The sequence below is a fragment of the Rossellomorea sp. KS-H15a genome (assembly GCF_024195245.1).
GTDB lineage: Bacteria > Bacillota > Bacilli > Bacillales > Bacillaceae_B > Rossellomorea > Rossellomorea vietnamensis.
In genome coordinates, this window is sequence record NZ_CP096886.1 from 3,528,537 (window position 1) to 3,643,879 (window position 115,343).

The 115,343-nt window shown below is 45.1% G+C and carries 111 protein-coding genes, 2 tRNA genes, 1 riboswitch and 2 other annotated features (2 of these 116 cut by a window edge); of the genes, 11 read left to right on the plus strand and 102 right to left on the minus strand.

What is annotated here, in order from left to right:
- On the minus strand, positions 1 to 261 hold the start of the coding sequence (gene recJ, locus M1J35_RS18090; RefSeq protein ID WP_254651865.1) for a single-stranded-DNA-specific exonuclease RecJ. The gene continues 2,103 nt to the left of window position 1, outside the view; the window shows 261 of its 2,364 coding nt (coding positions 1-261); the start codon lies at positions 259 to 261; its stop codon lies off the left edge, out of view.
- A gap of 83 nt (positions 262 to 344) precedes the next feature.
- Between recJ and M1J35_RS18095 the strand changes: the two genes are divergently transcribed.
- The gene (locus M1J35_RS18095; RefSeq protein WP_254651866.1) at positions 345 to 500 is read left to right on the plus strand and encodes a hypothetical protein; all 156 of its coding nucleotides are present in this window, start codon (positions 345 to 347) and stop codon (positions 498 to 500) included.
- 74 nt (positions 501 to 574) lie between these two features.
- On the opposite strand, the gene M1J35_RS18100 is transcribed toward M1J35_RS18095, so the two are convergent.
- The 4 genes from M1J35_RS18100 to M1J35_RS18115 form a co-directional block, all read right to left on the minus strand.
- Positions 575 to 910 carry a LapA family protein gene (locus tag M1J35_RS18100; RefSeq protein WP_034757294.1) on the minus strand — a complete coding sequence of 112 codons (336 nt, stop codon included), beginning with the start codon at positions 908 to 910 and terminating at the stop codon, positions 575 to 577.
- Between the two features lie 15 nt (positions 911 to 925).
- Entirely contained in the window at positions 926 to 1,852 is a 927-nt protein-coding gene (locus M1J35_RS18105) for a cation diffusion facilitator family transporter (RefSeq protein ID WP_159362291.1), read from the minus strand.
- Positions 1,853 to 1,954: 102 nt separating this feature from the next.
- Positions 1,955 to 4,219, minus strand: coding sequence for a protein translocase subunit SecDF (gene secDF, locus M1J35_RS18110; protein ID WP_254651867.1), 2,265 nt, complete (start codon positions 4,217 to 4,219; stop codon positions 1,955 to 1,957).
- 129 nt (positions 4,220 to 4,348) lie between these two features.
- The gene (locus tag M1J35_RS18115; protein ID WP_034757287.1) at positions 4,349 to 4,669 is read right to left on the minus strand and encodes a post-transcriptional regulator; all 321 of its coding nucleotides are present in this window, start codon (positions 4,667 to 4,669) and stop codon (positions 4,349 to 4,351) included.
- A 125-nt stretch (positions 4,670 to 4,794) separates the two neighbouring features.
- Between M1J35_RS18115 and spoVB the strand changes: the two genes are divergently transcribed.
- The gene (spoVB, locus tag M1J35_RS18120; RefSeq protein WP_061811263.1) at positions 4,795 to 6,345 is read left to right on the plus strand and encodes a stage V sporulation protein B; all 1,551 of its coding nucleotides are present in this window, start codon (positions 4,795 to 4,797) and stop codon (positions 6,343 to 6,345) included.
- Positions 6,346 to 7,031: 686 nt separating this feature from the next.
- Here the strand turns inward: spoVB and M1J35_RS18125 are convergent.
- Positions 7,032 to 7,676, minus strand: a complete 645-nt coding sequence (locus M1J35_RS18125) for a DUF421 domain-containing protein (RefSeq protein ID WP_224519446.1) — start codon at positions 7,674 to 7,676, stop codon at positions 7,032 to 7,034.
- Positions 7,677 to 7,745: 69 nt separating this feature from the next.
- The gene (locus M1J35_RS18130) at positions 7,746 to 9,041 is read right to left on the minus strand and encodes an ArsB/NhaD family transporter (protein WP_254651868.1); all 1,296 of its coding nucleotides are present in this window, start codon (positions 9,039 to 9,041) and stop codon (positions 7,746 to 7,748) included.
- A 160-nt stretch (positions 9,042 to 9,201) separates the two neighbouring features.
- Between M1J35_RS18130 and M1J35_RS18135 the strand changes: the two genes are divergently transcribed.
- Positions 9,202 to 9,573 carry a TIGR04086 family membrane protein gene (locus M1J35_RS18135; RefSeq protein ID WP_224519444.1) on the plus strand — a complete coding sequence of 124 codons (372 nt, stop codon included), beginning with the start codon at positions 9,202 to 9,204 and terminating at the stop codon, positions 9,571 to 9,573.
- Between the two features lie 69 nt (positions 9,574 to 9,642).
- Here M1J35_RS18135 and yajC read toward each other — a convergent pair whose 3' ends face one another.
- From yajC to nadB, 13 genes are all read right to left on the minus strand, one after another.
- Positions 9,643 to 9,915: a preprotein translocase subunit YajC gene (yajC, locus tag M1J35_RS18140; RefSeq protein WP_034757262.1), complete on the minus strand. Its 273-nt coding sequence runs from the start codon at positions 9,913 to 9,915 to the stop codon at positions 9,643 to 9,645.
- Positions 9,916 to 9,958: 43 nt separating this feature from the next.
- Positions 9,959 to 11,098: a tRNA guanosine(34) transglycosylase Tgt gene (gene tgt, locus M1J35_RS18145; protein ID WP_254651869.1), complete on the minus strand. Its 1,140-nt coding sequence runs from the start codon at positions 11,096 to 11,098 to the stop codon at positions 9,959 to 9,961.
- 46 nt (positions 11,099 to 11,144) lie between these two features.
- Positions 11,145 to 12,170: a tRNA preQ1(34) S-adenosylmethionine ribosyltransferase-isomerase QueA gene (gene queA / locus M1J35_RS18150; RefSeq protein ID WP_254651870.1), complete on the minus strand. Its 1,026-nt coding sequence runs from the start codon at positions 12,168 to 12,170 to the stop codon at positions 11,145 to 11,147.
- Between the two features lie 39 nt (positions 12,171 to 12,209).
- A complete protein-coding gene (locus M1J35_RS18155; protein WP_079531786.1) occupies positions 12,210 to 12,416 on the minus strand; it encodes a DUF2905 domain-containing protein in 207 nt (68 codons plus the stop codon).
- Positions 12,413 to 13,414 (minus strand): Holliday junction branch migration DNA helicase RuvB, encoded by a 1,002-nt coding sequence (ruvB, locus tag M1J35_RS18160; protein WP_061811392.1) that lies wholly within the window; start codon positions 13,412 to 13,414, stop codon positions 12,413 to 12,415. Before ruvB ends, M1J35_RS18155 begins: the two co-directional genes overlap by 4 nt.
- A 27-nt stretch (positions 13,415 to 13,441) precedes the next feature.
- Positions 13,442 to 14,053, minus strand: coding sequence for a Holliday junction branch migration protein RuvA (gene ruvA, locus M1J35_RS18165; protein WP_034757251.1), 612 nt, complete (start codon positions 14,051 to 14,053; stop codon positions 13,442 to 13,444).
- A gap of 668 nt (positions 14,054 to 14,721) precedes the next feature.
- Complete coding sequence (locus M1J35_RS18170; protein WP_224519442.1) at positions 14,722 to 15,270, minus strand: intercompartmental signaling factor BofC; 549 nt, start codon at positions 15,268 to 15,270, stop codon at positions 14,722 to 14,724.
- 159 nt (positions 15,271 to 15,429) lie between these two features.
- On the minus strand, positions 15,430 to 16,167 hold the full coding sequence (locus M1J35_RS18175; protein WP_224519441.1) for a YhcN/YlaJ family sporulation lipoprotein: 738 nt from the start codon (positions 16,165 to 16,167) through the stop codon (positions 15,430 to 15,432).
- A gap of 104 nt (positions 16,168 to 16,271) precedes the next feature.
- A complete protein-coding gene (locus tag M1J35_RS18180; RefSeq protein ID WP_224519440.1) occupies positions 16,272 to 17,270 on the minus strand; it encodes a phosphotransferase in 999 nt (332 codons plus the stop codon).
- The gene (safA, locus tag M1J35_RS22765) at positions 17,248 to 18,819 is read right to left on the minus strand and encodes a SafA/ExsA family spore coat assembly protein (RefSeq protein WP_305882321.1); all 1,572 of its coding nucleotides are present in this window, start codon (positions 18,817 to 18,819) and stop codon (positions 17,248 to 17,250) included. The genes M1J35_RS18180 and safA overlap by 23 nt, the downstream gene beginning before the upstream one ends.
- Positions 18,820 to 18,977: 158 nt before the next feature.
- On the minus strand, positions 18,978 to 20,084 hold the full coding sequence (gene nadA, locus M1J35_RS18190; protein ID WP_254651871.1) for a quinolinate synthase NadA: 1,107 nt from the start codon (positions 20,082 to 20,084) through the stop codon (positions 18,978 to 18,980).
- 2 nt (positions 20,085 to 20,086) lie between these two features.
- Positions 20,087 to 20,932, minus strand: a complete 846-nt coding sequence (gene nadC, locus M1J35_RS18195) for a carboxylating nicotinate-nucleotide diphosphorylase (protein WP_254651872.1) — start codon at positions 20,930 to 20,932, stop codon at positions 20,087 to 20,089.
- Complete coding sequence (nadB, locus tag M1J35_RS18200) at positions 20,901 to 22,490, minus strand: L-aspartate oxidase (RefSeq protein ID WP_254651873.1); 1,590 nt, start codon at positions 22,488 to 22,490, stop codon at positions 20,901 to 20,903. Before nadB ends, nadC begins: the two co-directional genes overlap by 32 nt.
- 121 nt (positions 22,491 to 22,611) lie before the next feature.
- Here nadB and M1J35_RS18205 point away from each other — a divergent pair, with 121 nt between their 5' ends.
- Both M1J35_RS18205 and M1J35_RS18210 read left to right on the plus strand, forming a co-directional pair.
- Complete coding sequence (locus M1J35_RS18205) at positions 22,612 to 23,757, plus strand: IscS subfamily cysteine desulfurase (RefSeq protein ID WP_254651874.1); 1,146 nt, start codon at positions 22,612 to 22,614, stop codon at positions 23,755 to 23,757.
- Positions 23,758 to 23,807: 50 nt separating this feature from the next.
- The gene (locus M1J35_RS18210; RefSeq protein WP_254651875.1) at positions 23,808 to 24,353 is read left to right on the plus strand and encodes a transcription repressor NadR; all 546 of its coding nucleotides are present in this window, start codon (positions 23,808 to 23,810) and stop codon (positions 24,351 to 24,353) included.
- A 75-nt stretch (positions 24,354 to 24,428) separates the two neighbouring features.
- Here the strand turns inward: M1J35_RS18210 and pheA are convergent, their stop codons facing one another.
- The 30 genes from pheA to M1J35_RS18360 all read right to left on the minus strand — a co-directional run bounded on the left by pheA (position 24,429) and on the right by M1J35_RS18360 (position 50,918).
- Complete coding sequence (pheA, locus tag M1J35_RS18215) at positions 24,429 to 25,280, minus strand: prephenate dehydratase (RefSeq protein WP_224519434.1); 852 nt, start codon at positions 25,278 to 25,280, stop codon at positions 24,429 to 24,431.
- Between the two features lie 90 nt (positions 25,281 to 25,370).
- Positions 25,371 to 25,763, minus strand: a complete 393-nt coding sequence (locus tag M1J35_RS18220) for an ACT domain-containing protein (RefSeq protein ID WP_229594185.1) — start codon at positions 25,761 to 25,763, stop codon at positions 25,371 to 25,373.
- A 191-nt stretch (positions 25,764 to 25,954) separates the two neighbouring features.
- A complete protein-coding gene (obgE, locus tag M1J35_RS18225) occupies positions 25,955 to 27,241 on the minus strand; it encodes a GTPase ObgE (RefSeq protein WP_254651876.1) in 1,287 nt (428 codons plus the stop codon).
- Between the two features lie 36 nt (positions 27,242 to 27,277).
- Positions 27,278 to 27,808 carry a Spo0B C-terminal domain-containing protein gene (locus M1J35_RS18230; protein ID WP_034757231.1) on the minus strand — a complete coding sequence of 177 codons (531 nt, stop codon included), beginning with the start codon at positions 27,806 to 27,808 and terminating at the stop codon, positions 27,278 to 27,280.
- 177 nt (positions 27,809 to 27,985) lie between these two features.
- The gene (rpmA, locus tag M1J35_RS18235) at positions 27,986 to 28,276 is read right to left on the minus strand and encodes a 50S ribosomal protein L27 (RefSeq protein WP_034757227.1); all 291 of its coding nucleotides are present in this window, start codon (positions 28,274 to 28,276) and stop codon (positions 27,986 to 27,988) included.
- A gap of 12 nt (positions 28,277 to 28,288) precedes the next feature.
- Positions 28,289 to 28,624, minus strand: a complete 336-nt coding sequence (locus tag M1J35_RS18240) for a ribosomal-processing cysteine protease Prp (RefSeq protein ID WP_079532444.1) — start codon at positions 28,622 to 28,624, stop codon at positions 28,289 to 28,291.
- A gap of 11 nt (positions 28,625 to 28,635) precedes the next feature.
- On the minus strand, positions 28,636 to 28,944 hold the full coding sequence (gene rplU / locus M1J35_RS18245) for a 50S ribosomal protein L21 (protein WP_034757222.1): 309 nt from the start codon (positions 28,942 to 28,944) through the stop codon (positions 28,636 to 28,638).
- Positions 28,945 to 28,956: 12 nt separating this feature from the next.
- Positions 28,957 to 29,035: a sequence feature (ribosomal protein L21 leader region), on the minus strand.
- 67 nt (positions 29,036 to 29,102) lie between these two features.
- Positions 29,103 to 30,548, minus strand: a complete 1,446-nt coding sequence (locus M1J35_RS18250) for an Rne/Rng family ribonuclease (protein WP_254651877.1) — start codon at positions 30,546 to 30,548, stop codon at positions 29,103 to 29,105.
- A gap of 99 nt (positions 30,549 to 30,647) precedes the next feature.
- Positions 30,648 to 31,514, minus strand: coding sequence for a site-2 protease family protein (locus M1J35_RS18255; RefSeq protein WP_254651878.1), 867 nt, complete (start codon positions 31,512 to 31,514; stop codon positions 30,648 to 30,650).
- Positions 31,507 to 32,283 (minus strand): M23 family metallopeptidase, encoded by a 777-nt coding sequence (locus M1J35_RS18260; RefSeq protein ID WP_254651879.1) that lies wholly within the window; start codon positions 32,281 to 32,283, stop codon positions 31,507 to 31,509. Before M1J35_RS18260 ends, M1J35_RS18255 begins: the two co-directional genes overlap by 8 nt.
- A gap of 210 nt (positions 32,284 to 32,493) precedes the next feature.
- Positions 32,494 to 33,297: a septum site-determining protein MinD gene (gene minD / locus M1J35_RS18265; protein ID WP_079532449.1), complete on the minus strand. Its 804-nt coding sequence runs from the start codon at positions 33,295 to 33,297 to the stop codon at positions 32,494 to 32,496.
- 1 nt (position 33,298) lies between these two features.
- Positions 33,299 to 33,979: a septum site-determining protein MinC gene (gene minC / locus M1J35_RS18270; RefSeq protein WP_254651880.1), complete on the minus strand. Its 681-nt coding sequence runs from the start codon at positions 33,977 to 33,979 to the stop codon at positions 33,299 to 33,301.
- An 84-nt stretch (positions 33,980 to 34,063) separates the two neighbouring features.
- Positions 34,064 to 34,585 (minus strand): rod shape-determining protein MreD, encoded by a 522-nt coding sequence (mreD, locus tag M1J35_RS18275; protein ID WP_224519428.1) that lies wholly within the window; start codon positions 34,583 to 34,585, stop codon positions 34,064 to 34,066.
- The gene (gene mreC / locus M1J35_RS18280) at positions 34,582 to 35,460 is read right to left on the minus strand and encodes a rod shape-determining protein MreC (RefSeq protein ID WP_254651881.1); all 879 of its coding nucleotides are present in this window, start codon (positions 35,458 to 35,460) and stop codon (positions 34,582 to 34,584) included. Before mreC ends, mreD begins: the two co-directional genes overlap by 4 nt.
- A gap of 163 nt (positions 35,461 to 35,623) precedes the next feature.
- A complete protein-coding gene (locus M1J35_RS18285; protein ID WP_079532454.1) occupies positions 35,624 to 36,631 on the minus strand; it encodes a rod shape-determining protein in 1,008 nt (335 codons plus the stop codon).
- 254 nt (positions 36,632 to 36,885) lie between these two features.
- Entirely contained in the window at positions 36,886 to 37,596 is a 711-nt protein-coding gene (radC, locus tag M1J35_RS18290; protein ID WP_269146685.1) for a RadC family protein, read from the minus strand.
- Between the two features lie 28 nt (positions 37,597 to 37,624).
- The gene (locus tag M1J35_RS18295) at positions 37,625 to 38,197 is read right to left on the minus strand and encodes a Maf family protein (RefSeq protein ID WP_224519426.1); all 573 of its coding nucleotides are present in this window, start codon (positions 38,195 to 38,197) and stop codon (positions 37,625 to 37,627) included.
- Positions 38,198 to 38,372: 175 nt separating this feature from the next.
- The gene (locus tag M1J35_RS18300; RefSeq protein ID WP_254651882.1) at positions 38,373 to 39,350 is read right to left on the minus strand and encodes a hypothetical protein; all 978 of its coding nucleotides are present in this window, start codon (positions 39,348 to 39,350) and stop codon (positions 38,373 to 38,375) included.
- 100 nt (positions 39,351 to 39,450) lie between these two features.
- On the minus strand, positions 39,451 to 39,891 hold the full coding sequence (locus M1J35_RS18305; protein WP_254651883.1) for a type II secretion system protein: 441 nt from the start codon (positions 39,889 to 39,891) through the stop codon (positions 39,451 to 39,453).
- A complete protein-coding gene (locus M1J35_RS18310) occupies positions 39,888 to 40,673 on the minus strand; it encodes a hypothetical protein (RefSeq protein ID WP_254651884.1) in 786 nt (261 codons plus the stop codon). The genes M1J35_RS18305 and M1J35_RS18310 overlap by 4 nt, the downstream gene beginning before the upstream one ends.
- Positions 40,670 to 41,287, minus strand: coding sequence for a hypothetical protein (locus M1J35_RS18315; RefSeq protein ID WP_254651885.1), 618 nt, complete (start codon positions 41,285 to 41,287; stop codon positions 40,670 to 40,672). The genes M1J35_RS18310 and M1J35_RS18315 overlap by 4 nt, the downstream gene beginning before the upstream one ends.
- A complete protein-coding gene (gene pilM, locus M1J35_RS18320) occupies positions 41,287 to 42,249 on the minus strand; it encodes a type IV pilus biogenesis protein PilM (protein ID WP_254651886.1) in 963 nt (320 codons plus the stop codon). Before pilM ends, M1J35_RS18315 begins: the two co-directional genes overlap by 1 nt.
- 15 nt (positions 42,250 to 42,264) lie before the next feature.
- Entirely contained in the window at positions 42,265 to 43,020 is a 756-nt protein-coding gene (locus M1J35_RS18325) for a prepilin peptidase (RefSeq protein WP_254651887.1), read from the minus strand.
- A gap of 16 nt (positions 43,021 to 43,036) precedes the next feature.
- Positions 43,037 to 43,495 carry a prepilin-type N-terminal cleavage/methylation domain-containing protein gene (locus M1J35_RS18330; RefSeq protein WP_254651888.1) on the minus strand — a complete coding sequence of 153 codons (459 nt, stop codon included), beginning with the start codon at positions 43,493 to 43,495 and terminating at the stop codon, positions 43,037 to 43,039.
- A gap of 110 nt (positions 43,496 to 43,605) precedes the next feature.
- Positions 43,606 to 44,817, minus strand: coding sequence for a type II secretion system F family protein (locus M1J35_RS18335; RefSeq protein WP_254651889.1), 1,212 nt, complete (start codon positions 44,815 to 44,817; stop codon positions 43,606 to 43,608).
- A complete protein-coding gene (locus M1J35_RS18340) occupies positions 44,818 to 45,861 on the minus strand; it encodes a type IV pilus twitching motility protein PilT (RefSeq protein ID WP_254653796.1) in 1,044 nt (347 codons plus the stop codon). It abuts the gene before it with no gap.
- 9 nt (positions 45,862 to 45,870) lie between these two features.
- Positions 45,871 to 47,532, minus strand: a complete 1,662-nt coding sequence (locus tag M1J35_RS18345) for a GspE/PulE family protein (RefSeq protein ID WP_254651890.1) — start codon at positions 47,530 to 47,532, stop codon at positions 45,871 to 45,873.
- A gap of 21 nt (positions 47,533 to 47,553) precedes the next feature.
- Positions 47,554 to 48,939: a G5 domain-containing protein gene (locus tag M1J35_RS18350; protein ID WP_254651891.1), complete on the minus strand. Its 1,386-nt coding sequence runs from the start codon at positions 48,937 to 48,939 to the stop codon at positions 47,554 to 47,556.
- Positions 48,940 to 48,966: 27 nt separating this feature from the next.
- Positions 48,967 to 49,701 carry a PRC-barrel domain-containing protein gene (locus tag M1J35_RS18355; RefSeq protein ID WP_254651892.1) on the minus strand — a complete coding sequence of 245 codons (735 nt, stop codon included), beginning with the start codon at positions 49,699 to 49,701 and terminating at the stop codon, positions 48,967 to 48,969.
- A 23-nt stretch (positions 49,702 to 49,724) separates the two neighbouring features.
- Positions 49,725 to 50,918: a hypothetical protein gene (locus M1J35_RS18360; protein WP_254651893.1), complete on the minus strand. Its 1,194-nt coding sequence runs from the start codon at positions 50,916 to 50,918 to the stop codon at positions 49,725 to 49,727.
- Positions 50,919 to 51,032: 114 nt separating this feature from the next.
- Here M1J35_RS18360 and M1J35_RS18365 point away from each other — a divergent pair, with 114 nt between their 5' ends.
- Genes M1J35_RS18365 through M1J35_RS18375 form a run of 3 tightly spaced genes read left to right on the plus strand, consistent with a single transcriptional unit; the run spans position 51,033 to position 53,976 of the window.
- On the plus strand, positions 51,033 to 51,551 hold the full coding sequence (locus tag M1J35_RS18365; protein WP_254651894.1) for a type IV pilus modification PilV family protein: 519 nt from the start codon (positions 51,033 to 51,035) through the stop codon (positions 51,549 to 51,551).
- On the plus strand, positions 51,493 to 52,080 hold the full coding sequence (locus M1J35_RS18370; protein ID WP_254651895.1) for a PilW family protein: 588 nt from the start codon (positions 51,493 to 51,495) through the stop codon (positions 52,078 to 52,080). Before M1J35_RS18365 ends, M1J35_RS18370 begins: the two co-directional genes overlap by 59 nt.
- A 15-nt stretch (positions 52,081 to 52,095) precedes the next feature.
- Positions 52,096 to 53,976 carry a polymer-forming cytoskeletal protein gene (locus tag M1J35_RS18375; protein ID WP_254651896.1) on the plus strand — a complete coding sequence of 627 codons (1,881 nt, stop codon included), beginning with the start codon at positions 52,096 to 52,098 and terminating at the stop codon, positions 53,974 to 53,976.
- A 41-nt stretch (positions 53,977 to 54,017) separates the two neighbouring features.
- On the opposite strand, the gene M1J35_RS18380 is transcribed toward M1J35_RS18375, so the two are convergent.
- The 4 genes from M1J35_RS18380 to M1J35_RS18395 form a co-directional block, all read right to left on the minus strand.
- Positions 54,018 to 56,900 carry a vWA domain-containing protein gene (locus M1J35_RS18380; RefSeq protein WP_254651897.1) on the minus strand — a complete coding sequence of 961 codons (2,883 nt, stop codon included), beginning with the start codon at positions 56,898 to 56,900 and terminating at the stop codon, positions 54,018 to 54,020.
- Between the two features lie 136 nt (positions 56,901 to 57,036).
- Positions 57,037 to 58,749, minus strand: a complete 1,713-nt coding sequence (locus M1J35_RS18385) for a sensor domain-containing diguanylate cyclase (protein ID WP_254651898.1) — start codon at positions 58,747 to 58,749, stop codon at positions 57,037 to 57,039.
- A 109-nt stretch (positions 58,750 to 58,858) separates the two neighbouring features.
- Positions 58,859 to 60,169, minus strand: a complete 1,311-nt coding sequence (locus M1J35_RS18390) for a bifunctional folylpolyglutamate synthase/dihydrofolate synthase (protein WP_254651899.1) — start codon at positions 60,167 to 60,169, stop codon at positions 58,859 to 58,861.
- Between the two features lie 131 nt (positions 60,170 to 60,300).
- Positions 60,301 to 62,952, minus strand: a complete 2,652-nt coding sequence (locus M1J35_RS18395) for a valine--tRNA ligase (RefSeq protein WP_254651900.1) — start codon at positions 62,950 to 62,952, stop codon at positions 60,301 to 60,303.
- Between the two features lie 51 nt (positions 62,953 to 63,003).
- Positions 63,004 to 63,231, minus strand: a binding site (T-box leader).
- Positions 63,232 to 63,395: 164 nt separating this feature from the next.
- Between M1J35_RS18395 and M1J35_RS18400 the strand changes: the two genes are divergently transcribed.
- The gene (locus M1J35_RS18400) at positions 63,396 to 63,584 is read left to right on the plus strand and encodes a hypothetical protein (RefSeq protein ID WP_034760497.1); all 189 of its coding nucleotides are present in this window, start codon (positions 63,396 to 63,398) and stop codon (positions 63,582 to 63,584) included.
- A 35-nt stretch (positions 63,585 to 63,619) separates the two neighbouring features.
- Here the strand turns inward: M1J35_RS18400 and ysxE are convergent, their stop codons facing one another.
- From ysxE to hemA, 8 genes are all read right to left on the minus strand, one after another.
- The gene (ysxE, locus tag M1J35_RS18405) at positions 63,620 to 64,648 is read right to left on the minus strand and encodes a spore coat protein YsxE (protein ID WP_254651901.1); all 1,029 of its coding nucleotides are present in this window, start codon (positions 64,646 to 64,648) and stop codon (positions 63,620 to 63,622) included.
- A gap of 138 nt (positions 64,649 to 64,786) precedes the next feature.
- On the minus strand, positions 64,787 to 66,001 hold the full coding sequence (gene spoVID / locus M1J35_RS18410; protein WP_224519410.1) for a stage VI sporulation protein D: 1,215 nt from the start codon (positions 65,999 to 66,001) through the stop codon (positions 64,787 to 64,789).
- A 140-nt stretch (positions 66,002 to 66,141) separates the two neighbouring features.
- Entirely contained in the window at positions 66,142 to 67,434 is a 1,293-nt protein-coding gene (gene hemL, locus M1J35_RS18415; RefSeq protein WP_254651902.1) for a glutamate-1-semialdehyde 2,1-aminomutase, read from the minus strand.
- A gap of 55 nt (positions 67,435 to 67,489) precedes the next feature.
- Positions 67,490 to 68,464: a porphobilinogen synthase gene (gene hemB / locus M1J35_RS18420; protein WP_254651903.1), complete on the minus strand. Its 975-nt coding sequence runs from the start codon at positions 68,462 to 68,464 to the stop codon at positions 67,490 to 67,492.
- A 26-nt stretch (positions 68,465 to 68,490) separates the two neighbouring features.
- On the minus strand, positions 68,491 to 69,273 hold the full coding sequence (locus tag M1J35_RS18425) for a uroporphyrinogen-III synthase (RefSeq protein WP_254651904.1): 783 nt from the start codon (positions 69,271 to 69,273) through the stop codon (positions 68,491 to 68,493).
- Positions 69,273 to 70,205 carry a hydroxymethylbilane synthase gene (gene hemC / locus M1J35_RS18430; protein ID WP_254651905.1) on the minus strand — a complete coding sequence of 311 codons (933 nt, stop codon included), beginning with the start codon at positions 70,203 to 70,205 and terminating at the stop codon, positions 69,273 to 69,275. The genes M1J35_RS18425 and hemC overlap by 1 nt, the downstream gene beginning before the upstream one ends.
- 17 nt (positions 70,206 to 70,222) lie before the next feature.
- Complete coding sequence (gene ccsA / locus M1J35_RS18435; protein WP_034757155.1) at positions 70,223 to 71,056, minus strand: cytochrome c biogenesis protein; 834 nt, start codon at positions 71,054 to 71,056, stop codon at positions 70,223 to 70,225.
- Between the two features lie 15 nt (positions 71,057 to 71,071).
- Positions 71,072 to 72,424 (minus strand): glutamyl-tRNA reductase, encoded by a 1,353-nt coding sequence (gene hemA, locus M1J35_RS18440; RefSeq protein ID WP_224519405.1) that lies wholly within the window; start codon positions 72,422 to 72,424, stop codon positions 71,072 to 71,074.
- Positions 72,425 to 72,823: 399 nt separating this feature from the next.
- Between hemA and M1J35_RS18445 the strand changes: the two genes are divergently transcribed.
- The gene (locus M1J35_RS18445) at positions 72,824 to 73,309 is read left to right on the plus strand and encodes a LiaI-LiaF-like domain-containing protein (protein WP_034757150.1); all 486 of its coding nucleotides are present in this window, start codon (positions 72,824 to 72,826) and stop codon (positions 73,307 to 73,309) included.
- 48 nt (positions 73,310 to 73,357) lie between these two features.
- On the opposite strand, the gene M1J35_RS18450 is transcribed toward M1J35_RS18445, so the two are convergent.
- The 24 genes from M1J35_RS18450 to M1J35_RS18565 form a co-directional block, all read right to left on the minus strand.
- On the minus strand, positions 73,358 to 74,092 hold the full coding sequence (locus M1J35_RS18450) for an amino acid ABC transporter ATP-binding protein (protein WP_034757147.1): 735 nt from the start codon (positions 74,090 to 74,092) through the stop codon (positions 73,358 to 73,360).
- A 22-nt stretch (positions 74,093 to 74,114) separates the two neighbouring features.
- Positions 74,115 to 74,762: an amino acid ABC transporter permease gene (locus M1J35_RS18455; RefSeq protein WP_034757145.1), complete on the minus strand. Its 648-nt coding sequence runs from the start codon at positions 74,760 to 74,762 to the stop codon at positions 74,115 to 74,117.
- A gap of 84 nt (positions 74,763 to 74,846) precedes the next feature.
- Positions 74,847 to 75,629 (minus strand): transporter substrate-binding domain-containing protein, encoded by a 783-nt coding sequence (locus tag M1J35_RS18460; RefSeq protein ID WP_224519404.1) that lies wholly within the window; start codon positions 75,627 to 75,629, stop codon positions 74,847 to 74,849.
- A 300-nt stretch (positions 75,630 to 75,929) separates the two neighbouring features.
- On the minus strand, positions 75,930 to 76,514 hold the full coding sequence (gene yihA, locus M1J35_RS18465) for a ribosome biogenesis GTP-binding protein YihA/YsxC (RefSeq protein ID WP_224519403.1): 585 nt from the start codon (positions 76,512 to 76,514) through the stop codon (positions 75,930 to 75,932).
- Entirely contained in the window at positions 76,511 to 78,835 is a 2,325-nt protein-coding gene (gene lon / locus M1J35_RS18470) for an endopeptidase La (RefSeq protein ID WP_224519402.1), read from the minus strand. The genes yihA and lon overlap by 4 nt, the downstream gene beginning before the upstream one ends.
- A gap of 171 nt (positions 78,836 to 79,006) precedes the next feature.
- Positions 79,007 to 80,665 carry an ATP-dependent protease LonB gene (gene lonB / locus M1J35_RS18475; RefSeq protein ID WP_034757137.1) on the minus strand — a complete coding sequence of 553 codons (1,659 nt, stop codon included), beginning with the start codon at positions 80,663 to 80,665 and terminating at the stop codon, positions 79,007 to 79,009.
- Between the two features lie 109 nt (positions 80,666 to 80,774).
- On the minus strand, positions 80,775 to 81,485 hold the full coding sequence (locus M1J35_RS18480; RefSeq protein WP_254651906.1) for a Dph6-related ATP pyrophosphatase: 711 nt from the start codon (positions 81,483 to 81,485) through the stop codon (positions 80,775 to 80,777).
- A gap of 79 nt (positions 81,486 to 81,564) precedes the next feature.
- A complete protein-coding gene (gene clpX / locus M1J35_RS18485; protein WP_034757134.1) occupies positions 81,565 to 82,836 on the minus strand; it encodes an ATP-dependent protease ATP-binding subunit ClpX in 1,272 nt (423 codons plus the stop codon).
- 648 nt (positions 82,837 to 83,484) lie between these two features.
- On the minus strand, positions 83,485 to 84,771 hold the full coding sequence (gene tig / locus M1J35_RS18490) for a trigger factor (RefSeq protein WP_254651907.1): 1,287 nt from the start codon (positions 84,769 to 84,771) through the stop codon (positions 83,485 to 83,487).
- Positions 84,772 to 84,932: 161 nt separating this feature from the next.
- A complete protein-coding gene (locus M1J35_RS18495) occupies positions 84,933 to 85,937 on the minus strand; it encodes a tetratricopeptide repeat protein (RefSeq protein WP_254651908.1) in 1,005 nt (334 codons plus the stop codon).
- A gap of 108 nt (positions 85,938 to 86,045) precedes the next feature.
- Positions 86,046 to 86,122, minus strand: a tRNA-Arg gene (locus M1J35_RS18500).
- Positions 86,123 to 86,255: 133 nt separating this feature from the next.
- Positions 86,256 to 86,332, minus strand: a tRNA-Arg gene (locus M1J35_RS18505).
- Between the two features lie 167 nt (positions 86,333 to 86,499).
- Complete coding sequence (locus tag M1J35_RS18510; RefSeq protein ID WP_224519398.1) at positions 86,500 to 87,009, minus strand: metallophosphoesterase; 510 nt, start codon at positions 87,007 to 87,009, stop codon at positions 86,500 to 86,502.
- Between the two features lie 13 nt (positions 87,010 to 87,022).
- Positions 87,023 to 87,619 (minus strand): XTP/dITP diphosphatase, encoded by a 597-nt coding sequence (locus M1J35_RS18515; protein WP_229593972.1) that lies wholly within the window; start codon positions 87,617 to 87,619, stop codon positions 87,023 to 87,025.
- A 16-nt stretch (positions 87,620 to 87,635) separates the two neighbouring features.
- Entirely contained in the window at positions 87,636 to 88,373 is a 738-nt protein-coding gene (gene rph / locus M1J35_RS18520) for a ribonuclease PH (RefSeq protein WP_254651909.1), read from the minus strand.
- 122 nt (positions 88,374 to 88,495) lie between these two features.
- Positions 88,496 to 89,572 carry a GerMN domain-containing protein gene (locus tag M1J35_RS18525; protein ID WP_254651910.1) on the minus strand — a complete coding sequence of 359 codons (1,077 nt, stop codon included), beginning with the start codon at positions 89,570 to 89,572 and terminating at the stop codon, positions 88,496 to 88,498.
- Between the two features lie 118 nt (positions 89,573 to 89,690).
- The gene (gene racE / locus M1J35_RS18530) at positions 89,691 to 90,491 is read right to left on the minus strand and encodes a glutamate racemase (RefSeq protein ID WP_034757113.1); all 801 of its coding nucleotides are present in this window, start codon (positions 90,489 to 90,491) and stop codon (positions 89,691 to 89,693) included.
- A gap of 9 nt (positions 90,492 to 90,500) precedes the next feature.
- On the minus strand, positions 90,501 to 90,959 hold the full coding sequence (locus M1J35_RS18535) for a MarR family winged helix-turn-helix transcriptional regulator (RefSeq protein WP_061810231.1): 459 nt from the start codon (positions 90,957 to 90,959) through the stop codon (positions 90,501 to 90,503).
- Positions 90,960 to 91,224: 265 nt separating this feature from the next.
- Entirely contained in the window at positions 91,225 to 91,449 is a 225-nt protein-coding gene (locus M1J35_RS18540) for a helix-turn-helix domain-containing protein (protein ID WP_032087424.1), read from the minus strand.
- A gap of 145 nt (positions 91,450 to 91,594) precedes the next feature.
- Positions 91,595 to 92,065, minus strand: a complete 471-nt coding sequence (locus tag M1J35_RS18545; protein ID WP_254651911.1) for an acyl-CoA thioesterase — start codon at positions 92,063 to 92,065, stop codon at positions 91,595 to 91,597.
- Between the two features lie 124 nt (positions 92,066 to 92,189).
- Positions 92,190 to 93,806: a bifunctional metallophosphatase/5'-nucleotidase gene (locus M1J35_RS18550; protein WP_254651912.1), complete on the minus strand. Its 1,617-nt coding sequence runs from the start codon at positions 93,804 to 93,806 to the stop codon at positions 92,190 to 92,192.
- A 346-nt stretch (positions 93,807 to 94,152) separates the two neighbouring features.
- Entirely contained in the window at positions 94,153 to 94,920 is a 768-nt protein-coding gene (gene sdhB, locus M1J35_RS18555) for a succinate dehydrogenase iron-sulfur subunit (RefSeq protein WP_034760486.1), read from the minus strand.
- On the minus strand, positions 94,920 to 96,683 hold the full coding sequence (gene sdhA / locus M1J35_RS18560; RefSeq protein WP_034757101.1) for a succinate dehydrogenase flavoprotein subunit: 1,764 nt from the start codon (positions 96,681 to 96,683) through the stop codon (positions 94,920 to 94,922). The genes sdhB and sdhA overlap by 1 nt, the downstream gene beginning before the upstream one ends.
- 71 nt (positions 96,684 to 96,754) lie before the next feature.
- Positions 96,755 to 97,363, minus strand: coding sequence for a succinate dehydrogenase cytochrome b558 subunit (locus tag M1J35_RS18565; RefSeq protein ID WP_034757098.1), 609 nt, complete (start codon positions 97,361 to 97,363; stop codon positions 96,755 to 96,757).
- 351 nt (positions 97,364 to 97,714) lie between these two features.
- Here M1J35_RS18565 and M1J35_RS18570 point away from each other — a divergent pair, with 351 nt between their 5' ends.
- Complete coding sequence (locus tag M1J35_RS18570; RefSeq protein WP_224519393.1) at positions 97,715 to 98,152, plus strand: YslB family protein; 438 nt, start codon at positions 97,715 to 97,717, stop codon at positions 98,150 to 98,152.
- A 59-nt stretch (positions 98,153 to 98,211) separates the two neighbouring features.
- On the opposite strand, the gene M1J35_RS18575 is transcribed toward M1J35_RS18570, so the two are convergent.
- The 16 genes from M1J35_RS18575 to M1J35_RS18650 all read right to left on the minus strand — a co-directional run.
- Complete coding sequence (locus M1J35_RS18575; protein ID WP_254653797.1) at positions 98,212 to 99,450, minus strand: aspartate kinase; 1,239 nt, start codon at positions 99,448 to 99,450, stop codon at positions 98,212 to 98,214.
- A gap of 187 nt (positions 99,451 to 99,637) precedes the next feature.
- Positions 99,638 to 99,816, minus strand: a riboswitch (Lysine riboswitch).
- 97 nt (positions 99,817 to 99,913) lie between these two features.
- Positions 99,914 to 101,683, minus strand: coding sequence for an excinuclease ABC subunit UvrC (gene uvrC, locus M1J35_RS18580; RefSeq protein WP_254651913.1), 1,770 nt, complete (start codon positions 101,681 to 101,683; stop codon positions 99,914 to 99,916).
- Entirely contained in the window at positions 101,680 to 103,134 is a 1,455-nt protein-coding gene (locus M1J35_RS18585; RefSeq protein ID WP_254651914.1) for a hypothetical protein, read from the minus strand. The genes uvrC and M1J35_RS18585 overlap by 4 nt, the downstream gene beginning before the upstream one ends.
- Before the next feature lie 158 nt (positions 103,135 to 103,292).
- A complete protein-coding gene (locus M1J35_RS18590) occupies positions 103,293 to 104,213 on the minus strand; it encodes an FTR1 family iron permease (protein WP_079532507.1) in 921 nt (306 codons plus the stop codon).
- Between the two features lie 44 nt (positions 104,214 to 104,257).
- Positions 104,258 to 105,007, minus strand: a complete 750-nt coding sequence (locus tag M1J35_RS18595; protein WP_224519390.1) for a hypothetical protein — start codon at positions 105,005 to 105,007, stop codon at positions 104,258 to 104,260.
- Between the two features lie 119 nt (positions 105,008 to 105,126).
- A complete protein-coding gene (locus M1J35_RS18600; protein WP_254651915.1) occupies positions 105,127 to 105,894 on the minus strand; it encodes a glycosyltransferase family 2 protein in 768 nt (255 codons plus the stop codon).
- Positions 105,887 to 107,347, minus strand: coding sequence for an alkaline phosphatase family protein (locus M1J35_RS18605; RefSeq protein WP_224519388.1), 1,461 nt, complete (start codon positions 107,345 to 107,347; stop codon positions 105,887 to 105,889). Before M1J35_RS18605 ends, M1J35_RS18600 begins: the two co-directional genes overlap by 8 nt.
- 6 nt (positions 107,348 to 107,353) lie before the next feature.
- Complete coding sequence (locus tag M1J35_RS18610) at positions 107,354 to 108,286, minus strand: lysylphosphatidylglycerol synthase transmembrane domain-containing protein (RefSeq protein WP_254651916.1); 933 nt, start codon at positions 108,284 to 108,286, stop codon at positions 107,354 to 107,356.
- Positions 108,267 to 109,220, minus strand: coding sequence for an NAD-dependent epimerase/dehydratase family protein (locus tag M1J35_RS18615; protein WP_254651917.1), 954 nt, complete (start codon positions 109,218 to 109,220; stop codon positions 108,267 to 108,269). Before M1J35_RS18615 ends, M1J35_RS18610 begins: the two co-directional genes overlap by 20 nt.
- Before the next feature lie 160 nt (positions 109,221 to 109,380).
- Complete coding sequence (locus tag M1J35_RS18620) at positions 109,381 to 110,568, minus strand: hypothetical protein (protein ID WP_254651918.1); 1,188 nt, start codon at positions 110,566 to 110,568, stop codon at positions 109,381 to 109,383.
- 168 nt (positions 110,569 to 110,736) lie between these two features.
- A complete protein-coding gene (gene trxA, locus M1J35_RS18625) occupies positions 110,737 to 111,051 on the minus strand; it encodes a thioredoxin (RefSeq protein WP_034757073.1) in 315 nt (104 codons plus the stop codon).
- A gap of 213 nt (positions 111,052 to 111,264) precedes the next feature.
- A complete protein-coding gene (locus M1J35_RS18630; protein ID WP_224519384.1) occupies positions 111,265 to 112,245 on the minus strand; it encodes an electron transfer flavoprotein subunit alpha/FixB family protein in 981 nt (326 codons plus the stop codon).
- A 43-nt stretch (positions 112,246 to 112,288) separates the two neighbouring features.
- Positions 112,289 to 113,062: an electron transfer flavoprotein subunit beta/FixA family protein gene (locus M1J35_RS18635; RefSeq protein ID WP_034757067.1), complete on the minus strand. Its 774-nt coding sequence runs from the start codon at positions 113,060 to 113,062 to the stop codon at positions 112,289 to 112,291.
- A 133-nt stretch (positions 113,063 to 113,195) separates the two neighbouring features.
- Positions 113,196 to 113,966, minus strand: a complete 771-nt coding sequence (locus M1J35_RS18640) for an enoyl-CoA hydratase (protein ID WP_254651919.1) — start codon at positions 113,964 to 113,966, stop codon at positions 113,196 to 113,198.
- Between the two features lie 21 nt (positions 113,967 to 113,987).
- Positions 113,988 to 114,575: a fatty acid metabolism transcriptional regulator FadR gene (locus M1J35_RS18645; RefSeq protein WP_034757061.1), complete on the minus strand. Its 588-nt coding sequence runs from the start codon at positions 114,573 to 114,575 to the stop codon at positions 113,988 to 113,990.
- Between the two features lie 136 nt (positions 114,576 to 114,711).
- A protein-coding gene (locus M1J35_RS18650; protein ID WP_371928685.1) for an AMP-binding protein crosses the window boundary here: on the minus strand, positions 114,712 to 115,343 show its final stretch. It continues 1,066 nt past the right edge of the window; only the last 632 of its 1,698 coding nucleotides appear in the window; its start codon lies off the right edge, out of view; it ends in the stop codon at positions 114,712 to 114,714.

Below are 115,343 nucleotides of genomic sequence, written 5' to 3' on the forward strand. Positions count from 1 at the left end.
ACCGTAGACTAGGATTCTCTCTCCGTCTTGGATGGCCTTATGGATCCGTTCCGTTGCTTTTTTCATATCTTCAAATAAAAATGGATCGTGAAATGAATCGCCAGAATCAAATAAAAAATTCCGGGCTTCTTCTACATCATCCAAATCACGATTTATCAATAATTTCGCTACAAGCGAAGGTACTTTTAGTTCATTTGCCAATTCTGCTATTTTATGTTCATCTGTTTCTGTCAATATCCAACGTGTTTTTGAGTTTAACATACGTTCACCCCTCAGCCTTACTCATTATACAAAAGTGAGGGGGTTGTTTCAATCTTAATGAAAGTGTGTGAAGAGGATGTAGGATGAGTGAACGTGGTTTCAAGATGTCCCTGGGTGGGAATCCAGCCGCTTTTGGTGAAAAACCAGCCGGAATCGGGAATAATTCAGCGGATTTACCCCATTATCCAGCCATTATGGTTGAAAATCCGGCCGAAATCAAACAGAATCCAGCCAAATGACACATTTATCCAAATACAATTAAACTCCCCAGTCAAAATAAAAAAAGTCCGGCGGCAATAGCCACCAGACTCATTTATTCTCCCACTTCCCCTACCGAATCCGGAGCGCGTTTTTTTAGCGGGATATCTTCAGTCTTTTCTTTATGCATCCCCTCTGTCTGTTCCCTCAATAACATATTTTCCTTTTCAAGGGATTTGACCCTGCGCTGGACGACGAATAATCGGAACAGCCCAACGGAACCGATGATGATACCGCCCATCAGGACAGATCCGAGAATAACTAATATAAGAGGCCAGTCGGATTCACCGAACAGATAATTGACGGTGACCGGGTCGACGTTGATGACTGCAAATATTGAAACCACCAACGCAAAGAAAATACCCAATAATAATGTCCATTGAAACTTCATGAGACTTCCCTCCCTTTAAGTTAAGTCTATTTGATCATCACTTTCTTCAGAAGCAGGATTGAATGGATTGATATGAATGAATACATCATTCACATTGGATTCCTTTAGAAGCTTCTCTTTGACTCTCTTCCCGACACGATGACCTTCCTCTACTGTCATGTAAGGATCGACACTGATCTTCAAATCGATGATCACATAGTGTCCGTGTTCCCTTGCATGAAGCTCGTTGATTTCCTTCACTTCCGGGACGGTCTCCACAATTTTCCGAAAAGGCAGTACATCCTCGTCATGCATGACGTGATCAAGGGTCGTATGTATGGATTCCGCCCCCAGATGCCAAGCCATCCTGAGGACAAGCAGGGAAACGAATATTCCTGCAACAGGATCCGCATAAACAAGCCAGCCGATATCGAACTTCCCTCCAAGGATGGAAGCTGAGATCCCTACCAGTGCCGCGATGGAAGAGAATACATCCGAACGATGCTCGTATGCATTCACGATTAATGCATCACTCTTTAACCTTTTACCCAAACGATATTTGTATTGAAACATCGCTTCTTTCACAATGATGGAGAAGATGACGGCATAAATCGCAATCGCTGTCGGTGGGGTGAGAGGGTGAAAGAAGGATTCAATCGATGATTTCCCAATTTCGATCCCCACAAGGAACAACAGGACGGCCACGATGATTGCCGCAATGGACTCCGCCTTTCCGTGACCATAAGGATGATCCTGATCGGGTGGCTGCTTGGCAGCACGTAAACCGATAAAGACGGCAAGTGATCCTGCTACATCCGATGCAGAGTGAACCGCATCGGCAATCAGCGCCCGGCTATTCCCCATGATGCCTGCCGCCCACTTTATCACCGCCAGTACGATATTGCCTACCACACCGATCATGGCAGCGAATTCCGCTTTTTTAAAACGATCCTCATGATTCATTCAAGTCGCCTCCCTTTTAACTCCTATTAGTGTAACCCAATGCTGTAAAAAAACAAAAAGACAGGTCCGGGAATAAATACTTCCCGGACCTTTTGATCGTCATTATACTTGTGGTTCATCCGACCACGTTTTCTTTTCTTTTACAGTCTTGATGGTTCCTTTTTTCTTCAGTTCTTTCTTCTTCATCACGAGCCATACCTGGGAAGCGATGAATACGGAAGAATAGGTACCTGAGATTAACCCGACCAATAAAGCGATGGAGAAGTTACGGATCGACTCACTTCCGAAGATCATGAGTGCGATGACCGTGAACACGACAGTCAATACGGTATTGACTGAACGGCCCATCGTTTGTCTGATACTCTGGTTCACTACTTCTTCAATGTCCTTATCCGTCTTCAAACGGCGTTTCTTATGAAGATTCTCCCTTAGCCTGTCAAAGGTGACGATCGTATCATTGATTGAATAACCGACTATCGTCAGGACGGCTGCAATGAATGTGATATCCACCTCGAGCCTGGTCAAGCTGAAGAATGCAATGATAAAGAATGCATCATGCAGGAGCGCAAGGATTGCACCCAGTGCCATTCTCCATTCGAAACGGAACGTGACATAAATGATGATTCCGACAGAAGCGATGGCCACTGCGATCATGGCGTTCTGCGCAAGCTCTTTCCCGATTACAGGTGAAACGGTACTGATACTTGGCTCGGCACCATAGAGCTTGTTGAAGTGATCTTTCAACTTCGCGATATCGTCCTTATTCAGGTCATCCGTATAGCGGACGACGGCAATATTATTTTGATCGCCTGAAATGACGACATCGTCAGAAGGCAATTTAATCTCCTTAAGTTCGTCCTGAACCTGTTCCGTCTTCAAGCTTTGATCAGCGAGGATCTCCATCCGTGATCCGCTGACAAAGTCGATTCCGAGATTTAATCTGAAAATGGCCAGGATGATGATACCTGCCGTGATGAGTACCGCTGACAGGGTAAAGAATTTCTTTCGCTGCGCAGCGAAATCAAAGCGGTCAAAACGGGTAGGGAGATCCAATGTATCGTAGTTCTCCGCCAGGTCCTTGATTTCGGATTTTTTGACACCGAACCAGCCCGGCTTTTTATTGAAGATACGGCTGTTCACCCAAAGGCCGAGTAACAGTCGTGAACCCCATACCGCCGTAATGAAGCTTGTCAGGATACTGACAATCAGCATCGTTGCGAATCCTTTGACCGAACTTGTCCCATAGAAGAAGAGGACGGCCGCTGCAAGGATGGTCGTTACGTTGGCATCCAGGATCGTCAGGAAAGAAGATTTATTCCCTGCCTGGAATGCAGAACGTATCGGCTTCCCGACCCGCATTTCTTCTTTGATCCGTTCATAGGTGATGATGTTCGCATCAACGGCCATACCCACCCCAAGGATGAGGGCTGCGATCCCCGGCAGGGTCAGGACCCCGTTCATGAGGTCGAAAATCAACAGAATCAAGTAAATATAAACAGAAAGGGTGATCGTGGCGATCAGTCCCGGGAAACGGTAGTACGCAATCATGAATAAGAAAATGATGGCAATCCCGATGATCCCCGCAGTCACTGTCTTGTCAAGTGCCTGCTGACCGAATTGCGCTCCCACGGATGTTGAATATTTCTCGTCCAGTTTGACCGGAAGTGCCCCGGCATTTAAGAGGGACGCAAGATTCTGGGCACGCTCAACCGTAAAGTTCCCTTCGATGATGACTTCATCGGAGTTGATTGGCTTATTCACCGCCGGATCAGAGATGAATTTCGGATCCTCTTTTCCTACTTCATCTTTGTATGAATCTTTTCCTTCCTCGTAATCCAGCCAGATGACGAGCTGATTCTGAGGAGCCATGGCGGAGATTTCCTTTGTTAATTCATAAAATTTCGAGCGATCTTTCAATTTTAATGAAACGATCGGATTATTCTTGTCATCAAACGTTTGTTTCGCAGATCCCGACTCAAGATCCGATCCGTCCAGACGGACTTTATCGTTCACGTCACGGAACGTCAGATTGGCTTGAGTGGAGAGGATCTCCCTTGCTTCGTTCTGGTCTTCGACACCGGCCAGTTGAACACGGATGCGGTTCCCGTCTTCGATTTGGATATTCGGTTCACTGACACCCAATACGTTGATACGCCTGTCGAGTGCATCGGCTGTATTGGCAACGGTCTCTTTCGTGATTTCCTGGCCTTTTTTGATCGGCTGAACTTCATAAAGAACTTCAAATCCGCCCTGCAGGTCCAATCCCAGTTTAATGTTATCTACAATACTCTTCGTTGTGCCTCCCATAGTACCTGCAAGCAATACCACAAGTATAAAGAAGGCAATGATTCGGCCACGCTTTACCATTATGTATAGATCCTCCTTGCCGTTTTAAAAAAACCATACGCTATGTGCTTCAATAAGTAATATAATTCCTGAAAACTTCACCTTTCTCATTATCTATGAGAAAGAAATGAGTGTCAATTTCTTTTCGGGCTATTTTCCATTCTTATTCGGGCGAAGAAGCTCGTTCAGCTCATCTTCATTCACTTCTGCAAACCAATTGGGAGACCTGTATGCTTCGATCGTTTCAAAGCTCATATACTCACCGGGTTTGACCGTCAACACATCACTCACTAACTGAAAGAACTTTACATCCACTTCAGGCTTCTTCCATTTCTTCTTCGTTAAGTAGGACCATAGGCGGTCAGCGTCTGCCTTTCCGTATCCAAGAATTTCAAATTCTTCTACTTTGCTTACAAGCGCTGGTACTAATGATTCATAAAAACGATCGTAAGGATGCTGATTTTTCTTCATTCCCCATCCACCCCATTTGGGCTATATTCAGCCCGAATTGTTCACTACTTGTCATGCTTTGTCCACCCTTATGCATATACATCATTGTAAACGATAATACCAATTTTGAGAAGGCAGGGAATTTTATGTCAAAATTTCTGAAAGGCACCATGATCTTAATGATGGCCGCCTTTATAACTAGAATATTAGGGTTTGTGAACCGCATCGTCGTCGCCAGATTCATCGGGGAAGAAGGCGTCGGCCTATTTATGATGGCTTTCCCTACCCTCATACTCGTCATCACCGTCACTCAACTGGGGCTCCCTGTAGCCATCTCAAAAAATGTTGCCGAAGCAGAATCAAAGGGAGATATCCGGAAAGTAAAAAAAATATTGGTCGTCTCTCTTTCCATCACCATGGGGCTATCCCTCATCTTCACCCCTGCCCTCATCCTGCTCGCCCCTTATTTAACAGACGTCTTGTTTACGGATGACCGGATCTACTATCCATTGGTGGCCATTGCCCCGATCATTCCGATCGTAGCGATCTCGTCGGTCATCCGCGGCTATTTCCAGGGAAGACAGAACATGAAACCTTCCGCCTATTCACAAGTCATCGAGCAGGTGGTCCGGATTACCCTGATTGCCGTATTGACCAAAACCTTCCTTCCTTATGGGATTGAATACGCAGCTGCCGCTGCCATGGTGGCGTCTGTCCTTGGGGAACTCGCTTCCCTTCTGTATTTATTTGCAAGCTTTAAAGTTAAGAAGAAGTTCAAGATCCGTCGCAATTTCTTTAAATCGATCCGAAATGGCCGGGAAACGTTCAACGAACTCATGAGTGTGGCCCTGCCGGCGACAGGCAGCAGGATGATCGGGTCGATCGCCTGGTTTTTTGAACCGATCGTGGTAGCGAACAGTCTTGCCCTCGCCGGAGTGGCAGCAGGGATGGCGACGAAACAGTATGGTTCCTTGACGGGATATGCCCTTCCCCTTCTGTTTCTTCCATCATTCGTTACCCTTTCACTATCGCAATCTCTTGTCCCCGCCATCAGTGAAGCCAACTCTCAAAAGAATTTCACCTTAATCGAACACCGGCTTCAGCAGGCCCTCAGGTTCTGTTTGATCACAGGCGGGATATCCGTCGTCATCCTCTACGTGTATGCAAAGCCCCTCATGCAGGTCATGTATGGGAATGAAAACGGGGCAGGCTTCTTGATGATCATGGCCCCTTTCTTTTTATTTTATTACTATCAAGGGCCATTGCAGGCTGTGCTCCAGGCATTGAACCTGGCAAGGGCCGCCATGATCAACAGCCTGATCGGGGCCGTGGTGAAGACCGGCGTCATCTTTGTCCTCGCTTCACAGCCGGCTTTTGGCATCAACGGGGCGGCTCTCGGGATCGTCACCGGGTTCCTGCTCGTGACCCTGCTTCATTTCATGACCATCCTGAAATATATTCCGATGACGATTTATGCCCGGGATTATGTAAAGACGGTGTTAGTTCTGTTGGTAACCGGAGTATGGGGTCACTTTTCTTATCTTTACTTATTTGATGGTCAGTCCACCGTATTCAGATTGCTATTCGGGGTCATTACCTGTACGGCCCTTTATACCGTGCTCTCCATCACCCTTAAACTCATCGTGAAAAACGACCTTGCCAGGATCCCATTCATCCGGCGATTCATCACTCCATAGTCTCCCCAAATAAAAAAACTCCTTAACATTTTGTTGAGGAGTTTTTTTATTGGAGTCACTTTCGTAATCGGTATTGCTTCATTTTTCAAAAGTAAGCAGAAAGTTGATTTCCACTCCAGGATGCTCGCTTTCCGCGGGGCTGGCGGTGAGCCTCCTCGGCTACGCCTCCGGGGTCTCACCTGTCCAGCAATTCCCGCAGGAGTCGAGCATCCTTCCGCTCCAATCAACTTACGGAGCATGTATCCTTACACAGAAATTAAATAAGAACTAGAAGGTTAGCAAACAACCTGATTAATATTCAAAAAGATTTTTCAAATCACCAAAAAATAAAATATCGCTAAAAACTTCACTTTTTGTAGAGTGAAAACTCAAGTACAAACCTTTTAGGAATGACGCTTGTAATAGCAAAGAATGGAATGAAGCGGAAGGCATTTGACTCCTGTGGGAAATAGCGAAAAGCGGAGGCGGCTTGCTCTGCCCCGACAAGCATAAGCTAAATGGCCGGGAAGGCGTTTTTTGCCTTCTTGGACCATTTAGCTTATGACCTCAAGGGGCTAGCCGCCGGAGCTGGACAAGGGTAGGACACCACTTGAAGCCCGAGGAGGCTCAACTTCCTCCCCGCGCGAGTCTTGTGCCTGCAGCGGAAAGGAACGGTCCACCATTATAATCAGATCATTTCTCAAAGATTATTTGTTTTTTTCATCAATGTAAAATTGTCCGTTTTGGAAGCTGCAGAAGGAGATTTCCTGTACGTTTTTGAATCCGCGTTCTCTCAGTTCTTTCCGTAGCCAGAAGGACGTTTTTCCGATCATATCGAGATGGGTGGTTTGGACTTGTCCATCGAGGATCAGGGGCAGTGTCAGGGAATGCGGAGTCTTTTTGTCTTTCTGCAGGACAGATAGTTTTCCCGATGGCTCCAATATCGCAAATTCGACATCTGCCAGATTGAAAATATCCTTTTCCCTTAATTGAAGGAGCAGATCATCATAATTGTAACGCTGTTTCTTCATGGCTTGGTCGTCGATTTTTCCGTTATGGATAATGACTGTGGGTTTTCCGTCCAATAATTCCCGGAAAGACTTAGATCTGAGGGAAAACCATGCAAACAGGATTTGGACGAGGACGATGATCCCCATGGGCAGCACTGTATGAATGATGGGATCCTCCGGTTCTTCGATAGCCATGACCGCCATCTCGGCAATCATCATGAATACGACCAGATCCAGGATGCTCAGTTCCCCGATTTCCCTTTTCCCCATGATTCTAAAAATGAAAATGATCATTACGTAAAGAAAAAGAGTGCGTAAAATGATGATAAAATATTCCTCCACTACTTTTCCCTCCCATACACATGTCATTATGTAGTATCGACAGAAGGAGAAAATAAATCGGAGGAATTTTTATCCACCCATGAATGGCCGGATGTATTTAAAGTAAACGTATATGGTGGATACAGCAAGGGAAATGACGGTAACGGGAACACCAATCAGTAAGTACTGGTGAAATTTGATATGTACATTTTCCTTTGAAGCGAGTCCGGCAATGACCAGATTGGAAGAAGAGCCGAGAAGTGTACCATTCCCACCAAGGCATGCACCCAGGGCCAATGACCACCATAAGGGATCCATATTGACCATCCCGAATTCACCGAATTCCTGAATGACCGGAATCATGGCTGCCACAAACGGAATATTATCTACTACAGCTGACAATAAACCTGTTCCCCACAGGATCACAAAGGCCGTCTTCTTCATATCCCCATCCGTCGCCCGCAGTATTTCACGTGCGATTTCATCTATGAATCCTGCCTCTTCAATCCCTCCGACCAGGAGGAATAAGCCCATAAAGAAAAAGAGTGTCCCCCATTCCACCTCTCTCAAAATCTTTTCCGGAGGATGAATTTTCTCGAGGAGCAGCATAAGGAGAACTGCACCGGCAAGGGATACCGTCGTCACATCCAGATGGAACACCGGATACACGGAAAAGCCCACCAATACGAGAGCAAGTACAAATAAAGACTGAAAGAGCCCGCTGTCCCTCTTTAAATATTCCTCGGGCTTGATCCCTTTCAAAAGCAGTTTCCTGTCTTCTTTCACGTGGAGCACTTCCTTGTATACCACACACATGATTAAAAGCGTCACGGCGTAAACCATGAGAACAACCGGTAACAGGTTTTCAAGGAAGCTATTGAATGTAAAGTGCTTTACTGCCTGGCCGATCATCATGTTTGGAGGGTCACCTATAAGGGTTGCCGTCCCACCGATATTACATGCCAGGATCGTCATGATCAAAAAGGGGATGGGCGGAAGTTCAAGGACCCTGGTTAATTTGAACAAGATCGGAACGAGCAGCATAGCGATCGTCACGTTTGCCAAAAACGCGGAACCCACCGCCGCCAGGGAGGAAAACAGGACCAGGAGCGCGAGCCCGTTCCCGTTCACCCATTGGGCGATCCGGATGGCAATAAATTCAAATATCCCGGTTTTGCTGGTGATGGTGACAATCAGCATCATGGAAAACAGAAGCGTGATGGTTTTCCAGTCGATATACGTAAATAGCGCCTTTTCGATGGGAAAAGCCCCTATCAGGAGCATGGCGACCCCACCGGCCATGGCGGCCAGGACGCGATTCCATTTCTCTGACATCAATAGGATGTAAACCGAAACGAACACAATCAATACCATCATCGGAGACATGGTCACAGCCCCTCCATTTCCAGGAAGTTTCATACTAGTCTATGAGGCTTGACCACATAAAATTTCTAGTCTTTTTTACCATTGCCATGAATATGCTTGTACTAACACGGAATAAAATTATCGATTGAGAAGGGAGAGGACCGTCATAGAAGCGAAAAAAATGGGTGGTGCCGTCCTTTACGGGACGACCACCATATTTGTCATAGCGATTGCCGCAAGTTTATTATTCTCATTGCTTCTCCGGTTTACCGAACTTACTGAAAGCTCCATCACGCTGTTTGTCACGATCGTTTCATTTCTTTCTTTATTTGTTGGTGGATTTATGTCAGGTGGAAAAGGAAAGACAAAAGGCTGGGTGCTTGGAGGTTCGACAGGGCTCATTTATACCCTCGTCATTTTCTTATTTCAATACCTGGGATACGACAGCCTGTTTTCAATGGAACAGCTCATCTATCACGGCTGTTACATCCTGACCGCCATGATGGGGGGAATCCTTGGTGTCAACATGAGTGGCGGTCCGAGGGAGAGTTAGGCCATCTCCATACTAAAAAAGGGTCCCTCTTCCACGTGCCTCGGCACATGGAGAGAAACCCTTTTTTTATTATACCTGCTCGGCTCTGATGACTTCCCTGATCGCATTACGATCATATGTAAGACGGCTTCCGTCACCACACAGGATGACTACTTTACCTTCTTCGATAGCATCGATTGATCCGTGTAAACCGCCAATCGTGATGATTCTATCACCCTTCGCAAGCTCATTTTGCATTTTTGAGATCGCTTTTTGACGCTTTTGCTGAGGTCGGATCAGTAAAAAGTAAAACAGTACGAACATTAATATCAAAGGTAGTATTGTTCCTAAACTTCCTCCCATTCTTTTTCCCCTCCTTTCAATGATTTATTTATAGCATGCTTTTTTAGAAGTTTTTCGCATCAGGTCGGTTGAAGCCGTACTGCTCGAAAAATTCTTCCCTAAAGTCTCCTAGACGATCTTCACGAATCGCTTGTCTGACTTGCTCCATCAATTTTAACAGAAAATGAAGATTATGATAAGTCGTAAGGCGAATTCCGAACGTTTCGTCACATTTGATCAAATGACGGATATAGGCACGGCTATAATTTTTACACGTATAGCAGTCGCAATTCTCATCGATAGGTCTGAAATCCCTTGCGTATTTAGCGTTTTTCACGACCAGACGGCCTTCACTTGTCATTAGCGTTCCGTTACGGGCGATACGGGTCGGAAGGACACAATCGAACATATCGATTCCGCGAATCGAACCATCGATCAGTGAATCCGGAGATCCGACGCCCATCAGGTAACGGGGCTTATCCGTAGGAAGATGTGGCGTTGTGAATTCAAGCACGCGATTCATGACGTCCTTAGGCTCCCCGACAGAAAGTCCACCGACGGCGTATCCAGGGAAATCCATGGATACAAGGTCACGGGCACTTTGCTTACGAAGCTCTTCGTATTCCCCACCTTGGACGATGCCGAATAATCCTTGATCATGCGGCCGCTGATGAGCTTCCAGGCATCGCTCTGCCCAACGCGTGGTCCGTTCCACTGAACTCTTCATATACTCATATTCCGCAGGATACGGTGGACATTCATCGAATGCCATCATGATATCAGAGCCGAGGGCATTCTGAATCTCCATCGCTTTCTCCGGGCTTAGGAAAAGTTTATCCCCGTTCAAGTGATGACGGAAATGGACTCCTTCTTCTTCAATTTGGCGTAGCTTACTCAAGCTGAACACTTGGAAGCCGCCTGAATCGGTCAGGATGGCGCGATCCCAGTTCATGAATTTATGAAGGCCGCCAGCTTCCCTTATGATCTCATGACCTGGACGTAACCATAGATGATACGTATTACTTAGGATGATTCCGGATTCCATGGATTTCAGATCCTCCGGGGACATCGTTTTTACAGTTGCCATGGTGCCCACCGGCATGAAGGCAGGCGTTTCGAATGAACCGTGTGGCGTATGGACGCGGCCCAGTCTGGCACCGGTTTGTTTACATGTTTTAATGTGTTCATATGTTATTGCTGTCAACTTGGGAATTCTCCTTCCAATTTCCATTGGGTTTTACAATCGGTCATCATTTAATCAACATCGCATCTCCAAAGCTGAAGAAGCGGTACTTCTCTTTAACGGCGGTTTCATAGGCATGCATCACGTTGTCCTGCCCCGCAAAGGCGCTGACCAGCATGATCAGCGTCGACTTCGGTAAGTGGAAGTTCGTGATCAGCCCATCAATCCCTTTAAACTTATAGCCTGGATAAATGAAAATATTCGTCCATCCATTTTCTTCAACAAACGTCCCATGCTTGGATGCAATGGTTTCAAGCGTGCGGGTGGAGGTAGTTCCCACCGTTATGATCTTGCCCCCATTTGCCCTTACCTCATTCAAGAGGCGGGCGGTCCCTTCCGATACCTGATAGAATTCGGCATGCATATCATGGTCTTCAATGGTCTCGACGGAAACCGGCCTGAATGTTCCGAGTCCCACATGGAGGGTGATGAAAGCAATGTGTACACCTTTTTCTTTCAGCTCTTCCAACAGTTCTTCCGTAAAGTGGAGACCTGCAGTCGGCGCGGCCGCTGAGCCCCGTTCCCTTGCAAACACCGTCTGGTAGCGGTCCTGTTCTTCCAATCGTTCACGAATGTACGGCGGCAGCGGCATTTCACCCAACTCATCCAATACTTCGTAAAAGATCCCCTCATATCGGAATTCAAGGATCCTTCCACCGTGATCCTTCAAGTCCACACAGGTTGCCCTTAATTTGCCATCACCGAAAACGATCTCCGTTCCGACACGGATCCGTTTTGCCGGCTTCACAAGGGTCTCCCACTTGTCACCATCCTCCTGTTTCAGAAGGAGCACTTCAATATTGGCACCTGTATCTTCTTTCTGCCCAAAAAGACGTGCCGGCAGAACCCTTGTATCATTCAGGACGAGACAATCCCCTTCCTGGAGGTACTCGGTGATCTGTTTAAAACGGATATGCTCCATGGAACCATCTTCTTTATCCAATACCATCAGCCTGCTCTCGGAACGATTCTCAAGAGGAGTCTGGGCAATCAATTCTTCTGGTAAATGAAAATCAAAATCTTCTACTTTCACAGTTCGTCACCTGGCTTATGTAAATCTCACTCATGAATCCTATTTGAATCTCCCGATGAAATAAAAGACAACGGAAAGTATAACACTTATCAGAATAGAAGTCATAAGTGGAAAATAAAATGTCGCATTTTCTTTTTTGATGATGATGTCACCCGGCAGCTTCCCTATTTTGATGAATTGCATAAGGAAGCCGATCACGAGGATGATCGCGCCGATGATCATGACTAATTTAGGCAGCCCTGTCAATTATCCGGCACCTCCAATTGGAAATGGTCATACACAAGATGAGTAACGATCCTCCCTCTCGGCGTACGCTGGATGAATCCAATCTGCAAAAGGTACGGTTCGTACACATCTTCAATCGTATGGGACTCCTCCCCGATGCTTGCGGCGATCGTATCAAGTCCAACGGGTCCTCCCCTGAAGCGCTCGATGATTCCTTTAAGAAGCTTATGGTCAATATGATCGAGACCGAGTTTATCGACCTGGAGAAGTTCAAGGGCTTCCCGTGACAGGGTGGTGGTGATATCCCCATTCCCCTTCACCTGGGCGAAATCCCTTACCCTCCTGAGCAGCCGATTGGCGATACGCGGAGTCCCTCTCGATCTCCGCGCCAATTCTTCAGAAGCCGTAGCTTCAATCTTTGTGTTTAAAATCGCCGCTGTCCGCTGAACAATTTCATTCAACTGTTCTTCATTATAATATTCCAACCGGCATAAAACACCAAATCGATCTCGAAGGGGAGCCGATAAGGCACCGGCGCGGGTCGTCGCCCCCACCAGTGTAAAAGGCGGAAGATCCAAACGGACAGACCGTGCACTTGGACCATTCCCGATCACGATATCCAAACAGAAATCTTCCATTGCAGGATAAAGGACCTCTTCGATGGCCCGGGGCAGCCGGTGGATTTCATCGATGAACAACACATCACCCGGCTCGAGTGCCGTAAGGACGGCGGCCAGGTCTCCCGGTCTTTCGATTGCCGGTCCCGAGGTCGTGCGCAGGTTCACACCCATCTCATTGGCAATGACGGCCGCCAGGGTCGTTTTCCCTAATCCCGGCGGCCCGTATAGAAGGACATGGTCCAGGGTCTCCTGTCGCATCTTTGCCGCTTCGATGAAAACCTCAAGATTATGCTTGACCTTATCTTGCCCAATATATTGTTTTATTGTCTGAGGACGCAAGGAATATTCAAAGGAATCTTCATTTAATTCCGATTCTCCTGATACGATTCTGTCTTCCATTTAGACTTCCTCCTTTCATAGCAGTCCTTATTTCAAGAGAAGTTGAAGGGCTTTCCGGATGATTTCATCTGACGAATGCCCTTCCCCTTTCAATTTAGGGGTGATTTTCTTGATTTCGCGTTCAGAGTAGCCCAGGGCTTTAAGGGCAAGGATGGCTTCATCGAATGCCTCGTCCTTTCCATGGGATACTTCCGCCTCCTCATGATCTGAGAACAGGCTTGGGAAATAATCAGGCACAACATCCTGCAGCTTCCCTTTTAAATCGAGGATCATCTGACGTGCCGTCTTCTTCCCTACACCAGGGAACTTCGTCAGGAAACTTTCATTCTCTTCCTCGATCGCCGTGATCACCTGCTGCGGGGCACCTGAAGCCAAAATCGCCAGGGCTCCCTTTGGCCCGATCCCCGATACATTTAATAGTTTCATAAAGAGGAGCTTCTCTTCGATGGCAAGAAACCCGTAAAGGGCGATAAGATCCTCCCTTACATGCTGATATGTAAAAATCTGAATCTCTTGATTTTGATATTTTGAATACACAAATGGATTCGCCGTATACAACTGATACCCGATCCCATTATTCTCCACCACAACATACTCGGGACCCACTTGACTGACCGTCCCTTTTATATACTCATACATTTCATTCTCTCCCCATATATACCACTACTTGGTCTTTCATCTACATTTTCAAAAGACTACTTTGGCAAAGATTGATGTTTTTGATTATAGAATCTGCCTGTGCTCTGTCAATTAAAGTGCGCTGGATGGTGAGGGGAACCGCTTCGCTTTCCGGCGGACGTACGGCCGAGCCTCCTCAGCTTCGCTTCCGGGGTCTCGGCACGCCCGTTTTTCCGCAGGAGTCTTCGCAGTTCCCCTCACCATCTTTCAAGAGTTTTTTCGTGACAGAGCTAGAAGGTCTTTTTCAAATGAAAATAACCTCTTCCCACCCTATAAGAACATTTGCTTAGACAGTTGATTGAAGCGGAAGGTGCTCGACTCCTGCGGGAAATGCTGGACAGGTGAGACCCCACAGGGCTTTAGCCCGAGGAGGCTCACCGCCAGCCCCGCGGAAAGCGAGCACCTGGAGCGGAAATCAACTACATCATGCTCCTCTAGATATCAATAAACCTTACGAAAAGGATCTTCAAAAAGACATATAAAATCTATTGTATCATATCACTATTTGATGGGATGGGAAAGGGAGACCAAAGAGAAACACCTGTTCTTATTTTATCAAAGAATGCGGGGATTGGGCAGAGGAAACGGTAAAATAAAAAACCAGTGGCATATGCACTGGTTCTTTGCTGTTATTTAGGGACGGAATAGGGTTTGTATTGTTCGAGTACCTCTTCATACTCCTGTTTCGACTTAATGGGGATGCCTTTGACGAGGTCATCGTGACGCTTACTTTCAAGCTTCCCTACATCGATCTGGAAAAAGGATTGAATGATTTCCGCCTGTCCGGGTCTCCCGTTAAAGATGGACAGTACTCCCTTATCCGATATACCGAAGTAGCCATTGGTCTTGAGAAGAGGCGAAATATCATCCATCTTCTTCTGGAATACGATCTGTTCTTCCGTCATATCCATCAGCTGCCAGTCATCATACGCAGCCCAGAAGTCTTCCATGCTCCAAATCGTTTCCTGCACGATTTCCTCGCTCACTTCCCCGTCCAGATACACGCGTTCCAATATAACCGTGACCGTATGGGCGGACGCAACCTCAGCAGGGGTTTCGTTCAGCATCTCCAGGGAACTGCCGTCTGCAGCCTGTTTTTCCTCTGTATAAAAAAACGTGAAATAAAACGCACCGACTAACAACAATACCATAAACACGATTCGAACCTTCATCGTCATCGTGATCACCTCGAACTTGATTTATGTAACGCTCTATCCACTAGTCTTACCAAAGCCTGTTAAGAATATCCAACCTGCCCCAAACTTTTTAGGGACGGACCTCACCCGCAAAAAAAAGACTACCCAAGAGTTCTCACTCTTTAAGTAGTCCATCCTTGTTTATCGGTTGATGCGGTCCTTTACCGACCGGAACATATCATGCATGTCGAAGTTGAGAGCGTCCCTCGGGCCGCCGTCACGTAAATCATTGTCGATGTTTCTTACCCGGCTGAAGGTTCCTTCATCCGTCACCACTGAAACCGTTCTCCCGTTCAGATAAGGCTGCACGGCTTCTTTTACACGTGCTTTCGTTTCCTCGATCTTACTATGGTCATCAAGCTCAATGGCTATGAGGACGTCTGAACCATAGGCGACGGCACGAACGTCACTGACGTTCTCCACCTTCCCCGTCACATCGCCTATCTTCTCGGCCAGATCCCCTTCGTAAGCTGTATAATAGGATCTTCTTGCAGATCGGGTATTATCATCAAGGTGACCGTGATAATTCGCATCCCCATGGCTTGCACGGGCGTCCCTTGCCAAGAAGTTCTTGTCATAATCGGCAAGCGGCCGGGATGGGTTCTTAGGGTTTCCATTCTCATCCCTCACCTGAAGGAACTGGCGTTTCTTTTGACGGATATCCTGCCCTTCTTTTCCGGCAGAGTGATCATACATTTCAGTCAGAGGTCCGTCCCTCTCGTCCCGGTTGTCCCCGCCATGTCCCTCGTTGGAGTAGAAGCCGAGTGGCTCGTAGGAGTCTGAATAACGGTCTTGGGCTTTTTCTTCTCCACTGTTACAAGCAGCAAGACCCAGGGTCATGACGGCTGTTAATGGTACCATGAATAATCGTTTATTCAAGTTACGTTTCCCCCTTCAACCCAATACTTGAGCATTCTTTCTGCTCACCATTAGGTTGTGAAAGGAGATTCTCTTTCATTCGGGTCAATGTTTGGAGACATCCCCTACAATTGGGTATTGATCCTTTTCACTTCTCCATGCAGTTCTTGATTAAATTGCATCCGCTGGGAGAATTGCTGGATCGTCAAGTTCGTTAAATAACCCCATACACGCTGTTTGTACGATTGATCTTCCCTGATGAATCGGTTCCACTCCCTGAATACATCGGATGGATACATCAATCCGATGTGAAAGATAAGATGATCGCGATAAGTATGGAAGTGTTCCATTTCTTTGATATCACTGAGGGACCAATTTAAATAAGGCAAGATCCGATTGCAGTATTGCAGGTCGTCCGTTATTTCCGTGGAGAGTGACATAAGATCAAAGTCGATCAAATAGACAACCCCGTTCTTTCCCCTTAAGAAATTATGATGCGCCACATCTCCATGGGTGATGCAGTCCCCATGTTCATGGATGCCGACCGATTTCAATTCTTTAAGTGCCCATTTCCCCCACTCTAAATACGTATATAAGTAATATGGCTGAATGAATGCCTGCAAATAGGGGAGATTATATTGAAACTGCATCAGCCGTTTTTTCCATTTCTTCAGCCAGTGATAGTGAGGAATCTCTTCTGTCCATGAACCATGGATGGTCTTTGAAACGGCATGAAACTTTTTCAATACGTGCAGTGCATCATCCCTGTCAACCGCCTGGTCGTAATGAATGGCCTTTGACGTGTCCAGCCACATCGTAATACCGATGGGGAATCCTTCAAATAATAAAAGCTCCCGTTCATGAATAGGATGAAACGGCAGGACATGATAGAACTTTTCCCTTAAAAGGGTTGAAATCAGCCGTTCCTGTAGGAGGAACTTCAATTGATTGGGAAATCGCTTGACGAACCATTTACTCCCATGGCTTTTTAGCATCCATTTTCCTTCTTTAATCGTTTTCAGTGATGCCCCGGGATCCTTTAATTTATATTGCAAAAAAGAAAGGAGACGATGTGAATAATCGTCCCCTCGTGCATGCATCTTATCCCTCAAAATCATCGTCATTGAAATTCGGCATGCTGAATGCTCTTGGACCAAACATTCCCGGTGATCCCATTTGCATACCCTGGCCTTGAGGTCCCATTGGCATCCCCTGAGGGCCCATTCCCATTCCCTGACCTTGAGGTCCCATCGGCATTCCTTGACCAGGCATTCCCTGCCCCATCATTCCCGGACCGTAGCCGTATGGCTGTTGCATTCCTTGAGGCATCTGCTGCGACATCATCGGTTGATGCATCATTTGACCATATTGAGGTCCACCGCATCCGCAATCCCCCTGGTCACTTGCTCCCATCACATTGGATGGCTGACCCATAGGCGTTTGATACTGTGCTCCCATCACATTGGACGGTTGGCCCATCGGCATTTGATATCCGCCCATGGAAGGCGACTCCTCAGACATCATTCCCTGTACCTGGCCTCCAGGTCCCATCGGATACCCGCCCGGCATGCCGCCTTGGAATCCCGGTCCCGGCATGACTGGGGAGACAGGATAGCAGTTCTGTGGATACGGCATGTATGGAGCCTGTTGCTGTGGCATTTGAACAGAAGGGTAGTTCTCTTCTGATGCACCCATTACTCCAGAAGGCTGACCCATCGGCTGCTGCATCGGCATTTGCATCGGTTGCTGCATATGCATCGGCATCTGCATTGGCTGCTGCATCGGCATTTGTCCTTGTGGCATATACGGCATAACAGAGGACGACTCTTCGTCATATCCCATTTGCGGCATCATCGGCATGTTCTGCATTCCTGGCATCGATTGAGCACCTTGAACCTGACTGCCAGGTCCCATAGGCATCCCTTGACCCATTGGCATCCCTTGACCCATTGGCATTCCTTGGCCCATTGGCATCCCTTGGCCCATTGGCATTCCATATCCTGCTCCTGGATGCATTCCATGTGGCGGACAGAAACCTGATCCTGGCATGACCGGGGAGACAGGTACGCAATTATTCGGGTTATAATACATAGGCTGGGTGTTCCCTCCTTGTGGTTGTGATGGCATTTGTAAGCTTTCCTCTTCTTGAACACCTTTTACGGCTTCCTGCTTTGGTTTTGGCATCGGCTTAGGCTGTTCTTTTGCTTTAGGGAGTACGTTGGTAGGTTTAGGCGGTGATTTAGGTTTTGGCATTGGTTTAGCCTGTTGCTTCGGCTGCTGTACTTGCATGTTTGCCATATTCATCATGTAATAGTTGTTAATATCGATTTCCGGTACGACTGGTTTCGGCATTTTTGGTGCAAAAGGCTTTTGTACTTCTTTCGGCATTTCTTTCTTTGGTTCTTCGACCGGCATGGCCATAGGCTTCTGCTCTTTGAATGGATGCTCTGCTTTAGGCATCTCCTTCATCGGCATCTCTTTGGATCCGTATTTGATTTGTGTCTCTTTCTTTACGGTTCCGCCTGTAGTCGGCACTTTTATCTTCATGCCGGGCATGATCATATCGGGATTTGAAAGCTGGGCATTCATCTGTTTTAATTCTTCGAAATTCACGCCATACTTCTTGGCGATCTTCCAAAGAGTATCCCCTTTTTGAACGATATGGATTTTCACTCTTTTTCCCTCCTCAGGCATAAGTCTATATATCCTATGACAAGATAGGCAAATTGCTAATCATCTACATAAAAACTTATGAGATATGAAAAAAAAATATACCGTATCCTGGATAGGGACGGTATATTTCAGCTTGTTCATTTTTATAATCGCTTGCATCAAGCACGTGTCAACATGCGGTCTAAAGCAAAGAGTGCATTCTTCGAAACATCTCGATCCACCTTGATGATATTTTCGGGATTTTGTTCCATTATTTTTTCCAACGACCAAAGGAGATGTGGTAAATCGATCCGGTTCATCGTTAAGCAGGGGCACATATATGGATTCAGGGAAACGATCCGTTTATCCGGATGCTCTTTGATCAGCCGTTTCACAAGATTCATCTCAGTCCCGATGGCAAAGGCAGATCCGGAAGGTGATCCTTCAATCGTTTCTATAATATATTTTGTACTGCCATTCAAATCGGAATTCTCCACTACTTCCCGGCGGCATTCAGGATGAACGATGATTTTCATATCAGGATGATTTTCACGGATATCCTCGATATTTTTCACAGTGAAATTTTCATGCACCGAGCAATGACCCTTCCATAGGATCACTTTCACTTCTTCCATGTCGCCATCATAGATAAGCTCGTTTTGAATGGGATCCCAGACGGCCATCTCACTTAAGGAAACACCAAGATCAGCCGCCGTATTGCGTCCTAAATGCTGATCAGGCAAGAACAGGATACGCTGTTTCTCTCCCAATGCCCATTCAACCATTTTGTGGGCATTGGAAGATGTAACCGTGGCTCCCCCATTCTTTCCGACAAAGCTTTTGATGGCTGCAGTCGAATTCACATACGTAAGGGGGATGATACTGTCACCGAACATCTCCATGAGCTTCCCCCACGCCTTTTCGGTCTGATAAATATCTGCCATATCCGCCATGGAACATCCGGCCCTCATATCCGGCAAGATGACCACTTGATGATCCTCCGTCAGGATATCTGCCGTTTCAGCCATGAAATGGACCCCGCAAAACACAATGAACTCCGCTTCTTTATTCTCAGCCGACAGTTGGGCAAGCTGCAGGGAGTCACCAACGGCGTCGGCAAATTGGATCACTTCGTCTTTTTGATAATGATGCCCGGGAATAAAAAGCTTCTTTCCCAACTGCCGCTTGATTTCCCTCACTCTATTTTCCATCTCTTCCGTCGAAAGGCTGGTGAGTGATTCAGGCAGGACGTTCGTTTCTTTCGTTAATTCTTCGAGTAATCCCATGTTCATACCCCTTTTCCTATTCGTACTCTTGCACTGATATCAAGTGATTTCACAGAATGGGTCAAGTACCCGAGGGAGATATAATGAACCCCTGACCCCGCATAGGCATGAAGGCTCTCCCTGGTGATGCCGCCAGATGCTTCCGTCACGATATGAGGCGGCACAAGATGTATCCACTCCTTAATCGTCGACGGAGTACAGTTATCGAACATGATGACATCTGCCCCTGCATCAATCGCTTCCAATAATTGTTCCTTCGTTTCAATTTCGACTTCCACTTTCACCATATGACCGATTCGCTTTTTCACCTGCTTGACAGCCTCGGTGATCGACCCGGCGAATGAAATGTGATTATCCTTTAACATGACCGCATCATAAAGACCATTTCTGTGGTTGAACCCGCCCCCGGTCCTTACAGCGTACTTCTCAAGCATCCGGAGACCTGGCGTTGTTTTCCGCGTATCACACAGCCGGACCCCGGTGCCTTTCACCTGTTCAACCGCACGGTACGTTGCCGTTGCAATACCGCTCATTCGCTGGATCAGATTGAGGACCACCCTTTCCCCTTGGAGGAGATCCCCCATCGGACCACGGACCTCAGCAATTGATTGTCCCGCTTCCACCCAATCACCATCGGCAGCAAATACCTGGACATCCACTTTGGGATCCATAAGAGAAAAGCCGATTTCAATCACATTTCTTCCACAAAAAACACCCTGTTCTTTCATAAATAGTGAAAAGGAGCCTTCATCGCTTTTACTGAACAAGAATTCAGACGATAGATCACCATCACCCAGATCTTCCTGGTAAAACGTTTCAAGCATAGATTTTAGTTTCATTTTGTTCATGATCGTCCACCCTCAAGCGCCCTTCATTTTTTTGTAGAACCATTTTCCGTTTCAACCATCCTGCATTATCTTCCTTAGGGAAATCTGCCCGGATGTGGCCTCCCCTGCTTTCAGTCCTTAATAGTGCAGACTCTGTAATAAGGAGGCTTACGATCCACATGAAATACAAGTGAATTTCTTCACGTGAATTAAAATCAATATGCTCACAGAAGGTAAGGGGCTGTTCTTTTAACCACTTCAAATGAGCGGATAAGCCTTCCCCCCTCCGAATGATTCCGACGTGATTCATCATTCCTTCTTTTAATTCGTGTGCATGAAAAGGAATCGATAATGGGTCCCCTTCCTCAATCCGGTCCAATGGGGAATGCTCATGTGCGGAGAATAAGGCTCCACTCCCCTTCAAATATTCACCGAGCCGCTCCCCGTACACCAATCCTTCCAGCAGGGAATTACTCGCCAAACGATTTGCTCCGTGGATGCCGCTGCATGCCACTTCCCCGATGGCATAAAGTCCTGGAATATTGGTCCTCCCTGCCCGATCCGTGACGATCCCGCCCATCATAAAATGACAACCAGGGGAAACAGGGATTCTCCCTTCCCCGATTGGAATGTGATGTTTTATACATAAGGCGGTAATAGAAGGGAACTTCCTTTGAAAGTCTTCTATTCTACTAATATCCAGATACACATTTCTTCCTTTCCGTCGTTCCTTGTATATACACTCCGCCACAATATGCCTAGGCGCGAGTTCCAGGAGGGGATCGATGCCCTCCATGATCCTTTTTCCCTCGTCATTCAGGAGTATGGCTCCCTCTCCTCTCACCGCCTCTGAAATCAGACCGCATGTTTTCCCCTCCGACCAAAGGAGCGTCGGATGAAACTGAATGAATTCCATATCGGAAAGTCTTGCTCCTGCAAGAAAGGCAAGGGCCATGCCATCTCCCGTCACGGACGGATGATTGGATGTAGACGGATATAACCCACCGATTCCCCCTGTTGCAAGGACAATATGAGGAGCATAGTAAAGGCGGATGGCGTCATCTTTATCCTTTGTCTTCACCCCGCAGCAGTGTCCCCTGTCATTTTTGACAAGTTCGTACACCATTTCCTGTTCCACAAATCGAACCTTTTCCTGTGAAAGGGATTTCAATAAATGGTTCATTAAATATTTCCCCGTCTGATCCCCCCCGCTATGAAGGATTCGATGTTCACTATGGGCCCCTTCCATTCCAAGAGAAAGGCTTCCATCCTCTTTCCGATCGAAAGGTACCCCTTCATACACCAGGGATTCCACGATCCTCTTTCCATCTGTTATAAGCTCTTTCACACTGTCTTCAGGCTGGTGATAGCATCCTGCTTCCAATGTATCCTTTATGTGGGCATGGACAGAATCCTTCAGTCCTACAGGTGCCGCAATCCCGCCTTGAGCGAGATACGAGTTACCGCTTTCGATTTCACCCTTTGTGATAATCATCACATAATAATGATCTTGAAGTCTCCGTGCCAATTGCAAAGCGGCAATGCCACTTCCTACGATGATTATATCGGCTTTTTCCATCAAAAACCCTCCTGATTATTTACAGGTGTCTTGACACATATATTTACACATATTTAAACTAATGACAAGAGTTTTTTACAAGACTCATATATTCAGACAATTCCCATTAAAGGCAGGTTACATGATGAACTATTTTGATTATGCCGCTACAACTCCTGTAGATGCAGAGAGTTTAGACGTATTTCGGACCGTTAGTGAAGAATTCTGGGGCAACCCCAGCTCTCTTCACGATATCGGAGGGAAAGCAGAGCAGCTCCTTTCAAGATGCAGAGAAAAACTGGCTGGGCTGCTCGGCGTCCCCTCCAAAGGGATCCACTTTACTTCCGGAGGGACGGAAGGGAACCATTTAGCCCTCGTCACCCTGGCACTAAGTAGGCAAAAAAAAGGGAAACACATCATCATCGGAGGAGGCGAGCATTCTTCCCTGCATTCCGCAGCCGCTTTCCTTCAGGGGCTGGGCTTTACTGTCACGAAAATCCCTTTCACTTCTGAAGGCCTGGTCGATCTACTTGTTCTAAAACAATCGCTTACAGAACAGACGACCGTCGTGAGCATCGGGCACGTCAATGGGGAGATTGGAACGATCCAGCCACTCCATGCCATCCATGATCTACTGAAACATCGTCATATCCTTTTTCACAGCGATATGGTTCAATCATTCGGAAAAATGGACGTCACGGAATTTACGTCCAAGGTCGACAGCTTCACCCTTTCATCCCATAAGATTTACGGTCCCAAAGGTGCCGGCGCATGTTATATCAATCCTAGCCTCGACATCACCCCCATGATACCGGGACAAACCCATGAAGACGGCTTCAGGGGGGGAACGGTGAATCTTCCGGGGATAGCGGGATTTGTGACAGCCGCTGATCTATGCTACCGTTCCTTGGCAACGTCTCATTACATGGGGTTGAGAACTCATTTCTTAAAAGGACTGAAAGAACAGCTGCCCGGCCGGTACACTCTTTATGAAGGGCCTGCACATGCCCAGCTGCCGCATGTCATCGGTCTTGGCATCCATGGCCTTGAAGGTCAGTGGCTTATGCTTGAATGCAACAGGCGCGGAATGGGGATCTCAACGGGCAGTGCATGCGGTGCCAGTTCACACGACTTACCCAAGACCCTTCAGAGTATGGGCGTCAGTCAGAGAGCAGGGAAAGAATTCATCCGGATATCATTTGGAAGGGAGACAACGGAGGAACACATAACAGAATTGGTCCACGCGTTGTCTGACATATATGCGTCCCTGACCTCTCCCTTAACTTGAAGACCCGGTTGTGATATGATTTCCTATATCGATTGGGGACGGAGGAGATAATGTTGGCAGGAAAAAAAATCCTGGGAGAAGAAAGAAGACAGTGGATCCTCGATAAGCTAATGACGAAGCAAGCCCCGATTACAGGGGGAGAGCTCGCGAAGCAGACTAATGTCAGCCGGCAGGTGATCGTCAGTGACATCACCTTACTTAAAGCCAAAGGCGAACCCATCATCGCGACGAGTCAAGGCTACTTGTTCATGCCTGCCTCGAATCAGGATACGATGGTTGAACGCACGGTCGCTTGCAGGCATCACCCTCACCGGTCGGAAGAAGAACTCTTTTTACTTGTCGATCACGGGGTCACAGTCAAGGATGTCAGGATCGAACACGGTGTGTATGGTGATCTGACCGCGTCCATCATGGTGTCAAACCGTAAGGAAGTCGAGCAATTCATGAAGAAGATCGAAGAAACCGGGGCATCCTTCCTATCAGAATTGACCGACGGTGTCCATTTACATACACTGATGGCCCAAACGGAACAAACATTGGATAAAGCAGAAGATGCGCTTCGCGAAGCAGGCTTCTTGATTCAGGGGGATTTATAGGACTGAGAGCGGCATATCCTATTATGAAAACCGCGAAAAAAAAGGCAGAATCCACAAGGAATCTGCCTTTTTTCTTTAGTTATCCAGTAAATAAGAAGAATATGTCCCAATCATTTTTACCGTGCATCCGAGGGCTTCCATTTCACTGATGGCTCCGGGAAGGAGGACATCATCCATTTCATGGGCCACATCAATCAAGAAGAAATAATCACCGAGCCCCGTTTTCAAGGGTCTTGATTCAATTTTACTTAAATTCAGCTGTCTCCAGGCAAACGTGGACAATACCTGATGAAGCGCACCCGATCTGTCTTTCGGAAGAGTCACCATCAAGGTTGTCTTCTCCATGCTCTTTTCCTGAGGCAGGGTCAGTGGATCCGGTGTCTTATGTAAGACGATGAACCTCGTATGATTATAGGCAAAATCATGAATGTTTTCATGCAGGATGTTCAATCCGTATTTTTCTGCTGCCAGCTCGTTGCCGATCGCCCCAAGGAATGAATCAGGATTCTCACTTACGAATTTAGCAGCGGCAGCCGTACTCGTCGTCTGCTCCAATGGCACCCCGCGAAACTGCTTATGTAAAAATTTATGACACTGTGCCAATGCGTGGGAATGGGAAAGGACTTTCCCGATCCGGTCTTCGCTGTCACTCCACGCGGGATGAATCATTAAGTGCTGCTGAATGGCGGACGTCAATTCAGCGACAATCGCTAAGTTCGCTTCATGAAACAAATAATCCACCGTAATATGTACCGAGCCTTCCAGGGCATTCTCCAAAGGCACCACGGCGTAATCCACTTCACTCTCGATCACTGCCTCGATGCAATCGGGTATCGTCACATACGAAACCGTTTCTTCTTCGGGAAAAGCCTTCTTGACGGCTAAATCTGTAAAGGAAGCCTGTGGTCCTAAATATGCAATTTTCACTCTGATCTTCCTCTCACACTATTGAAATTTATTGAACATTCTAACACGTATGGGATCAAAGGGAAAGGTTTTCCCATAAAAAAAGAAGCGTCAGGCTCCGGAACCCAACACTTCTACTTTCTCGACAAATTCCAAACGACGGAGCTTTGAGAGCAAGTCTTCCAATCCGATCGTGAGGTCCGTCACATTCAAGGAGAGGGTGACATTCGCCCTTCCCTGCAGCGGGATCGTCTGATGAATCGTTAATATATTGCAACCATGCTTGGCTGTTTCACTTAATAGATGAGACAGTGTCCCTGACCGGTCCTCCAAATGAAAGAACAGGGTGATGATCCTTTCCTTCACGATGGTGTGGAAAGGAAAGACCGTATCCCGGTATTTGTAAAAGGCACTCCGGCTCAAATCGACCCGGTGGACCGCTTCCCATACGGAATCCGCCTTGCCTCTTTCAATCAATTCTTTTGCATCCAGGGTTTTCTTCATCGCTTCCGGCAGCACGTCTTCACGCACCAAATAAAACTTGCCTTCTTGAAATTTTTTCCCCAATGACTATTCCTCCAATTGTCGAGCTGTAGAGGTTCGAATAAAACCGCTTTCGCTCTCTATTGTAAAACAGGTGACGGCAGATTTCAGCCACCACCTGTCAATTCGTCTGAATAGATAAAGGATGAAACTTAATCTACAAATTCGAACTCATATTTAATTAAGCGGATCGTATCGCCATTTTTGGCACCACGTTCACGAAGGGCATCATCCACACCATACGAACGAAGCTGTCTGGCGAAACGTCTTGCCGAATCTTCCCGTGAGAAATCCGTCATCTTGAACAATCTCTCGATCTTCGCACCGCTGACGACGAATGTGCCATCAGGGTCACGGGTGATTTCGAATTCTTTTTCTTCCTCTTCATGCTTATAAAGAACGCGGTGAATACCCGTTTCTTCTTCTTCATGGATCGGGAATTCTTCTGTTGTTTCCACCTTATCCGCAACGGCATACAACAGTTCGGCGAGACCCTGTCTTGTGACCGCGGAGATTGGGAACACAGGATAATCCTCCTGAAGTTTCTCTTTGAAGACCTTCAGATTCTCTTCTGAATCCGGCATGTCCATCTTATTCGCAACGATGACTTGAGGACGCTCTGTCAAACGAAGATTGTATTGCTTAAGCTCTTCATTGATCGTCAGGTAATCCTCGTATGGATCTCTTCCTTCCATTCCGCTCATATCGATGACGTGCACGATGACACGGGTACGTTCAATGTGGCGAAGGAATTGATGTCCTAGCCCCACACCTTCGTGGGCACCTTCGATCAATCCTGGAAGATCGGCCAAGACGAAGCTTCTTCCATCTCCCGTTTCCACCATCCCAAGATTCGGTACGATTGTCGTGAAATGGTAGGAGGCGATCTTAGGCTTCGCTGCTGAAACAACGGAAAGCAGTGTTGATTTCCCTACGCTAGGGAATCCGACCAATCCCACATCAGCAAGAAGCTTCAATTCCATCACGATATAACGTTCTTGACCCGGCTCACCCTTCTCAGACAGCTCCGGTGCAGGATTCGCAGGCGTTGCAAATCGGGAATTCCCTCTTCCGCCGCGTCCACCTTTCGTGATCACCGCACGTTGACCATGCTGTACAAGGTCGGCGATCGTTTCACCTGTGTCATCATCCTTCACAACAGTCCCAGGTGGCACCTTGACCACCATATCCTCTGCATTGCGGCCATGCTGATTCTTACTCATCCCGTGCTCTCCGCGAGGTGCCTTGAAATGACGTTGATAACGGAAATCCATCAACGTCCTTAAGCCTTCGTCCACTTCGAAAATGACGTCTGCTCCGTGACCGCCATCTCCCCCTGCGGGACCACCTTTTGGTACATATTTCTCGCGACGGAAGGCAACCATACCGTTACCGCCGTCACCGCCCTTTGTATAAACCTTGACCTGATCTATAAACATACTTTCACTCCTAACTTATCACTGCAATCGCTTCAATCATTCAGCGATAACATGAACGACAAGAACCTCTTCTTGAAGTTGTTCTAATTCTATATTTTCTCCATTTGATAGTTGATTTTTGATCCAGTCTTCCACTAAGCTTGTACTCTTTAGTATACCTGTGAAATCAAATATAAAACGGGATTGTTCTTTAGTAATGTCAAGTATAATGGATAATTGATTTTCTACATTGTTCATTACATTTGATTCAAGGAATTCCAGAAACTCCTTGCACCAATTGTAAAGTCTTTTGTCTTCAAGCCGGTGAGGCTCGAGTCGAAGGACTTCAAAATCCAGCTTAATCAAATGTCTTGACCAATTATAGGTTAATATCCATTCTGCCAATAATGGCAGCTTCACATTCGAAAGCTTTGATTCATTTTGCGCAACGAGAACCATTTCCTCGATGACCTGTTTCGCCCGCTCCACACGGCCAAGGTCCAGATTCCCTTTAATTAATTGCAAATCATTCATCCAGTCGTGGCGGGCATGCCTCAACGCCTCGACTACACCCCAATTTTCGCTCATAATCTAACTCCTATACTTAAGTGCTACCTGTAAGTATATCAAAGATGGGCGTCGTGCGTATATTGTTTCTGTGAAATTGGTGTATTGTGAACGGAAATCGGATAAGAATCGTCATACCCTTGATAAAAATAAAACTCTAACCGAAAGTCGGTTAGAGTTTTCGTTAAAGATATGCGATTAAGCTTCATTCGCAACTGGGTATACGCTCACTTTTTTCTTGTCACGACCCATGCGTTCGAAACGAACAACACCGTCGGTTTTAGCGAAAAGTGTATCGTCGCCGCCACGGCCGACGTTTAGGCCTGGATAAATTTTCGTACCGCGTTGACGGTAAAGAATTGATCCACCAGAAACCATTTGACCGTCTGCACGCTTAGCACCAAGGCGCTTTGAGATAGAGTCACGACCATTCTTAGTCGAACCTACTCCTTTTTTGGACGCAAAAAACTGAAGGTCTAATCTTAACATCTGTTCCACCTCCTACTTTTTGAAGGTTATTTTAATAAAATCACTATAGTCTCTTTCAATCGTCTGGAGGCTGATCAACATGCCGTCAAGCAGCAGCTGAACCTTGCTCTCCGTTTCTTCCGGAAGATCATCAGGGATGATGCAGCGAAGGAATCCACCATCAGAGGATTGCTCGATGGACGGTTCTACACCGGTTAACGCCATAATGGCATTAATGCTGCCGAATGAAACAGCAGAAGCACCTGCACAGACAATGTCTTGCCCATTTTCGGCAAAATCAGCATGTCCATCCATGGAGAAAGAACGGATTCTTTTCCCGGAGGAACGCTCTACGTAAACGTTAATCATGATCTCACGCCTTACGCGTTGATTTCGTCAATGACAACTTTAGTGTAAGGTTGACGGTGACCTTGCTTACGACGGTAGTTCTTTTTCGCTTTGTATTTGAATACTACAAGCTTTTTCGCGCGGCCTTGTTTTTCAACTTTCGCTGTTACAGTAGCTCCATCCACTAAAGGACTTCCTACTTTCACATCGTCACCACCAACGAATAGAACTTTGTCAAAAGTTACCGTATCGCCTTGTTCAGCGTTTAGCTTTTCGATGTAGATTGCTTGACCAGCTTCTACACGGATTTGCTTACCACCTGTTTCGATAATTGCGTACATAATCGCACCTCCTTATAAACTCAGACTCGCCAATGACAGGTGTTGGAATGCTCCAAGCTTTTGTACCTGTAATGAGCGGTTGTAGCACGGGTGCTACAATCAATAACATTAGAATCCTATCACAAAAATCGATGGACTGTCAATAACATTCAAGAAATTCATAAGATCTTTGTTATCCTGAAATAAGGATGGGTGTGAGTGATTTCCTGAATCACGATCTTTTTATTCAATACTTTCTGGAGTCTCTCGATATGGATGCCCTGTTTTCCAGCAAAACTATCCGCCACATCACGGGTCGCTTCCACTTCAATTCGTGAGCCGTCCATCCCTACACATTCCCACAGCTCCCGTTCGAGCTTGAATGCCATCGTCTCCGGACTCATTTCCCTCCCTGTACCATGACATACCGAGCACGGCCGGGTCAAGGACGCTGCAAGGGGCTGCCGGGTCCTCTTCCTCGTCAATTCCAGGATCCCGAGTTTGGTGAACCCTACGATCGTTGTGCGCTGCCGGTCTGAAAGGAGGGCTTCTGAAAGAGCGTCCATCACTTCCTGGCGGTGGCTGTCCTTTTTCATATCGATGAAATCGATCAGGATCATCCCGCTTAAGTTCCGGATGGTAAGCTGCTTCGCCATTTCTGCCGCCGCGAGTTTATTCGTCTCCAGTATTGTCTGCTCCAGGTTGTCTTTCCCGGTGAATTTTCCGGAATTGACATCCACCACCGTCATCGCTTCCGTTGCTTCAATGATAAGCGTGGCCCCGTTCGGCAGCCACACTATTTTTTTCAGTGCGCTTTCCCATGCAGAGGAAACGTCATAATGTTTAAAAATATTTTCGCTGCCCTGATAAAGCTCGAACTTCCACTTCTCCCTGATTCCCTCACCGCTCATTTCCTCCACTTGAAGAAGGCTGTCATACTCATCAAATACGATCTTCCCGCCCCCACCTTTTTTCAGGTACTCATGGAGATCCTCATAGAAGGTATCCTGTCGGGATAGGAGGGACGGACACTTCGCCCTCAAGGACACCCTCTCAAGACCTTCATAGCGCGTCCGCAAGGAGATGACCTCTTCTTGTAATACTACCTCTTTCACCCCGGAGGCGTTGGTGCGCATCACAATGCCTTCTCCCCCTTGTTTCCACTCATGAGCTAACCGCCTCAACACCTTGCGATTTTCATCATCCACTTTTTTGGAAACCGCCACATAGTACCCCTTTGGCATGTACACCAGATGTTCACCCTTCAGCTCGATGACAGCGGTCAATCTGGCACCCTTCGTCCCCATTTCATCCTTTAAGACCTGAACCATGACTTTTTCTCCTTCATGGACAAGATTCCCGATCGGGGTTGGATCGCTCCCCTCATGATACGCTTTCACATTTTGCGGAAAGTCCTTTTCATGGAGATACCCATTCTTTCCCTGACCAAAATCGACGAACGCCGCCCCGAGTCCCTTTTGGACCTTGATGACCCGCCCCAGGTAAATATTGCCCGTTAAGCTTTCTTCTCCAGGGGGATATGTATATAGACCGATAATTTCATTATGTGAACGGTGTACCCACCGTTTTTCCCTGCCCTTACTGTGTACAATCATTTCTTCCATACCTAAACCTCTTTTCCACAGAAAAACTCATAAGAAAAAAGGGTTGGTTTCAACCCTTTTACCAGTATGCCCTTACTTTATACAGTTCGTATCCATTCGTCAATAAAGGTAGAGAAGATCCTTCGTTTTGGCTGAGGTCATCTTTTCCGCAAAGAAGGCATGGAGCAGCTCGTTCTCATCAAGCTTCCCCACTTCGACACCCTTGTCGAATACAACGAGCGGATGCTTGACCCCCCTCTGAAACCTCTCCACCACCGTTATGATGGATTCTTCACTTTCAATCGGCAATGGCCTCAGTTGCACAAATTGATGACTCTTTCCGTAATACCTCTCCAATAAAAACTTCATAAACGCATATCTCCTCTGCTTCCAGTCGACCCATAGGGAGAAGTACAGGAAGGACAGGACGATCCACAGATTCAAATGCAGGGGAGCGGTTATGAGTACAATCAGATGGAACAACAATAATAATCCAAATGAAAAGAGGAGCGTGTATTCATACGCTCTCAAATAATTAAACTTCGTCGCAAGGAGCAGGGAAACCAACTTTCCCCCGTCCAATGGCCAGATAGGCAGGAGGTTAAACAGCAACACCATCATATTCAATTGAAAGAAAAGCGAAAAGGTGTCCTGACTGATCACGCCAAACTCCAAGAGACCGAAGCCGACCGCAATGAGCCAGACGTGCTGTAAGGGACCAGCTGCCACCACCCAAAACTCCTCCATTAAGGAACGGTTCCCATGCTCATCCATCTCCGCGACGCCCCCAAAGGGTAACAGGGCTATTCTTTTCACCCTCCAAGAAAAGGATTGAGCCATGATCCCATGGCCAAGTTCATGGATCGTGATGATGACGAGGAGCAGGATCAGTTCAAAGAAGTGGGCCGTCATGATGGCAATCCCGATCACAAGCCACAGCAAGGGATGGACGTAAAATTTCTTCAATAGCGAAAGGATATTAGTCAAATGACATCACCTGGATCGGGTCGATGAATTCATCACCCATTTTAATCGCGAAATAAAACTCGCCCGTTGCTTCGTCTTGACTGCTGGATGAAACCTTCCCTACAAGGGAGCCCTTCTTGATTGATTCATACTGCTTCACATCAATCGATTCCAAATTTCCGTACCACGATTCTGATTTATCCGCATGTTGAATGACCACCGTATTCCCCAGCTCCTCCTTTTTCCCAGCAAATAGAACCAAACCTCCCTTCATGGCCGTTACATCCTCACCAAGGACCGTCTGAAGCATGATTCCCTGCCCATTGGTCTTAAAATTCTCTACGACCTTCCCGGAAGCAGGCCTTGCATATTCAGCGCTTTGTTCTGATGCGGATTCTTTGCCCGAATTACTTGCAGGCAATAAAGCAAGTGGTTTTCCGAACTGATCTTCATACCAGGTGGAAATGGCGGCGAATTGGAACTCCGTATCCATCGTCTTCATGACAACGGTTCTTGCGTCAGTGAATGCCGGAGAAGGGCTTTTGAACATGATGGCCGTCACCAATACCATGATCCCCGCCCCGAGTATTTTCAGCATGAAGGTTTCTTTCTTAAAAAGAGGATGGACCCCTTCCGGTGGAGGACCGCCTTCAAAGCTTGTCTGACGCTCCATTCCATAGCGCTCCTCATCCGACGGCAGAAAGTGCGATGGATTCGTACCAGAACCTGTTCCACCCATCTTTTTTCGTTTGGCTATCCGCTTCCGTATTTCATCCGCTCGATTCCCCATGTACATCATTCCTTTTTATAAGGTATTGTTCATAACCAGTGATTGGCTTGGTCCATTCCTGCTGATGGGCAAACGGGTGTCAGATCCACACCAAGATTCCATTACACATGTTTTGCTACAATGTATGACTTGTCCCGTGGGAATATTCATGAAGAACACAAAAAGTCCCGGCAGGACGCATCATGCGACCTGCCGGGACCGGCGATATCACTAGGCTTTTACACCAAATAACCTTTTAATTTTCATAAAGACGCCCGTTCTCTCTTCTTCCAGGGATTGCAGCGGGACGGATTCACCCAGGATCCGCCTCGCAATATTCCGGTAGGAGATCGACGCTTTACTTGTCGAATCGAGAGCGATCGGCTCTCCTTTATTCGATGATCTGATCACATTGTCATCATCGGCGACGATTCCAAGAAGATCGATGGAAAGATGGGAGGTGATTTCATCCACATCCAGCATCTCACCGTTCTTCATCATATGATTACGGATACGATTGATCACCAATTTCGGAGGTTCGATGTTCTCCTTCTCCAGAAGGCCGATGATCCGGTCCGCATCCCGTACAGCCGATATCTCGGGCGTGGTCACGACAATCGCGCGATCCGCTCCTGCAACGGCGTTCTTATACCCCTGCTCAATTCCTGCAGGGCAGTCAATAATGATATAATCATAGTCTTGCTTTAAGTCCAGTACCAGCTTTTTCATCTGTTCAGGATTGACAGCGGATTTATCACTCGTCTGAGCAGCCGGCAATAAGAATAGTTTGTCTTCGAAACGCTTGTCTTTCACAAGGGCCTGATGGATTTTACATCTGCCCTCCACTACGTCCACTAAATCATAGATGATCCGGTTTTCAAGGCCCATCACCACGTCCAGGTTCCTGAGGCCGATATCCGTATCAATCAGACAAACCTTTTTGCCTTGTAGAGCTAATGCTGTACCAACATTGGCAGAAGTAGTCGTCTTTCCCACTCCACCTTTACCTGAAGTAACAACTATCGCTTCACCCACATTAGCTTCCTCCTTTAAAACTAGTAATATTTGGTCTAAGATGCTTCAAAACCTGCAATCGATCGACAACGATCTGTCCACTTTCATCCACGTACGCACATTCCATCTCGCGGTCATCCTCTTCCTCCACCCGGTCAGGTGCACGATTCAGGGAATCCGCGATCCGAAGCTGGGATGGGACCATTTTTGAAGCCACGATGACCGACTCATCGTTTCCATTGCAGCCGGCATGGGCAATCCCTTTTAATGAACCTAATATGTAAATATTCCCCCCGGCGAGGACCTTCCCCCCGGGATTGACATCTCCCACTACGAGGATATCGCCGGCCACTTCCACGACCTGTCCCGAACGGATGACTCCTGTGAGGGTTTCGATATTTCGTTCATCTATGAGTTTCTCAGCATCATTTTTGGTTATGACATTACTCCATACTTCGTTTACCACTAGATTGCGTTTTTGTCTTACAATATCCTTCAACTCTTCCACCTGATCTTCTTCCAGGTAACGATTGCCTGTTTGGATATTGACCGTCAAGAGAGGGGTTCCTTCTGTTTCCCTGTATTGGGCAGACAGCTTATCGTCCAGCTCTTTTTTTAATTCCTGAAACGAGCATTGATCGTTGAGATGAAGGGTCAGTCCTTCTTTGGTTCCCTTGATCATCACATTTGGCTTCTTATTCATGTCGTAATTTTTCACCTCAGTCGTCTATAAATTCGACATAAGCAGTGTCATTTCCTCTTTATATGAAAAAATTACTAATGGAATTTATTCATCCAACCACTCTTTCCGTTTATTCAGAAGGTAGTTTCTAAATGGAAATGCAAGAATGATATAAAACAGGGCATTCAGGACCAAAGTCGGCCATAAACGCCAGTCCACAAACTGCATGAACGTCAAATCCGTCCTATTGATAATATGGTTGATCTCGTATACCAAAAACTCTAAAACAGAAACATTCACAAGGGTTATGATCCCTAATACAAAGAGGTTATTATGTAACACCTTCATCATCTGATGGGACAGAAAAATGACGAAAGGGAATAACACCAGGTAAATCCCGTTGATTTCAGTGTAATAAATATCAAATAAGAAGCCAAAGATGAAGCCATAAAGAAGTGCGGTCCGGTATTGATAGAACGCACATATAAAGAACAAAACGATGACCAGGAAATGGGGAACGATCATTTTCTGATCGAACCACTCTTCACTGGGGAAAAGATGGACAAATAAGCTTTCACTGTAGAAGAAAAGCAAGGTCATGAAAGGAAGGAGGAGCCTGCTGATCATTGCTCTTCCTCCTCAACCGCGTCCTCATCCGTCACACCTTGGATTTCACGATCGATGACCATGACATGCTCTAAATGATAGAAATCAGCAGCAGGCTTCACATATGCCGTTTGCGTCAGTCCATATTGATCCGGTTTGACTTCCTTCACTTCACCGATGACCAATCCTTTAGGGAACACGCCACCGAGGCCAGAGGTCATCACTTTGGATCCCTTTTCGACCTTCATATCGTTGGAAATCCGCTTCACCAGAATTTCTTCTTTCTTGCTGTCGTATCCTTCAATCCAACCGTTAATATCCTGTTCTTTACTTTGGATGACGGTGGAAATGCGGTTTTTTGTATTATTTGTCGAAATTAATTCGACGGTAGATGAAAATTCATTGACACTTTTAATCTTTCCGATCAATCCGGCTGAAGAGATGACGGCCATATCCGATTGGATCCCGTTCACTTCCCCTTTATCGATGGTGATGAGCTCCTGCCATTGATCCGGATTTCGTGCAATGACGGTTGCCTGAACCGTTTTATAAGCACGGAGATTCTCCTTCTTATCCAGGACCGCCCGTAATTCATCGTTATCCTGCTTCAGGTCTTTCACTTTTGTTTCAAGCTTGATCAGCTCATCCAAACGTGTTTTCAGTTTTTCGTTTTCTGTATATGTATTTTGAAGATCTTGAACGTTATCAACAACTCCGGCTACATAATTGACTGGTTTTGAAACCAACGATTGTCCGAATCCTACCATATCTTTCACAAACTGCTCCGGCCAGCTGATACTATCCCGGTCCCGCAAAGAAAATCCGATTAATCCCACCAGGACAATGACACTGACGAGCAGAATGATCAAACGTTTATTCAGGAAGAATTGTGGCATGATGTACACCTCAACCTTTTCTCATTCTAGTAAATACTATATCAAAAATCGTTTATATTTGATATCATTCGTCAAAATATTCATGGTTCTTCGAAAAAAGATGGGGCCGGCCTTAAGGCTGCCCTTGCATCCTTAAGGAAACGTCCCCTCTTACGATCAATTATTATTTTCCACGTGTTTTAAATAAGTGAATGTGGTCAAGGGCTTTCCCTGTCCCGATTGCCACGCAATCCAGTGGTTCCTCGGCAATGAGCACCGGCATCTTCGTTTCGTCACTGATCACTTTATCAAGATTACGAAGAAGTGCTCCCCCGCCGGTCAGCACGATCCCTCTGTCCATGATGTCTGCTGCAAGTTCCGGCGGCGTCTTCTCAAGCGTACTCTTAACGGCATCCACAATCGTGTAGACGGTATCACGAAGGGCGGATGCAATTTCCTCTGCCGTTACTTCAATCGTTTTCGGCAGTCCTGTCAGAAGGTCGCGCCCGCGGATTTCCATCGCTTCGATGCCTTCTGAATCCCCTGCAGAACCAACTTCCATCTTGATCGTCTCAGAAGTACGGTCCCCGATCATAAGGTTGTACGTTTTGCGGATATAGTTGATGATCGCATCATCCATTTCATCCCCGGCAACGCGGATCGATTGACTTGTCACGATCCCACCCAATGAGATGATCGCCACTTCCGTCGTTCCTCCACCGATATCCACGACCATGCTTCCTGTCGGTTCCCATACCGGGAGATTCGCTCCGATCGCTGCTGCGAAAGGCTCTTCAATCGTGTAAGCGTCCCTTGCCCCAGCTTGTCTCGTCGCATCGATGACCGCTCTTTCTTCCACCCCTGTAATGCCTGAAGGTACACATACCATGACATAAGGCTTTCGTGAAAAAGCTCCCTTATTCCGTGTCGCCTGCTTTATGTAGTACTTCATCATCGTGGCGGTCGTTTCGTAATCAGCGATGACTCCATCTTTCATCGGACGGAGGGCCACGACATTCCCCGGTGTACGGCCGATCATGTTCTTGGCGTCATTCCCCACTGCAACGATCTGCTTATTATCTGTTTGAAGCGCCACAACAGAAGGTTCGCGAACGACAATCCCCTTGCCTTTCACGTACACCAATGTGTTAGCAGTTCCTAAATCAATCCCTAAATCTTTCGTTCCAAACATGAATGGTATCTCCCTTTCTGATACAAATTGGCTGGTTTTTATAAAGGTTTATGTGTTTTCATAGGAGAGTTGTCCAATCACTCTCTACCTCTTAATTTTCGTCACAATAATGCTTCGTTCATGCATAACGAAAAGACTCATTCCCTTGTAGAATGACTCTCTTATTTCAGTAAGCCCGCGTTATATTGAATCACGATATTGTTTGTAAAAATCATAAGCTTTATTATATCGTAACCAGGAAAAAAATCATAGTGTCATAAATACCCTTTTTCCTTTAAGCTGATAAACTTCTTCTCCCCTATTATAAGGTGATCGAGTATATCAATACCAATGATTCGACCGCATTCCACCAATCTTTTTGTCACTTCTATGTCTTCCCTGCTCGGGGTAGGATCCCCGGATGGATGGTTGTGGATGCAAATGATGGAGGCGGCGGAGCGGCGAAAAGCTTCTTTGAAGACTTCCCTGGGATGTACGATGGAGGCATTGAGGCTTCCGATGAAGATGGTTTGCTTGTGGAGTACTTGATTCTTTGTGTTGAGGTATAAGCAGACAAAATGTTCCTGGGCCAAAAACCTCATATCATTCATGACATAATTGGCCCCGTCTTCTGGGGAACGGATCGAATATCTGTCATCGAATGCCAGATTGCTGATGCGCCTGCCGAATTCCACTGCCGCCATGATCTGTACGGCCTTGGCAAGACCGATCCCTTTCGTTTTCGTGATTTCTTCCAGGGACGCATCCTTTAGTAGATTCAATCCATCAAATTGAGTTAAGAGACGGTTGGATAGTTGAAGAACGGACTCGGATTTGGTTCCGGTCCGGAGTAAAATGGCGAGCAGTTCCTGATTGGACAGACTGGCTGCTCCGCTTTGGATCATTCTTTCCCTCGGTCTCTCATCCTGAGGGAAATCCCTGATCATCAGACGGTTTTCTTCCTGATGGGGCATCGTTTTTACCATTGGTTCCTCCTATTCTTACGTGAAGGAGTCATTCTGAAGGAAGATAGCCCATTTCGAGTAGCGCACGATTCACACGTGAGATCGGGAGACCGACAACCGCGAAATAATCTCCCTTGATTTCCTTGACGAATTTCGCACCGATTCCCTGGATCCCATATGAACCCGCTTTGTCAAATGGCTCTTCTGTTGCGATATAGTCATCGATCTCTTTAGAGGTCAACTCCCAAAACGTAACATCCGTTTTTTCATAAAAGAGTTTCTCCTCCTCTCCATGGACGATCGCGACACCCGTATAAACCTCATGGGAAGAACCGGAAAGCATCTGAATCATATCCTTCGCTTCCTCTTTCGATTCCGGTTTCCCGAGGATCTTACCGTCTTTTGTCACAACGGTGTCAGAGCCGATCACATAGTGAGAAGGGTGTCGGTTCGATATTACCCTGGCTTTTTTCCTTGCGAGAAACATGACGACTTCATGAGGCAATAAATCAGGAGAAAAGGTTTCATCCACACTGGAGGCCATAATGGAAAAAGAGAGTTGGATTTGTTCGAGAAGTTCTTTTCGTCGGGGGGATTGTGAAGCAAGTATGAGGTTGGACACACCATACCATTCCTTTCAGAGTGCAAATTGGGAGATACAAGAATATACTACCAAATCCACCCTGACTAAACAAGTAAAAATAGAGCTGCCTCAGTACGCGACAATGGAAGAATCCCATGTACTTAGACAGCTCACAGATCATTATTTCCTAGAAAATAGTCTAATTCAGTCGAAATTATAACCCGCTATATAGCTGAAGATAAGATAATAGTCCTTCTTGAGCTTTTTGTGCATCTTCTGGGGATTTCATTGCCGCTGCCAGATTCCCTGCATCCATCAATGATTTCTTCATGGAGGCGATGGAATCCTGACCGACTTTGAGCCCTTCCAATTCCTTCACTCCGGATTGAATCGTTTTGATCGTTGCCTCATCCGCAGTCCCCCCGGTCATTCCACTGCTGCTGGCCTGGGCTATAGCGCTGAATAGGGCATTCCCTTTTTCAAGGAACGTTTTTTCTTCTTTTGACGCATTGATCCCTTTGGATCCAATCACAAAATCCTTTGCGTAAACGTCCACCCCTTGATCCTTCAGTTTCCCGCCAAGGGTTTTGGCCGTTTCCAGGTCACCCGAAACTCCGAGCAATAAAAAGAACTGGCCGTCTTTCTCCACAGATGCACCAGGAAGACCTTTTGCCTCTAAACTATCCTTCATGGCCTTCATCGCTTCCTCTGTCGAAAACACACCGCCCTGTAGGATGGAGGTAGAAAAATCCTTTAATTCGACAGCAGAAACCGCCTGCTGGTCGCCTGTTTTCCCTGCTGATGTATTTTCCTGCAGCGTTGCGGCCGGTGTAGCCGGGCCATCCGTCGTCGTGATCACCTTAAGGGTCCCGAAACCAAGGACCGCCCCGACAACGATCGCCCCAATCAAAGACATGACCAAGTTGACCGAATCCTGAAACGGGTTAATAAACGATTTTTTCTTCTTCTTACTTCCAGACACATAGTGGATCTTTTTATATTCCTGTGGAGGCTCGGCTTCTTCATCGGGAAGGATCCAATCAAATCCGTCATCCTTCGCCTCTTCCCCGGCAGCCGTTTCCGATTCCCCCAACTTCCAATCGTACACAAGGAGATCTTCATCGAACTTCGTTTTTTCCCCATTGATTTTAATAGAAATCTTTTTGTCGTTTTTCCCACGATCGCCCATCATCGCCACCCTCCTTCATCTATTTTTTTCCATGCTATCACATCCCCCAAAAAAAAGAACAAGACTTTTGTCGTCTTGTCCTAATAGGTTTTCGTCAAATTTTTTAGTTTTTCTTCAGGGATTCAATCGATAGAGAAGAAAAGGGGATTTCCTCTCTATCACCCTCATCATTTGTACAAAGATTGTACTCCTCCCCCATTAAACAAATGGATAATACATTCTCACCATCAGCCAGCACATAGGAGTCATCATCCGGTGTCATGACTGTTTTGGAATGGGGATCAAGGATCGGTTCGATCAGGTTGGCGTCTACCAGTTCTTTATAGGTGACCTTATTGATTTGGCGCTCCTGAAGCATGGCGTCTTTCGCATAGTACTCGGCAGAGCTCTTCATTGTAAGGGCATTTGCCACAAATGCCTGCTGTTTGGATTTTTCGATGATCGTATTGATCGCCAACACGGCGATCACGGCGATGATTCCGAGGATGACAATCACGGCCAGTAATTCGACAAGGGTGTAGCCTCTCTCATTTTCAGTCATCATTCATCAGACCTTACATTGTTATCTTGTTCTTCTGACTTTTGTTCAGGGAACTCCTGAAAAGGATTCTTTTTGTTTGAAGGAAGAGGAGCATCCAGTTTAGGCAGTTCCTTCTCAAGTTCCACTAAACCAGGCAAATAAAAGGCGGATACCACAATATTCAATTGAATATTCTCTACATCATCCTGATATTGCTGTATCTCCGGTGGCCCGCTGAAAGAAATCTGTTCAACCTCTACGATGCGGTGCAGCTCTTCCAGTTTCTTGATGAATTCTTCTATTTCGAAATAGCTCTTGGCTTCAACAGACATGGTGGCAGTCAATTTTTGCAGGCCCTGCGGGAGGGACACGACCGATCCATCCGGATTGGTTGAAGGTGTCCCATCATTCGTCGACTCGGCTGTCTCTTCGATGGCAGTCCCGGTTGTTTCCCCGGTTACAGGCAGCGCCATCGCTCCTTCAGTAAATTCTATGCTCGTAATAAGACTATCCGAGACGATTTCCGCCTTTTGAAGGTCTATAAGCAGCTGCTGCGTCATGGGTTTCACCGGAACTTTTTGTTGAAGGGAACTCGAGTTTTCAAATGAATCCTGTTGGATGGAAGAAATTTTCGAATCCAAAGCATTGATTAGCTTCGTTTCCGTTTGAATTTCACTTTGCAGGCTTTCTTTTTGATTCTTCACCGGTATGTAGAAAAACCAAACAGCTCCAAAGATAAGAAATAATACTAATATGATGGAGGTTCCAATCAGAAACCATTCTTTTTTATCGAATTGTAGATTCATTCCGAATCGCCCCCTTGCTCATCGGCTTCTGCTTCGATTTCTTTGATGCTGTCTCTATTTAATATGACTTCATATTGGCCGATGTACCTTGGCAGGACGGGTTCGGTATTAACAGCCGCCTGTACATTCTCCATGACGGATTCAGTGGCAAGGGATGATAGTTTTGCATCCTGAATGTACTTGGAATCTTTCAGATGAGTTAAATAATAGGCTGCTTCACTGCTTGTATCGAATTGAATCGAGAGTTGGATACTCCCATCTTCAGCATAAGTGAATTCCTTTAAGAATCCACGTTCCGGAAGCAATTCCACGAGATGATCCAGGACCGGTACAGTATCGATCGGATAGTCTTCCACCCAGCTCACTGCATCCTCCAGTTGTACCCATGCATCAGAGGATTCAAAGTCAGAGATGCTCTGTTCTTTTTCAGCCCTAAGCTGCTTTTCACTTTGAAGTTGAGCAGTCAGGGCGTCAACGTCTTTACCGAGATTCCCGGCAAGGATGAATAGAATGATCAGAGCAAGAATGCCAAGTGATATAATCCCAGTGACCACATACAGCCACTGCCGGCTTCTCTTTTCGTTATGAGGTAATAGATTGATATCGACGAGCACTATATCACCCCTTTTAATCCTAAACCAACGGAGAGCAGGAACTCATTCGGTAGTTCTTCGTTGGTGTAGGCGTCCCGTGCTAGAGAAGGCACCTTGATAGTGTCAATCTCAAACCTGTCTGCCAAAAGGGTATGGATGTCCCCGACCATGGGGTGATCACCGGCTACATATACCTTATTGATCACAGCTTCATCGTTTGTCAGCGTGTAGCGATAAAAGCTGAGCACTTTGTCTATCTCTTTCATCACATCATCAAATGGGAGGGAATGAAATTCATCATGAACACTTCCCTCATCCACCACTTCCCGTTCCTCCCCTAAACTGATAGGTCTGAAAAAGACGGGCTGGTGATCATGGAAGATGGATACGGTCACATTGGAAGGATTAAAGTAAAGAAGCATTTCATGGCTTTCACTATGTGTAAGGTCCAAAGAATGGATGTAACGGTAGTAGGCAAGTGGACTGATATCCGCTACAACGGGCTTTAAGTGGGCAGCGGTCAGCATCTGTTGATATTCCATCACAATGTCTTCCGGTGCGGCAACCAGGATGATTTCTTTCTTGTCCCCTTTACTCCCAACCACCACTACGTCAAAAACCGGATTTTCAAAAGGTAGATGGATACTTGTCCCGATTTCAAGGAATAAGTGACTCTTTACTTCATCGTCCTCAATATCAGAGGAAATCGCCATCTTCCTGATGATCATCTGTGTGTTCGGGACGATGAATTGAACTTCCCTCTTTTTCAGGCCCCAATCCAGGACACACTCATCCAAAAGGGCTTGAAACGCCTCTTTTTCAATGATTTTGCCATCGGAAATGATCCCGTTTGCTATACGCATCTCTCCATAATCATGGATATGTAAAGGAGAAACTGATTTCAATTCAACAAAACGAATCCATTGATCACTGATGACGATATTGATTTTATTTTTATTCTTATTGAAGAGACGTGATAACATCTTGAATAACCCCTTTTAGCTATATAAAGAAAAATACCAATACAGGATTGGCTGATGAAAGAAGTATGCGACGAGTGTGCCCAATACGATATACGGACCGAACGCGATGGGCTGTCCTTTTTTGAAAACACCTAGAATCAGGCCGGCAATGCCTGCCAAAGCCCCCAAAAGCGTGGCGAGGAAAAAGGAAAACAGCATCACCTTGACTCCCACGACAAAGCCGATGACAGCGAATAATTTAATATCGCCGCCTCCCATTCCCCCTTTGCTGATGATGGCAATCAGGAGAAGCAGGCAAAAGCCTGTCAATGCACCCGCTATGCTGTCCCACCAGGGATTCAACGGGATGAATATACGTTCGATGATAAACAGTCCCGAAAAAAACAGCAGCACTTTATCAGGGATGACCATATATTTCAGGTCACTGACGGTAATGATCATGAACAGGGAAACAAGGGTTAGAGCGACAATCAGCTCCGGCTGTAAGCCTATTAACGTATAAGAAAGTAAGAATAGTAGTCCTGTGGATAATTCCATTAGCGGATAAAGAGGAGAAATGCGCCCTTTACACTGAGCGCATTTTCCTCCTTGTATAATATATGAAACTACCGGGATCAGTTCCCTGGCCGTCAACACGTGCCGGCAGTAAGGACAGGCTGATCTCGGTTTGACGATTGATTTTTTGAGCGGTATCCGCAGGCCGACTACGTTGTAGAAGGAGCCTAGGAGGAGACCGTAAGAAAAAGTTATTAATGTACTAAAATACTCCATAATAATTTCTCTATCTTCATTCAGGGTTTAAGACTACATCATCTCTAGTGATAGCAGCTGGATCACCATTCAAATGTTGACCGTCATCCCCATTTAGTAGAGTAACAGTATAACTATAATTTCCAGTATCAGGATCCCTAGTTACAGTTACAAGACTGTTATCCAATTGATATTCATCATCGGATGGATTTTCAAATTCTTCTAAATACCCGTTGGCTATTAAAGTACCAAGAGAAATAGTGTCACTATCTCCCCCTGAAAAATCTAATTCATTAGCAGTAACAGCCAACCTAGCCCCACTTACCATCTGCTGAGCATTCGCAATATGAGCATCTGCACGAGAATTATTAATCAATCCACCTATACTAGGAATCGCAATCGCAGCAATAATCCCTAAAATAACAACAACCGCAAGTAACTCGATAAGCGTCAATCCACGCTCATTTTTCAATCTTTGACCGATTTTCTTTAACATGGTAATTCCTCCTGTTTAATGATCTTTTTGCAAAAACTAGTAATCTAGTACTAGTATACATCAACCAATCGACAAAAAAATCAACTTTTTTGTAAAATTATAGGTATTTTCTAATAGTTCTGAACGCTGTTGAAGATTTCGAACATCGGGACGAGGATGGAAGTCACGATGGTTCCGACTAAACCTGCCAGCATGACGATCATGAGTGGCTCGATCAATGACTTTAGTCGGTCCGTTGCGCTTTCCACTTCCTTTTCATAGAAGTCCGCAACCTTTGCAAGCATCGAGTCCAGGGAACCCGTTTCTTCCCCGATGGCAATCATTTGCGTCACAAGTGGAGGAAAAGCCCAATGGCGCTTCATCGGGTCCGTCAAGGATGTCCCTTTCTCCAATGATCTCCTTGATTCGCCGATCACCCGCGCCACCACTTCATTTTCCACCACTTTTTCCACGATGGCCAACGCCTGTAAGATGGGGACGGAGCTGGAAAATAAGGAGCTTAACGTTCTCGTCATTCTCGCAAGGACCGCTTTCTGCAGCATTTTTCCGAAGATTGGAATCCTTAGGACGGCATAGTCTAAATAATATTTGGAGCGCTTGTCATTCCTTAACATGGCCAAGGTGATCGCAATGCATACAAAGAACAAAATGATGATGTACCAGAACTTTTGCATGAAGTCGCTTGATGCAATGACAAACTGTGTGATGGCCGGCAGTTCGCCGCCAAAATCGTTCAACATATTCACAAAAGTAGGTACGACGGCAGCGAGGAGGAAAATCACGACACCGATGGCGATGACGCCGACAACCATCGGGTATGCAAGAGCCGATATGATCTTCTGTTTCGTGATATGCTGCTTTTCATAATGGGTGGCAAGCCCTTCCAACGTCTCATCCAGGCTCCCTGACGCTTCCCCCGCCTTCAGCATATTGATCAAGAGCGGTTCGAAAATTTTCTTATGCCGGGAAAAGGCTTCCGACAAAGGATTCCCGTCCCTGAGTTCATCCTCGATTTCCTTTAAGGCTTTGCCGAGTGCCTTGCTCTCTGTCTGCTCGGACAGAATATGAGTGGCATCCACGACCGTGACGCCAGCTTGCAGCAGGGTGGCAAACTGTCTCAGAAAAATGACAAGATGCTGTAATTTAACCGGATTGCCGATCGTGATGTCTTTCGTCATAAGCGTTTCCGGCATCTCCAGGATGTCTATGACCCTTACTTCCTGCTTTTTCAACTGAATGAGTGCATCTTTTTTCGATGAAGCCGTGACAATCCCTGATTTCTTCCCTTTTTGGTCCCTGCCTGTGTACTTATACCGTCCCATCTACTGAGGAATCTCCTCTCTGCTGTAAGGAAACGCCATTTCCTTTGATATGATGCCACCTTCATACAGTTTCATCACACTGTCGCTCATGATGTGCATGCCTGAACTTTTAGACGTCTGCATGACATTTTGAATCTGGTGGACCTTTTCAGAACGGATCAGATTGGCGATCGCCGCATTATTCATCAGGAGTTCCGTCGCTGCCCTTCTCCCCTTTTTATCCACTGTGGCAAATAGCCTTTGGGAAAGGATCCCGACAAGGACCGAGGCTAACTGAACGCGGATTTGTGACTGCTGCTCCGGAGGGAAGACGTCTACGATCCGCTCGATCGTGGCAGGCGCACTGGATGTGTGTAGGGTCGCAAGTACAAGGTGACCGGTCTCAGCTGCCGTGATGGCCGTATGGATGGTCTCCAAGTCACGCATCTCTCCTACAAGAATGATATCCGGATCCTGCCTCAGGGCACTTCGCAGTCCTTTTGAGAACGACCTTGTATCAAACCCCACTTCCCGCTGATCAATGATCGATGCACCGTGTTTGTGCAGGTACTCGATTGGATCTTCCAGGGTGATGATGTGCTTCCTCATCTTCCGGTTCATATAATCGACGATGGAAGCGAGTGTGGTAGACTTCCCGCTTCCCGTTGGCCCTGTTACGAGGAACAGTCCCTGAGGTTTTTCGGCAATGGCCTTCAATGCATGTGGAAGAAACAGATCTTCCATTGTTGGGATGGAAGTTGGAATCACACGTATAGCCAAGGATACACATGATCGCTGCTTAAATGCATTCACCCTGAATCTTGACACGCCGGGAATCCCATAGGAAAAATCCAGCTCACCCACTTCTTCAAAAGCAGGATACATTGTCTCTGAAATGATGGCTTTTGCCATTAACTCTGTATGATCGGGCAACAGGTTCTCTTTCCCGTATCTTTTTAAATCCCCGTGTATGCGGAAGATAGGCGGGGAACCCACGGTCAAATGGATATCCGACGCCCCCAGCTCGAAAGCGGATTTAAGAAGATAATCAACTTTTTCTTTCAATTCATTCACCTACTCTGATATGGCTACTCGTAATACTTCCTCGGTCGTAGTCAATCCCTGTTTTACTTTCAGCAAACCGTCATCCACGAGGAAAATGGTTTTATTTCGGACAGCATGCTCCCTTAGCTTCGAAAATGGTTCATTGTTCAGGATGACCTTCTTCATTTCATCATTCATGACGAGGACCTCATGAATGGCAATCCGCCCTTTGTATCCGGTCATATTACAAGATGAGCACCCCCGCCCCCTTGTGATGGTCTCGATCTTCATTCCTCTTTTGGCGAATATCTCCACTTCCCGTTTGGTCGCCGGCATTTCCTGCTTACAGTCGCGGCACACCTTCCTGATCAACCGTTGAGCCACGACCCCGCTCAGTGAAGAAGCGACTAAAAACGGCTCGACACCCATATCCAACAGTCTCGTAACTGTACTGATGGAGTCGTTGGTATGGATGGTGCTCAGGACAAGATGACCGGTCAGGGAAGCACGGATGGACACTTCAACCGTTTCCCGATCCCGGATTTCCCCGACCATGATGATGTTGGGGTCTTGACGCAAAATGGCCCTAAGTCCCTTTGCAAAGGTCAATCCGACATTTTGATTCACACCGATCTGGTTGATTCCTTCCAGCTGATACTCAACGGGATCTTCGATTGTAATGATGTTCACTTCTTCACTATTCAAGTGGTTCAATGCTGCATACAAAGTGGAAGACTTTCCTGAACCGGTTGGTCCCGTTATAAGGACAATCCCTGTCGGCTGCTGGATCATTTTCATGAACCTCTGCTGATTCACCTTGTTGAACCCCAGTTTTGCCAGATCATTCAGGCTGGAACCTAAATCCAGGATCCTGAGGACAATTTTTTCACCATACACCGTCGGTAACGTCGATACTCGCAGATCGATAGGATGAAAGTCGATGTTCACCTTGATCCGACCGTCCTGTGGCACCCTGAACTCGGTAATATCGAGATTCGCCATGATTTTAATCCTGGCAATCAACATGCTTTGCATATGCTTCGGAAGATTTCTTTCGGTTCTTAAGATCCCATCCACCCTGTAACGGATGGCCACTTTCGTTTCCTGCGGGTCGATATGTATGTCACTGGCTTTTTGGGTGACGGCATTCGAAAGGATCCCGTTCACTAAGCGAACAATGGGAGAATCGGAATCCACCACCGTCTCTTCTTCCACGTTATTTTGATTCCGATTTTCTTGAAAGAGATCTTCAAATCCATCTTCCAGGTCATAGAATTTATTGATGACTTTCAGGATATCATCCTTCGTCGCAATCGCTGTCTCGATCTGAAAGCCAGTAGCCAGACGGAGATCTTCTATGGCATAAAAATCCAAAGGGTCACTCATGGCGACAAAAAGCTTATCCCCTTCTTTCTTAAGTGGGATCATCAAGTTCCTTTTCGCAGATTCTTTAGGGATGAGGTGGAATAAGTTCGTTTCAAAGGGATACCGGTATAAGCTGACATGGGGGATCCCCAATTGGAATTCCAGTACTTCTATCAGCTGCTGCTCCGTAATATATCCTCTTTGAAGCAGTGCATCCCCTAACTTCTGACCCTTGGCCTTATCTTTCAGGGTATCTTGCAACTGGGATTCGGATATGATCCCTGCATCTACCAGCAGGTCTCCGAGCCTTTTTCTAATGGTGGTCACCTTATCACCCGCTTTTAAACCTTATTTAAAATCCTTTTTCTTTTGTTTTGTTTTTTCTTCAGACGATGTTTTTGAAGAATCTTGTTTGAAAGAGTCCTCACCTTCCTGCTTAGTAGGAGTGTTCGACATATCCTCTTCACTCTGGGAAGATGGGTCTGCCACTTCAGCATCATTCGAACCTTCCTGAGTTGTTCCTTCCCCGTCTACCTCATCCGCCCCATTCGTTACATTGTCATATGTTTCACTCGGTGATTCCTGTACTTCCTGCAACGGATATACCGCAACTTTATTCTGCGGTGCATAAAAATCTTCATTGATCAGTTCTTCTGAAAGGATTTCTCCAGAAGTGCTCAGTTTTTGTTTGTAGACGCGGATCAAAACCCCGTCTTTCCCTTCTTGCTGAATATCGACGCTTCCTTTTTCAACAAAAGGGCTGAATTGTTTAATCACACGGGGAGGAAATGTTTCCTTTTCAGACAATCGGACATTATAAGTGCTTGAAAAGGGAAATCCCTCGAGCTGTGCCTTGAGTCGATTCTCTTGAATGGAAAGCTTCAACTCATACTCCGTTGCGTTCGGATTCGTGATGACAAAGTCCTGGTTATTCATAGGATTAAATTTTGCTTCAAAGCCCAGGGTCGCATAATCCGGAAGCTCTTTGCTTATATTTCGTTCAATGATGGAAAAGTTGGAATGCAACGTAATCTGATAGAGTAATGATGCAACCGGACTTAAGTCAGCCTGTGATTCAACGACAAATCCTTCCGTTTCCAGGAAGTCCGAAAACGAAAACTGAGAATTGGGTGCAATGAGAATGGAGGGAAAGTTGTCTATGAAGCTCTTGATCGTCGGTGTAATGTTCAATTCATTGGATACAGCTTCAAATAAAATCTGTGTCGATGCATTTTTATCAATATAATCGTACACGCCAATGGTCTCACCTTTGTTGAGATTTCCAGCTAAAGATAGGACATACTCCTTTAAAGAAGCCACGTTTATGTCATCACGGCTAAAGTCAGGGAAATGATCGGTTAGAAATGATTCCAAGGCTTGATCATCCAAGGAAACCACTAAACTCGTATTTTCATTGTCATCGAGTTTTTCTATACTTTCTTCCAAGTGGAATTGAAAGAGTGCTGAATCGATCCTTGCACTCTCCCCATTGAATTCAAGCATAATGTTTTGATTCCCTTTCCACTCTACTATTTTCCCTTCCAGTATCTTTACTGCTTCTTCTTTGTTTGCTCCACCTAAATTAACAGATGCAACAGCTGCATGTTTCGATAGACTGAGTGACTGAACAAAGAACGATTCATAAGCATACACGCCTAAATGAGAAAATCCATATAGAAAAAATGTAGAAAAGAATAAAACGGCCATCAACTTTACAAGCAGACCTTTTTTCACATCAGGCGCTCCTTCCTGCTAAAATTCCTACTTAATATTCATTGTTAAATCAACAAATACTGAAGGACCCGCTTCTTGAGCGGCTTTAATGTCAGATTCTGATAAAGAAGAACCTTTGGCAATCAACAAATCCCCTTCTAAATTATAAATATCTTCCGTCACGCTTTTACCCGCCAATAATTCTGTCTGCTTCGATTTGATTGTTTCCAGACCATGCTGTTGAGGTAAGGCTTCGACCTTTTCTTCAAACACAGGTTCAGGATCGCTCAGTTGATCGAATGAATCTTTAAAATATTCAACAGCATCTTCATTCACGATGAGGATATCTTTCCCGAAAGTGAGTACATGTTCTGTTGCAAGGAAATAAGTATTGTCCTTCGATTGTAACTCCAATGAAACGATGGCCCCTGTTTCATCATCCACATAGAATTCCTGGATATTACCGATCATCTGTCCTTTACGGGTCATGACACGGGTATCATTGATCTTAATCTTCTTATTCACCAACTGATTTGCGATAGGGATTTCATTTAAATCTATTACCGCATTCTCGTTTTCGACGGTCACAGCATATTCCCCGATTCCGACTACCTTTTTAAAAGGGATCGCTTTCACACTCACCTGCCAATCTTCATGTTCAATGGTCAAGAAATCGACTGAGCCTTTCTCAGGATTTATAACAAGGGATTTCACTCTCCCTATTTCACTTCCATCGTTAATACTGATAATCGGTAAAGCTTTCATTTCTGCACTTTTCTTCATGTCATCTCACCTATTCCATCAATTTAGTTTCGTGTCATTTCCCACGCGTATTCCTTTGTATGATCCAAATCCATTATGATATAAGGGTACTCCCTGAATCTCTCTTCGATCCCCTTAATGAACATATCCAAATCTTCATATTGCTTCGTTGAAATGTAATGATCCATTAATATCCTTGCAAATGTATAGTAATCCTGATCGTGTAAACTTGGATGTAAATAATGCTTTATCATATTTTCCATCTGGTCAACGGTTAACAGACTCCGGGAAAGTGTGATCTGTTCAATCATGGTCTTCATTACTTCTCTCATGATTCTGCTGCGCTTTGGAAGTTCGTCTATAAAGGCGTCATCTTCTGCACCATGATGATCGATCAACTCGTCTTCCCCATCGATGGAATCTTCAAGAACTGCCTCTTCCCCTGCACTAACAGGCTCCTCTATCTCTTCAACAACCGGTTCACCACTTTCATCGATTATTTTAGCTAATTCCCCCATGTATACCTCTGTTTCTTCCGTTTCCTCTACTGCGATTTCTTCCGGGTCATTGATCATGCTTTCAATCTCACTCAAATCACCCTCAAACAACTCGAAGTCCTCTTCGGTCACATCAGGTTCTTCATTCAATTCGTTTGCATTTTCTATAAACCATTCACTCTCGTCTTCCTGAACCTGTGTTGAGGCTGTTTCTTGAACAACATGTACGGGCATTACCTCTTCATGTTCCTGTAAAGGCTCGATGTCTTCAAAGGTATCCAGCGTTTCTTTTCCATGCACCATATTCTCTTGATTATGATCCTCAGACTCTATTTCATTAACAGACTCTTCAACCAAAGCGATTTCTTCCACATCTTTCACTTCAGAAACTTCATTTGATGCTTCTTTGTCACTATGTAAGTCAGACTTGAATTCAAATTCAACATTTGCAGGAGTTTCGTGCCATTGTTCTTCTTTCACATCCTGGTCATGACCTGCAGCCACTACCAATAGCCCGCTAAAACGCTGTTCCATGACGTATGAGAGGATGGCCAGCAAAGCAAGTAACATCAGACCAATTAACCACATCGGGTATTGGGCAGATGCGACTAACCCCAGAAGCGTCAACCCAAATGATACGCCTGCGATCAATAGTTTCCCCTTATGGGAGATCCCGATTGGAATGAAATATAAAATAGGCAACAGTAGAATAAGTGCCAGTAACGAAAATAGGTAAATCATCTTACATTCAGTTCCTCCCTATGATATATTTCTTATAAATTAGACTTTTTTTAACAAGTTTCGACTATTAAATATTGTATAATAAAGTTAGGTAGATTGAAAGCAGGTGTTGGGGTGAAACGCACAAAAATAGTAAAAAATAATAGAGGCTTCACGTTGATTGAATTGCTTGTTTCCATTACCATACTGGGAATCGTCCTGCTGTCATTTATGAATTTCTTCCTTCAATCCAGTACATATACAAATGCCAATCAAAAGAAGACGGTAGGAGTCAATGTAGCCAGGAATGTCCTCATGTTCATGGAAAAGCAGAACTTTCTCGAAGTCAGGGACTTTTTTCATGATGTGAATATAGGTGATAAGTCCCCTGATACTGAATACCTCACTCTACTCATTTGCGAAGAGAAATATACACTGTTCTCTGAATCTGAAATACATAACACCTGTCCCGGCAAACAACAGATTACGATTAATGGATTAGAATATGAAGCAACCATCTTTTCCGATGAAGTATCCTCTCCAGAAGAAATGGATTACTATATTCCAATTACAGTTAAAGTGAGGTGGAATATGAATGATAAGGCTTACAGCACGAGTGTTGATGGAAAAGTTAAAAGTGAAGATATTCGATAATAAAGGGATCACGTTGATTGAATTGTTGATCACCCTAGCTATATCGGCTATTCTTTTGCCCGTTACATATGGTGCCTTGATCACTGGATATAAAGTCTATGAAAAAGTATCGATAGATGCCCAGCTCCGTGAAGATGCTGATTATGTCTCTTCCATGGTGATGAAACATTTATATTCCTACCCCTTTGACAGCGTCGAAGAATGTACCCCTGAGCAAACAGGTTGCATTAAATTCGTAAATAACACTGAAAAAAGTGTATCTTCCTACTCCGGAAAATCCTTCTATGAGGTGAGAGATGAAGACGTTTCACATGATGAACAGACATTGGAGCTGATAACCATTGACGGGAAAGCGCAATGGAGCTTCGACGGTGAGATACTGGCTACTACATCCGACTTTTCAGGATCCACGGTTTCGACGAGCTGTACGTCTGATCCATGTAAGGATGCGATGATTCAGATGACATTTAATGTGACTCATCCACAGTTCAATAAAACACTTCAATTAGAGAGTCGCTTCGGCTTCTAGAGGGGAGGAAATCATTTGTTAACAAATCAACGAGGAAATGCGTTGCTGACTGTTTTAATCACCTCCCTAGTCATGGTGACGATCGGCATGGCCATCATGAGTTCAACGATAGGAGGAGCCAAACGGACAGAAGTCAGGGAAACATATATTGATATTACATACGAAGGCTTAAAAGCCGTCGAAGAGATCTCTGCCAAGCTTGCATTCCAATTGCAGCCCACTAAGCAGTTGGAAATCAACCAATTATCTCCTGTAAATATGAACTCAAAAGTAAGGGAGTTCATTCAAACAGAGATCATCCCATCCTATCAATCTTCTGATACGATCAAATGCATTACGATCATGGATGTCAGCGGCAATCAAGCTTCGAATTTACTGGGAGCTCACTGCGGGAAAGCCAATACCCTTCAATATCGAACATTCGGCTTGGATTTTCTCGACACGAACCTTACAAGGGTATACGAGATTATCGTCAATACGAAAAATCCTGATTCCGAGGAAGGAAAGGTTGAAAAAATTGTTCGTAAGAGAATCATCCTTTCCCCCATTCCAAGCTTCCTGAAGTATACGTTAGGGTCCCGTGAACAGCTTCAGTTGAACGGTTCACCCCATCTTGTCGGAAACGTATATGCTCACTCACTTGGCATCAGTGAAGATGCAAACTATCAATTGTCCAATTTAGATGATAAGAAAGTGAGTGCACCATTCCCTTCCATTGTTGGAGATTTGTATACCAGCTATGACAAAGTGAATTATGACCATATGAAATCCCTGGTGGACACCCGTCAGTTTTACCCGCACCTGCCACCCCCGGACATAAAGCAGGACAGCCAATTCACTGACATCTCCTTCGATCGAACGTACGGGGAGGAGGTTGGGAAAGTATTGGACTCTCTTGGGCTTTCACTTGATCAGGCGTTGACCAAGGCTAATATAAGGAATACGATAACGGCCAACTATCTATCCGACAGTCCCCTCTTCTTCCCTTTGGTAAATGCTGTATTGAGTGAAAATGTACAGGGGACTGTAAAAGCGGATCAAAGTATCACGGTAAAAGGGTTACGACATCACGGCGTAGATCTGATTGTCCAAGGTGATGTAACCATTCTTGCAAATTCCAAAATGGATATTGGGAATATCATCTCTACCGGAAATGTAACCATATCGAACGCAACAAGGGAGATGTCAATCGGAAATATTGTCGCTGCCGGCAAAGTATCAATTGAAGCAAATGCTCCGGTAATTCTGAAAAAGAATATAGTCAGTTTTGATGATGTTTTGTTTCAGTCCCAAAACTCTACATCTTCCATTGAAGGGAACATCTACTCGGGACGTAACCTAACGATACAGGGTGACGCCAATGATCCGGATGACGAAAACGATGAAATTGAATTTGATTCTGTCATTTACGCAAAAGGAAAGACAAGTATTTCGAATTTGAATATTACCGGTAAAAATAGTCCCGGTCATTCCGATCAACGGGGTCAATTGATCTTACTTTCAAAAGGAGAATTATTGGTCACGAGGATGAATGAATTCCAATACTATACGGATGAAGAAGAAAAGAGAGAGGCTGACCTTTTGCCAGATGCATCAGAAAATATTAAGCCTCTTCAGGCTTTCTTATACACCGATAGTGACGCAACATTATATGGTGTCGGCTCCCTCTTTTATGTGAACGGTGGAGTCTTTTCGAAGGGAAACCTGACTGTAAACGCCGTACGTGGGGATGTTGACAACATGGATACGATACAAAGTGATCTCTTTTCTAACCAGGAAAAGAAATTATCGCGATTCATCGTTCATTATAATAAAGATGTACTGCTCTCCAAATTGGATGATCTTCCCAAAGTGGACTCCCTCTCCCTAATTGGTGATGAAATAATTGTGGAGTAAAAAAAGCGAAGCTATGATTGCTCATAGCTTCGCTTTTCATTTTACCATCTGCCATCGATACTTCCAGTTTCTGTACCCGGATTTCCACCTTCTTCTGTAACCACCTCAAAAATGGCTGTGGCTTTAATATCGGGGTTTTCATCGGATGTTACAGTGATGGTCGTCACACCTTTACTCTTCGGGGTTATTTTCCATATGTCATTTTCCCTTGTTATCTCGACTATGCCATTCCCTGTATCAGTGACAGTCTTAATATTTTTATTGGTGGCATTATGAGGATTAAAGATCAAGTTTGAATGAACGTCGAAATCGTTCCCCTCCAGAAGCAGAGTATATTTCGATTTAGTGAAATCCATGCTTTCAAGATCTATGAACTTAGACTTCACAATGACGCGGATAGTCTTTTTAAACTTCCCATTTTTCGTTTCTACAATAACGTTATCCTCACCAGGGGACAAACCTGTCATTCTATTCTCCTTGGTAGAACGGACTTGAGTATACTCAGAGTTGATTACCCCGTCGTTCCCTTGGGTCACCAGGACATTATAATTATTATTTGGTTTCCCAAAAGGGAAGACATCGACATCGAAAGACTTCGTTTCACCCACGTATAATTCGATGAGGGAAGGAACTCGTATTAATTCGTCTCCTTCGATCCAGATGGTTTTCCCAATAATATAATCATCGACGGCAAATCCTCCGCTCGCTTTCACCTGGACTTCATTCTTTCCGAATGTGTCGAGGGTTTTCATTTCCTGAAGGTCGATGTTATTCCATCCTTCTATCACTTCATCCTCATTCAACATTCGATATTGATACTTCACATCATTTCCGGGAACCCCGGTAGATAGATAGAATTCAGCCTGATTGGATATGGAATCCCCATCTTCCAATACTTTATTGGTAACGGCATCCTTGACAGTCAGTGCAGGAATAAATGATAGTACAGAGGTTGATCCATCTTTGTAGGTGATCGTTAATTGAGTTGAATCAGCCACTAATTCCTTTACCGCTTTATTCGCAAAGCCGTTATTAATGCCCGGCTCCAGAACAGCGACAGTCGTTTCCCCCTGTCCTGTGATCAATACTTTTTTTATTGTTCCGTTAGCAAAACCATCATAGGCATATTCTTTTTGATTATCATACTTTCGGGTTCTTACTTTCGCACTTAATTCATTTTGATCTGGGGTCAAATTACTGACCACTGCTGTACCATATCTCGAATCAACGTAAGATACTTTTGGCTGAGGCATCTTTACATTATTGATGGCCCATACGGCCTTTATCTTCATATTGGTGGAAAGGGAGGTTTGAGAAAACTTTCCGTTCTCAAAATTTATCCTTTGAGTCAATCTCATGACAGCCGTTCGTTGACCATTCACATTTTCTATTGAAAGGTTATTGCCGGCTTCGACTTCCACCCCTTCAGGTAACGGCTGGTAGATTGTGATATCACTTACGTTCCCCTTGGCATTTGGATTTACCAGGCCTCCGAACTCCAGCTGATACTTACCCGTAAATGAGTTGGTATCTTTTCCTTGCTCAATAATTAAATTGAATAATTCTTGATTGATTTTATTCAGTTCAAGCTTTCCTGTAACAGATGCAGGTGCATCATCCTTCACCTGGATCGTGACCGATTTATTATTGGTATTCCTCCAGGCCGTTTCTTCTGCTGTTTTATATTGAATTTTCAAAGGGTTAAAGGTGTAGGTACCCTTTGTCGTAAATTCCACAGGTAATGATAGGGTTATGGGCGACGGAGCTCCCTGGCCCACTTCATACACGGTGGAAAACGGTAAATACACCGTATTATTGACCACTTTGTATACGTTACGGTCGACAGTTGCGTTTGCCGGTAAAGGTACGGCTGCTTCCCCTTCCAATTTAACGGAGTTTATTTTATTCGCCAGCTTTTCAAATGCATCCGAGACACTTCCCTCACTTGCTTTGATGAAGCTGCCGGAAGTCTGATCTGCCAGCATTTGAAGGTATCGATCGTCAAGATCACCTTCCCCGTATCCAAGTGTATGCATCGTGATGTTCGAGTTGTATAATTCTTTGGAAACCTCCAGGCCTTTTTGTTTGATAAGCGCCTGCATTTGCTGACTATTTGTTTCCAACTCCCCTGGATTGTACCAACCTGACTTTAAAGAAGTGCCATCCATGGAAAAGTCAGAAGGAATCCATAATGACTTCAATTTGCTAGTATCCGGGGAATATATTTTATGGAGCCATCTATTATAAGAGTATCTGTTTTGGAAGTCATATATCACTTGTTGATCATTCTCTACAAGATCTGTTTCACCGCAAAAAAACCAAAATGGCCTTGTACATTCTTCTTTTTTTACTTTTTCAACGGCGGTTGCAATCATAGGCTGTCCATCGGTCAGGAAGACAATATACTTTTCGTTGTTGGAATCTCTCAGCATATGCTTGGCAGCACGCAAAGGATCGGTATAATTTGTCCCTCCATATGCCGTGGTATGTAACATAGATGTTTTAATAGAATCGAGGTCATCGTTTAACGGAAGGATCGTTTCAATCTCGGAAGAAAAGGTAATGAGAGAAAAGCGGTCATTTTCCTGCTTGTTTTTTTCAAAGAATTGGACAGCACTGGTCAGGCCGTCTTTTGCATTTTGCATTTTATCCCTCGTGCTATTCATCGAGCCTGATTTATCAAAGATAAAGACGACATCAATAGGGGGACGCTTTGCCTCCTTCACTTCTCCTGCCGGAATAATATTGAAGTCTAATGATGCTTTTGCATTCCCTTCTGCAGGCTTTACGATCACACTTTGCGACGGTGTTACATTAAAATCCACATGTAAATCAGCATTCCCTTTAGCAAATGATATGGTCGGACTCATTAGGAGTGTAAGAAACAGGATGAACAGGAATGGAACTTTTGGCTGTATTCTCATAATATCCCTCATTTTGGCTATCCTATAATACATTTATTATATCAATCTCCATACTATTTTAATAGGACTTAATACTCACACAATGATATTTTCAATTAAAAAAGGATGTCCACGATTACTTTAGACATCCTTTTCCTTATTTCACATACTGCGCCACCCTATTCCTCCCCGCCTGCTTCGCCCCCGTATAGAGCGCCCGGTCGGCATGACGGATAAGGGCCATGGTGTCGTCTGCATCCTGGGGAGCAGTCGATACACCTATGCTCGCCGTAATTCTTACCATCATCTGCTTGTTGGATTCGTCCAGGCTGTCATGGAGCGTGAACGGCTGATTGGCAATCGTGCCCCTGACATATTCTGCAATGCGGAGTGCTTCTTCCCGTTCTGTGTCGGGAAGGAGGATCACAAATTCCTCCCCGCCGTATCTTGCCACAGTTCCTTTAGTGGAAATCAACGCGCGTAAGCGTTCGGCCAGTTGTATCAGGATTTCGTTACCGCTCTGGTGCCCGTAGTTATCATTGATCACTTTGAAATGATCAAGATCCAGCATGATGAGGGACAGGTTCTTTCTCTTTCCTGCCTCTAGATTATTGTATTCCATTGAAAGAAGGTCCTCGAAGTAGCGGTAATTGTATAGGCCAGTAAGAGCGCATCGTTCACTGTTCTGTTTCGTCCGCTCATGGTGCCTTGCATTGGCTATGGCTATCCCGAAATAGGAGCATAGGATATCGACGATCATCAATTGGAATTTCTCATACGCTTTCTTTTTGGAGGAAGCGAGAAGGAGGATTCCCCTCACCTTCTGGCTCCTGACGATGGGCACGCATAACACGCTTTCCACATCCTCCGGCATATACCCTTCAGCGATGTCGGTCCATTCCGACCGGGACGTATACAGGACGGATTTCCCCGTTTCCCAGACCACTCCGCTGATCCCCTGATTTTTCTTGAGGGGACGCAGGTTATTCGATTTCATTTCCCCATTTTCAAAACGTCTGAGAAGCACCAACCCCTCCTCATGGCAATCGAGGATATACGCATATTCGACAGGGAGGGTCTCGATGATTTTCTCGATGAAAATATCCAGGACTTCTTTGACCTTTAGGCTTTCTGTGAGTTGATGACCGATTTCCCCTGCTTTTTGAAGGTATTCATTGATATTCTCAGATGAATTATAGAGCTTTAAGATGATGGAGAGACTCACGAACGGGACTCCAATCAGCAACGAGGCAAACGCCCCCAGTTCAAATGTCAAATAGTAGAGTGAGAGAGAAAGAGGGAACATGATCATATTGGCGGTGAAATCCCATATAAAGTCCTTACTGTAAAAACGCACGTCATTGTTAGCCACATAATGATGATAGAGAAGGAGGAGGACCTGATTGATCATAATGGATACGATCTGATAACAAAGGATCGGTAAGATCAGCTGACCGAGTTCCCTTTCGGCGATTTCCCCTCCCACCATAAAATAGATCAGCCCACTGATATATGAAACCAAAAAGAACATCAGTGAATTCAATGGAATCCTGTGCCAGTCGCTTTTCGTCACCCGGAGCCTTATGAGCAAGGGGATGATCGAGAACTGCATCAATACGATCTCAATAAATAGACCATACTTGATGAACCCGACGAGTGTCACCCACTGGATGAAGAAAATGGTCGCACCGTTGATCACGATCGGCATAAGGGGGATGAAAGTGGCAAATAGCACCAATGTTATAAACTCAAGCTCATTTCCTGCAATATTTTCAGGAGGATAGTATTGATATGTAAAATATAAACCAGCCGGTACAACCGCAAGCCATGCCAGCAATATGTACAGCTTTTTTTTCAATGGTAACGTCATATCTATCCCCCATAGGTTTACAATGAATTTTATATAGTCTGATCATACTATACTAGTTAAATAGTCACAAGTTTAAGAATATTTTATCAAAGCACCCGAATAAAGTCACTTACTTTTTTCTGTAATTTTCCAATAAAGGAAGTAAATAAGGTTTCACTTCCGATAAGAAGTACAAGGAGCCGGTTATGAGCAGCACTTCATCTTCTTCCATGACGGCGATTTTCTCTTCAAGATACTTCTTCCAATCATGGACTTCTGCCTTTTTTGGGTGCGCGGAAGCTTCGTAAAGTTCTTCAACCGATGCCACTCTCGGAAAATCAAAGGTCGTAAATCCGATCTCATCCACGGCTTCTTCCAATTGAGAGATCATCGGTCTTAACTTTTTATCGTGAAGTGCCGAGAAAAGGACGGTCACTTTTTTATGAAAGAAACGTTCGTTGATCGTCTTCACAAGGGCATCCACCCCTTCTGGATTATGGGCACCATCAATGTAAATCTCACGTGTAGCGGATAATGCCTCCATCCTCCCCGGCCATGATGCCTTCTTTAATCCTGTCTTGATGTGTTCCGGTTCTATTTTCATCTCCTGATTTTTCACAAGGAGCTCGGCGACTTTGATGGCAAGGGCTGCATTATTGATTTGATGGGTTCCGATCATGGAAAGATCGAACTCGTCATGCTGCACGGGAGATCCATACTCGAATCTTTCCCCTTTATCCAACAAGGCGACACGCTCGGCAGTAAAATCCTGCCCAAGTTGAAATAGCTCACTTTCCTTTTCAAGGGCTTTATCTTTGATGACGTTCCTTGCTTCTGGTTGATGGACCCCTGAAATGACAGGTACACCGTGCTTGATGATTCCCGCTTTCTCAAATGCGATATCTTCCAAACTGTTCCCAAGAAACTGCATATGATCCATACCGATGCTCGTGATCACAGAAACCATGGGAATGATGACATTCGTCGAATCCAGTCTTCCTCCGAGTCCCACCTCATAAAGGACGAGGTCGACGGGCTGTAACTCTGCAAAATAATAGAAGCTCATGGCCGTGATGACTTCAAATTCAGAGGGCGCACCCCATTCTGATTGTTCCATTTTTTCCGCGATAGGCTTAATCTTTTCGACAAGCAGCGTCAGATCACCATCGCTGACGGGATCTCCATTCATACTGATCCGTTCATTGAAACGTTCAAAATAAGGAGAGGTAAACGTTCCGACTCTGTATCCTGAATCCTGTAACACATTCCTCAAATAGGTTACGGTGGACCCTTTTCCATTCGTACCGGCAATATGGACGGTTTTCAGCTTTTGGTGAGGGTTCCCGAGTTCCTCCAACAGGTGATTCATCCGCATCAACCCCGGCTTGATTCCAAGTCTGAGTCTTGAGTGGATCCACGCGACAGCTTGTTCATAATTCATCAATTTTTCACTCCCACATAGGCTTCATTAGAAAAAGGGCCCCAATCCAGGCCTGGTTGATGAGGGTTCCCCCCTGTCAATTAGACCCGATTTTAAAGCCCTCTTCCTTACCTTCTATTTATTCAATCACATTAAAGCGATTTAAGCTCTTCGATCCTCGCTTTTACAGTCGCTTGTTTCTCTAAATAATCTTTCTCTTTCTCTTTTTCCTCGTCGACTACTTTCTGAGGGGCTTTGCTTACAAACTTTTCATTGTTAAGCTTGCCTTGGACACGGGATACTTCCTTCGTCCATTTATCCAGTTCTTTTTGAAGTCGTGCGATTTCTTCTTCGATATTGATCAGTCCTTCTAGTGGAAGGTACAGATCCACGCCTGTCACGACTGCCGTCATCGCCTTTTCCGGTGCTTCTACATCCGTTCCCATTTCAAGCTTTTCCGGATTACAGAATTTCTCGATATACGATTGATTCTTTTCGATGATCGTCAGGGTATGTGCATCCTTGGCTTTCAGCATAAGGTTGATTTGTTTACTCATCGGCGTGTTCACTTCTGCACGAACATTTCGTACGGCGCGGATGATGTCAACGAGAAGCTTCATTTCTTCTGCTGCCCCTTTGTCAGTCAGCTTATCATCAACCGTCGGCCAGGCCGCTACAGTGATCGATTCGCCTTGATGCGGCAAGTTCTGCCATATTTCCTCGGTAATAAACGGCATGAATGGGTGCAGCAGTCTCATTGTGTTGTCGAGAACGTAAGCCAGGATGGAACGGGTCGTCTTTTTCGCCGCTTCATCTTCGCCATATAGAGGCAGCTTCGCCATTTCAATGTACCAGTCACAGAAATCATCCCAGATGAAGTTGTATAGTAAGCGTCCAACTTCACCGAACTCATAACGATCTGCCAGGCGCGTCACCGTTTCAATCGTTTCATTTAATCGGGTAAGGATCCATTTATCCGCAACAGACTTCTCACCTGATAAATCGATTTCGTCGTATGTCATGCCATCCATGTTCATCAGGGCAAAACGGGATGCGTTCCAGATCTTATTCGCGAAGTTCCAAACCGACTCAACTTTTTCAAATGAAAAACGCAGATCCTGTCCTGGTGAGCTTCCCGTTGTCAGGAAGTAACGAAGGGAGTCGGAACCGTATTTTTCGATGACATCCATCGGGTCAATACCATTGCCAAGAGATTTACTCATTTTTCTTCCTTCAGCGTCACGAACCAATCCGTGAATCAATACATCTTTGAAAGGACGCTCTCCAGTAAACTCCAACCCTTGGAAAATCATCCGTGAAACCCAGAAAGGAATGATATCATAGCCTGTAACAAGGGTACTTGTCGGATAATAACGTTTGAAATCTTCTGCGTTTGTATCCGGCCAGCCTAATGTAGAGAATGGCCATAGTGCAGAACTGAACCATGTGTCCAGTACGTCATCTTCCTGTGTCCAGTTTTCCAAATCTTCAGGAGCTTCTTCTCCTACATGTATTTCCCCTGTCTCATTATGATACCAGGCAGGAATTCTGTGTCCCCACCAGAGCTGACGGGAGATACACCAGTCGCGTGTATTTTCCATCCAGCGAAGATATGTGTTTTCAAAGCGGTCCGGAACAAAGTTTACTTTATTTTCTTCTTTTTGAAGTTGGATTGACTTTTCCGCCAGGGAATCCATCTTAACGAACCATTGTTTTGAAAGGTAAGGCTCGACAATCGCCCCGCTACGCTCGGAATGCCCAACCGAATGCATATGTTCTTCAATCTTGAACAATACACCGGAGTCCTGTAGATCCTTCACAATTTGCTTGCGGCAGTCAAAACGGTCCATGCCGTTATATTTATCAGCTTTCTCGTTCATCGTGCCATCTTCATTCATCACGAGGATGCGTTCCAGATTATGACGGTTACCGATTTCAAAGTCATTCGGGTCATGGGCAGGTGTGATTTTCACCGCTCCGGAACCGAATTCCATATCCACATAATCGTCACCGACGATCGGGATTTCACGTCCTACGATTGGAAGGATGACGTTCTTTCCGATCAGGTGCTTGTAGCGGTCATCTTCAGGGTGTACGGCAACCGCCGTGTCCCCAAGCATCGTTTCAGGACGGGTTGTGGCGATTTCAATGTGGCCGCTTCCGTCAGCCAATGGATATCTCATATGATAGAATGCACCCTGTACATCTTTATGAATGACTTCGATATCGGATAGTGCCGTCTTTGTCGCAGGATCCCAGTTGATGATATATTCCCCGCGGTAGATCAATCCTTTATTGTAAAGATCGATGAATACCTTTTGAACGGCATCGGACAGACCTTCGTCAAGTGTGAAGCGCTCGCGGCTGTAATCGAGTCCCAGCCCGACTTTCGCCCACTGCTGGCGGATGTGCTCGGCATATTCTTCTTTCCATTTCCACGTTTCTTCCACGAATTTCTCACGACCGAGGTCATAGCGTGAAATCCCCTGGCTGCGGAGTTTTTCATCCACTTTTGCCTGTGTGGCAATCCCGGCATGGTCCATACCCGGCAGCCATAGTACATCGTACCCCTGCATACGTTTCATTCTTGTCAGGATGTCTTGTAATGCTGTATCCCAGGCATGGCCAAGATGAAGTTTCCCCGTTACGTTCGGTGGAGGGATGACAATGGTGTAAGGTTCTTTTTCCTTATCGTTTGTCGCTTCGAAGTATTTGCCTTCGAGCCACCATTTGTACCGGCCCTGTTCAATGGCTTTCGGATCATATTTAGTTGGCATTGATAATTGTTGATCTTGAGTTTCCATGTGATTTCCTCCTATATCGTTCTAAAAAAATAAAAAAATCCCCCGTCCTGTGAAAAGGACGAAGGATTCCATTCGCGGTACCACCTTTTTTCTCAGGAGAAAGAAGACTCCTGAACGCTCGACGATTATAACGGCTTTTAACCGGCTTCTACTACTCTCATTTCATAGAAACAGCTCTACAGGCGACCTTCCAATGTCTTATCGTAGAAAATCTCTCAGCAAACGATTTTCCTCTCTGAACGTAAGGATCAATGTACTCTTCCTGTTCATTGCTTTTCATGATTATTTATTTACTCATTATAGTATAGGATAAGATAAACTTTCGTCAATCATTATTGGCATTTTCATTGAAAAATATTCATTTTGCCCATACATAGGCACCATTCCATCCCGGTTTCATAAGATAAAGTAGTGAATACACCCAGGAAAGTGAGTGGATGATGATGAAAAAAATCAACCAGTACACGTTACAGAAATGGATGGGGAACGCCCGATTAATATGTAAGCAATTCATCATACCCTTTACCATCTTCCAAGGTATCCGCACGATTCTGCTCCCGACCACGTTTGACGTCCTTCTGTTAACCCTGTTTATCGGTATCGGCCTCGCCATATATTTTGATTGGATTTAAGGAACTGACGAAAAGTGGATTCGTCAGTCCTTTTTTTATTCAGCCTGTTCGGCCTGCTCTTTCTTCTGCTTCTCCATCTCATCGAGACGCATGACCACGTATTCAGTATTCTTCAAGAGCCAGTAGTGACGTTGCAGTTTCTTCAGGGACTTCCGTTCATTCCGCTTATCCTTCGGGGTATGGAAGTATTTTTCCACCACGGCAATGAGGGAGCTCGGATATGCCAGGTAGCTCATGAACAGGAGCCTCTCTTCATTCCGGACGGTAAAATGCTGAAAGTAGGTGGTGAGCCATTCAATACATTCCTCATAATACTTAGGATAGGTCTTCAAGGTTCTCGATAAAAACGGCAGCAGATCATGAAAAGGAGACGCCATCTTGGAGTTCTCAAAGTTATGGAAATACCCCAAGCCCCTTTCATCGAATAAAAAATGCTCCGTCGAAACCTTTCCGTGAGTGATCACGGTCCTTACCTTTTCCAGCTCCTTCGTCTCCTCATACCATTCATCCAGCATTTTACGGGAAAACTTCAACGCTTGTGAAGCGTCTTTGTAATACATGCAGTAATGAAATTGAAAAGGGGACATGTAGGTGGTCTTTTCACATGCTTCCACGTATTCATCCAGGAACGCCTGCTCTTTATCCCATCTCGACGTGAGCTGCTCATAATGGGATTCTCTCTCTTCCTTATCGATTTTCACTTCGTGGGAGGAAAGAGTGTGGAGCCTCGCCAATTCCCTGAACATCTTCTGATGCTTTTCAAACTGATCTTCCCTTTCCTGGTTCATCAGCCACGGCATGACGTAGTATAAATCCCCCTGATTCCACACAGCATAGCGGCCATCCATGGTGGGATAAATCGGGACGATCCGATTATAGCCCCGCTGAAACAGCATTTGTACATTCCGGACAAAGTCCACGCCATTTTGGGCAGGAAGCTGTTTGACGGCCAGAGTGCCTTTATTTGAAAATACCTTCGAAATCCTTCCGTAACTTTCAACAAAATGAGGTTCGACCCCATAAGGTTGCAAGACAGGCTTCAATCCCTCCAGCGTTTGCGCCATTTCTCTCACCTTCTACGATTACTTTTCTAAAAAAAACGGACCAACCCCAATGAATTTGGTGTCAGCCCCGTCATTTCCACTATGATACTTTGACTCGCTTCTATGGTCCTCTGATGGGAGTGACCTTGCTATTTTCCTTTATCCCTTGAAAACGAATTCGCTGTTCGGGATATATAGAACCTGACCGGCATATACGTCCTGATTCGCTTCGAGTTGATTCACCCTTAATAGCTGTGGAATGGTCAAATCATATTTTTCCGCTATATAATCCAGGTTTTCTCCCTCCTGGACGATGCATACCCGAAGAGTCGCTCCCCGTTCTTCTTCTTTCCGGGCAAAGAAATCAGTCAATGAAATGGATTCATACTTCTTTTTGCCCTTCGCCTTTTTCTTTTCTTCCTTTTCTTCCTCTTCCATCTCTGCTTCTACGGCTGATGAGGAGGAGGACTCTTCTTCTTCCATCTCCTGCTCCTTGTACTTAGGTGCTGGAGGCGGCGTATAAGCGGCCTTCGGTTCAGCAGGCTGCTCTTCAGACGACTCACTCAGCTCATGCTGAGGAAGCTGGAATACATTCTCTTTCCGGTAGTCGACTTCCTCATAGGAAGGAGCCGGCTGTGTATCGTATTGAATCTGGACAGGAATTTCATCTTCCTGCTCAGCCGGTGGGGTCCTCCCCTCCAGATTAAACGGCTGATACTCGTCATCCTGGTCCTCTTCTTCCTCGTCTTCTTCAGCATAACCTGTAATTTCTTCTTCATGATAGTTTTCGTATTCGTACACTTCTTCTCTTTCTTCTTCTTCGGTTTCGACTTCTTCCTCCGCCTCTTCCACTTCTTCTGCTTGGGCTACGGCACTTGAGCGGTAAAGAGGCTCGAATTCTTCTTCTCTTTCATACTCTGCTTCAAGAGGAGTGTGAGCCTGCTGTTCACCGTAGATGCCGGTGATGGTCAAGTCAGCGTTCAGCTTTAAACAGGCATTTTCAGGGACGATGTAGTCAAATGACTCAACGAATACATCAATATCCCCCAGATTCGCAATCCTATTTTTCGGGATTGTGACATCCACCGGGAACCTGTGGACAAATTCATATTCACCCTTCTCCCTCTTTTCCACTGTCTGCACGAACTTCCCGCCTGCTTCGAACTCATCTTCCTCTTCTTCTCTAAGTGATGTCGGTAAATACTCACCCGTCAAATCGAGGCTGCCCCTGATAAGTACGTACTGCTCTTGTTCTTGTATCGTTATATGAGGATCTAAGGAGATAGATAGCAATTCTTCAACTTCCTGTCCTTTTTTGAACCAAATTGATTCTTCCAAAGAAAATCGTAAGCACGATTGTTGTTCTTGTGACAAAGAAAATTCCTCCTTTCAGGTTCCAAACAAAGAAATAGTAAACAATGCCATTATCACTTTATGAAACGGAAAGGAGGAATATGATAGGAAAACGAAAATCCATAAAAAAGAGCCGACCCCAAAAGGATCGGCTTCTACCATTACTTCTTACTGATTTTTTCAAACGCTCTTTCCGCTGCCTGCAACGTCTTTTCGATATCGTCATCACTGTGGGCTGTCGATAAGAAAAGTCCTTCAAACTGTGAAGGTGGCAGGAAGACCCCTTCATGGGCCATTTCACGGTAGTAGTCGGCAAACATCTCAAGATCGGATGACTTGGCACCTTCGTAGTTCGAAACTTCTTCATTTGTAAAGAAGATCCCGATCATGGAGCCTGCACGATTGATTCTGTGAGGAATGTTGTATTTTTCCGCAGCTTTCTTCAAGCCTTCTTCCAGTAGATCTGCTTTGCGCGCAAACTCGGTATACGTTTCTGGAGTGAGCTGGCTCAGCGTTTCGTATCCAGCGGTCATGGCTAACGGATTCCCTGAAAGGGTTCCGGCTTGATAGATCGGTCCGCTCGGCGCGATCCTTTCCATGATTTCCGCTTTTCCGCCGTATGCCCCGACAGGAAGTCCCTCGCCGATGACTTTACCAAGGCAGGTTAAGTCAGGCGTCACATTATAATAGCCTTGTGCACAGCCATAGCCGACACGGAAGCCCGTCATGACTTCATCGAAGATCAATAGTGCTCCATGATTTTCCGTTACCTCACGCAGGCCTTCCAGGAAGCCCGGTTGTGGAGGGACGACACCCATGTTTCCGGCTACAGGCTCGACGATCACACCGGCAATGTCATCACCATATTGTTCGAAGGCATAACGGATGCTTTCCAGATCATTGTAAGGCACCGTGATCGTATTCTTTGCAACCCCTTCAGGAACACCGGGACTGTCCGGTAAACCGAGTGTCGCGACACCCGAGCCCGCTTTAATTAATAAAGAATCGCCATGACCGTGGTAACAGCCTTCGAACTTGATGATCTTATTGCGGCCGGTGTATCCACGGGCCAACCGCAGGGCACTCATCGTCGCTTCCGTACCTGAAGACACCATACGGACGATCTCGATGCTTGGCACCCGGTCGATCACCAGTTGAGCCAGTTTATTTTCAATTTCTGTTGGAGCACCGAAGCTCGTTCCGTTTTCGGCCACTTTTTTAATGGATTCCACAACCCGGTCATTGCTGTGACCAAGGATGAGAGGACCCCAGGAAAGGACATAGTCGATGTACTCATTCCCATCGATATCATAGATTTTCGATCCTTTTCCCCTTTCCATGAAAATCGGATCCATCTTAACGGATTTGAATGCACGGACGGGACTGTTCACTCCGCCGGGCATGAGGTTTACAGCTTCCTTGAATGCTTGTTTCGATTTCTCATATGAACGCAATATCGGTTCCTCCTTTAGTGATCGTTCAGTCATCCTGACAGGAATTCTCCACCAATTAGGATAACCAGTTTGCTACGTCTTTTGCAAAATACGTAATGATGAGGTCTGCCCCTGCACGTTTCATGCTGGTCAGTTTCTCCATGACAATTTCCTGTTCGTTCACCCAGCCGTTCTGAGCCGCTGCTTTCACCATGCTGTATTCCCCACTTACGTTATAGGCGACAACCGGTGCATTGAAACGGTCTTTCACTTCACGCATGATATCCAGATACGAAAGGGCCGGTTTCACGATAAGGAAGTCGGCACCCTCCTCCATATCAGACTGCGCTTCTCTTAGGGCTTCCATGCGGTTCGCAGGGTCCATTTGATACGTTCTGCGATCTCCAAATTGAGGTGTTGAGTGAGCCGCATCACGGAAAGGACCATAGAAGCTTGATGAATATTTCACAGCGTATGACATGATCGGCACATCATGATAGCCTGCTTCGTCCAGCCCGTGACGGATGGCTGCTACGAATCCATCCATCATGTTGGACGGAGCGATGATGTCTGCACCGGCTTCAGCCTGGCTGACCGCTGTTTTGGCCAACAGATCAAGGGTTTCATCATTCAGGACTTTCCCGTCTTTGACGATCCCGCAGTGACCGTGACTGGTATATTGACAGAGGCACGTATCGGCGATGACAACAAGATCCGGGTAACGCTCCTTCACAAAACGCGTTGCCTCCTGGACGATTCCATGGTTATGATACGCCTGTTTCCCCAATTCGTCTTTTTCAGCAGGAACACCGAAAAGAATGATGGACTTGATCCCGAGTGAAACCACTTCATCCATTTCAGCTTGTAAATTATCGAGGGAAATATGATAAACACCCGGCATGGATGGAACGACATTCTTGATGTTCTCCCCTTCCACGACAAACAACGGGTAAATTAGATCTTCTTTTCTTAGATGTGTTTCCCGCACGAGCGCACGCATCGTTTCCGATTGACGTAAGCGGCGGTGTCGATTAAATTGCAGGTCTTTCATAATAAAAGCCTCCTAATGTTTGATAGCTAATAGGCAGAGATGAACTCTTTTATCTCATTCACCATTTCATTTACAGTATAAACGCTTGGACAGATTTTTACATGTAATCCGTATTGCTCCGCGGTTTTTTTTGTGATCGGGCCGATGCACGCAATGGGAATGTCCCTGATATGATCATAGAGGGAATAGTGACGGATGACCTTCATAAAGTGATGGACCGTCGATGAACTCGTAAATGTAATGATATCCACTTGTTCTTGTTCAATGATCGTTTTCAACTGGACAAAGCTGTTCTCTGGAAGGGCCGTTTCATAAACGATCCATTCCTGACAGCTGACTCCTGCTGAGGCCAATTCCGTTGCAATCACATTCCTTGCCAGATTCCCTTTTGGAATCAGGACGTGACCATCAGGCTTCACGTTAGAAATGAACTCCTCGGCGAAGTCATCGCCTGTGAAATTTTCCGGGACAAATGAAATCGGTATGCCGAATTTATGACAGTACTGCTCCGTCTTGGTCCCGACGGCCGCGAATTTCCCCGTATAAGAGGATAAAGGGATCCCCCTTCTTTCTAATGCTTCCAGGAAGAACTTCACCCCATTTTTACTGGTGAAGATAATCCATTCGTATGTATGTAAGGTGGTGTGAAGCGATAATTCCAACGGATCTATGTGGGGGTGAAAATGAAGGAGCGGTACCAAGATGGGCACCCCTCCCTCGTTTTCAATGAGCGACCCGGTTTCACTGGATCCCTCACTGCCACGAGTAATCAAAACCTTTATTTGTTCTAAAGGCCTCTTACCCTTCATTATTGATCCAGCTCCTCTTTCACCTGATCGATCAAGGCTTTTGCCCCTTGTTTTGTTAAACTTTCAGCCACTTTTTCTCCAACTTCCTTCGGTTCCGGACCCGTCATGTATTCTTTGTAGATCGTCTGTCCGTCCGGAGAAGCGACAAGTCCGGTCAATGCAACATCTCCATTGTCCTTCAGCTCGGCAAATCCCGCAATCGGCACCTGACAGCCACCTTCCATCTTATGCAGGAAAGCTCGTTCAGCCGTCACGGTACTCGTTGTCTCTTCGCACGCGAACTTCTCTAGCAGTTCAAGAACTTCATCGTCATCATTTCTGCACTCGATCGAAAGGGCCCCTTGACCGACTGCCGGCAAGCAAAGGTCCGGATCAAGGAATTCCGTTACGACATCCGACGTCCATCCCATGCGCGATAGTCCCGCCGCTGCCAGGATGATGGCATCGTAATCTTCATTCTGAAGTTTGGAAAGGCGTGTATCGATGTTGCCGCGGATCCACTTGATCTCAAGATCCGGTCTCACAGAAAGGATCTGAGCCCCTCTCCTAAGACTGCTCGTTCCGACGATCGCTCCGCCAGGGAGGTCTTTGAGGGCAACATGATTCTTACTGATAAACGCGTCACGGTGATCCTCACGAACCGGGATGCTTCCGATGGTCAGTCCTTCTGGCAAAACAGCCGGCATATCTTTCATACTGTGAACGGCCATGTCGATTTCTTTATCCAGCATCGCCTGCTCGATTTCTTTTACAAATAATCCTTTACCGCCGACTTTGGATAAGGTGACATCCAGGATCTGATCCCCTTTCGTCACAATCTCCTTTACTTCGAAATCGTAAGAAGGGTCGATTGCCTTCAACTGATCGATCACCCAATTGGTTTGGGTAAGGGCTAATTTACTTCGTCTTGAACCAACAATGATTTTTCTCATAATGACCTCCTGAAAACTTATGAATACCAGAAATGAAATGAAGACAACCGACTAGCTAGGAAAAAGTTGATTAATATAATCAAGAAGGCTGCAACATTAAGAAACGCTAATGATTTACCAAAGACATTCTTTTTAATGCGAAGGTATAAATACATGCTATATAAAATTAATAGAATGAATGATCCCACGATCTTTGGATCATACCATAGAAATTCCGGGAGTTTGATGTATGCCCATTGCAGCCCCAATATCAGGCTCAACAGAAGCATCGCCACCCCGATGGAATTAGAGATATAAGATATCTTCTCAAGCTTGGACAAATCACTGATTCTCCATAACCTCTGTCCCCACTTTTTCTCCTTTAATAATTTAAACTGGAGGAGATAAAGCAGAGAAAACACAAAGGAAAGACTGAAGGCCCCGTATGATAGGATGGCCATCGTAATGTGAATCAGCAGTAACTCCGATACCATCTGTTCTGCCATCGCCTGGGACTCCACCTGAACGGGAGCGAAGGTATGGATCGCCATGATGATGAAACCGAGTACATTTGTAAAGAAGACAGTAAAATCCACCCTTAGCAATCGGTTGATGATCAGGGACAGGGTGATGAGCACCCAGGCATAAAAATAAAGTCCCTCAAAGATGGTGAGGACCGGAAACCTGCCTGTATTCATCATGTATAGAAATAAAAAGATTGTTTGAAGGACCCAAACAATCGCAAGTAACCAGAAGGCAAACAGGTTCGCCTTCCGGTTTTTGTTTAAGAAATCTATAAAATAAAAGAGAATACTAATAGCATACAGAACAATCATAAGTTCGTGCAGCCTAGTCATCGTTTGTTCAAACATAGACATTAACCTCACTTATGCTTGAAAAGAGGGTTGTGGTGTAAAGCCATGATTGCTCTCAGTCTTTTCGTTGGCTGCTTTCACTTGTTTCTGCTCTATCACTTCTTGTTCAATGTTAAAAATGTTGATGAATAAATCCAGCTTATCTTCAGCATCCGGCAGCCCGGCAAATTCCTTTGCCTGGAGGATCGGATCTTTTAATAACTGATTGATGATACTCTTCGTGTGCTTATTCAAAACTTTACGTTCACGATCGGTTAAATCAGGCATTTTACGTTCGATGCTTTCCATCGTATCTGCCTGGATGGAGAGTGCCTTCTGCCTAAGGGCAGAGATGACAGGAACCACACCGAGCATATTCAACCATTCTTTAAACGCAACGATTTCCGCTTCAATCATGATTTCAATTTGCTCTGCCGCTTTTTTGCGTTCAGCAAGGTTTGCCTGGACGATGCCTTCCAGATCATCGATATCATAAAGGAATACGCTCTCGAGCTGACCGATCGCAGGGTCTAGATCCCTCGGTACGGCAATGTCCACCATGAATAGAGGACGGCCCTTCCTCATGCTTTCCACATGGGACATCATTTCTTTCGTGATGACAAAATCCTTTGCTCCTGTAGAACTGATCATGATATCCGCTTCTACAAGGGCGCATTGAAGCTCCTGCATCGTCTTCGCATTACCGCTAAAACGCTCTGCCAGGGTTTGGGCCTTCTCATACGTACGGTTGATCACGGTCACCTTGGTGGCTCCACTGCCATGAAGGTTTTTGATGGCAAGCTCCCCCATCTTCCCTGCACCAAGTATGAGGACATGCTTACCCTCCAGGCTGCCGAATACCTTTTTAGCCAATTCAACGGCTGCATAGCTGACTGATACCGCATTGGAACCAATCTCTGTTTCCGAGTGACCCTTTTTCGCAACCGTCACCGCCTGCTTGAACAGATGATTAAATACGGTACCCGTCGCTCCCGACTCCTGGGCATTCAGGAAGCTTGAACGGATTTGACCAAGAATCTGAGTTTCCCCGAGGACCATGGAGTTCAATCCACAGGCAACCTTAAACAGGTGTTCGACCGCTCCTTCTTGTTCATAAATGAACAGATAAGGTGTGAACTCCTCTTTATCTATATCAAACCATTGAGATAAAAATTCTTTAATATAATAACGACCTGTATGAAGCTGATCCACTACCGCATAAACTTCCGTTCTATTACATGTAGAAACAATCACATTTTCAAGGATGCTTTTCTTTTCCTTTAATGTTTTCATGGCTAAAGGAAGATCAGTTTCATTGAAAGATAAACGCTCACGAATCTCTACAGGGGCCGTTTTATAATTTAAACCAACGACTATTGTATACATGCTATGCACTACACCCCCAAGTAAAATCATTACTGTTATTATAACATGTCCAAATAAGTCCTCAGGCCCTGAAATGTGAACAGAAATTGAAACCTGTGCTACAGTTAAGGGGGTAGAATCGAATGATTCTTCCGGGACTTGCGAAACATCACTTTCATCATTACATTTAAGTAGAAGAAAGAAAGAAGCTTGAAAGCATTTTCAATTCTTCTTAAATCTTTTATATTTCGACATTTGCCTACTAATGTAGGGTACCAAAACAAGCCTAAAGAATCAAGTAATGGAAAGCTTTCTCACGATTCATCGGAACAAAGGGATCGATTTTTCATATTATGTGTCATTTCCCCTTAAAAAATAGGAATTAAATCCGAAATTTTACTAATTTTCAGGAGGCAAAGAATGAAACAGCAGCGAATATTCCCCGGAATCATCTTAATTGGCTTTGGAGCTTACTTTTACTTACAACAAGCGAACATTGTATTATTTCAGGAGTTTTTCACCTGGCCCACTTTGCTTATCATTGTCGGACTCGCGTTTCTCGGTCAGGGATACGGGGGACGGGATTATGAAGCCATCCTTCCCGGTACGATCCTGGTCGGATTCGGCCTGCATTTCCATGTGGTCAACAAGCTTGACGTTTGGCCGGATCATATGGGGACCTTCATCCTCATCATCGCCCTCGGTTTTCTTCTCAGATATCAGAAGACACGCGCCGGCTTATTTCAAGGAGTGCTCTTTCTGACACTCTCTATCATTCTCCTATTCTCTGATAAAGTGGTGCGATGGTTCGGTTTCATTGAAGGAAGCGTGGGAAGCGCGTGGGAATTCTGGCCCATTATCATTATCGGTATCGGTGTCTATTTATTATTTGTAAGAAAAAAGTAGGCAAAACGTGAAAAAGCCCGGAATCGCATCCGGGCTTTTTTACATTTATTAGAGAACCGAGTCCAAAAATTCTCTCGTCCTCTGTTCTTTTGGAGAATGGAATAATTCCTGAGGGGGTCCCACTTCGACGATGCGTCCATCATGCATATAGACGACCCAGTCGGCCACTTCACGGGCAAATCCCATTTCATGTGTCACGACGACCATCGTCATCCCTTCTAAAGCAAGCTCCTTCATGGTAGCGAGTACCTCACCGACCAATTCCGGATCAAGTGCAGAGGTGGGCTCATCGAACAGCATTATATCCGGCTTCATCGCCAGGGCCCTGGCGATGGCGACACGCTGCTTCTGTCCCCCGGAAAGCTTGGACGGGTAGACATCTTCTTTGTCCCCAAGTCCGACCTTCTTTAATAGTTCTTTGGCATCCTTCCTTGCTTCCGCCTTAGAGACACCCTTTACGTAGACCGGTGCCTCCATCACATTTTCCAATACGGTTTTGTGGGGGAAAAGATAGAAATGCTGGAACACCATCCCTACCTTTTGACGGATTTTATTCAAATCATGGGTATCCTGGTTGACTTCATCGCCTTCGATGACAACCTTCCCATTATCTTTCAGCTCAAGGAAGTTCAAGCAGCGAAGCAGTGTACTCTTCCCAGATCCACTGGCCCCAATGAGGCAAACCACGTCACTTTCCCTTACGCTGATATCAATGTCCTTTAATACATGCAAATCACCAAAGGATTTATTTAATTTTTCTACTTTAATCATTTCCTGACTCATACTCATCCCTCCTGCGTCATTCTTAATCACTGATGGACATACGTTTTTCAATTACATTGACAATCGTTGAGAATAGTAAGACAAGAACCAGGTAATAAATCGCTACGACGAGCAAATAGGTCATATAATCAAAATTATTCGATCCGAGTGTCGTTGCCACGCTGAACAATTCGAACATCCCGATGAATGAAGCAAGGGATGAGTCCTTCAATGCAATGATGAATTGATTACCCAGGGGCGGCAGAGCACGCCTGAATGCCTGTGGAAGGATGATCCTTCTCATGGACAATCCAAGGGACATCCCAAGGGAACGCCCCGCTTCCATTTGCCCTTTGTCGATGGACTGAATGGCTCCCCGGAAGATCTCTGCGATATAAGCCCCGTTATGGAAAGCAAGACCCATAACGACCGACCAGAAGCCTGAAATATTCAATGAGGTCAAACCGAAATAGAAAATGAAGATTTGAACGATTAATGGTGTACCCCTTACAACGAAAATGTATAAATCCGCAATCAGGGACAAAGGCTTGATCCCTGAAATCTTCAGGAAAGCGAAAAACAGACCGATCACAATCGCAATCAGGACAGAAACAAAGGTTAACTGGAATGTTAACAGCATCCCTTTCAGAAAAACATCATATGTACCTGCAAAGGTTTCTAAAAAGTGCATGGACTTCCCTCCGTTCGATTTTTTCCACTTTAAGACAAAAAGCGAATGCGCATAGAAGCACATTCGCTCTGTGTCATGCTGCTCTTACTCTTTCTCGGGATCTGATGTAATATCTGTTTTGAAATATTTTTCACTGATTTTCTTCAATGTACCGTCTTCTCTTAATGCTTCAAGAGCTTGATTGACTTCCTTCAATAGCTTTTCATTGTCTTTACTGACGGCAATCGCCTGCTCACTGCGTCCGATCAGTTCACGTGCTTCGATGTTGAGGCCAGAAGCAATCGCTTCTTTACCTGTAATGAAGTCTGTGATGACGGCATCATGTTTTCCTTTGTTTAACGCTTCAAGTGCCACAACGTCACTATCATATGCCTGAATTTTGTCCGTTACTTCCTTTGCAGTATCTGAGTACGTCGATCCCTTTGATACAGCAATTTCCTTGTCCTTCAAATCATCCAGGGTTTCAACATCACTGTCTTTACGGACGAAAATCTGTGGACCTGAATAATAATAAGGAGTTGAGAAGTCTACTTCCTTCAAACGATCTTCCGTGATCGTATGACTGGCTACCGCCGCGTCGAAACGTCCGGATTTGACCCCTTCTACAATTCCTGCAAATTTAAATTTCTTCTGCTCGGGTTCAAGACCCATTTCTTTCGCAACGGCTTCTGCCACTTCAATATCGAAACCTGACATGGTTCCATCGTCATTCGTCACACTGAATGGCTTGAATTCACCGGAAGCTGCATAAACGAATTTGCCTTCCTCCACTAACTTCGCACCACTCTCTGTAGTAGCTTTGTCTCCGCAAGCGGATAAAAGAAGTGCAGCTAGTACTAATATGACCAGGCTTTTCAAATTCTTCACTGTCTAGAGTCCCCCTTATGTAGCTTGTAATATTTTTAATCTTTCATAATTTTATCAACAAAAGAGAAAATTCTCAAAATTCAAATATAGCTTCCACAGCTTATAATTATCCATTTTGATGGATGAACCCCATTCAGCTTTGATATGGATACATATGCGTCCCTATCCTTTCATTTCCTTTCATATCCTTTCATCCTATAGGCCAAAAAACCTTATACGGACTTCGGTAGACCTTCTTTATGACTACTTTTCAGTAAAAAAAGAACCGACCTCCATAAATGGAAATCGGTTTTTACAAGATCATTTATAATACGATTTGATGGCGTCCCAGGCTTTGTCTTTTCCAAGGCCTGTTTCAGAAGAGAACATGATAAGATCGTCTTCGCTGTCCATGTTCAGGGTTTCTCTTGTGACTTTCAGGTGCTTCTGCCATTTGCCTTTCGGGATCTTGTCCGCTTTGGTGGCAATGACGATACATGGAAGCCCGTGATGCTTGAGGAAATCATACATCATCACATCATCTTTGGTCGGGGCATGACGAAGGTCCACGATCAGGATGACCGCCCTTAGCTGCTCACGGGAAGTGATGTAGGTTTCAATCATCTTTCCCCAAGCTTCCCGCTCCGTTTTGGATACTTTGGCAAAACCGTAACCGGGAACATCTACATAATAGAGGGTTTCTTCTATTTTATAAAAGTTCAGCGTCTGGGTTTTACCAGGCTTGGATGAAATCCTCGCCATGCTCTTCCTGCCGATCATTTTATTGATGAATGAGGATTTCCCTACGTTCGAGCGCCCCGCTAAGGCAAACTCAGGAAGGATATCGCCAGGATATTGTTCAGGCCTGACCGCACTGATGACTAGCTCAACTTGATTTACTTTCACTTCTTTTCACCTACTAATGCTTTCTCTAAGACTTCATCGATGTGGGATACAAGGATGAACGTTAATTCTCCCCTCACACTTTCAGGAATATCATCTATATCCTTTTCATTATCTTTCGGAAGGATAATCGTTTTAATTCCGGCACGATGAGCACTTAATGTTTTTTCTTTCACTCCTCCGATTGGAAGGACTCTTCCTCTCAGGGTCATTTCTCCTGTCATCCCCACTTCACGGTTCACGTATTTCCCTGTCAGGGCAGATACGAGTGCCGTCGTGATCGTGATCCCGGCTGAAGGACCGTCTTTCGGGACTGCTCCTTCGGGAACGTGGATATGAATATCGTGTTTCTCGTGGAAATTCTCATCGATCCCAAGTTCCCCCGCCTTCGAACGTACGTAGCTGAAGGCTGTTTGAGCAGACTCCTTCATGACGTCTCCCAGTTTCCCGGTCAGGACAAGCTTCCCTTTACCCGGTGCAAGGGATACTTCGATTTGAAGGGTATCCCCGCCGACCGTCGTATAGGCAAGGCCAGTTGATACACCGATCTGATTTTCTATTTCTGCCTGCCCGTAACGGAATTTCCTCTTTCCGAGGAACTCTTCTATATTGCTTGAAGTGATCACGACTCTCTTCTTATCACCTGAAACGATGATCTTCGCCGTTTTTCTGCAAAGAGCGGCCAATTGTCTCTCCAGGCTCCTTACACCGGCTTCCCTGGTATAATAACGGACGATATCAACGATCGCTTCATCTCTCACCTGAAGCTTGGATTTGGTCAATCCATGGTCTTTGATTTGCTTTTCCAGTAAATGATGCTTCGCAATGTTTAACTTTTCAAGCTCCGTATAACCGGCAATCGTAATGATTTCCATCCTGTCCCGGAGTGGTCCCGGTATGGTGGATAGGTCATTGGCCGTTGCAATGAACATCACTTTTGACAAGTCGTATGTCTCTTCAATATAGTGATCACTGAAGTTTGAATTTTGTTCTGGATCCAGTACCTCAAGCATTGCAGAAGAAGGATCTCCCCTGAAATCACTGGACATTTTATCGATTTCATCGAGAAGGAACACAGGATTGATCGTACCTGCCTTTTTCATCCCGCGGATGATCCTGCCGGGCATGGCGCCTACATACGTACGTCTGTGCCCCCTGATTTCGGATTCATCACGGACGCCCCCAAGGGAGATGCGTACAAAATTCCGACCCAGTGATTCAGCCACGGAACGGGCCAAGCTCGTTTTCCCGACACCTGGAGGTCCGGCCAAACACAGAATGGGTCCTTTCAGGGATTGAGTCAGCTGCTGAACGGCAAGATATTCAAGAACCCTTTCCTTGACCTTTTCAAGACCGTAATGATCCCGGTTTAATATCTGTTCAGAACGCTTGATGTCCAATTGATCTTCTGTTTCGGTGGACCATGGTAAAGAAACAAGCCACTCGATGTAATTGCGAATCACAGAGCTTTCAGCAGAGCTTGAAGGCACTTTCTCATAGCGTGCGAGCTCCTTTAATGCCGTAAGTTCCACTTCTTCAGGCATATTGGCCTGTTCGATCTTTGAAGTTAAATCTTCAATTTCACCCGTTTTACCTTCTTTGTCACCCAACTCTTTTTGAATGGCTTTCATTTGCTCCCGAAGATAATACTCTTTCTGGGTTCTTTCCATCGAACGTTTGACACGCTGCCCGATTTTTTTCTCTAAGCTCAGCACTTCTTTTTCATTGTTGATCGTTTCGATCACCATTTGAAGCCGCTTCTTAATATCGAGCGTTTCCAGGACGTTTTGTTTTTCCTTCATTTTGAGGGGCAGATGGGATGCGACGATATCCGCAAGCCTTCCCGGTTCTTCAATATCTGAAACGGTTGAATACGTTTCGGCTGATACTTTCTTTGATAGCTTTATGTATTGTTCGAAATAATTGAGTAACGTCCTCATCAAGGCGTCTGTTTCCGATTCCTTCCCTTCAGAATCATGAAATTCCTTCACCGTAACTTCGTAGAAATCTTTTTGCTCAGTGAATGAAGTGATGGACGCCCGATTCATTCCCTCAACCAACACTCTGATGGTCCCGTTTGGCAGTTTAAGCATTTGCTTAACCTTTGTCAATGTTCCCATTTCGTAAAAATCTTCCTGTGTTGGCTCATCTATATTCATATCTCTTTGAGTCGTTAAGAAAATTAAATGATCATCCATCATCGCTTTTTCTAAAGCTTGAACGGAGCGCTCACGTCCAACATCTAAATGCAAGACCATTGTTGGATACACAAGTAAGCCTCTTAATGGAAGGAGGGGAACCGTTAAATTATTTTGTTTTGCCACATATAACACCTCCGAATTATGCTTCTCTAGTCTTTGTACAATTCTAACTTATTTACTAGGGAGTGTCTATTAAATAGGTATTTACAACTTTATTCAAGGCATGCTGCTCTTATTCCTGTTCTCCCCATTCAAAAACAAACCGATTCGGATAGACCCGAATCGGTCAACAGTCTATACACTTTTCTTATTTTGTTCAGGTGCGAGATCGGGTGACGATACGTGATCCTTCATCAAGGCGAGATCAAGAACTTCCTTGAGCTGTTTGACTGGGACCACTTCGATTCCTTCTATCTCTTTTAACATCGCCTGCTGGTTGTCGTAAGGAATGATGGCCATGGTCGCACCGGCTAGCTTCGCACCTTTCACCTTAGGATATACCCCACCGACAGGCTTAACAGATCCATGTATACTGATTTCACCTGTGACGGCAATTGTATGCTTGATGGGAATCCGGTAAATGGCCGAATAGATCCCAAGAGCCATGGCAATCCCTGCAGAAGGACCGTCGACCGGCACCCCGCCTGGAAAGTTCACATGGATATCATACTGATCGGCAGGTACTCCCATGGAACGAAGGACGGTGATCACATTCTCGATCGATCCTTTCGCCATACTTTTTCTTCTGATGGATTTACTCCGATCACCGATGCTCTCTTCTTCCACGATTCCCGTCACATTGATGGTGCCCTTATCGACTGCCGGAATCACATTTACTTCAATTTCAAGTAGAGAACCCGTATTCGGTCCTGTCACGGCTAACCCATTGACCAGACCAATCGTTGCCTCTTCATTGATTTTTTTCTGATAGCGAGGGGAAAGCTGACTGGATTGAATGATCCATTCGAGCTCATGATCATAAATTTCTTTTCTATTTTCTGTGATGGCAACCCCAGCGGCTATCTGGACCATATTGACTGCTTCACGTCCGTTGCGCGCATAAGATGCAAGGGTTTCGAGACCTTTGTCACTGATCGTCATTTCTACCTTCTCAACGGCTCCTGCCGCTACCTTCTTCACTTCATCATGCTCTAGCTCCCGGAAGAAAACTTCCATGCATCTGGAGCGGATCGCCGGAGGCAATTCATTCGGTGTACGGGTGGTGGCACCGATCAAGCGGAAATCAGCCGGAAGGCCGTTTTTGAAAATATCATGTATATGGGTGGGAATTTGATGATTTTCTTCATTGTAATAGGCACTCTCAAGGAACACCCTGCGATCTTCTAACACTTTTAAGAGCTTATTCAATTGAATGGGGTGCAATTCCCCGATTTCATCAATGAACAATACGCCTCCATGGGCATTCGTCACAGCCCCTTGTTTCGGCTGCGGAATCCCGGCTTGTCCCATGGCTCCTGCCCCTTGATAGATGGGATCATGGACGGAACCAATCAGCGGATCGGCAATCCCCCGTTCATCGAATCGTGCCGTGGTGGCATCCAATTCAACAAAAACGGCAGAAGATCTGAATGGGGATTTCATATTTTTCTTTGCTTCTTCCAGGACCAAACGGGCTGCTGCCGTTTTTCCGACACCGGGCGGTCCGTAAATGATGACATGCTGTGGATTCGGACTGCATATCGCTGCTTTTAATGCTTTGATGCCATCTTCCTGTCCGACAATATCTTCAAAGCTTGAGGGTCTTACCTTTTCGGCAAGGGGTTCAGTCAGTGAAATGGACCTCATCTTTCGGAGTTCTTCCATCTCCTTTTTTGATTCACGGTCAATGGAAACTTTTTGCGTTCGCTGGTTTTTCAACAGATTCCAGAAGTACAATCCAATGATGATTCCGAAGAATAATTGGATGAATAAAGCGATGCTTGTAAAGCTCATTCGTCTCCCTCCAAGTAGATACAAGTTGTTATCGGTTAGTATCTCCTTGACCTTGTGGGAATAAACAAAAAAAATTCGGTGATGAGATGGTTCAAAAAGGGATATTTCATTAACTAATACAGTCAATTCCACCCTTTTTCTCTAATAATTGACAATCCTCTATATCCAATGACCAGAGTCCTGAGTTTAAGACCACGCCTAATTTTTCTAGGTGAATTTTTTTTGAGAAGATTGGACCGTCCATGACGAAGGTGTGGTATTCACCCGCTTCTCCCATGACGCAGCAGTCTTGCTTATTGTGAATGCTTTCGAAAAATTCCCAATCGAGCATTCTGCCGGCCCATGATGAATCGAATACTTTGTCTGAAGCCCTGCATATGACTGCAGAGAATCCAAGTGTGATGAATTCTTTCAGTAGTTGACTGCTTTCTCCCTTCGAAATCCATACGGGAAATGAGGGTTTCAAACCCGCTTTCATTGCCACTTCTTCATTCCACTTTCGATCTTCTTCTGCATATAAGCTTCCAAAGACGATTTCATCCACACCCCTATCCTGCTTTAAATCTGATAATGCCCCGATGAGGGAACGCTCATAATCATCTCCGGAATTCACAAGTACCAGCGGAATACCCACGGCTTTTGCCTGATGCTCGAGAATATCCAATCTGAGACCGTGAGCATGATTCCGTTCATATTTTTCTGAAACCATAGAAACAAGACACTCTACTTTTTTGCCGGCTTTTAACGTACGATACAAAGCCAGACACCCGTCTTTCCCGCCACTCCAGCTAATGGCCACCTTGGTTTTCTTATTGTCCAACCGTCCCGTCTCCTTTCTATCACTTCAGTCGTAAAAAAAGCCGGGAATGAAGGATCATTCCCGGCTTTACGTTAAGCTATTAAGCTGATGTCTTTTCTTCGTTTGGATCGATCATGGTGCCATCCTCAAGCATTAAGTGAGGGGCTGCATCTTCAAGGATCGTCTCTTTCGTAATGATACATTTTTTAATATCATCACGTGAAGGAAGATCGAACATCACATCGAGCATCATGGTTTCGATGATGGAACGCAGTCCACGTGCACCTGTTTTACGCTCAATTGCTTTTTTAGAGATTTCAAGCAGGGCATCTTCTGTGAACTCAAGCTCGACATCATCCAGTTCAAGCATTTTTTGGTATTGTTTGACCAATGCGTTTTTAGGTTTAGTCAGGATTTCAACCAGTGCTTCTTCATCAAGAGGCTCAAGGCTTGAAATGACCGGTAAACGACCGATGAATTCCGGAATCAATCCGAATCTCAATAAGTCTTCAGGAACAACTTTAGAAAGTAGGGACTTATCTTCTTTCACATCAGCGTTTTTAGGATCAGAACCGAATCCGATTACCTTTTGACCTAAACGGCGCTTGATGATTTGTTCAATTCCGTCGAATGCTCCACCACAAATGAATAGGACATTGGACGTATCGATCTGAATGAATTCCTGGTGAGGATGCTTGCGTCCGCCTTGTGGTGGAACGCTTGCTACCGTACCTTCAAGAATTTTCAAGAGGGCTTGTTGCACCCCTTCACCTGATACATCTCTCGTGATGGATGGATTTTCGGATTTTCTTGCCACTTTATCGATTTCATCGATGTAGATGATCCCTTTTTCAGCTTTTTCCACATCGTAGTCAGCTGCCTGGATCAGTTTCAATAGAATATTCTCTACATCTTCCCCAACGTAACCGGCTTCTGTTAAAGAAGTCGCGTCCGCGATGGCGAAAGGAACGTTAAGAATACGAGCCAGAGTTTGGGCCAGGAGGGTTTTCCCGCTACCAGTCGGTCCAATCATAGCAATATTACTCTTAGACAATTCAACGTCATCGACTTTACTGCTGGAGTTGATACGTTTGTAATGGTTATAAACCGCTACTGCAAGTGATTTCTTCGCCTGGTCCTGTCCGATGACGTATTCGTCGAGAATTTCACGGATTTCACGTGGTTTCGGTACGTCTTTAAATTCTACTTCTTCTTCTGTACCCAACTCTTCTTCTACGATTTCTGTGCAAAGCTCGATGCACTCATCACAAATATACACACCTGGTCCAGCGACTAGTTTACGAACTTGATCTTGAGTTTTTCCGCAAAAAGAACATTTTAATTGCCCTTTTTCATCATTAAATTTAAACAATGATTTTCACCCCTTCGTTAAAACTTCATAAAATCGTGCTCTGTTTCATCAAACGAACGATTCCTTACATCCCTATTACCTAAAGTTATGTACTGCATTTTATCATATTATATGTTCGTAAAGAAATTGATACGATTCTTAAGAATCATCTTATTATGTATTGTGCATTTTAGCAAATCTTTTACATTGCCAATGTTTATTTTGTCCAATTGAAGTCAGGTGATGTAAGGAATCTGATTATGTATGTTCATGGTGAAAAGTAATGCAACCCCGTCTCATAAGCTTTTTCCAAAAATAGTGGTTCTTATTCTTAATTGATGGAGAAAGTTTCTTAATCAACAGAGTATAGTATTTTGGCTCATTTTGCCACAGAAACAAAAAACGTCTGGAGCAAACTCTTGAGCTCGTAAAATATTGGAATGAAGCTTGGTGTAATGGTGGTTTTGGCTCATTTACGCCATCATCATCAAAAGCGATGGAGCAAACGCTCGTTTGCTCTTTCGCTTTTGATGATGATGGCTGCTTTTCAGCTGCGCTGAAAAGCGTGTGAAACATCCGTTTCTCACGAATGAGCCAAAACCATGGAGTTTCTTTACTTCATTGTACAAAACAAGGCACGAATGATTCGCGCCTTGTTTGCTATTTTTATTATGCTACAGTTTTGCTGTTTTCAACAAGGAATTCTACTGCTTTACGAACTTTAAGGTCAGCTTTTAGTGTGTCAAGGCCGCCTAGTGCTTGTTTGATGTTGTCAGCAGACATGTTGTATTGTTCAGCCATTTTGTTTACTTCTTCTTCTGCTTCTTCGTCTGTCACTTCAAGGTTTTCCGCTGCTGCGATTGCTTCAAGTGTTAAGTTTGTGCGAACGCGTTTGCCAGCGTCTTCTGTCATTTGACTGCGAAGATCTTCTTCTGTTTGACCAGAGAATTGGAAGTAAAGGTCAAGGTTCATACCTTGCATTTGAAGGCGTTGACCGAACTCCTGCATCATGCGGTCCACTTCAGCTGTTACCATTACTTCTGGGATTTCAACTTCAGCGTTGTCAGAAGCTTTATTTACAAGAGTTTCACGAACCGCTGTTTCAGCTTCGTTCTTTTTAGACTCTTGAAGGCGTTTTTCGATTTTTTCTTTTAGTTCAGCAAGCGTTCCAACTTCTTCGTCAGCGTCTTTTGCGAACTCATCATCAAGTGCCGGAAGTTCTTTCGCTTTGATTTCGTGAACTTTTACTTTGAATGTAGCAGGCTTGCCAGCAAGTTCAGCTGCATGGTATTCCTCAGGGAAGTTTACTTCTACTTCTTTCTCTTCTCCTGCTGCAACACCAACCAGTTGCTCTTCAAATCCTGGGATGAACTGACCAGAACCTAATTCAAGTGAGTAGTTCTCAGCTTGGCCGCCTTCGAATGCTTCACCGTCAACGAATCCTTCGAAATCCATTGTCACTGTGTCGCCTTCTTCAGCTTTCCCATCTTCTTTGACAGCAAGCTCAGCTTGTTTTTCTTGAAGTGAAGTAAGTTCTGCTTCAACGTCCTCAGCTGTTACTTCTGTTTCCATTTTTTCAACTTCAAGACCTTTGTATTCGCCAAGTTTCACTTCTGGTTTCACTTGTACTTTAGCAGTGAAGATCAGGTCTTTTCCTTTTTCCATTTGCTCGACATCGATTTCAGGACGGTCGATTGGATCGATTCCTGTTTCTTCGATTGCTTTTGCATATGCTTCAGGTAAGATGAAATCTAATGCATCTTGGTAAAGTGATTCTACACCAAAACGTTTTTCGAACATTCCGCGAGGCATTTTCCCTTTACGGAATCCTGGTACGTTCACTTGTTTCACAACTTTTTTGAATGCTGCGTCCAAACCTTCGTTTACTTTTGCAGCTTCTACTTCAATTGTAAGTACTCCTTGGTTTCCTTCTTGCTTTTCCCATTTTGCAGACATACTGTTCCCTCCAACAAATCTATAATTGATCTTAATTTTTTTACGCATAGTAGTAGATAGTCCCGTGTGAATCTAGCACTATCATCGTAAATATATGAAAAACTTTTACATTACAACCATTACATTATAACATACAGCCACTGTCTTTCAACAGAGGGGGTTTAAATATTCGGAGAGGAAATTTCCTCTAGTTCCGTAAGCCTTGATAAAATCCCTTTCGCTTGACTGTTTTCAACCTGCTCTTTTAACTCTTCTTCAAGTATTGTATCGGCAAACATCCCGGCGGTGTAATAAGCATATACCGCAGCGATTTCATCCGGCTCTTCTTTAAGTGTAAAAGGATAGAGCAGAAAGGCATGACGTTTCAGTAATTCCTGTGCGTGCTGAAATAGAGTGGGATTCGTTTGTGCCAGAAGCTCATCCAGGGCATGCGTGACCCCGGTGAAGAAATCCGATTCGAAAACGTCTTCCAACGCTGCGGGATGAACCCGCTCTTCCATCCCTAGCTTCACCACAACTACTTCTTTATCCATTCCATGCTCTTTTAAAACATTTAATATCATTGTTTGTAAAAATGGATGGGCATCGGGATCCTGTAAAACCCCCTGCAGTTCCCCGATGAACGGGTGAATATTACGATGAACGAGCTGTGCCACGATCAACGTCTGTTCCTCGAGGCTTTTTCCCGTCAAGATTGACGGTTGATCTTCATTCTGTACTTCCTTCTCAGGAACAGCCGCTTTCCCGTTCACTACCTTTTCACTGAAATGGAGAAGCTTCCTGAAGTGTTCTTCCTTTTCAAAGGGTACTTCCCTTTCATCAAAGAGGGCATTGATTGTATCGACCACTTCAGTGTGCTTATGAAGCTGTATAAGAATCATTAAGTACATATCCACGACCTCGAAATAGTCACCGATTCCTTCGAGGAGCATCTCTTTACATATGGATCCGGCCTGATCGTATTGTTTGCTTTCATAGAGTGATAATACGAGTGCCGTATTGATGTCCGGGTTATCCGGTTCCAATTCATAGGCTTGTGCGAGGAGCTGGGAGGATTCATGGACTTCCCCTTTTTCCAGGGCCTGCACCCCTTTTTCCAGCAGCCGGTCCTTCAATCCTGGGAACTGTACAATCTTTCCTTTTCCTTCTTGGTTTCCCTTATTCATAAAACGTACCCGCCTATACTGTTTAGTTTGTATTAGTTTAGCACGATATCATTTGGATAACAAAAAAAGCCTACCTCATAGGGGTAAGCTTTGCGTATGTAGGGTTTATGGCGTCCCAGAAGAGATTCGAACTCCCGACCTACAGTTTAGGAAACTGTTGCTCTATCCTGCTGAGCTACTGGGACACATTCAATATAGTAAGATGACACAAAAAGCATCAGACCATGTATCGGATAAAAAAAGAGATACCTCACAGTTACTGTGTCAGTACCCCTTGTTAGTCAAAACCCTGATCTCAAGGTTCGTATGTAATGATTATGGCGTCCCAGGAGAGATTCGAACTCCCGACCGACGCCTTAGAAGGGCGTTGCTCTATCCAGCTGAGCTACTGGGACGTGTGTGTTTTTCGTTATTTGTTTTTCAAGGACAATATTTATTATATTCACATAGCATAAATAAGTCAACAGATTTTCAAAAAAAGTTTTATTTTATTTTTCAGCTTTGCTTTTTATACGACAAAACATAATGGGAACCCGCACGTGACGGGTTCCCACACTATATTTTACAAGCTGAATGTTTGCGTCAATTCCTCCAGCACCACATGATCGTGGGTCAGGAATGTAACGTTGATTTCTTGATCTGCCGTATCTACCAATGCGTAGGTACGTTCATTTCTCCCACGTGGCAGCAGGATGCTTCCAGGGTTCAGGAATAATGTACCGTTAATCCATTCAGCCCCCAGAGTGTGGGAGTGACCAAAGAACACAAACTGCGCCCCGACCTCTTCCGCTCTGTATCGGAGTTTCATCAATGACATCTTGATTCCATAGTGATGCCCGTGCGTCACCATGATGGTGTGGTCGTCTACCTTCTCTACCAAGTCGTCAGGCAGTCGTGCATCCATGTCACAGTTCCCCCGGACAATGAGATAAGATGACAAAGCAGGATCATCTGCACTCAACTCCGAGTCACCACAGTGGATCATGGCGTCTACACTCGACTTGTACTTCTCTGAGAGATCCAACAATTCATCTTTGGATCCGTGACTGTCACTTACAACTAATAATCTCATTCAGATTCACCCTTTAAACTAAGTCTGAAATCATATTTCCTAGCTTTTCTAGTGCGTGACCGCGATGACTGATCTGACTCTTTTCATCTTGTGTCAATTCGGCCATGGTCTTTCCGAGGGAAGGCACGAAGAAGATCGGATCGTAGCCGAACCCGTTCGTCCCCCTCTTCTCACGCAGGATCATCCCTTCACAACTTCCTGTCACCGTCTTCGTTTCCATGTCAGGGCCGGCAATGGCCAACACACAGTGGAAACGGGCCGTTCGGTCGGATTCTTCCACTGACTCAAGCTCATCCAATACTTTCGCCATATTCGCTTCGTCGCTTTTTTCTTCCCCGGCATAGCGCGCAGAATACACGCCTGGACGACCTTCAAGGGCATCGATAGCCAACCCGGAATCATCGGCAATCACAAGTGCCCCTAATTCCCCGGCTACGGTTTCCGCTTTTAGAATCGCATTCTCTTCAAAGGTTACACCTGTTTCTTCCACATCCTCAATATGAGGAAGGTCTAGTAATGTTTGTACCTCATACCCGTAAGGCGCAAACATATGTTGGAATTCTTTTGCTTTTCCCCTGTTCTTTGTGGCTATAATCACTCGTTTTGTCATCGACTCTCTCATCCCTTTATTGAAATCTTTTTACGATATCACCTAATGATTGCTGCTGGATTTGGAATAATTCATGAATCCCTTCTTGACCAAGCTTCAGTAATTGATGCAGTTGATCCATTGTAAAGGTGGCTTCTTCACCGGTTCCCTGAAGCTCCACAAATTCACCCTCACCCGTCATGATGATGTTCATATCCACCATTGCGCTGCTATCTTCAATATAATTCAAATCAAGGACCGCTCCGTGTTCTTCCACAATCCCAACACTTGTCGCCGCCAGAAAGCTCTTAAGTGGGAATGAAGAAATCTTTTTACTGTCCTGAAGTTTGGCAAGGGCGATTGCCATGGCAACGAATGCCCCGGTAATGGAAGCCGTTCTTGTCCCGCCATCTGCTTGAATGACATCACAATCGATCCAGATCGTACGCTCTCCCAAAGCATCCAAATCAACGACCGCACGCAGGGCACGTCCAATCAGACGTTGAATTTCCATCGTCCTGCCGGAAATTTTCCCTTTGGACGATTCACGGATATTTCTCGTTTCCGTCGCTCTCGGAAGCATGGAATATTCCGCCGTGATCCACCCTTTTCCACTGTTCCTCATAAACGGAGGCACCCGCTCTTCGATACTGGCGTTACAAATGACCTTCGTTTCACCAACCGTTATCAATACAGAACCTTCCGGATGCTTGACGTATCCTGTCTCGATTTCGATAGGACGCAATTGATTCTTTTCTCTGCCGTCTGTTCTCATATAATTCCCTCCTGTTTGTTCGTACGTTATGTAAAAAATGGCCTAATCAAAAATAGAAGAGGTGGCAATCTGCCAACCTCTTATCAGGTGATTCTATTCATAGTATATCAAAAAATCGCGATTTAAAAACTAATTGCATTCACATTTTCTGGTCTTGTCACCGGTTCAGTCACCGTTTCCCCATCTTTTGAGACGGTGGTCGCTTCACCATTCACGAGTACCGAGACCCCTTTGATGCCCTTTTGCTCAGTCAAGGAGAGAACGAGGGAATTAAGCATATGCTCAGAAACCATTTTTTCTTCAAGGCTTCCATACACCGCTTCATTGAAGTTCAGCGTCACGGTTCCATCCTCAAGCTTTGGATCATCCAACAGCTTCGCTCCCGTAAAGTCACTTGCCAGGGAAGAAGAATAACCCGGTCCTTCGATCAGTTCATTCACCACTGCCTTGACTTCATCCGCGGATTTGGAACTGACGCGTTTCGTAACTGGAACGTAATAGGTCTTATCATCGGACTGGGCTACATAATATACTGTAAGCGGTTTGGTGCTCGTCGGATCCACAACGCCTGTAGTATCCACATTGATCCCGACTTTTCTCGTTAATCCATTTTCGTCGATCGGCGTACCATTCACCGGCATCTCCGTTAATGGATACCCGTTAACCCTGAGTTCGACTTTCTCAACCGAATCGAACTGAGTCAATGTCCATGTCACGGACTGCAGGATCTTCTGTTCATCTTCAGGCTGATAATTATTGAATTCCGGAGAAAAATCGGCGATCGCCTTTCCATCTTTAATATCGACCGTCACTTGTGTATCTGCCGGCAATACAGCCCTGAATCCGTTTGGCAGGATGTTTTCAACAGGACCATTTTTCACTAAGTATTCAACTGCTTGTTTGGCCACACTTTCCTGATTTGGAAGAGGGATCGACTGGGAAACGACATAGCCGTTTTTATCGATTAAATACAATTCCGTCATGACGGTCTCAGCACCCGCTTCTTCTTTGCTCACCTTTTTATTTGAATCCTCTTTCTTGGCGGTATCGACTTTTTCCCCTTCTTTCAAGTAGGATAAGTCTTGAGGAGGATCGATCTTCTCCTTGTCATCACCGAAACTGAGTAATCCACAACCGGAAAGATATACAGAAGAAGCTAAAACCGTTACAGCAATTGACACCTTTGCTTTTTTTGCCATTGGGAAACCTCCTAAAAGACAGTTTGTACTAACATATATACGAGCCCCCTCCACAAAATAGACCGAAACTTTTCACAATAAAAACAACAAAATAAAAAAACCACCCGACCACAAGATTCTAGTCTTGTAATCGGATGGTTTCTGCTGTTACTTCCCCGACTGTCAGCCAATCGGATGCGATCCGGGAAAAGATTGCCGAAGACCCTGTGTTGAAAAAGCGGTGTTCAGGCTGTAGGACTCCCCTGTACAGGAGATTATAATAATCAAGGATCGTACTGACTTCACGGGCGGTTTCGTCCCCGGAACTTATGACACTGATCTCAGGGCCCATATAAGCCTGTATCTTCGGCTGGAGCAACGGATAATGGGTACATCCCAGGATCAACGTATCGATCCCCGACTCTTTAAGAGGATGGAGCGTCTCCCTAACTATATCAGTCGCCATAGAACTGTCATACTCTCCACTTTCCACAAGCGGAACAAATTTTGGGCAGGCAAGGGACGTGACGTCCAGACTTCCGTGAAGGGAGTGAAGGGCATCCTCATAGGCGCCGCTATTGACCGTCCCCACGGTTCCAAGGACACCGATCCTCTTATTATAAGTATGCTTGATCGCTGCCCGGGCCCCAGGATGAATGACCCCAATCACCGGTATATCCAAATGGGTCTGTATTTCATCCAGTACCACCGCAGTGGCTGTATTGCAGGCAATGATCAGCATTTTGATATCATATTGCATGAGATATTGAGTCATTTCCCACGTGAACGCTTTTACTTCTTGAGCTGATCTGGGTCCGTAGGGGCAACGGGCTGTATCACCTAAGTAATAGATGGTCTCCTTCGGCAGCTGACGCATCACTTCTCTAGCGACAGTGAGCCCCCCTACCCCAGAATCAATGATGCCGATTGGTTGAATCACGTTATTCCCTCATTCTGGTTTAATTTCTTGATGGAGTTTTGCTAAATGATCTTTTAATAATAGCACTTCCTGGGCAGAGAAGTCCGTTAAGGCACTCTGTAAGTAATTCTGCCTTTTCTTAATCACTTCTTCAATAATTCTTTCGCCCTCTTTTAACATATGAATGCGTACGACGCGACGATCATTCTCATCCTTGACCCGCTCGACTAACTGGTTTTTCTCCATTCGATCAACAAGATCCGTCGTCGTACTGCAGGCAAGGTACATTTTATTTGAAAGATCTCCGATTGTCATATCCCCATACTCGAATAACCATTGCAGCGCAATGAACTGTGGAGGCGTGATGGTATACTGACTTAATATTTCTCTTCCTTTTTGCTTAATGATCGATGATATGTATCGAAGGTCTTTCTCGATATCTGCCACAACTTGTATATCTTCAATGGTTTGCTCTTTAGAATTCGTCATTATTTCTCTCCTTTTACATTCAGAAACCGGACATTTATTCCTTATGAAAAACCGGAACGCATCAGCCTTCCCGTTTTAGCTTCTTTATCTATTATAGGTCAAGCATTGATTCCCCTTACTAGCATTTTCACCTTTTTCACGAAAAAATTCAAGACAAGTTCTCGGAAGGAACAGAACTAAAAGAGACTGACTCTCATTCAAACATTAATAGGTATCATGTATAGAAACCTGTTAATTGTTCGGCATCAGAATCAGTCCCTTACATTTAAAGCTTGAGTTCCCCCATGCGAAGAAGCTCTACAACAGCTTGAGATCGCCCCTTCACTCCAAGCTTTTGCATGGCGTTGGAAATATGATTTCGAACTGTTTTCTCGCTAATAAATAGATCACTAGCAATTTCTTTAGTTGTTTTGTCTTGAACCAACAGTTCGAATACTTCTTTTTCTCTTTTGGTGAGCAACGGTTTGTGTGTAAAATCATTGTCCTTCAATTATGGTAACCCTCCTTGCCTTCGCCAGCTTTAAACCGCGGGGATGGGTATTGTTGGTCGTCAGAATATCATATGTGAAGGTAGGGTTTAGAGTGACATAGAGAAGGAAGTTAAATGAAAAATAGGCAGCGATTTCTTTCACGTCCTAAACCGGGCTCGAGACCACCTTTTCACTATGGAGCTTCGCCTTCATTTCTTCGGTCCAAGGGACACCTTTTCCAGTTTCCTTCGATATTTGCACCATGGTTCCTCTACCAGTAAAGCAAACCTGTTCTTCTTCATTCAGACCCATGTAATGTAAATCCACTGAAGAACGACCAACGCGATCTGCCTTCACATATATCTTCAACGTCTCGTCGAAGAATACTTGTTTTACAAAATCACATTGTAAATCTGCAACGACAGGGATCGTATCATGCTCGGGTTTCACCCAGTTTTGCATAAATCCAATGTGCTTTAAATATTCGATCCTGGCTTCTTCAAAATACGTAAATGGAACGGTGTTATTCATATGTCCAAACATATCAGTCTCAGAAAACCGGACCTTTATATGGATTGAAAATGAAAATTCTTGTTGCCATGTTTCTATATCTTCAATGTATGTAAAATGTTTCAAATTGGATCCTCCTTTTAGCAAATGAAAAATGAATGATGATTCATTTTATTATACCCCTATTCTGAAAAATATGAAACCTATATGCATAAAATGGAGCCGGCAGGAAAAACCGACTCATTTCTTCTTATTCTTTTTCTTCCACAATCCTTCCCTCCACTTGCGGGGACACGGGGGAATGAGTGGTGAGGTACTCACTCATCACCTCATACAGATTGAGGTGCAGTTCGGATATCCTGCCGTTATCTTTTGCATTTCTCAATACGGTAAAACCATCCCCTCCACCTGCAAGGAATGCGTTGACGGCCACCCCATACATCTTGGAACGGTCAAGGGGTGCTCCTTGTATTTTCACTTCCATTATTCTATTGCCAATGGGCTTTGACGGATCAAAGCGATATGTCATGCCGGAAACCTGGAGGAACTGACCTGCTTCTCCGTCCACATTCGCCACACTATGTTCCAATGCAAGAAGGACCTCCTCCCCCGTCAGATTCAATGTGACAAGGGTATTCCCGAAAGGCAGCACCTCCAACACATCTCCCAGGGTAATGGTCCCCGCACTGATGGAATTCCTGATTCCACCACCATTTTGAAAGGCGATTTGAGTCGGGTTAAATTGATTTGCTTTCTCCAGCATGGCATCTGTAATGAGGTTGCCTAAGTTGGTCTCTTTCGTCCGAACGTCCCGACGATCCCCATTTAATGAAATGTTGGTTGTACCAACCTCCATGCTTTTTACCTTTTCAATGGGTCCCCGTAATTGCTCCAATCTATTAACTGCCCATGGATCAGGTGGATACACATCATTTCCTATTTGGTTTTTGCCCAACACATCCAGCAGCTCACCATTCCACCCGGTCAGTACTCCTCTGTCGGAAAATACAGCCGTTAATTTGCCAAGTGACTTCCCATACTCATCCGCCTGGACGATCAGTGTCGGTTCTGATTTCATATTGTATACAAGCGGGGATTCCAATCTTGTATGGGAATGGCCGCCGACGATAATATCGATTCCTTTCACCTTTTGAGCCAGCATTTTGTCCTGCCGTAATCCCAGATGAGACAGCAGGATGATATGATTCACTCCCTTTGCCTCAAGTTTTGTCATCTCTTCAAGCACTTTCTTTTCGGCATCCTGAAAGACTATCTTCTTATCCGGAGCAGAAAGGAAAGCCGTATCTTCGGTTGTGAGTCCGATGATGCCGATCTTGACCCCCTTTACTGTTTGAATAATAGAAGGGTATATGTTTCCACTCTCTGCCTGTTCCGGAATTTCACTTTTCATGATAGGGGCAAGGTGAGGATCAAGCCGGACATCCACATTGCTGCTCACCACGGGAAAGGAAAGTTTCCTGATAAAGTCCGCGAGCACCTCACTTCCCTTATCGAATTCATGATTTCCCAGCGTCATGGCGTCATAGCCAATTTCATTCATGAATGCAGCATCCGCCTGTCCCAGATATTCATTAAAAAACAACGTCCCCGAAAACACATCCCCCGCATCCAGGAGTAGGGCATCCCCATCCTTTTTACGTTCTTCTTTTATCGCCGTGTGCAAATACGGAACGTTTTCCAAATGGGAATGAACATCATTCGTATGCAGAATCGTCAGACGGAAAGGCTCCACCTTCTCCTTTGCCTCGGCTTTTTCAAAATCAATGACGGGCTGTGTAAACAATAAAATCACTAGTAAAAATCCAGTCCACTTCACCTTCATCACTCCAGTTTCTTCTAGATCCATATATGTGTCTACTATGTACAAAAGCCTATTTTTTTATTTCTTCTCCCATTATTAAGTAAGTCACTTGAACCCTTACAAAATAGAAAAGGGAGAGCTAACTTTGACAGGCTTTTGAAAAAGCACAGAGTGGATTGAAGCGGAAGGCATTTGACTCCTGCGGGAATTGAGGAAAGGTCGAGACCCCGCAGGGCAACGCCCGAGGAGGCTCGACTTCCTCCCCGCGGAAAGCAAATGCCTGGAGCGGAAAGGAACGGTCCATTTTTCAAACGACCACTCATCAAATTATCGTTTGCGCAAACACCAAAAAAGCACTCCCCCGAAGGAAAGTGCTTTTCATTAAAACATATTAATCAACCATGTGGTCGCTTCCGAAGAAGTTCTTGAACATTTGGAAAGTGGTTTCACGGTTCAGTGCCGCAATCGAAGTCGTCAAAGGAATTCCTTTTGGACAAGATTGAACACAGTTTTGTGAGTTACCGCAATTGGCAAGTCCACCGTCGCCCATGATGGACTCAAGGCGCTCATCCTGATTCATGGCACCAGTTGGGTGCGCATTGAACAAGCGTACTTGAGATAGCGGAGCAGGCCCGATGAAATCGGACTTACTGTTCACGTTCGGACATGCTTCCAGACATACACCACATGTCATACATTTTGATAATTCATATGCCCACTGACGCTTTTTCTCGGGCATACGCGGTCCAGGACCCAAATCATATGTCCCATCAATCGGAATCCATGCTTTCACTTTCTTCAAGCTGTCGAACATGCGGCTGCGGTCTACCTGCAGGTCACGGACGACAGGGAATGTGCGCATAGGCTCAAGACGGATCGGCTGTTCGAGTTGATCGACCAAAGCCGTACAAGACTGTCTAGGCTTACCGTTGATCACCATTGAACAGGCTCCACAAACTTCTTCCAGACAGTTCATGTCCCAGTTGATCGGAGTGGTGTGTTCCCCTTTTGCATTGACCGGATTACGACGGATTTCCATCAAGGCGGAAATGACGTTCATATTCGGTCTGTAATCAAGTTCGAACTCTTCTTGGAAAGGGGCTGATTCCGGGCTTTCTTGACGAGTAATGATAAAACGGACTTTTTTATTTTCACTCATCATTTACTTCCCCCTTTACTCTTAGAATAGTCACGCTTACGTGGTGCGATCAGTGAAGTATCTACTTCCTCGTAATGGAATTCAGGAGTATTCGTTGCGGCATTGTATTTTGCCATCGTCGTCTTCAGGAACTCTTCGTCATTACGTTCAGGGAAATCAGGTTTGTAATGGGCTCCACGGCTCTCATTACGATTTAATGCACCGATTGTAATAACACGTGCAAGCTGAAGCATGTTCCACAATTGACGGGTGAATGTCGCCCCTTGGTTGCTCCATTTAGCCGTGTCGTTGATATTGATATTTTGGTAACGTTCCATCAATTCCTGGATCTTTTCATCCGTTTGTTGAAGCTTGTCATTATGACGTACAACCGTTACGTTATCCGTCATCCATTCCCCAAGCTCTTTATGGATGACATAAGCGTTCTCAGTGCCATTCAGGGACATGATGTTGTTCCATTTTTCTTCTTCCTGTTTCACATAGCGGTCGAATAGTGAAGATGGGACAGATTCTACTGTTTTCTCAAGTCCTTCAATATACTTAATCGCATTAGGACCTGCCACCATACCGCCATAGATAGCGGATAGCAATGAGTTAGCCCCTAAGCGGTTACCACCGTGCTGAGAATAATCACATTCACCAGCTGCGAATAATCCAGGAATATTTGTCATTTGATCATAATCGACCCATAGTCCACCCATTGAATAGTGAACGGCAGGGAAGATTTTCATTGGTACTTTACGCGGGTCATCCCCCATGAACTTCTCATAGATTTCAATGATTCCGCCAAGCTTGATATCAAGCTCTTTTGAATCTTTATGAGACAGATCGAGGTAAACCATGTTCTCACCATTGATACCAAGCTTTTGGTTTACGCACACATCAAAGATTTCACGTGTGGCGATATCACGGGGTACAAGATTTCCGTATGCAGGATACTTCTCTTCAAGGAAGTACCAAGGCTTACCATCTTTGTACGTCCAGACACGTCCACCTTCACCACGTGCCGATTCACTCATGAGGCGAAGCTTATCGTCCCCTGGAATGGCTGTCGGGTGAATTTGGATGAACTCACCATTTGCATAGTAAGCACCTTGTTGATAAACGATGGAAGCGGCTGAACCTGTATTGATGACAGAGTTTGTAGACTTACCGAAGATGATCCCCGGTCCACCTGACGCCATGATCACGGCATCTGCTGCAAATGATTTGATTTCCATCGTTTGAAGGTTCTGGGCAACGATCCCTCTTGCGACTCCCTCGTCATCAATAACGACTCCAAGGAATTCCCAGCCTTCGAACTTGCTGACTAACCCAGCCACTTCATGACGGCGAACCTGCTCGTCCAAAGCATATAATAGCTGCTGACCAGTCGTAGCACCAGCGAAAGCGGTTCTGTGATGCTGCGTCCCACCGAAGCGACGGAAATCCAGTAACCCTTCAGGTGTACGGTTAAACATAACACCCATACGATCGAGTAAGTGAATGATCCCAGGTGCTGCTTCTGTCATTGCTTTAACAGGCGGTTGATTCGCTAAGAAATCCCCACCATAAACCGTATCATCAAAATGTTCCCAAGGAGAATCCCCTTCTCCCTTTGTATTAACGGCTCCGTTAATTCCACCCTGTGCACATACAGAGTGAGAACGCTTAACGGGTACCAGTGAGAATAAATCGACTTGTGTTCCTTTTTCTGCTGCTTTAATTGTGGCCATCAGGCCGGCTAAACCGCCACCGACAACGATGATTTTACCTTTACTCATCGTGACTCACTCCTTTTCCTACCATACTTCGAGAGCACTTGCTTATCTATCAGACTCGTATATTTTTCTGCTTATACGAAGGCAAAGATTGCACGCATACCGACAATCGATAACGCGACAAAAATCCCGATCGTAACATATGTAGCTATTAATTGAGAACGAGGTGTAACCGTTAGTCCCCAGCTTACGCAGAATGACCATAATCCATTAGCAAAGTGGAAAATCGTTGATAATACACCAAGCACATAGAATCCTAACATCAACGGATTGGATAGAATGTTTTCCATCATCTGAAAGTTCACTTCAGCTCCAAACGCCGCAGCGACCCTTGTTTCCCAGATATGCCATGTGACGAAAATGAATGTGATCACTCCAGAAACACGTTGAAGTAAAAACATCCAGTTACGGAAATAACCAAACTTGCTTGCATTATTCTTGGAAGTGAATGCAATGTAAATTCCGTAAATCGCATGGAAGTACAATGGAAGGAAGATGATAAAGATTTCAAGGAAATAACGGAAAGGAAGACTTTCCATAAAATGCGCCGCCTGGTTAAATGATTCTTCCCCACCAGTGGCAAAATGGTTCACGACTAAATGTTGTGTTAAAAATAATCCAACTGGAATAACACCTAGCAATGAATGAAGCCTGCGATAATTAAATTCTCGATTTCCAGCCATGATTTACCCCCCTTAATGATAAAATATGAATTCGTTTTCTAATGCCTTTCTTTACCTATTAGACGACGATACATATTTTATATTGTAACAATAATGTGACATGTTCATTTTACTCCCAAGGAGTGGAAGCGTCAAGAAAACGTATACATAAATTCGACAATACCGCAAAAATATTTTCAGTAGTTCAACAACGGCAAACATGAGGTTTTACACAACTAAATGTTCGAAAATTCTAATAAATTTACAATAAATATTATAGCACCAAAATATCCCAAGGTCATTTTTTCAAGGTATGGGATGATAATTACCTCTTTCATGTATATAATAGTTTTATAGAAAGAGGGGATTTACTTGGAACAGAAAAAAGAAGAAGTACATCAGCCGTCCGTTCCAATCTTCGGATATGAAATGTTACGCGACATCTTGATTCCAGACATACTGGGAAAACACACACCCGATATCCTATACTGGGGAGGAAAGCAGCTCTCTAGGAAGTTCCCCCTTCAGTCAACGGAAGAAATATCTTCCTTTTTCGATGAAGCTGGATGGGGCACCCTTACACTTCTGGAACAGAAAAGAAATGAAATGACATTTGAATTGAGCGGACCTGTGATCGAACGGCGTCTGTCACTTAAAACGGATGTGAACTTCAAACTGGAAACGGGCTTTATTGCCGAACAGATTCAGCTTCAAAGAAAATGTGTGGCAGAAGCTGCTGACGAATTACATAAACGGAGCCAATCGGTCAAAGTCATGGTAAGATGGGACGACAAAGACCGGATCGAGTAATCAAGCTCTCAATAAAGGGTTGCCTGGAATCATCCAGGCAACCCTTTTCCATGTTGATCCTACAGCGTGATTTCTTCCATCTTCACGGCATCGAGATGAAAGGCCGTATGTAAGACGCCTGCTGCCTTTTGCATATTCTCGCCATCCACTACTGTAGACACTTTAATTTCAGAAGTGCTGACCATTTTCACGACGATGTCATTTTGAGCAAGCACTTCAAACATTTCCGCGGCCACACCCGGGTTTGAAATCATCCCCGAACCGACAATGGAGACTTTCGCAAGCCCACTTTCGTGCTCGACGTGTGTGAAATTCAACTGCTCTTTATTTCGTTCAAGAACAGCAAGGGTTTCCTCGAGATCGTGCTCCTTGATGGAGAAAGATAAATTGGTCGTATTCTGATCCGTCTGGGTCTGGATGATGATGTCTACGTTCAAATGATTTTCAGCCAACGTCGTGAACACGGATGATAGTCCCGTTAATGCATTTCCCAGTCCGAATACCGTGACCCTCGTAATCTCATTCTCAAATGCTACTCCTCTTACAATCAAGTTCTGTTCCATGCTTGCTTCCTCCTCAATATACGTTCCTTCCACTCTTTCGATGCTGGATCTGACTTCCAATGGGATTTGATAATTCTTGGCAAATTCCACCGCCCTTGGATGGAGTACCCCGGCCCCGAGGTTTGCAAGTTCGAGCATTTCATCATAAGAAATTGACGGTAACTTCCTTGCTCCTTTTATATAGCGGGGGTCTGTCGTGTAAACCCCGTCTACGTCCGTATATATGTCACAGCGCTCCGCTTTCAGGGCAGCCGCGATTGCAACGGCTGTCGTATCCGACCCGCCCCGTCCGAGTGTTGTGATTTCCCCGGTTTCTGTCATGCCCTGGAAACCCGCGACGATGACCACTCTTCCTTCCTGAAGGTGAGCTGCCATTTTATCGGTATGAATATTGGTGATCCTTGCATTACTATGGACGGATTCCGTCTCGATTCCGGCCTGCCATCCCGTGAATGAAATGGCATCATGCCCCGATTGGATCAGGGCCATGGTCAGGAGTGAAATGGTGACTTGTTCCCCGGTTGAGAGCAGCATATCCATTTCTCTTTTGCTTGGTTGAGACGTGATTTCCCTTGCAAGACCCACGAGTGTATCCGTCGTTTTCCCCATGGCAGATACGACGACCACCACATCATTCCCTCTTTCTTTTTCTTCAATGATCCTTGACGCAACATTTTGAATTCTTTCCACAGACCCTACTGAAGTCCCACCGAATTTTTGAACAATAATACTCACGACTTCTCCCTCTTTCTGAGCGTCTCCGCTCTTGTTGATGATGAAGAGTACAATCACAATCATCCTACACGTCCATAGGACAGGATCGTTGGTACCAAATCCTGCGCTGATAATAAAAAAAGCAATGAGAATAATATCTCATTGCTTTATGAACATACAGCAGAACATACAAATAGGTTCATCGGCATTGTGAGATAGCTCTCCAAGATTGAATCATCTTGACAATCCTGTATTTCTTAAACCCAGGACCAGCGGATATAGTATGAGACTATAACCACTTCGGCGATTCTCCCCTTTCCAGGCATGTCGGCGGGGCTCATACCCCTCTTTACCTGTACTCTTGAAGTTCGCACCTCTATCACCACTTAAAAAGTGATAATGTTATAAATTTTTGTTTATTATAGCACATAAAAAATTGTGATTCAATGCACAATTTTTAAATAAATTGAATTCATTACAGCCGCTACTTCAATTTCTCCACCAATACTTTCGCCACGGCTTCAGGAATTCCTATCTCTATAAACTCCTCCACGGTAGCTTCTTTCATCTTTTTCATGGAGCCAAAGTGTTTAAGAAGTTGTTTCTTCCGTTTTGGACCGATGCCGTCGATGTCGTCGAGGGTGGATTGGAAGGCGCTTTTGCCTCTCAGCTGACGGTGGAAGGTGATGGCGAACCGGTGGACTTCATCCTGGATGCGCTGGAGGAGATAGAATTCCTGGCTGCGCTTTTCAAGGGGGACGATTTGCAGCGGGTTGCCGTACAGCAGTTCCGATGTCTGATGCTTATCGTCTTTTGCAAGACCCCCGATCGGGATGTCGAGACCCAATTCATTCTCGATCACGTCCCTTGCCGCTTCGATCTGACCTTTTCCTCCGTCGATGATGATCAGGTCCGGTAAAGGAAGTCCATCTTTCAGCACTCTCGTATACCTTCTCCGGACCACCTCCCTCATGGAATCATAATCATCGGGACCCTTGACGGTTTTGATCTTATATTTACGGTATTCTTTCTTTGCCGGTTTCCCGTCTAAAAAGACGATCATGGCCGATACGGGATCACTACCTTGAATATTGGAGTTATCAAAGGCTTCAATCCGGAAAGGCGTATAAATACCCATATGATCCCCGAGCCTTTCAATGGCTTTGATCGTCCGCTCTTCATCTCTTTCAATCAGGGCGAACTTCTCCCCAAGTGCCTGTTGGGCATTTTTTTCGGCAAGCTTCACAAGCTCTTTCTTTTTCCCCCGTTTTGGCTGGGTCATTTTAACCTCAAGAAGTTTCTCCGCCAGCTCGATATCGATCTCTTCAGGCAAAAAGATCTCCTTCGGCTTAAAGTGGTTAGATTTAGAGTAGAACTGACCCAGGAACGTCAGGAACTCATCCTCTGGTTCATTATAGAGAGGGAATAAAGACACATCGCGCTCAATGAGCTTCCCATGCCGGACGAAGAATACCTGCACACACATCCAGCCTTTATCAACGGAATATCCGAATACATCACGGTCGGTGAAATCGGTCATCGTCATCTTCTGTTTTTCCATGGTCGCTTCGATATGGAGAATCTGATCCCGGAATTCCTTCGCTCTTTCGAACTCCAGATTTTCCGAGGCTTCATTCATTTTCAAAGTCAGCTGTTTCTTGATTTCCTTGTATCCCCCATTGAGGAATCTGGCTATTTCATCTGTCATGTCACGGTACGTGTCTTTGCTCACTTCTTTAATGCAGGGAGCGAGACATTGCCCCATATGATAGTAAAGGCAGGCTCGGTCAGGAAGCGTCGAGCATTTCCGTAAAGGATACAAGCGGTCGAGAAGTTTTTTCGTTTCATTTGCCGCTCCGACATTCGGATAAGGACCGAAATACTTTCCTTTTCCCCGCTGGACCTTTCGTGTGGTAATGAGTCTCGGGTGCCGCTCATTCGTTAACTTGATGAACGGATAGCTTTTATCATCCTTAAGCATGACATTGTATTTAGGGTCGTACTTCTTGATCAAATTCATTTCGAGGACAAGGGCTTCCAGGTCAGATGAGGTCATGATGTATTCGAAGTCCTCGATCTCCCCTACCAGCCGCTGGGTTTTTGCATCATGGGAGCCTGTGAAATAGGAACGCACCCGGTTCTTCAATACTTTGGCCTTTCCCACATAGATGATCGTCCCCTGCCTGTCCTTCATTAAATAACAGCCCGGTTGGTCGGGAAGCAGCGCTAATTTATTCGTGATATTCTGATTCATCCTTCTTCCTCCCCCCTCTGTTTCTTCCATTTATATAATGTCAGGTCGTGATAGATCGGGTCGATGAGCTCACTGGAATGGAAATGCTTCTCGACCTTAATGAACTCATCCATCTGGAGCCCCTGCTTTTTAAACCCTTCGACCACTTTATCCGTCAGATAAATATCCCGCTCAGGGTAATATCGTGCGTCAGTGGTAAACACTTCATACGTTTGTACTTTCTTATGAATAAAAGGGACATCAAGATACTCAAGTACCCTGGACTCTTCCCAGGTATATACGACGAGAGGCTGTTTTTCCTCTTCGCTCTCTAAATAATCGGCCATTTGATAAACGGCCGGGATGTCCGATGCATGTTTATATAATAACGCACTTGTATGGTAAACCTGAAGCAGAAGGAACGAAAGGACAAGAATGGAACCTGTCCGTGACAGTCGTTGTGAAAGCAGTCTTCCCGCTCCAAGGAACAAGGCGATGCCGATCAAAGGCAAAGCGTGACGGGGCTTCATTACATTCTGGGCAAAAAGGGCCCAAAGGAAATAACTGCCCAATAGCACGAGCATCAAGCTTGTCATATAACGATTCCCTTGTAAGTCCTTCCTTGCTGCAGCCAAACCGACAACCAATAGAATGAGGAGGGGGAGGAACTCAGCGACACCCCCCACCCATATCGTGTTCACAAAAATCAGCTTCACGACTCTGTCCCAGAGACTGAGATTTGAGGCACCGATCGTTCCCCCCCATTCTTGAAAATGTCCGTTCGTGAAGGAAAGGGCCAGTCGGAGAAAGCTTTCATATCCCCCTTCCGACATGCTGATCCCCGATACCCAGAGGAGCTGGAACAGGACTGCAATGAGCAGGTAAACAAAGGTATCCAGAAGTGTTACCACCCCTTCCTTCCACTTTCTGTACAGGAGTATAAGAATTCCGATCCCAAGAACCAGATAAGATAACCTGATTCCAAGAAGCAGACTGAATAGGAGCAGTGGGAGAATGAGGAATCCTTTATGATGTCTCTCATTGGCCAAAACCAAGCTCCATATATACCACCACATCATCCCGACTGCTGCTCCCTCGGACATCGGCTGATTCACCATCAGGACCGTAAAGCTGCTAGTATACACGATGGCTGTCGCTATCCCTGCATATGTCGGAAGCACGATTCGGTTCATTAACAGAAAAAGAGGGATGATGGCACTTCCATACAGAAGGATATTAAAAAGAGTCAGGGCTTGGACGGGGTCCCCCACCATTAGATGAAGGACTTTCCCTCCCAGGATGAAATAAGGATAACCGGGAAAGTGGGGCTGCATCTGATACATATCAAAATGCTGGACACCCAGTGCAAAATCAACCATATCCCAAGTAGCTGCGTAGGAAGGGATCCACATCAGCTGAAGAACAAATACAACCGCCACAGCAAATGCACCCGCCACATTCGGCCGACTCATATACTTTCCACTCTTCATTCTCAACGACTTCACCCTCATACTTTGTTAGACTCTCAATGATTAAAAAAAGTACCAAACATACATTCCTTTAAAGAGTGTACACCTTTCGAAAACGGTGTTCAATCTTTAAGGGCAATGAGGTTTGGTACTGATACAATTTATTTAGCTTGTGGGCTCAAATCCTTCACTCCGCCTTTGACCTCTTCCTTTGCTTTCACCGACTCCCGCTTCGGTGCAGTCAGGAAGTAAATCGCTACGAAATAGCCAATATACGAAATCACTTCTTCGATGGACGGCATGGAGGAATATCCGAACAACGCCTTAAGGAAAATGCCTACATCACCGGATAACAACGGGGCAGTTCCTGTATCACGGAGGAAATGGGCATAATCGATCGGATGCTCAGGCAGTAGCCAGGTCAGGTCGTAAAGGTGTGGAATCACACTGCCGATCAATCCTATATCCTGCATCATGGAAATCGCCTGTACAAGAAGTCCTGCAGATATGAGGATAATGAATGCGCCGGTCACTTTAAAGAAGCTTTTCAATGAAATTCTCATTGTGCCTTTAAAGAAGAAGTAAGCTACGACACACCCGATGACGACTCCCGTAATCGCTCCCCAGCCCTGCATGGCCGCTCCGATATCCCCGCCTGTAATGGCGGCGAAGAAGAATACGGTCTCCACACCTTCGCGGAGAACAACGAGGAACGAGTGGATCACCATTCCGACAATGTTGCCTGTGGAAATGAAATGCTTCATCTTCCCTTCCATGTTTCCTTTAAGGTCGCGGCTGTGCTTCGCCATCCAGAAGACCATCTGGGTAAGAAGGACGGAGGAGACGAGCATGATGCCGATCTTCAGATAGATCTCGCTTCCCATGGCAGCAAATCCCGTAAAGACGACCTGAAAGAGCATCGCTACGCCGACACTGGCGATGATCGCTAATCCGGCACCAAGCCAGACAAACTTTGTAAACCGGCCATGATTCGTTTTCTTCAGATAGGTAGTGATGATCCCGATGATCAGTAACGCTTCCAGGACTTCACGAAAGGTGATCAGTAAAGCTTGTAATTCCACAATAGTTCCCCCTTACTTGCTTAAAGACTATTTCTATAGTGACCTTATTTACGTTTTCTGACGGCATATACAATCGCTGCAGCCAGCACCCCGACGATAATGATGATGGGTAACCAGTTCTTCAGGTTGGAAATATCCGTCCATTCCTGTTTCCCGCTTGATTCCTCAGTGGCACTTTCAGAAAAGTGTCCGACTTCTAGACTCTTAATGTCGAATTCTTTTTGAAGCGAATCCACTATGAACGTTTTACTTTCTTTAAACGCGTCCTGATCGGATTCCTTTGTTCCGACTCCGAACAATCCCGGGTTTCCGAGGGATTCCAGCGCTTGATCGAATTCAGTCCTGATCTTTTGATCCAATTCAGGGTTTTCCCCTTCTACTTTCGGGGATAACGTTTTATATGTAGCAAATCCTTTTGCGAGCAATCGCTTACTCGTATCATATTCCGAGAAGTTTTTATCAATGCTTTCAAGTCTTCTGGCAATATTGAGGACAAGGAGTTCATCCAGGTTTTCAATGGCCTCTCGCTTTTCTTTGTTATCAAGGTTCTGAAGGATGATCTTTGAAGGTTCTTCACCCATATGCTGATCCACTTCTTCTTGAACCGTTTCATAAATCTTTTTGGACTCTGAATAATTCGGAGGGTCTTCATCTAGCTTGATCATGATTTCTTTATACGCTTCTGCTATTTTCTCCTCACTCGGATCGCCGTATGAATAGGCGGATGCCTGTGAAGACAGCAGGATATTACCTAATAAAAACAATAGTACCGTGGTTATGAACGATTTTTTCATGTATGATTCCCTCCTGTTTTCAATGATAATGATTATCATTCGTATTGTCAATAAAAAATAAGTACTCAAGCATAGAAGCCGGAGTACTTATTTTTTACGAATGGTGTGGTTTTATGTTGTCATTTTGCAAAATGATTCGTTCCTTCATCTGAAGGGATGTAATGGGCCTGCTCTTCCACATATACTTTCTCCACCGGTTTCTTCATCTCCTGAATAATGGCGGGAAGAACAGATGACATATAGGACTTGAACTTGATGAAGGATCGCCCCGTCGTCCTCACATAATACAAAATCGGGATTTCCTTCACCCGAAACCCTTTACGGACAAGGTTCAAGGTCAGCACTTGAGCGTAATTGTAATCATGTATGATTTCGGCATGTTCCATGGCCTGTCTCGAGAACGCCCTCATACCGGACTGCCCGTCATAGATCCACTTTCTCAGGAGGACGCATTGAAGAAGGGTGAAACAATAGTTCCCCAATCGACGGTGAAGCTTCATTCCATTGATGGTTCCCAAGAATCTCGAGCCCATGGTATAATCCGCTTCCCCTTTGAAAATCGGCTCCAATAGCTCAGGTATTTGTTCTGGCGGGTATTCTCCATCCGCATCAATCATGACCCCGATTTGAGCATGAAGGTTGAAGGAGGCCCGCAGTCCTTCTCGTACCGCAGCACCCAGTCCACGATTTTTCTCAAATGTAATGATATGATCGGCACCTGCCCTTTCAGCCACTTCAACCGTTCGATCCGTTGATCCATCATTGATGACCAATACCTCTACATCTACGGATGGGTGGAAGGAACGGGGCACCCGCTTAATGACCTCCCCGATCGATTCTTCTTCATTATGCGCCGGCATAAATACGATGACTTTCTGCTTATTCATGTTGTTTCCAACGCTCCTTTAACGCCTCGTTGAGGACAGGTCCCCTGCTGTTACTTGGAAATGGCGCCCCTAATAAATGGGCGATGGTAGGGGCCATGGAAACAAGACTGTGTTTCTCCTGGATCTTCTCTCCCTGTTTGACCCCGGGGCCGACCATAAAGAATGGAACGTATCTTTCCCCTTCATCAAGATGACCATGTCCCCCGATTCCATCTGCCTGTCCATGATCTGCACATATCATAAGGGTCGTGTTCTCCATCTTTCCTTCTGCTTCCAGCCACTCGACGTATTCTTGTATCAGGCGATCTGCCTCTTCAATCTTTTCGATGTATTCATCATATAAGACTCCCCTGCTGTGCCCGATTTGATCTGTACCGATCAATTGGACAATGAATAGATCAGGGTCCTGTTCTTCCATGATGACTTTCGCTTTATTGATAATATTTCGATCTGCTTTGTCTTTATGCATCACGGCCGTCACGGTTTCGACATCTTTACCGAAGGAATCCACCAGGTGGGCAATCCCCAGCATCTTCCCTTTTTTCCCTACTTTCCGCAGAGAATCAAAGATGCTTTCCACCTTGATCCCAAGCTTCCAGACCATATTGGATTTCATGCCGTGTTCCTTCGGATACGTACCTGTGAACATGGAGGAAAAGCAGACAACCGTTCTAGCAGGATAGACGGTTTCCATATTCAAATACTCGGTCCCCTGTTCCATCAAAGAATCAAGATATGGAGTATTCGCTTCATAGAAGCGTTCTTTTCTCATCCCGTCGATCACGATGACCACCACTTTTTCATTCGTCATCTCCTCATCCATCGCTTCACCCGTTGTAAAGGAGTCATACTGCTTCGGCTTCCAGTCAAAAAGGAAATGATGCAGAATGAACGCTAAAGCGAATATAGCACCGCAAAATACGAAATAATGGGTGGCAGGAAGAAGTTCTCCGGTGGCAAGATTCGTCATCATTCCATCCCATACAGCTAACAGGAGCAGGAATTTCGGTAGCTGCTCCTGGGCATTTCCGCTCGTTGAGTCACTGTTCTTCAACACCAGTTTCCAAAACCGGGTGAAATTCAGCCAATCCGTCCCGATCCGGAGATGGTAATAAAATGTTCCCCAGAAAAAGACGGTGAAAAAGAAATAAAGACCAATCCCGAATCCCCACAGGGCTAAATTGGGTGATTCAAAGAATAACAGATAGCCGATGATCGGGATCCATAAATAGTTCCTCAGGAACAACGGAAAATCATAATAGAAATACAAAATAAATAGTGGGAGGGTAAACAGCAAGCTTATGAGGAACGGAAACCATTCCCCTTGCAGCAACCCCTGTAAATGAAAGAGTGTCATGGTCCCTATGACGAAAATAGGGGTGAATGGTTTCCCTTCATTCAGCAGGTTCCAGCATCTGGCCGCCGTTTTTTCAAATTTTGATGCGCTCTTCAATTTTATTCATCCTTTCATCCTGCTCCACCGTTTCACATTTTTAATGGAAACGGGGCACACAGCGATTACGATTCCTCCTGCTATAAAGGAGAATATAAACTTTAACCCATGACTCACGATCGCCATGGAAAGACCAATGCCAAGTGGGATACCGGCAGAAAGCAATGTATAGCTCATGACCGATTCATACGTACCAATTCCTCCAGGGGCAAATTGAAATAACTGGCCGATGATCGTCACACTGTTGACCCAAACCGCTTCCCCCATGGATAGGGGTTCCAGCATAATCATGGAAACACCGTAAAGAATGGCCCCTTCCAATATCCAACTCAAGAATACGAGGGTGATGACTATGAGTCCCCTACCGCCTGATAAGGCAGTTTTCAGCAGTTTGAGCTCCCCTGAGAGAAATTCGGAAGCTACGTACCGGAAGAGGAGTAACCCGATCAATACGGCACATCCGACCAATCCTATCGAGTATAGACCAGGCAGCTTTAGTGGCAGCGGAATAAATAGCAGACCGATTCCTGCCAGAATCATGAGAAATAAAATGTCCATCACTCTCAAGACAAATACAGAATGAAACGAGCGTGCAACACTGATTTGCTTTTCACGCTGATTCATCACCATGACCCGCAGCCCGTCTCCTACCTTCAATGGAAACAGATGATTAAACAACAAACTGTAAAACAAACCGATTAAACAGCTTGATAATCGAACATGTTCATTCAGGTAGATTTTCCACGCCATCCCTTTTAGTAAAAAGGATAAAAAATAGATTCCTAACACACTGAATAGGATAAAAGGGTGCTCTAGCATCTGCCCGATGGCTTCCACCATAAACTCTTTGTTAAAATAGAAGCTCACCAAGAGGAAGAACAGACCTAATAATATCAATCTAACAGCATTCTTTGCGAACTTATAGACCGTTTTGTTCATGTTCTTTCATCCATTGAACCGTTCTTTTTATTCCTTCTTCAAAGGAGATGGAAGGAGAATAGCCGAGGATCTCTTTTGCCTTCCTACTATCTGCATAGGTAGATGTCACATCCCCTGCTCTTCTATCCGTGACGTGGAGCTCGAGGGAAGGGAAGTGTTTTCTCAGTTCACTTACCAGTCCCTCCATTGAAATCGGCGAACCATTCCCGAGATTAAACGTTCCCGACTCTTCACTTCTGATCGCCTTATATGTACCATCCACGATATCATCTATGTACGTATAATCCCTCTTATTCTCAAGTCCATAAATCGGGATTTCCCCACCATTCATAAGCTTTTTGATGAAAGAATAGATCGCCATGTCGGGTCTGCCCCATGGCCCATAGACCGTAAAGAAACGAAGGATCGTCAAGTCCATTCCATAAATGGACGCATAGGCTTTACAGAACGATTCGGCACTGTACTTGGCAGCGGCATATGGAGACACCACCTCACCCGTCGCGTCATCTTCTTTGGATGGTTTGTGATCGGTATTTCCATAAACGGATGACGAAGAAGCAAAGACAAATTTCTTTATTCCGCTCTCCCCCGCCATCCGCAGCGTGTTGATCGTCGCTTTGATATCATAATCGACATATTCATTCGGTACACGCAAGGAATGGGAAACGCCTGGAATCGCCGCCAAGTGGACGACGCAATCGGCTTTAAAATCATGGAATACTTCTTGTAATTCCTGTTCATCTAGTAGTAAATCCTTTTGGACGAAGCGGAATGAACCCATTTTCCTCACAAAGGACAACTGCCTCTTTTTTCTTTCAGGTGAATAATAGGGATGAAAGCTGTCTACGATCAACAGCTCGTGTTTCTCTTCAATGAGCTTCCTCGATAGATGGGATCCAATGAACCCGGCCCCTCCCGTAACTATAATCTTCAATTCCTTACACCTCGTACATTACGATTTAATCATTTCTATATTGTACCTCACCTGAGTGAGAAAGTGAAAAAGGGTTGACCCCCATGTGCAAAAAAGCACCATCCCCCAAGCAGCACTTGAAGGATGGACTTTACACACTATTCAGGGTCAACCCAATAAACTATTTATTCGCTTTCGCCACCACATCATTCAATACGTTCTGAATGTTCGTTCTGAGCGTTTCTGCTTTCTCTTTATCCTGTGACTTAACAGCTTCTAAGTAGCTTTGAGCATCGCTTGATAGAGATTGATATTCTTCTTCACCCATAAGGCTCTTTAGATCTGATGAGATCAGATCAATGAACAGTGCACCTTCCAAGGCTGTGATTGCCGCCTTATCTTCGCCCCAGTTCTCTCCACTTTCCTCATATTCGTGTATGGCGATTTTAGAGAAACCGCGGACAAATGCATGATTCACTGCTTCAGGATCAATGGACGTCACATCCGTTTGCAGATCGAATTGTTTGTTGATCATCTCTGCTTCTTCCGGGGCATTCCCTGATAAATAACTATCAAGAGATTGATAGAATGCCCACCCTTCTGCCTGCTCGGCTTTTGCAGCTTCGGCATTTTCCTTCGCTTCTTCAGACGCCTTCATGGCATAACCGTTCGGAAGGGCACCTGCAGCAAGATAAAATGTCTTCATGAGCGTCTTATCCACGACTTGTTTCCCCAATTGGAAACCGAGCTCATTATCCTCTTCAACCGCCTTCTCCATTTCACTGAAACCACCATTTATCGCATCAACCATTTTCGTGTCATAAGCCTGGTCACGCTTTTGAACAGTCTGCTCTAAGATGGCATAGAACTCTTTCGCTTCTTCTATTTCTTCATTGACTTCTTCTGTATTACCCCAGTTTTCCGCTATTTCCGTAAATTCATGCTTCATCGATGTATAGAATACTTTTTGCATTAATTTATCAAAAATCTGTGCTACCACCACTTGATCGAGGGAACCATCCTTACCTGCTTCAAGGGCTGTGGAAATATGTTCATCCACTTTACCTTCTGTTTCCTGGTCACGTTTTTGCACAAGCTCCTGTAAGTCATCCTTATAAATGGACGTCACTTTATCATAATCGACTTCTTTGTCTTCTTTCGCTTTTGAAAGTTCAGCCTTCGCTTCTTCGAATGAGGCAGAGAAATCAATGTCCGCTTGTTCAGTTTCATCTTCTTTTTCAACCTGTTTTGAATCATTTGAAGCAGACTTTTTGTCTTCACTGCTCTTCTCATCTGTTCCACAACCCGCCAAAACAGAACCTGTTAATAAGAATGCTGCAAAAATCTTCGTTAAATCTCTCTTTCTCATATGTATAGACCTCCGACTGTTTAAATGATAATGATTTTCAATTCCATTTAAATTATATCGAGAACGATTCTCATAGTCAACGAGTTTTTGAAAATTTGTGGAGGAGAACTCTGGACACAACAAAAAAACCGGAGCTGAAGTTCAGCCCCGGTTTCCCATCAATATTTCTTATACGTGTTTGTTTAATAATTCAGCAAGTGCTTCCTTAGGTTGGAAACCGATTACTTTGTCTACTACTTCTCCGTCTTTAAGGACAACCAAAGTAGGGATACTCATTACTCCGTATTTACCTGCTGTTTCCTGGTTTTCATCAACGTCGACTTTGACGATTTTCACTTTGTCGCCCATTTCGCTATCAAGCTCTTCCAGTACAGGAGCGATCATTTTACAAGGTCCACACCAAGGAGCCCAGAAATCCGCAAGTACCAGTCCAGAGTTTGTATCAGTTGTGAATGATTGATCAGTAGCATGTGTAATAGCCATATATATGCGCCTCCTAAAATCTTTTAATGTAACGTAAGTATATCACCGTTTTTTTTTGGATGCTATCTTTCTGCTCGTAGGTAATATTCCCGTTTAAATATGGAATATACCACGGGAGAAAAAATAAGGCGCAGCCCGTGATTCAGCTACGTCCTTATTTGTATTCATATTATTCTCATACCCCTTATTCGTTCCTGTAAACGTATGAACGGATTAAGAAGAAGATACTTTTAATTTCTTGAATTCTTCCGTTAACATCGGTACCACTTCGAACAGGTCTCCAACGATTCCGTAATCCGCTACGTTAAAGATATTCGCTTCAGGATCTTTATTGATCGCAACGATGACCTTGGAGTTGGACATACCTGCTAAATGCTGGATAGCTCCTGAAATACCACATGCAATATATAGATCAGGCGTTACGACTTTACCTGTTTGACCAATTTGCAGTGAGTAATCGCAGTAGTCAGCGTCACACGCTCCACGGGAAGCTCCCACAGCTCCACCAAGCACGTCGGCAAGTTCCTTAAGAGGATTGAATCCATCTTCACTCTTCACACCGCGTCCGCCGGCGATGATGACTTTCGCTTCAGAAAGATCCACCCCTTCGCTCGCTTTCCGGACGACTTCTTTAATGATGGTACGCAGGTCTTTAATATCGACAGAAAGGGATGTAACCTCTCCACTACGTGACTCATCCTTCGCCAACGGCTCGATGTTGTTTGGACGGATCGTCGCAAAGATCACACCGTCAGTCACGATTTTTTTCTCAAATGCTTTCCCTGAATAGATCGGTCTTGTGAAGACAAGGTTACCGCCTGCTTCCTCAAGATCCGTTGCATCGGAAATCAATCCTGTGCTGAGCTTGCTTGCCACTTTAGGGGACAGGTCTTTCCCAAGTGCCGTATGACCGAAAATGATGCCTTCAGGCTTTTCTTCCTCAATGACTGAAAGGATGGCTTGTGAATACCCGTCTGACGTATACTGTTCCAGTTTATCGTTTTCAACGACTACCACTTTGTCCGCACCATATTGAATCATTTCTTCTCCTAAAGCGCTTACACTCTTGCCAACTAGAACTCCTACGACTTCTCCGCCTTCAGATACTGTTTTCCCTGCCGCAATCGCTTCAAAGGAAACATTACGTAATGATCCGTCCCGAACTTCTCCAAGTACTAATACTTTTCTCGCCATGTTAAAATACCCCCTGAATGTTAGTTATTCCTGTGACTCTCGCTTATATAACTTTCGCTTCATTGCGAAGAAGGGAAACAAGCTCTGATACTTGAGCGTCTAATTCGCCTTCTAATACTTTACCGGCTTCCTTCTTCGGTGGAAGGTAGATTTCAATTGTCTTGGTCTTCGCTTCTACATCATCTTCGTCTAAATCGATATCGTCCAATTCCACTTCATCCAAAGGCTTCTTCTTTGCCTTCATGATTCCTGGAAGGGATGGATAACGAGGTTCGTTCAATCCTTGTTGAGCAGTCACTAATAATGGAAGAGACGTTTCGATGACTTCTGAATCCCCTTCTACGTCACGCGTGACCGTTACGGTTTCACCATCGATTTCCAGTTTCGTGATCGTCGTTACGTAAGGAATATCAAGCTGTTCTGCCACACGCGGACCGACTTGTCCAGATCCACCGTCAATGGCTACGTTACCTGCAAGGATCAAATCTACTTCCTGCTCTTTTAAATAGTGAGCAAGGATCTTGGCCGTTGTGAATTGATCTCCATGATCAAGGTCATCCTCTGTATTGATCAGGACTGCTTTATCAGCACCCATTGCTAGAGCCGTTCTCAATTGCTTTTCACTTTCTTCCCCACCGACAGTTACTACTGTCACTTCGCCGCCATGTGCATCACGGACTTGAATGGCTTCTTCGACTGCATATTCATCGTAAGGATTTATGATAAATTCAGCTCCGTCTTCGGCAATTTGACCGTTTTGGATCGAAATTTTCTCCTCAGTATCAAACGTTCTTTTCAAAAGTACATAGATGTTCATTCGTAAGTCCCTCCTAATAATGTAAACATTCTTTCCCTTAAAAAGATTTCGACAATTTAACCCCTTTGAATGGGCAGCATTGACATGCAACACTGCCCCTCAATAAGAGTTTACTATATTACTAGAATGTATTCTAGCCTTTAAAGTGTGGTTCTCTCTTTTCAACGAAGGCTGAAATACCCTCTTTGGCATCCGCGGACACAAATACTTCACCAAACAGATCCGATTCTCTCATCACACCTTCATAGAACCGGTCATCTTTCGTATAACTAAGTAGTTCGATGGCAGCCTTCATGGCTCCCGGACTCTTCTTCGCAATCTTATCGGCCATTTCCTTCGCCTTATCGAAAAGCTCGTCCCCCGGATATGCCTTATTGGCAAGTCCCCACTGAACCGCTTCTGTTCCGCTGATCGGGTCACTCGTCAACAGCATTTCTGCTGCTTTCGCCCGTCCAACCAGTTTTGGAAGGCGCTGTGATCCTGCAAATCCTGGAACCAGCCCGAGTTGAAGCTCCGGTAAGCCGAGTTTGGCATTTTCACTCACCAATCGGATATGACAGCCCATGGCGAGTTCCAGTCCGCCACCTAATGCGGCACCATGAATGGCTGCAATGATCGGTTTCGGGAAGTTCTCCATCCGTTCAAAGACGTCCTGGCCTTTTTTCGCAAGCTTGGAGAATTCTTCACCACTTTCGATCGTCGTGAATTCCTTGATATCGGCACCAGCCGAGAAGAAGCGTCCCTCACCTTTCAGTAAGATCACCCGGACATCCGAATTGGTTTCAAGTTCATCAAGAACCGCGTCGATTTCCTTGATGAGTCCACTTGCTAGTGCATTTGCGGGAGGTCTTTGAATCAGGACGGTTGCGACCTGTCCCTCTAAGACCCATGATAAACTTTCCATCTCTAATCCCCCTAAACTAGTTTAGTTCCTGCCTCTGCATCCATGAAGCAATAGCTTATGAATAGCAGGGACTTGTTCGACTAAGTCGTATTTCTGATCGTTCATCACCCATGTTGTCGCCATTTCATCCAGAGTGCCAAAGATCATTTGGCGGGCGAGGCGAACATTCAGATCACTTGAGAACTCGCCAGATTCGATCCCGCTGATCAGGATCTTATCGACTAATTCCAGATAGCCCTTTAACACATCATTGATTTTCAATCGGATATCTTTATTCGATTGTCTAAGCTCCAATTGTGTGACGATGGCGAGATGATGATCATCCGACAGTATCCTACAATGATTTTCAATCATCACTAATAATTTCTCTGAAACTGTCTGTTTTCCTGCAATAACTTCTTCAATTTTTTCGACAAAGAGAACCATTTTTTCTTTAAACAACGAAATCAGGATATCTTCTTTGTTTTTAAAATAAAGATAGATGGTTCCGTCAGCCACCCCTGCCTGCTTTGCAATCTTTGACACCTGTGCCTGATGGTACCCATTTTCTGCTATCACGATAACAGCAGCATCGATAATTTGCATGTATTTTGGTTTATTTCGTTTCATAAGTTTTGACCTGCCTTAACAAAATATGAATGACCATTCATTCATATTTCCATAATAAAAGGTTTCTCATTGATTGTCAAGAAGGGATCCTTGTCCCACTTCCAATCAAAAAGAAAAAGCTCAAGTGGGTGACAGCCTAACTTGTTTTCTGCTCATCCTCTATCTTTTGCCGTTCCTCATCCACGAGGGCCCTTCTCAGGATTTTCCCGACAGCTGTTTTAGGCAGTTCCTTCCTGAATTCATAAATCCTCGGCACTTTATAGGCAGCCAGGTATTTACGGGAATATTCATTCAGTTCCTCCTCCGTCAGGGACTCTCCTTCCTTCAGGACAACGTATGCCTTGACGGTTTCCCCTCTATACGGATCCGGGACCCCTGCTGCGACAACTTCCTGAATCGCTGGATGTTCGTAGAGGACTTCTTCAATTTCCCGGGGATAGATATTAAAGCCGCCGGCAATGATCATATCCTTCTTACGATCCACTACGTAAAAATAGCCCTTTTCATCCATATAGCCTATATCTCCCGTCAACAGCCATCCGTCCTTTAACGTTTGTTCCGTTTCCTCAGGCCGGTTCCAGTATCCTTTCATCACCTGCGGACCCTTGACGACGATTTCACCCATCTCATTCGGCGGCAGGGGTTCTCCCGTTTCCATTGAGAACACGGCACTGTCCGTACCCGGCCATGGAACACCGATGCTTCCCTTTATCCTCGCTTTATCCCAAAGGAAATTGGAATGAGTGACTGGGGATGATTCGGTCAATC

Bases quoted from the DNA above. Each gene is read 5' to 3' on its own strand.
- hemC (WP_254651905.1), bottom strand. From the start codon at position 70,205: ATGAGAAAAATCATTGTTGGTTCAAGACGAAGTAAATTAGCCCTTACC.
- M1J35_RS18310 (WP_254651884.1), bottom strand. From the start codon at position 40,673: ATGAATCTACAATTCGATAAAAAAGAATGGTTTCTGATTGGAACCTCC.
- M1J35_RS18135 (WP_224519444.1), top strand. From the start codon at position 9,202: ATGGGTGGTGCCGTCCTTTACGGGACGACCACCATATTTGTCATAGCG.
- M1J35_RS18645 (WP_034757061.1), bottom strand. From the start codon at position 114,575: ATGAAACGAAATAAACCAAAATACATGCAAATTATCGATGCTGCTGTT.
- radC (WP_269146685.1), bottom strand. From the start codon at position 37,596: ATGGTAAAAACGATGCCCCATCAGGAAGAAAACCGTCTGATGATCAGG.
- sdhA (WP_034757101.1), bottom strand. From the start codon at position 96,683: ATGAGTAAAGGTAAAATCATCGTTGTCGGTGGCGGTTTAGCCGGCCTG.
- M1J35_RS18550 (WP_254651912.1), bottom strand. From the start codon at position 93,806: ATGGATCTAGAAGAAACTGGAGTGATGAAGGTGAAGTGGACTGGATTT.
- M1J35_RS18395 (WP_254651900.1), bottom strand. From the start codon at position 62,952: ATGGAAACTCAAGATCAACAATTATCAATGCCAACTAAATATGATCCG.
- nadC (WP_254651872.1), bottom strand. From the start codon at position 20,932: ATGAACAAAATGAAACTAAAATCTATGCTTGAAACGTTTTACCAGGAA.
- M1J35_RS18130 (WP_254651868.1), bottom strand. From the start codon at position 9,041: ATGTCTCCGATGATGGTATTGATTGTGTTCGTTTCGGTTTACATCCTA.
- M1J35_RS18455 (WP_034757145.1), bottom strand. From the start codon at position 74,762: ATGCACTTTTTAGAAACCTTTGCAGGTACATATGATGTTTTTCTGAAA.
- hemA (WP_224519405.1), bottom strand. From the start codon at position 72,424: ATGTATACAATAGTCGTTGGTTTAAATTATAAAACGGCCCCTGTAGAG.
- ysxE (WP_254651901.1), bottom strand. From the start codon at position 64,648: ATGGCGCAAACGCTGGAGGGATTGAAGCCTGTCTTGCAACCTTATGGG.
- M1J35_RS18535 (WP_061810231.1), bottom strand. From the start codon at position 90,959: ATGACGAATTCTAAAGAGCAAACCATTGAAGATATACAAGTTGTGGCA.
- M1J35_RS18335 (WP_254651889.1), bottom strand. From the start codon at position 44,817: ATGGGACGGTATAAGTACACAGGCAGGGACCAAAAAGGGAAGAAATCA.
- sdhB (WP_034760486.1), bottom strand. From the start codon at position 94,920: ATGAGTGAAAATAAAAAAGTCCGTTTTATCATTACTCGTCAAGAAAGC.
- M1J35_RS18445 (WP_034757150.1), top strand. From the start codon at position 72,824: ATGAAACAGCAGCGAATATTCCCCGGAATCATCTTAATTGGCTTTGGA.
- secDF (WP_254651867.1), bottom strand. From the start codon at position 4,219: ATGGTAAAGCGTGGCCGAATCATTGCCTTCTTTATACTTGTGGTATTG.
- ruvA (WP_034757251.1), bottom strand. From the start codon at position 14,053: ATGTATGAGTATATAAAAGGGACGGTCAGTCAAGTGGGTCCCGAGTAT.
- M1J35_RS18330 (WP_254651888.1), bottom strand. From the start codon at position 43,495: ATGTTAAAGAAAATCGGTCAAAGATTGAAAAATGAGCGTGGATTGACG.
- M1J35_RS18240 (WP_079532444.1), bottom strand. From the start codon at position 28,624: ATGATTAACGTTTACGTAGAGCGTTCCTCCGGGAAAAGAATCCGTTCT.
- minC (WP_254651880.1), bottom strand. From the start codon at position 33,979: ATGAATAAGAAGCCAAATGTGATGATCAAGGGAACCAAAGAAGGACTG.
- nadA (WP_254651871.1), bottom strand. From the start codon at position 20,084: ATGGGATTACTCGAAGAATTAACGAAAGAAACGAACGTCCTGCCTGAA.
- M1J35_RS18180 (WP_224519440.1), bottom strand. From the start codon at position 17,270: ATGACGATGATTTTGAGGGATAAGATGCATGCACGAGGGGACGATTAT.
- pilM (WP_254651886.1), bottom strand. From the start codon at position 42,249: ATGTTATCACGTCTCTTCAATAAGAATAAAAATAAAATCAATATCGTC.
- trxA (WP_034757073.1), bottom strand. From the start codon at position 111,051: ATGGCTATTACACATGCTACTGATCAATCATTCACAACTGATACAAAC.
- M1J35_RS18115 (WP_034757287.1), bottom strand. From the start codon at position 4,669: ATGAAGAAAAATCAGCATCCTTACGATCGTTTTTATGAATCATTAGTA.
- M1J35_RS18095 (WP_254651866.1), top strand. From the start codon at position 345: ATGAGTGAACGTGGTTTCAAGATGTCCCTGGGTGGGAATCCAGCCGCT.
- M1J35_RS18425 (WP_254651904.1), bottom strand. From the start codon at position 69,273: ATGAAGGGTAAGAGGCCTTTAGAACAAATAAAGGTTTTGATTACTCGT.
- nadB (WP_254651873.1), bottom strand. From the start codon at position 22,490: ATGGAAAAAGCCGATATAATCATCGTAGGAAGTGGCATTGCCGCTTTG.
- M1J35_RS18610 (WP_254651916.1), bottom strand. From the start codon at position 108,286: ATGAACAAAACGGTCTATAAGTTCGCAAAGAATGCTGTTAGATTGATA.
- M1J35_RS18525 (WP_254651910.1), bottom strand. From the start codon at position 89,572: ATGGCAAAAAAAGCAAAGGTGTCAATTGCTGTAACGGTTTTAGCTTCT.
- mreD (WP_224519428.1), bottom strand. From the start codon at position 34,585: ATGATCAGCAGGCTCCTCCTTCCTTTCATGACCTTGCTTTTCTTCTAC.
- lonB (WP_034757137.1), bottom strand. From the start codon at position 80,665: ATGAGCTTTACAAGCATCGCTTTATTCATCCAATTATTCTTCGGAATC.
- spoVB (WP_061811263.1), top strand. From the start codon at position 4,795: ATGTCAAAATTTCTGAAAGGCACCATGATCTTAATGATGGCCGCCTTT.
- M1J35_RS18630 (WP_224519384.1), bottom strand. From the start codon at position 112,245: ATGGCGAGAAAAGTATTAGTACTTGGAGAAGTTCGGGACGGATCATTA.
- M1J35_RS18595 (WP_224519390.1), bottom strand. From the start codon at position 105,007: ATGAAAAAATCGTTCATAACCACGGTACTATTGTTTTTATTAGGTAAT.
- yajC (WP_034757262.1), bottom strand. From the start codon at position 9,915: ATGGGAGGAAGTTTAGGAACAATACTACCTTTGATATTAATGTTCGTA.
- rph (WP_254651909.1), bottom strand. From the start codon at position 88,373: ATGAGAACAGACGGCAGAGAAAAGAATCAATTGCGTCCTATCGAAATC.
- rpmA (WP_034757227.1), bottom strand. From the start codon at position 28,276: ATGTTAAGATTAGACCTTCAGTTTTTTGCGTCCAAAAAAGGAGTAGGT.
- M1J35_RS18230 (WP_034757231.1), bottom strand. From the start codon at position 27,808: ATGAGCGAAAATTGGGGTGTAGTCGAGGCGTTGAGGCATGCCCGCCAC.
- M1J35_RS18565 (WP_034757098.1), bottom strand. From the start codon at position 97,363: ATGGCTGGAAATCGAGAATTTAATTATCGCAGGCTTCATTCATTGCTA.
- rplU (WP_034757222.1), bottom strand. From the start codon at position 28,944: ATGTACGCAATTATCGAAACAGGTGGTAAGCAAATCCGTGTAGAAGCT.
- M1J35_RS18600 (WP_254651915.1), bottom strand. From the start codon at position 105,894: ATGAATAAGCAGAAAGTCATCGTATTTATGCCGGCGCATAATGAAGAA.
- M1J35_RS18170 (WP_224519442.1), bottom strand. From the start codon at position 15,270: ATGACGATGAAGGTTCGAATCGTGTTTATGGTATTGTTGTTAGTCGGT.
- M1J35_RS18390 (WP_254651899.1), bottom strand. From the start codon at position 60,169: ATGAATTATGAACAAGCTGTCGCGTGGATCCACTCAAGACTCAGACTT.
- M1J35_RS18305 (WP_254651883.1), bottom strand. From the start codon at position 39,891: ATGATGACTGAAAATGAGAGAGGCTACACCCTTGTCGAATTACTGGCC.
- M1J35_RS18250 (WP_254651877.1), bottom strand. From the start codon at position 30,548: ATGGAAGAAATGATTGTACACAGTAAGGGCAGGGAAAAACGGTGGGTA.
- obgE (WP_254651876.1), bottom strand. From the start codon at position 27,241: ATGTTTATAGATCAGGTCAAGGTTTATACAAAGGGCGGTGACGGCGGT.
- M1J35_RS18620 (WP_254651918.1), bottom strand. From the start codon at position 110,568: ATGAGAAAGAGAGATTTAACGAAGATTTTTGCAGCATTCTTATTAACA.
- M1J35_RS18210 (WP_254651875.1), top strand. From the start codon at position 23,808: ATGTTGGCAGGAAAAAAAATCCTGGGAGAAGAAAGAAGACAGTGGATC.
- ruvB (WP_061811392.1), bottom strand. From the start codon at position 13,414: ATGGAAGACAGAATCGTATCAGGAGAATCGGAATTAAATGAAGATTCC.
- M1J35_RS18105 (WP_159362291.1), bottom strand. From the start codon at position 1,852: ATGAATCATGAGGATCGTTTTAAAAAAGCGGAATTCGCTGCCATGATC.
- M1J35_RS18495 (WP_254651908.1), bottom strand. From the start codon at position 85,937: ATGAATAAGGGAAACCAAGAAGGAAAAGGAAAGATTGTACAGTTCCCA.
- hemB (WP_254651903.1), bottom strand. From the start codon at position 68,464: ATGAAAGACCTGCAATTTAATCGACACCGCCGCTTACGTCAATCGGAA.
- M1J35_RS18510 (WP_224519398.1), bottom strand. From the start codon at position 87,009: ATGAGATTATTAGTTGTAAGTGACAGTCACGGATCCAAAGATGAATTG.
- M1J35_RS18220 (WP_229594185.1), bottom strand. From the start codon at position 25,763: ATGAAGAAAACCCTGGATGCAAAAGAATTGATTGAAAGAGGCAAGGCG.
- mreC (WP_254651881.1), bottom strand. From the start codon at position 35,460: ATGCCACAATTCTTCCTGAATAAACGTTTGATCATTCTGCTCGTCAGT.
- M1J35_RS18385 (WP_254651898.1), bottom strand. From the start codon at position 58,749: ATGACGTTACCATTGAAAAAAAAGCTGTACATATTGCTGGCATGGCTT.
- M1J35_RS18515 (WP_229593972.1), bottom strand. From the start codon at position 87,619: ATGACAAAACGAGTGATTATAGCCACAAAGAACAGGGGAAAAGCAAAA.
- M1J35_RS18285 (WP_079532454.1), bottom strand. From the start codon at position 36,631: ATGTTTGGAACGAAAGATTTAGGGATTGATTTAGGAACTGCTAACACA.
- M1J35_RS18260 (WP_254651879.1), bottom strand. From the start codon at position 32,283: ATGGGGAATCGAGCGGATGAAATACGGAAGCGGATAGCCAAACGAAAA.
- M1J35_RS18635 (WP_034757067.1), bottom strand. From the start codon at position 113,062: ATGAACATCTATGTACTTTTGAAAAGAACGTTTGATACTGAGGAGAAA.
- M1J35_RS18100 (WP_034757294.1), bottom strand. From the start codon at position 910: ATGAAGTTTCAATGGACATTATTATTGGGTATTTTCTTTGCGTTGGTG.
- uvrC (WP_254651913.1), bottom strand. From the start codon at position 101,683: ATGAATCAGAATATCACGAATAAATTAGCGCTGCTTCCCGACCAACCG.
- tig (WP_254651907.1), bottom strand. From the start codon at position 84,771: ATGTCTGCAAAATGGGAAAAGCAAGAAGGAAACCAAGGAGTACTTACA.
- M1J35_RS18585 (WP_254651914.1), bottom strand. From the start codon at position 103,134: ATGAGTCGGCCGAATGTGGCGGGTGCATTTGCTGTGGCGGTTGTATTT.
- M1J35_RS18400 (WP_034760497.1), top strand. From the start codon at position 63,396: ATGAAAAAAATCAACCAGTACACGTTACAGAAATGGATGGGGAACGCC.
- M1J35_RS18300 (WP_254651882.1), bottom strand. From the start codon at position 39,350: ATGATGGGCGATCGTGGGAAAAACGACAAAAAGATTTCTATTAAAATC.
- M1J35_RS18380 (WP_254651897.1), bottom strand. From the start codon at position 56,900: ATGAGAATACAGCCAAAAGTTCCATTCCTGTTCATCCTGTTTCTTACA.
- M1J35_RS18370 (WP_254651895.1), top strand. From the start codon at position 51,493: ATGATAAGGCTTACAGCACGAGTGTTGATGGAAAAGTTAAAAGTGAAG.
- M1J35_RS18450 (WP_034757147.1), bottom strand. From the start codon at position 74,092: ATGAGTCAGGAAATGATTAAAGTAGAAAAATTAAATAAATCCTTTGGT.
- M1J35_RS18360 (WP_254651893.1), bottom strand. From the start codon at position 50,918: ATGATTTACCTATTTTCGTTACTGGCACTTATTCTACTGTTGCCTATT.
- M1J35_RS18205 (WP_254651874.1), top strand. From the start codon at position 22,612: ATGATGAACTATTTTGATTATGCCGCTACAACTCCTGTAGATGCAGAG.
- ccsA (WP_034757155.1), bottom strand. From the start codon at position 71,056: ATGTTTGAACAAACGATGACTAGGCTGCACGAACTTATGATTGTTCTG.
- M1J35_RS18355 (WP_254651892.1), bottom strand. From the start codon at position 49,701: ATGAAGAAAAGTGCAGAAATGAAAGCTTTACCGATTATCAGTATTAAC.
- M1J35_RS18325 (WP_254651887.1), bottom strand. From the start codon at position 43,020: ATGGAGTATTTTAGTACATTAATAACTTTTTCTTACGGTCTCCTCCTA.
- M1J35_RS18640 (WP_254651919.1), bottom strand. From the start codon at position 113,966: ATGGAAAGTTTATCATGGGTCTTAGAGGGACAGGTCGCAACCGTCCTG.